The sequence below is a fragment of the Phytoactinopolyspora mesophila genome (genome assembly GCF_010122465.1).
GTDB classification, from domain to species: Bacteria; Actinomycetota; Actinomycetes; order Jiangellales; family Jiangellaceae; genus Phytoactinopolyspora; species Phytoactinopolyspora mesophila.
Genome location: NZ_WLZY01000003.1, coordinates 286,743 through 402,085 on the forward strand (window position 1 = coordinate 286,743; position 115,343 = coordinate 402,085).

100 protein-coding genes, 3 tRNA genes and 1 pseudogene (2 of these 104 cut by a window edge) are annotated in these 115,343 nt (G+C 66.1%); 44 read left to right on the plus strand and 60 right to left on the minus strand.

What is annotated here, in order from left to right; translation table 11 throughout:
- Positions 1-583 carry the 5' portion of an SDR family oxidoreductase gene (locus tag F7O44_RS11145; RefSeq protein WP_174255910.1) on the minus strand. 284 nt of this gene lie to the left of the window's left edge, so the window shows 583 of its 867 coding nt (coding positions 1-583); it begins with the start codon at positions 581-583; its stop codon lies off the left edge, out of view.
- 163 nt (positions 584-746) lie between these two features.
- On the opposite strand from F7O44_RS11145, the gene F7O44_RS11150 reads away from it, so the two are divergent.
- Complete coding sequence (locus tag F7O44_RS11150; RefSeq protein ID WP_162450313.1) at positions 747-1,784, plus strand: adenosine deaminase; 1,038 nt, start codon at positions 747-749, stop codon at positions 1,782-1,784.
- Positions 1,785-1,824: 40 nt separating this feature from the next.
- On the opposite strand, the gene F7O44_RS11155 is transcribed toward F7O44_RS11150, so the two are convergent.
- The 8 genes from F7O44_RS11155 to F7O44_RS11190 form a co-directional block, all read right to left on the minus strand.
- Positions 1,825-2,676 (minus strand): PIG-L family deacetylase, encoded by an 852-nt coding sequence (locus F7O44_RS11155; protein ID WP_162450314.1) that lies wholly within the window; start codon positions 2,674-2,676, stop codon positions 1,825-1,827.
- 224 nt (positions 2,677-2,900) lie between these two features.
- Complete coding sequence (locus tag F7O44_RS11160) at positions 2,901-3,968, minus strand: UDP-N-acetylmuramate dehydrogenase (RefSeq protein WP_162450315.1); 1,068 nt, start codon at positions 3,966-3,968, stop codon at positions 2,901-2,903.
- Positions 3,969-4,011: 43 nt separating this feature from the next.
- On the minus strand, positions 4,012-4,461 hold the full coding sequence (locus F7O44_RS31065) for a MaoC/PaaZ C-terminal domain-containing protein (RefSeq protein WP_222851268.1): 450 nt from the start codon (positions 4,459-4,461) through the stop codon (positions 4,012-4,014).
- Positions 4,454-4,903 carry a MaoC family dehydratase N-terminal domain-containing protein gene (locus F7O44_RS11170; protein WP_162450317.1) on the minus strand — a complete coding sequence of 150 codons (450 nt, stop codon included), beginning with the start codon at positions 4,901-4,903 and terminating at the stop codon, positions 4,454-4,456. The genes F7O44_RS31065 and F7O44_RS11170 overlap by 8 nt, the downstream gene beginning before the upstream one ends.
- A 75-nt stretch (positions 4,904-4,978) precedes the next feature.
- Positions 4,979-5,149 carry a 50S ribosomal protein L33 gene (gene rpmG, locus F7O44_RS11175; RefSeq protein ID WP_162450318.1) on the minus strand — a complete coding sequence of 57 codons (171 nt, stop codon included), beginning with the start codon at positions 5,147-5,149 and terminating at the stop codon, positions 4,979-4,981.
- 100 nt (positions 5,150-5,249) lie between these two features.
- A tRNA-Met gene (locus F7O44_RS11180) sits at positions 5,250-5,323 on the minus strand.
- 35 nt (positions 5,324-5,358) lie between these two features.
- Positions 5,359-5,431: transfer RNA gene (locus tag F7O44_RS11185), tRNA-Thr, on the minus strand.
- Positions 5,432-5,456: 25 nt separating this feature from the next.
- Positions 5,457-6,653, minus strand: a complete 1,197-nt coding sequence (locus tag F7O44_RS11190) for an MFS transporter (RefSeq protein WP_162450527.1) — start codon at positions 6,651-6,653, stop codon at positions 5,457-5,459.
- 108 nt (positions 6,654-6,761) lie between these two features.
- Here F7O44_RS11190 and F7O44_RS11195 point away from each other — a divergent pair, with 108 nt between their 5' ends.
- The 4 genes from F7O44_RS11195 to F7O44_RS11210 all read left to right on the plus strand — a co-directional run bounded on the left by F7O44_RS11195 (position 6,762) and on the right by F7O44_RS11210 (position 12,129).
- Complete coding sequence (locus F7O44_RS11195; protein ID WP_162450319.1) at positions 6,762-7,706, plus strand: LysR family transcriptional regulator; 945 nt, start codon at positions 6,762-6,764, stop codon at positions 7,704-7,706.
- Between the two features lie 121 nt (positions 7,707-7,827).
- Positions 7,828-9,072, plus strand: coding sequence for an MFS transporter (locus F7O44_RS11200; RefSeq protein ID WP_162450320.1), 1,245 nt, complete (start codon positions 7,828-7,830; stop codon positions 9,070-9,072).
- A gap of 447 nt (positions 9,073-9,519) precedes the next feature.
- Positions 9,520-10,875: a diguanylate cyclase gene (locus tag F7O44_RS11205; protein WP_174255902.1), complete on the plus strand. Its 1,356-nt coding sequence runs from the start codon at positions 9,520-9,522 to the stop codon at positions 10,873-10,875.
- 261 nt (positions 10,876-11,136) lie between these two features.
- Complete coding sequence (locus F7O44_RS11210; RefSeq protein WP_162450321.1) at positions 11,137-12,129, plus strand: GGDEF domain-containing protein; 993 nt, start codon at positions 11,137-11,139, stop codon at positions 12,127-12,129.
- 102 nt (positions 12,130-12,231) lie between these two features.
- On the opposite strand, the gene F7O44_RS11215 is transcribed toward F7O44_RS11210, so the two are convergent.
- Positions 12,232-12,477 carry a hypothetical protein gene (locus F7O44_RS11215; RefSeq protein ID WP_162450322.1) on the minus strand — a complete coding sequence of 82 codons (246 nt, stop codon included), beginning with the start codon at positions 12,475-12,477 and terminating at the stop codon, positions 12,232-12,234.
- Positions 12,478-12,855: 378 nt separating this feature from the next.
- On the opposite strand from F7O44_RS11215, the gene F7O44_RS31755 reads away from it, so the two are divergent.
- From F7O44_RS31755 to F7O44_RS11275, 12 genes are read left to right on the plus strand one after another with little or no spacing between them, the layout of a single operon-like run.
- Entirely contained in the window at positions 12,856-14,100 is a 1,245-nt protein-coding gene (locus F7O44_RS31755; RefSeq protein ID WP_162450323.1) for a glycosyltransferase, read from the plus strand.
- A 21-nt stretch (positions 14,101-14,121) separates the two neighbouring features.
- The gene (locus F7O44_RS11225) at positions 14,122-15,156 is read left to right on the plus strand and encodes a polysaccharide biosynthesis protein (protein ID WP_162450324.1); all 1,035 of its coding nucleotides are present in this window, start codon (positions 14,122-14,124) and stop codon (positions 15,154-15,156) included.
- Entirely contained in the window at positions 15,153-16,262 is a 1,110-nt protein-coding gene (locus tag F7O44_RS11230; protein ID WP_162450325.1) for a polysaccharide biosynthesis C-terminal domain-containing protein, read from the plus strand. Before F7O44_RS11225 ends, F7O44_RS11230 begins: the two co-directional genes overlap by 4 nt.
- Positions 16,259-17,389: a non-hydrolyzing UDP-N-acetylglucosamine 2-epimerase gene (wecB, locus tag F7O44_RS11235; protein ID WP_162450326.1), complete on the plus strand. Its 1,131-nt coding sequence runs from the start codon at positions 16,259-16,261 to the stop codon at positions 17,387-17,389. The genes F7O44_RS11230 and wecB overlap by 4 nt, the downstream gene beginning before the upstream one ends.
- Positions 17,390-17,391: 2 nt before the next feature.
- A complete protein-coding gene (locus tag F7O44_RS31760; protein WP_162450327.1) occupies positions 17,392-18,390 on the plus strand; it encodes a glycosyltransferase in 999 nt (332 codons plus the stop codon).
- Positions 18,374-19,105, plus strand: coding sequence for a class I SAM-dependent methyltransferase (locus tag F7O44_RS11245; RefSeq protein WP_162450328.1), 732 nt, complete (start codon positions 18,374-18,376; stop codon positions 19,103-19,105). The genes F7O44_RS31760 and F7O44_RS11245 overlap by 17 nt, the downstream gene beginning before the upstream one ends.
- A complete protein-coding gene (locus tag F7O44_RS11250) occupies positions 19,102-20,376 on the plus strand; it encodes an oligosaccharide flippase family protein (RefSeq protein WP_162450329.1) in 1,275 nt (424 codons plus the stop codon). Before F7O44_RS11245 ends, F7O44_RS11250 begins: the two co-directional genes overlap by 4 nt.
- The gene (locus tag F7O44_RS11255; protein WP_162450330.1) at positions 20,373-21,248 is read left to right on the plus strand and encodes an FkbM family methyltransferase; all 876 of its coding nucleotides are present in this window, start codon (positions 20,373-20,375) and stop codon (positions 21,246-21,248) included. Before F7O44_RS11250 ends, F7O44_RS11255 begins: the two co-directional genes overlap by 4 nt.
- Positions 21,233-22,216, plus strand: a complete 984-nt coding sequence (locus F7O44_RS31765; protein ID WP_162450331.1) for a glycosyltransferase family protein — start codon at positions 21,233-21,235, stop codon at positions 22,214-22,216. Before F7O44_RS11255 ends, F7O44_RS31765 begins: the two co-directional genes overlap by 16 nt.
- The gene (locus tag F7O44_RS11265; protein WP_162450332.1) at positions 22,213-23,409 is read left to right on the plus strand and encodes a glycosyltransferase family 4 protein; all 1,197 of its coding nucleotides are present in this window, start codon (positions 22,213-22,215) and stop codon (positions 23,407-23,409) included. Before F7O44_RS31765 ends, F7O44_RS11265 begins: the two co-directional genes overlap by 4 nt.
- Complete coding sequence (locus F7O44_RS11270) at positions 23,399-24,937, plus strand: hypothetical protein (protein ID WP_162450333.1); 1,539 nt, start codon at positions 23,399-23,401, stop codon at positions 24,935-24,937. Before F7O44_RS11265 ends, F7O44_RS11270 begins: the two co-directional genes overlap by 11 nt.
- Entirely contained in the window at positions 24,934-26,055 is a 1,122-nt protein-coding gene (locus tag F7O44_RS11275; RefSeq protein WP_162450334.1) for a glycosyltransferase family 4 protein, read from the plus strand. Before F7O44_RS11270 ends, F7O44_RS11275 begins: the two co-directional genes overlap by 4 nt.
- On the opposite strand, the gene F7O44_RS11280 is transcribed toward F7O44_RS11275, so the two are convergent.
- Together F7O44_RS11280 and F7O44_RS11285 are read right to left on the minus strand one after the other, a co-directional pair.
- On the minus strand, positions 26,037-26,987 hold the full coding sequence (locus F7O44_RS11280) for a sulfotransferase (RefSeq protein WP_162450335.1): 951 nt from the start codon (positions 26,985-26,987) through the stop codon (positions 26,037-26,039). The genes F7O44_RS11275 and F7O44_RS11280 overlap by 19 nt on opposite strands.
- An 84-nt stretch (positions 26,988-27,071) precedes the next feature.
- A complete protein-coding gene (locus tag F7O44_RS11285) occupies positions 27,072-27,911 on the minus strand; it encodes an FkbM family methyltransferase (RefSeq protein WP_162450336.1) in 840 nt (279 codons plus the stop codon).
- Between the two features lie 201 nt (positions 27,912-28,112).
- Between F7O44_RS11285 and F7O44_RS11290 the strand changes: the two genes are divergently transcribed.
- On the plus strand, positions 28,113-29,519 hold the full coding sequence (locus F7O44_RS11290; RefSeq protein ID WP_162450337.1) for a polysaccharide biosynthesis tyrosine autokinase: 1,407 nt from the start codon (positions 28,113-28,115) through the stop codon (positions 29,517-29,519).
- 52 nt (positions 29,520-29,571) lie between these two features.
- On the plus strand, positions 29,572-30,243 hold the full coding sequence (locus tag F7O44_RS11295; protein WP_162450338.1) for an arsenate reductase/protein-tyrosine-phosphatase family protein: 672 nt from the start codon (positions 29,572-29,574) through the stop codon (positions 30,241-30,243).
- Between the two features lie 141 nt (positions 30,244-30,384).
- Here the strand turns inward: F7O44_RS11295 and F7O44_RS11300 are convergent.
- Positions 30,385-30,466, minus strand: a tRNA-Tyr gene (locus F7O44_RS11300).
- 145 nt (positions 30,467-30,611) lie between these two features.
- On the opposite strand from F7O44_RS11300, the gene F7O44_RS11305 reads away from it, so the two are divergent.
- Positions 30,612-31,106 carry a YajQ family cyclic di-GMP-binding protein gene (locus tag F7O44_RS11305; protein WP_162450339.1) on the plus strand — a complete coding sequence of 165 codons (495 nt, stop codon included), beginning with the start codon at positions 30,612-30,614 and terminating at the stop codon, positions 31,104-31,106.
- A 134-nt stretch (positions 31,107-31,240) separates the two neighbouring features.
- Here F7O44_RS11305 and F7O44_RS11310 read toward each other — a convergent pair whose 3' ends face one another.
- Positions 31,241-32,002 (minus strand): M48 family metalloprotease, encoded by a 762-nt coding sequence (locus F7O44_RS11310; RefSeq protein WP_222851270.1) that lies wholly within the window; start codon positions 32,000-32,002, stop codon positions 31,241-31,243.
- A gap of 193 nt (positions 32,003-32,195) precedes the next feature.
- Between F7O44_RS11310 and F7O44_RS11315 the strand changes: the two genes are divergently transcribed.
- Positions 32,196-34,085 carry a 2-oxoacid:acceptor oxidoreductase subunit alpha gene (locus F7O44_RS11315; RefSeq protein WP_162450530.1) on the plus strand — a complete coding sequence of 630 codons (1,890 nt, stop codon included), beginning with the start codon at positions 32,196-32,198 and terminating at the stop codon, positions 34,083-34,085.
- A gap of 17 nt (positions 34,086-34,102) precedes the next feature.
- Positions 34,103-35,137: a thiamine pyrophosphate-dependent enzyme gene (locus F7O44_RS11320; protein WP_162450531.1), complete on the plus strand. Its 1,035-nt coding sequence runs from the start codon at positions 34,103-34,105 to the stop codon at positions 35,135-35,137.
- A gap of 174 nt (positions 35,138-35,311) precedes the next feature.
- On the opposite strand, the gene F7O44_RS11325 is transcribed toward F7O44_RS11320, so the two are convergent.
- The gene (locus tag F7O44_RS11325; protein WP_162450340.1) at positions 35,312-40,252 is read right to left on the minus strand and encodes a ThuA domain-containing protein; all 4,941 of its coding nucleotides are present in this window, start codon (positions 40,250-40,252) and stop codon (positions 35,312-35,314) included.
- Between the two features lie 516 nt (positions 40,253-40,768).
- Here F7O44_RS11325 and F7O44_RS11330 point away from each other — a divergent pair.
- The 7 genes from F7O44_RS11330 to F7O44_RS11360 are packed head-to-tail and all read left to right on the plus strand — an operon-like array spanning position 40,769 to position 47,801.
- Entirely contained in the window at positions 40,769-41,932 is a 1,164-nt protein-coding gene (locus F7O44_RS11330; RefSeq protein ID WP_222851272.1) for an inositol-3-phosphate synthase, read from the plus strand.
- Positions 41,929-42,789, plus strand: coding sequence for an SCO3242 family prenyltransferase (locus F7O44_RS11335; RefSeq protein ID WP_162450342.1), 861 nt, complete (start codon positions 41,929-41,931; stop codon positions 42,787-42,789). Before F7O44_RS11330 ends, F7O44_RS11335 begins: the two co-directional genes overlap by 4 nt.
- Positions 42,786-43,697: a sugar phosphate isomerase/epimerase family protein gene (locus tag F7O44_RS11340; protein WP_162450343.1), complete on the plus strand. Its 912-nt coding sequence runs from the start codon at positions 42,786-42,788 to the stop codon at positions 43,695-43,697. Before F7O44_RS11335 ends, F7O44_RS11340 begins: the two co-directional genes overlap by 4 nt.
- 16 nt (positions 43,698-43,713) lie before the next feature.
- A complete protein-coding gene (locus F7O44_RS11345) occupies positions 43,714-44,385 on the plus strand; it encodes an EboA domain-containing protein (protein ID WP_174255903.1) in 672 nt (223 codons plus the stop codon).
- Positions 44,385-45,257 carry a TatD family hydrolase gene (locus F7O44_RS11350; protein ID WP_162450344.1) on the plus strand — a complete coding sequence of 291 codons (873 nt, stop codon included), beginning with the start codon at positions 44,385-44,387 and terminating at the stop codon, positions 45,255-45,257. Before F7O44_RS11345 ends, F7O44_RS11350 begins: the two co-directional genes overlap by 1 nt.
- Positions 45,258-45,261: 4 nt before the next feature.
- On the plus strand, positions 45,262-46,431 hold the full coding sequence (gene eboE, locus F7O44_RS11355) for a metabolite traffic protein EboE (RefSeq protein ID WP_162450345.1): 1,170 nt from the start codon (positions 45,262-45,264) through the stop codon (positions 46,429-46,431).
- The gene (locus F7O44_RS11360; protein ID WP_162450346.1) at positions 46,428-47,801 is read left to right on the plus strand and encodes an alkaline phosphatase family protein; all 1,374 of its coding nucleotides are present in this window, start codon (positions 46,428-46,430) and stop codon (positions 47,799-47,801) included. The genes eboE and F7O44_RS11360 overlap by 4 nt, the downstream gene beginning before the upstream one ends.
- An 80-nt stretch (positions 47,802-47,881) precedes the next feature.
- Here the strand turns inward: F7O44_RS11360 and F7O44_RS11365 are convergent, their stop codons facing one another.
- Positions 47,882-48,859, minus strand: coding sequence for a hypothetical protein (locus F7O44_RS11365; protein WP_162450347.1), 978 nt, complete (start codon positions 48,857-48,859; stop codon positions 47,882-47,884).
- Between the two features lie 180 nt (positions 48,860-49,039).
- Entirely contained in the window at positions 49,040-52,744 is a 3,705-nt protein-coding gene (locus F7O44_RS11370) for a hydantoinase B/oxoprolinase family protein (RefSeq protein ID WP_162450348.1), read from the minus strand.
- A 225-nt stretch (positions 52,745-52,969) separates the two neighbouring features.
- Between F7O44_RS11370 and rarD the strand changes: the two genes are divergently transcribed.
- Positions 52,970-53,911, plus strand: a complete 942-nt coding sequence (gene rarD / locus F7O44_RS11375; RefSeq protein ID WP_162450349.1) for an EamA family transporter RarD — start codon at positions 52,970-52,972, stop codon at positions 53,909-53,911.
- 95 nt (positions 53,912-54,006) lie between these two features.
- Here rarD and F7O44_RS11380 read toward each other — a convergent pair whose 3' ends face one another.
- From F7O44_RS11380 to F7O44_RS11455, 16 genes are all read right to left on the minus strand, one after another.
- Positions 54,007-55,002: a polyprenyl synthetase family protein gene (locus tag F7O44_RS11380; RefSeq protein ID WP_162450350.1), complete on the minus strand. Its 996-nt coding sequence runs from the start codon at positions 55,000-55,002 to the stop codon at positions 54,007-54,009.
- Positions 55,003-55,289: 287 nt separating this feature from the next.
- Positions 55,290-56,777 (minus strand): NADH-quinone oxidoreductase subunit NuoN, encoded by a 1,488-nt coding sequence (nuoN, locus tag F7O44_RS11385; RefSeq protein ID WP_162450533.1) that lies wholly within the window; start codon positions 56,775-56,777, stop codon positions 55,290-55,292.
- A gap of 35 nt (positions 56,778-56,812) precedes the next feature.
- Positions 56,813-58,354 carry an NADH-quinone oxidoreductase subunit M gene (locus F7O44_RS11390; RefSeq protein WP_162450351.1) on the minus strand — a complete coding sequence of 514 codons (1,542 nt, stop codon included), beginning with the start codon at positions 58,352-58,354 and terminating at the stop codon, positions 56,813-56,815.
- Positions 58,351-60,282 carry an NADH-quinone oxidoreductase subunit L gene (nuoL, locus tag F7O44_RS11395; RefSeq protein WP_162450534.1) on the minus strand — a complete coding sequence of 644 codons (1,932 nt, stop codon included), beginning with the start codon at positions 60,280-60,282 and terminating at the stop codon, positions 58,351-58,353. The genes F7O44_RS11390 and nuoL overlap by 4 nt, the downstream gene beginning before the upstream one ends.
- A gap of 94 nt (positions 60,283-60,376) precedes the next feature.
- On the minus strand, positions 60,377-60,676 hold the full coding sequence (gene nuoK, locus F7O44_RS11400; RefSeq protein WP_162450352.1) for an NADH-quinone oxidoreductase subunit NuoK: 300 nt from the start codon (positions 60,674-60,676) through the stop codon (positions 60,377-60,379).
- Positions 60,673-61,659, minus strand: coding sequence for an NADH-quinone oxidoreductase subunit J (locus F7O44_RS11405; protein WP_222851274.1), 987 nt, complete (start codon positions 61,657-61,659; stop codon positions 60,673-60,675). The genes nuoK and F7O44_RS11405 overlap by 4 nt, the downstream gene beginning before the upstream one ends.
- Positions 61,656-62,216: an NADH-quinone oxidoreductase subunit NuoI gene (nuoI, locus tag F7O44_RS11410; protein ID WP_343073861.1), complete on the minus strand. Its 561-nt coding sequence runs from the start codon at positions 62,214-62,216 to the stop codon at positions 61,656-61,658. Before nuoI ends, F7O44_RS11405 begins: the two co-directional genes overlap by 4 nt.
- Entirely contained in the window at positions 62,209-63,564 is a 1,356-nt protein-coding gene (gene nuoH, locus F7O44_RS11415; RefSeq protein WP_162450354.1) for an NADH-quinone oxidoreductase subunit NuoH, read from the minus strand. The genes nuoI and nuoH overlap by 8 nt, the downstream gene beginning before the upstream one ends.
- A complete protein-coding gene (locus F7O44_RS11420) occupies positions 63,561-66,014 on the minus strand; it encodes an NADH-quinone oxidoreductase subunit G (RefSeq protein WP_162450355.1) in 2,454 nt (817 codons plus the stop codon). The genes nuoH and F7O44_RS11420 overlap by 4 nt, the downstream gene beginning before the upstream one ends.
- Complete coding sequence (gene nuoF / locus F7O44_RS11425) at positions 66,011-67,372, minus strand: NADH-quinone oxidoreductase subunit NuoF (RefSeq protein ID WP_162450356.1); 1,362 nt, start codon at positions 67,370-67,372, stop codon at positions 66,011-66,013. The genes F7O44_RS11420 and nuoF overlap by 4 nt, the downstream gene beginning before the upstream one ends.
- Positions 67,369-68,106 carry an NADH-quinone oxidoreductase subunit NuoE gene (gene nuoE, locus F7O44_RS11430; protein WP_162450357.1) on the minus strand — a complete coding sequence of 246 codons (738 nt, stop codon included), beginning with the start codon at positions 68,104-68,106 and terminating at the stop codon, positions 67,369-67,371. Before nuoE ends, nuoF begins: the two co-directional genes overlap by 4 nt.
- A gap of 35 nt (positions 68,107-68,141) precedes the next feature.
- Complete coding sequence (locus F7O44_RS11435; RefSeq protein WP_162450358.1) at positions 68,142-69,494, minus strand: NADH-quinone oxidoreductase subunit D; 1,353 nt, start codon at positions 69,492-69,494, stop codon at positions 68,142-68,144.
- Between the two features lie 51 nt (positions 69,495-69,545).
- On the minus strand, positions 69,546-70,256 hold the full coding sequence (locus tag F7O44_RS11440) for an NADH-quinone oxidoreductase subunit C (protein ID WP_162450536.1): 711 nt from the start codon (positions 70,254-70,256) through the stop codon (positions 69,546-69,548).
- A gap of 35 nt (positions 70,257-70,291) precedes the next feature.
- Positions 70,292-70,846, minus strand: a complete 555-nt coding sequence (locus F7O44_RS11445; protein ID WP_162450359.1) for a NuoB/complex I 20 kDa subunit family protein — start codon at positions 70,844-70,846, stop codon at positions 70,292-70,294.
- A gap of 23 nt (positions 70,847-70,869) precedes the next feature.
- Positions 70,870-71,229 (minus strand): NADH-quinone oxidoreductase subunit A, encoded by a 360-nt coding sequence (locus tag F7O44_RS11450; RefSeq protein ID WP_162450360.1) that lies wholly within the window; start codon positions 71,227-71,229, stop codon positions 70,870-70,872.
- A gap of 92 nt (positions 71,230-71,321) precedes the next feature.
- Positions 71,322-72,614 carry a geranylgeranyl reductase family protein gene (locus tag F7O44_RS11455; RefSeq protein WP_162450361.1) on the minus strand — a complete coding sequence of 431 codons (1,293 nt, stop codon included), beginning with the start codon at positions 72,612-72,614 and terminating at the stop codon, positions 71,322-71,324.
- 271 nt (positions 72,615-72,885) lie between these two features.
- Here F7O44_RS11455 and F7O44_RS11460 point away from each other — a divergent pair, with 271 nt between their 5' ends.
- The 5 genes from F7O44_RS11460 (at position 72,886) to F7O44_RS11480 (ending at position 78,692) form a co-directional block, all read left to right on the plus strand.
- Positions 72,886-74,259: an amylo-alpha-1,6-glucosidase gene (locus F7O44_RS11460; protein ID WP_222851276.1), complete on the plus strand. Its 1,374-nt coding sequence runs from the start codon at positions 72,886-72,888 to the stop codon at positions 74,257-74,259.
- Between the two features lie 153 nt (positions 74,260-74,412).
- A complete protein-coding gene (locus F7O44_RS11465; protein WP_162450362.1) occupies positions 74,413-75,759 on the plus strand; it encodes an ABC transporter substrate-binding protein in 1,347 nt (448 codons plus the stop codon).
- 18 nt (positions 75,760-75,777) lie between these two features.
- The gene (locus F7O44_RS11470; protein WP_222851277.1) at positions 75,778-76,665 is read left to right on the plus strand and encodes a carbohydrate ABC transporter permease; all 888 of its coding nucleotides are present in this window, start codon (positions 75,778-75,780) and stop codon (positions 76,663-76,665) included.
- A gap of 77 nt (positions 76,666-76,742) precedes the next feature.
- Positions 76,743-77,540, plus strand: a complete 798-nt coding sequence (locus tag F7O44_RS11475; RefSeq protein ID WP_425501386.1) for a carbohydrate ABC transporter permease — start codon at positions 76,743-76,745, stop codon at positions 77,538-77,540.
- A gap of 39 nt (positions 77,541-77,579) precedes the next feature.
- Positions 77,580-78,692: an ABC transporter ATP-binding protein gene (locus F7O44_RS11480; protein ID WP_162450364.1), complete on the plus strand. Its 1,113-nt coding sequence runs from the start codon at positions 77,580-77,582 to the stop codon at positions 78,690-78,692.
- Between the two features lie 29 nt (positions 78,693-78,721).
- Here the strand turns inward: F7O44_RS11480 and F7O44_RS11485 are convergent, their stop codons facing one another.
- Positions 78,722-79,420, minus strand: a complete 699-nt coding sequence (locus tag F7O44_RS11485; RefSeq protein WP_162450365.1) for a demethylmenaquinone methyltransferase — start codon at positions 79,418-79,420, stop codon at positions 78,722-78,724.
- Positions 79,421-79,543: 123 nt separating this feature from the next.
- Between F7O44_RS11485 and F7O44_RS11490 the strand changes: the two genes are divergently transcribed.
- Complete coding sequence (locus F7O44_RS11490) at positions 79,544-80,815, plus strand: isochorismate synthase (RefSeq protein WP_187361244.1); 1,272 nt, start codon at positions 79,544-79,546, stop codon at positions 80,813-80,815.
- A 163-nt stretch (positions 80,816-80,978) separates the two neighbouring features.
- On the opposite strand, the gene menD is transcribed toward F7O44_RS11490, so the two are convergent.
- From menD to F7O44_RS11505, 3 genes are all read right to left on the minus strand, one after another.
- Positions 80,979-82,700, minus strand: coding sequence for a 2-succinyl-5-enolpyruvyl-6-hydroxy-3-cyclohexene-1-carboxylic-acid synthase (menD, locus tag F7O44_RS11495; protein ID WP_162450367.1), 1,722 nt, complete (start codon positions 82,698-82,700; stop codon positions 80,979-80,981).
- Between the two features lie 2 nt (positions 82,701-82,702).
- Positions 82,703-83,860 carry a hypothetical protein gene (locus F7O44_RS11500; protein ID WP_222851278.1) on the minus strand — a complete coding sequence of 386 codons (1,158 nt, stop codon included), beginning with the start codon at positions 83,858-83,860 and terminating at the stop codon, positions 82,703-82,705.
- Positions 83,861-83,931: 71 nt separating this feature from the next.
- Positions 83,932-84,621: a hypothetical protein gene (locus F7O44_RS11505; RefSeq protein ID WP_162450369.1), complete on the minus strand. Its 690-nt coding sequence runs from the start codon at positions 84,619-84,621 to the stop codon at positions 83,932-83,934.
- A gap of 123 nt (positions 84,622-84,744) precedes the next feature.
- Between F7O44_RS11505 and F7O44_RS11510 the strand changes: the two genes are divergently transcribed.
- The 3 genes from F7O44_RS11510 (at position 84,745) to F7O44_RS11520 (ending at position 87,965) form a co-directional block, all read left to right on the plus strand.
- A complete protein-coding gene (locus F7O44_RS11510) occupies positions 84,745-85,701 on the plus strand; it encodes a 1,4-dihydroxy-2-naphthoyl-CoA synthase (RefSeq protein WP_162450370.1) in 957 nt (318 codons plus the stop codon).
- A 162-nt stretch (positions 85,702-85,863) separates the two neighbouring features.
- Complete coding sequence (gene menE / locus F7O44_RS11515) at positions 85,864-87,090, plus strand: o-succinylbenzoate--CoA ligase (RefSeq protein ID WP_162450371.1); 1,227 nt, start codon at positions 85,864-85,866, stop codon at positions 87,088-87,090.
- Positions 87,090-87,965 carry a 1,4-dihydroxy-2-naphthoate polyprenyltransferase gene (locus tag F7O44_RS11520; RefSeq protein ID WP_162450372.1) on the plus strand — a complete coding sequence of 292 codons (876 nt, stop codon included), beginning with the start codon at positions 87,090-87,092 and terminating at the stop codon, positions 87,963-87,965. The genes menE and F7O44_RS11520 overlap by 1 nt, the downstream gene beginning before the upstream one ends.
- On the opposite strand, the gene F7O44_RS11525 is transcribed toward F7O44_RS11520, so the two are convergent.
- Positions 87,952-88,269, minus strand: a complete 318-nt coding sequence (locus tag F7O44_RS11525) for a DUF4229 domain-containing protein (protein ID WP_162450373.1) — start codon at positions 88,267-88,269, stop codon at positions 87,952-87,954. The genes F7O44_RS11520 and F7O44_RS11525 overlap by 14 nt on opposite strands.
- Positions 88,270-88,381: 112 nt before the next feature.
- Here F7O44_RS11525 and F7O44_RS11530 point away from each other — a divergent pair, with 112 nt between their 5' ends.
- Together F7O44_RS11530 and F7O44_RS11535 are read left to right on the plus strand one after the other, a co-directional pair.
- Positions 88,382-89,404, plus strand: a complete 1,023-nt coding sequence (locus F7O44_RS11530) for a TIGR03560 family F420-dependent LLM class oxidoreductase (RefSeq protein WP_162450539.1) — start codon at positions 88,382-88,384, stop codon at positions 89,402-89,404.
- A gap of 175 nt (positions 89,405-89,579) precedes the next feature.
- Entirely contained in the window at positions 89,580-90,017 is a 438-nt protein-coding gene (locus tag F7O44_RS11535) for a PLDc N-terminal domain-containing protein (RefSeq protein WP_162450374.1), read from the plus strand.
- Positions 90,018-90,147: 130 nt separating this feature from the next.
- Here F7O44_RS11535 and ccsB read toward each other — a convergent pair whose 3' ends face one another.
- The 9 genes from ccsB to F7O44_RS11580 form a co-directional block, all read right to left on the minus strand.
- Positions 90,148-91,203 carry a c-type cytochrome biogenesis protein CcsB gene (ccsB, locus tag F7O44_RS11540; RefSeq protein WP_162450375.1) on the minus strand — a complete coding sequence of 352 codons (1,056 nt, stop codon included), beginning with the start codon at positions 91,201-91,203 and terminating at the stop codon, positions 90,148-90,150.
- Entirely contained in the window at positions 91,203-92,894 is a 1,692-nt protein-coding gene (resB, locus tag F7O44_RS11545) for a cytochrome c biogenesis protein ResB (protein WP_162450376.1), read from the minus strand. The genes ccsB and resB overlap by 1 nt, the downstream gene beginning before the upstream one ends.
- Positions 92,891-93,637: a cytochrome c biogenesis CcdA family protein gene (locus F7O44_RS11550; RefSeq protein WP_162450377.1), complete on the minus strand. Its 747-nt coding sequence runs from the start codon at positions 93,635-93,637 to the stop codon at positions 92,891-92,893. Before F7O44_RS11550 ends, resB begins: the two co-directional genes overlap by 4 nt.
- Positions 93,638-93,640: 3 nt before the next feature.
- Positions 93,641-94,231: a TlpA family protein disulfide reductase gene (locus tag F7O44_RS11555; RefSeq protein WP_162450378.1), complete on the minus strand. Its 591-nt coding sequence runs from the start codon at positions 94,229-94,231 to the stop codon at positions 93,641-93,643.
- A 17-nt stretch (positions 94,232-94,248) separates the two neighbouring features.
- Complete coding sequence (locus tag F7O44_RS11560; RefSeq protein ID WP_343073862.1) at positions 94,249-94,887, minus strand: histidine phosphatase family protein; 639 nt, start codon at positions 94,885-94,887, stop codon at positions 94,249-94,251.
- A 70-nt stretch (positions 94,888-94,957) separates the two neighbouring features.
- Positions 94,958-96,274 (minus strand): glutamate-1-semialdehyde 2,1-aminomutase, encoded by a 1,317-nt coding sequence (hemL, locus tag F7O44_RS11565; RefSeq protein WP_222851280.1) that lies wholly within the window; start codon positions 96,272-96,274, stop codon positions 94,958-94,960.
- Between the two features lie 386 nt (positions 96,275-96,660).
- Positions 96,661-98,109, minus strand: coding sequence for a catalase (locus F7O44_RS11570; protein WP_162450381.1), 1,449 nt, complete (start codon positions 98,107-98,109; stop codon positions 96,661-96,663).
- On the minus strand, positions 98,106-98,564 hold the full coding sequence (locus F7O44_RS11575; RefSeq protein ID WP_162450382.1) for a Fur family transcriptional regulator: 459 nt from the start codon (positions 98,562-98,564) through the stop codon (positions 98,106-98,108). The genes F7O44_RS11570 and F7O44_RS11575 overlap by 4 nt, the downstream gene beginning before the upstream one ends.
- An 83-nt stretch (positions 98,565-98,647) precedes the next feature.
- On the minus strand, positions 98,648-99,418 hold the full coding sequence (locus tag F7O44_RS11580) for a hypothetical protein (RefSeq protein ID WP_162450383.1): 771 nt from the start codon (positions 99,416-99,418) through the stop codon (positions 98,648-98,650).
- A gap of 200 nt (positions 99,419-99,618) precedes the next feature.
- Between F7O44_RS11580 and F7O44_RS11585 the strand changes: the two genes are divergently transcribed.
- The gene (locus tag F7O44_RS11585) at positions 99,619-102,000 is read left to right on the plus strand and encodes a hypothetical protein (RefSeq protein ID WP_162450384.1); all 2,382 of its coding nucleotides are present in this window, start codon (positions 99,619-99,621) and stop codon (positions 101,998-102,000) included.
- 117 nt (positions 102,001-102,117) lie between these two features.
- Here the strand turns inward: F7O44_RS11585 and F7O44_RS11590 are convergent, their stop codons facing one another.
- From F7O44_RS11590 to F7O44_RS11620, 7 genes are all read right to left on the minus strand, one after another.
- A complete protein-coding gene (locus tag F7O44_RS11590) occupies positions 102,118-102,234 on the minus strand; it encodes a methionine/alanine import family NSS transporter small subunit (RefSeq protein WP_162450385.1) in 117 nt (38 codons plus the stop codon).
- The gene (locus tag F7O44_RS11595; RefSeq protein ID WP_222851281.1) at positions 102,234-103,796 is read right to left on the minus strand and encodes a sodium-dependent transporter; all 1,563 of its coding nucleotides are present in this window, start codon (positions 103,794-103,796) and stop codon (positions 102,234-102,236) included. Before F7O44_RS11595 ends, F7O44_RS11590 begins: the two co-directional genes overlap by 1 nt.
- 156 nt (positions 103,797-103,952) lie before the next feature.
- On the minus strand, positions 103,953-104,933 hold the full coding sequence (gene hemB / locus F7O44_RS11600) for a porphobilinogen synthase (protein WP_162450386.1): 981 nt from the start codon (positions 104,931-104,933) through the stop codon (positions 103,953-103,955).
- Between the two features lie 72 nt (positions 104,934-105,005).
- The gene (locus F7O44_RS31770; protein WP_162450387.1) at positions 105,006-106,616 is read right to left on the minus strand and encodes a uroporphyrinogen-III synthase; all 1,611 of its coding nucleotides are present in this window, start codon (positions 106,614-106,616) and stop codon (positions 105,006-105,008) included.
- A complete protein-coding gene (hemC, locus tag F7O44_RS11610; RefSeq protein WP_162450388.1) occupies positions 106,613-107,638 on the minus strand; it encodes a hydroxymethylbilane synthase in 1,026 nt (341 codons plus the stop codon). The genes F7O44_RS31770 and hemC overlap by 4 nt, the downstream gene beginning before the upstream one ends.
- Positions 107,635-109,008 (minus strand): glutamyl-tRNA reductase, encoded by a 1,374-nt coding sequence (locus F7O44_RS11615; RefSeq protein ID WP_162450389.1) that lies wholly within the window; start codon positions 109,006-109,008, stop codon positions 107,635-107,637. The genes hemC and F7O44_RS11615 overlap by 4 nt, the downstream gene beginning before the upstream one ends.
- Entirely contained in the window at positions 109,005-109,736 is a 732-nt protein-coding gene (locus F7O44_RS11620; RefSeq protein WP_162450390.1) for a redox-sensing transcriptional repressor Rex, read from the minus strand. Before F7O44_RS11620 ends, F7O44_RS11615 begins: the two co-directional genes overlap by 4 nt.
- Positions 109,737-109,859: 123 nt before the next feature.
- Between F7O44_RS11620 and F7O44_RS31095 the strand changes: the two genes are divergently transcribed.
- Entirely contained in the window at positions 109,860-109,988 is a 129-nt protein-coding gene (locus tag F7O44_RS31095; RefSeq protein ID WP_281353511.1) for a hypothetical protein, read from the plus strand.
- Here the strand turns inward: F7O44_RS31095 and F7O44_RS11625 are convergent.
- Entirely contained in the window at positions 109,985-110,233 is a 249-nt protein-coding gene (locus F7O44_RS11625) for a glutaredoxin family protein (RefSeq protein ID WP_162450391.1), read from the minus strand. The two genes, F7O44_RS31095 and F7O44_RS11625, sit on opposite strands and share 4 nt — an antisense overlap.
- 25 nt (positions 110,234-110,258) lie before the next feature.
- Between F7O44_RS11625 and F7O44_RS11630 the strand changes: the two genes are divergently transcribed.
- Positions 110,259-111,104, plus strand: a complete 846-nt coding sequence (locus F7O44_RS11630) for an HAD family hydrolase (RefSeq protein ID WP_162450392.1) — start codon at positions 110,259-110,261, stop codon at positions 111,102-111,104.
- 697 nt (positions 111,105-111,801) lie between these two features.
- Here the strand turns inward: F7O44_RS11630 and F7O44_RS11635 are convergent.
- From F7O44_RS11635 to F7O44_RS11655, 5 genes and pseudogenes are all read right to left on the minus strand, one after another.
- Positions 111,802-112,611 (minus strand): annotated as a pseudogene (locus F7O44_RS11635) (lysophospholipid acyltransferase family protein); the annotation flags it as partial.
- Positions 112,612-112,663: 52 nt separating this feature from the next.
- Positions 112,664-113,689 carry an NAD-dependent epimerase/dehydratase family protein gene (locus F7O44_RS11640; RefSeq protein WP_222851283.1) on the minus strand — a complete coding sequence of 342 codons (1,026 nt, stop codon included), beginning with the start codon at positions 113,687-113,689 and terminating at the stop codon, positions 112,664-112,666.
- Positions 113,690-113,802: 113 nt separating this feature from the next.
- Complete coding sequence (locus tag F7O44_RS11645) at positions 113,803-113,904, minus strand: 30S ribosomal protein bS22 (protein WP_013020966.1); 102 nt, start codon at positions 113,902-113,904, stop codon at positions 113,803-113,805.
- Between the two features lie 154 nt (positions 113,905-114,058).
- Entirely contained in the window at positions 114,059-114,289 is a 231-nt protein-coding gene (locus tag F7O44_RS11650) for a helix-turn-helix domain-containing protein (RefSeq protein ID WP_162450394.1), read from the minus strand.
- A gap of 175 nt (positions 114,290-114,464) precedes the next feature.
- Positions 114,465-115,343, minus strand: the 3' portion of a protein-coding gene (locus tag F7O44_RS11655) for an acetoin utilization protein AcuC (RefSeq protein ID WP_162450395.1). The gene runs 312 nt beyond the window's last position; 879 of the gene's 1,191 nt are visible here — the last part of the coding sequence; its start codon lies off the right edge, out of view — the gene reads right to left on this strand; its stop codon occupies positions 114,465-114,467.

The window sequence follows — 115,343 nt, forward strand, 5'->3', positions numbered from 1 at the left end:
TCTCCGCCAAGGCCCCTTTGGCCAGCGCATAGGCGATCTCGCCCGGCATGGGACCCATCGACTGGCCGGAAGTCATGAAAAACACACGTCCGCCGGGCCGGCCGTCATGCTGAGCGGCGAATGCCTTGGCCAACATGACCGCTGATCGAGCGTCAACGGCCCAGTGCCCGTCCAGCATGTCCACGTCTACCTCATCCAGCGCGGCGTCGCCTCCGTTGCGAGCGTGATTACACACCAAGATGTCGACGTGACCGAACTCCGCGACGGCGGCACCGATCACTGCCTGTGGCGCGTCGGGATCGGCCATGTCGGCGCTCACCTCCGCAACCTGGGCCCGGTCCCACCCCAGCGCGGCACGCACCCCCGTGACGACGGCGGTTATGTCGTCACCACCCCACGGCTGTTGATCGTCATGCGGGCGGAAATGATGGATCATGACGCTAGCCCCGTACGCGGCGAGGCGACGGGCGATCGCGTAGCCGATACCGTCACGGCGGCTCGCCCCAGTCACCACCGCCACGCGCCCAGCCAGCGGAAACGTCTCCCGCCGCAGCTCGCCTACGTCGGGGTGATGAACCGGGATCACGGCGTCCGCACGTTGCTCGTGCCCGGTCTGGGCCGGGTTCGCATCTCCCACGGGACATCATTCTGGCTCCCGCCCGCAGGCCGGTCGACCGATTTTCGAGCCGGGAGCCCGGACCAATTCGGCCCTTGCCTCGCACTCGGGGCTCTTTCAGGGGCAGAGTATGACTGTGGCTCTTCGTGATCTCCGTCTGCTTCCCAAAGCACACCTTCATCTGCATTTCACTGGGTCGATGCGGCATTCGACGCTTGTCGAGCTGGCAGACCGGCACGGCGTACGGCTTCCCGACGCACTCCGTGAGGACTGGCCGCCGCAGCTGTCCGCCGCTGATGAGAAGGGCTGGTTCCGGTTTCAGCGGCTCTACGACCTCGCCCGGTCGGTGCTACGCACCGAGGACGATGTCCGCCGGCTGGTGAACGAAGCCGCCGAGGACGACGCCGCCGAAGGATCGCGGTGGCTGGAAATCCAGGTCGATCCATCCGGGTACGGCGCGTTGTTCGGCGGCATCACCGCCTTCACCGATCTCGTACTCGACGCGGCTCGCGCCGCCGCGGAGCGCACGGGCATCGGCATCGCCGTCGTCATCGCCGCGAACCGCACCAGGCACCCACTCGACGCCCGTACGCTGGCACGGCTGGCCAGCCAGTATGCCGACCGTGGCGTGGTCGGGTTCGGGCTCTCCAACGACGAGCGCCGGGGCGTGACCGAGGACTTCGCGCGCGCGTTTCAGATCGCGAGCCGAGGCGGCCTGCTGGCGGCGCCCCACGGCGGCGAGCTCCGGGGCCCGGACCACATCCGCACCTGCCTCGACTCGCTGCATGCCCAGCGGCTCGGTCATGGTGTCCGGGTGGTCGAAGATCCAGACCTGCTAAGACGCGTCGTCGAGCAAGACGTCACCCTCGAAGTCTGTCCGGCATCGAACGTCTCGCTCGGCGTTTACCAAAGCTTGTCCGATGTGCCGTTGCGCGCCCTTGTCGACGCGGGAGCCCGGATCGCACTGGGCGCAGACGATCCGCTGCTGTTCGGCTCACGCCTTCTCGATCAGTATGAGAGCGCCCGCACGGTCCACGGCTTCTCCGATGCCGAGGTCGCCGCATTGGCCCGTTCCTCGATCGATGGCTCGGCCGCGCCATCGGACGTGCGCAAGCAACTCCATGAAGACATCGACACCTGGATGAGGAGCACGCCGACGGCCGGCTGATCTCCTGGGAGGCTTCTTCCCCGCCAGCCGAGACTCGACGTCACCGGGAGTGAGCTGCGGCCAGCGCCAGCAGCGACTTCTTCGGTTCAGCCAACACGTCCAGGATTCCCGGTGCGCCGGAACGGAGATACCACTCGAACCCGTAGGCGTCATCGAAGGCCGCGTGGGTGAGGTCGCCGGGACTGATCTGGCTTGCATGGGCGCCGATCGCCGCCCGCTTCGCCGCCAGCTCGGTCGCGGTGGCGGCGAGTTTGAGTCCGATGTCAGCGGCGGCCACGCCGTACGGCAACGACGTCGCACGGGCAGCCGCATGGATCAGATGCGGGCGTGCCTCGTGGAGGTGATCCCGGTCGACGGTTGTCTCATACGAGGTGATTCCGGTGATCCTGGCCGCCAGCGCGCCGATTCGGTTGACCGCCAGATGATCGGGATGTCCGTAGATACCGGCGGTGTCGTCGTGCACGATCGCTTCGGCTCCCTCTTCTTCGATCAGGGCGGTCAACCGTCGGGCGAACTGTTCGGCATCCGCGGACACGAGCGCGTCGGGGTGGACGTTGTCGTTCGATCCCGGCAGCCCGGAATCGCGCCGGCCGAGTAATACCAGGCGCGAGACGCCGAGGAGCTGCGCCGCGGACTCCAGCTCCCGGGTGCGGCGCTGGACAAGCGTCTCGCCCCGGTGGAGAGGCACACGGGTTTCGCCGAGGTCACCGAGAGTAGCTGTCACCAGCACAATCCGGGCACCAGCGTCGGCGAGACGTCGAATGGTCACCCCGGTGAAGATGGCTTCGTCGTCGGGGTGTGCATGGAGAACAAGCACCGTACGTCCCTGGAGTGAGGGCGCGGCGGCGATACGGGAGCCCTCGTCGACGAGGGACGGAAAGGAGCGGATCATTTCTGCCTGCTGTCAGAGTCAGGCCCACTGCGGGGGCCGAGGAATGGGTGTCGGGACCGTCTGGGCTAGGTCAGCGACAACAACAGCAGGCAACGCCAGAGCACGCCGAAGTGGCGGGTACGAAGCTCTGCACGTCAATCACGAGGAGAAATTGTGCCACAGCCGCGCGGCATTCTCCACGGATTCACCAAATCAGCGGCGACAACCCCGAGGTGAGGTGCCTCCTAGAGCGTGCAACCCACCAGCACCGGTTCGTTGACCAGCTCGACACCGAACTTCTCGTGGACACCCGCGCGGATCTCGCGTGCCAGGGCCAAGAGATCGATCGCCTTCGCGGTGCCGCGATTGGTCAAAGCCAGGGTGTGTTTCGTCGACAGTGAGGCCGCGGCGTCGGCGTTGGGATAACCCCTGGGGTAGCCGGCGCGCTCGATCAGCCACGCGGCACTCGTCTTGACCCTGCCGTCCGGCTGAGGCCAGCGGGGCGCGGCGTCCGGCAGCTGAGCCGCGCTCTCGACATCCAGCACCGGGTTGGTGAAGAACGACCCCGCACTCCAGGTGTCGTTGTCCTCCGCCTCGAGCACCATGCCTTTGCCCCGCCGCAGCTTCAGCACCGCCGCCCGGACGTCTGGGAGCGGGGCACGCCCCCCGAGTTCTACCCCCAGAGCGGCGGCCAGCTCCCGGTACCCGATGGGCGTGCCGAGGCTGCCCTGACGAAGCTGATAGCTGACCGTCAAGATCACATAGCGGTCCGAGCCTTTGAAGCGACTGTTCCGGTACTGAAAAAGACAATCGGCATTGGCGAACGTCCGGATCCGTTGCTGGGCGCGGTCGTAGGTACGCACCGACCAAACAGTCTGAGCCACTTCCTGACCGTAGGCGCCCACATTCTGCATCGGGGTGGCACCAACAGCACCGGGGATGCCCGACAACGCCTCAATACCGGTCCAGCCCTCGGTAACGGCACGCTCGACCAAGGCGTCCCATGATTCGCCCGCCGCGGCGGTCACGACAATCCCACCACACGCGGCGATGTCGTCCGCCTCACACGATGCGGAGGCATCAACGTCGACGCCTTGGGTCGAGATTCTCAGTACCGTACCGTCGAAGCCTTCGTCGGTGGCCAGAACGTTGGACCCGCCCCCGAGCACGAGCAGCGGCTCGTTTCGCGTATCGCAGTCACGTACTACTTCGAGGACTTCAGCTTCGGTTTCGGCCTCGACGAGCCGCTTGGCCGGTCCTCCAACCCGCAACGTGGTCAGTTCGGCCAGCATGACGCCGGTCTTCTCACGCATCGGCGCTCCTCGTCACCTTCATGGCCGCTCACTCGGCCCGCGGTCAGCCAAGCGGTGCGGCGACGCCTTCGGTGTCGTTCTTCGGGGGGCGAGTGACCGCCCGGGCTTGAGTGAGAACCTTCTGGTCCTCCACACGCACCGCCAGCTCGACCCCGACGAGACCGTCATCGCCGACATCGGTGACCGTCGCGGACACGTGCACGGCCACGCCGTCGTCGTCGTCCGGCACGACGACTGGGCGGGAGAATCGGACGCCGTACTCAACCACGGCGGCCGGATCACCTAGCCAGTCGGTCAGCAGGCGGCTGGCCAGACCCATCGTCAGCATGCCGTGCGCGAGCACCCCGGGCAGCCCGACCGACTCAGCCACGCGGTCGTTCCAGTGAATCGGGTTGAAATCGCCCGACGCGCCGGCATACCGCACCAGGTTCTCCCTGGTGATCCGGTATTCCTGCGCCGCAACCACTTGCCCGACGGCGAGCGTGTCAGGCATTCGCATTCTCCTCCGGCCGGATCAGCAGGGTGGCTTGCGCGATGCACACCTGGTCTCCGTCGGCGCCGCGCACATCGTTGACGATGGTGAGCAGATCGCTCCCAGCCACCTGCCGGATGGCATCCAGCGTGGTGGTGGTCTCCAACCGGTCCCCGACAACGAGCGGCCGGGTGTAGGTGAAGCGCTGGTCGACGTGGACCACCCTGGCGAACTCGATGCCGAGGTCGGCCATGAGCAGGTCGAAACCACGCATCACCGGGATCATGGCGAATGTCGGTGGCGCGACCACGTCGCGGTGTCCGTACTTGCGCGCAACTTCGGCATCGACGTAGACCGCATTCGCGTCGCCGATCGCTTCAGCGAACTCCCGCACCTTTTCCCGGCTGACCTCATAGGGCTGCGGAGGGTAGATCCGCCCAACGGCGGATGGATCAATGGCCATGATTCGACGTTACCGGCGTGCAAAACCTGCCGCCGACCGGGGCTCGGTTGGTCGGCGGCTGGCTGCGCTGCATGGTCAGCGGGTCTCGCGATGCGACGTGTGCGTACGGCAGCGAACGCAGAACTTCTTCAGCTCGAGCCGGTCGGGGTCGTTCCGACGGTTCTTCTTGGTGATGTAGTTGCGCTCTTTGCACTCCGTGCAAGCCATGGTGATCTTGGGACGGATGTCAGCGCTCTTGGCGGCCACGGGTGCCTCTCTCCATACAAAGACTACGAACCTGGCAAGGGTAGCCGACCTCGGCCGAGTATCCCAATCGAGCACGGGACGGGCAGGAAGCCGACTGCGGTAGCGGGGGCGGGACTTGAACCCGCGACACCACGATTATGAGCCGTGTGCTCTAACCACCTGAGCTACCCCGCCAAGGGTGTCCCGTGCCGGGCAGCGGGACAATCCAGAGCCCCAATACGGAATCGAACCGTAGACCTTCTCCTTACCATGGAGACGCTCTGCCGACTGAGCTATTGGGGCGCGTGCGCCAGACGAGAGTACACAATCACAGGGCGTTGACGCGAATCGTGACGGGCTCCGTTCCGGCGGCCGGCCGGGAGCGTCCCCACCACCCGGCCATCACAGCTGCCAGGATCAGCCACAGCATCACCGCGCCTACCAGCCAGCTCCAGCCCGCTACTCCGAACACAACGCTTCCCGCGGTGCCGCCCAGGCTGCTGCCGAGGTAGTAACACGTCGTATAGAGCCCGGATGCCTGGCCTCGAGCTTCGCGGCTGGCCGCTGCCGCGGTCCAGCCGTTGGCGACCGCATGTGCGGCGAAGAAGCCGATGGTGAGCACCCCGAAGCCGGCCACCACCAACGGCAGCGCATCCGGAACGGTGAGGGCGGTTCCGGCAGCGGTGACGAACAGGGCCCCGATCAGCACCCGGCGCCGGCCGGCCCGCCTGGTGAGCACACCGGTCACCGCCGAAGAAACGGCGCCCAGCGCATAGGTGAGGAACACCAGCGAGGCCAGACCTGGAGACAGGTCGAACGGCGCGCCGGTCAGCCGGAACCCGACGACGTTGTACAGAGCGACGAACGCTCCCATCGCCAGAAAAGCCACGGCGTACTGCACACCCAACTCCGGATGCCGCATGGCCGCACGCATACCTGCCCAGACGCTGGGCCGGCGCCCGTGGGGCTCAACGGCGGCGTCGGCCGCGGGCGCCGCCGGCAAAGCGATGATGGTGACGACGACACAAATAAGGGAGAAGCCCGCGACGACGGCTAGCGCGCCACGCCATCCAAGTGAGTCCACGCTCAGGCCCGACAACAGCCGGCCGAGCATGCCGCCGAGCGTGTTACCGGCGATCATCGCGCCAACCGCGGCTGCCACTCCCGCCCTGCCGAGCCGATCCGCCAGGAGCGCGGCGCCGATGCCGGCCAACCCGGCGATCGCGGCACCTTGGAGTGCACGCATAGCCAGTAGCACTGAGTACGAGGGCGCGAGCGGAAGCAGCAGGCCGATGGCTACCGATACACAAATCGACACCACGATGAGGCGCCTCCGGCCGACGAAGCCCGCTAACAGCGCCATCGGCAGCACCGCCAGTGCCAGCGCACCAGTCGCCACGCCGACCGCCAGTGACGCTCCCCCGGGCTGGAGGCCGTAGTCGGCCGCTAACTGCGCGAGCACCGGCTGCGGCGCGTAGAGCAGTGCGAACGACGCCGTTCCCGCCGCGGCTACCCCGATGGTCAGGCGCGTCGTCTCGGTTCGCGGCTGGGCGTCTGAGTTAGCTGGCACGTTCTCGACGCTAAGCCGGTCAAACTGATTCGTCCAATACACTAATCTGGCAAAATCTATCCAATGACGTATGAGAATGAGCTTCGCAACGCTGACCAGCTACTCGCGGGTCAGGCGGCGCCGACACTCGCTCTACTCGCCGCGCTTGGTGAGACACAGAGTGTCACCCGCACGGCGGAGCACATCGACATACCGCAGCCGACGGTGAGCCGGCGGCTGGCGTCTATCGCCGAGGCGTTGGGCGCGCCGCTCACGCAGCCAGCCGGCAGAGGCATCCGGCTGACTCGAGTCGGACGAATCCTGACCGAGGCGGCCGCCCAGGCATTGGCCACACTCGAGGCAGGGGCACGGCAAGCCCGCGAAGAGGTCGAGCCTTCCAGCGGACACGTCGTCATAGGGTTCCTGCATCTGCTGGGCCGCTCGCTCGTGCCGGGCTTGCTACGCGGCTTTCGGCGTGAGCATCCTTCGGTGCGTTTCAGCCTCGTACAAGGCTCGAGGCAGCAGATACTCGAACGTCTCGACGGCGGTGAACTCGACCTGGCGCTGGTTGCGCCACTGCCCGCCGAAGACTCCGCACTGACCAGCTTTCCGGTGACCGTACAAGAACTATTGCTCTCCGTCCCCGATGACCATCGTTTCGCCGCACGGCGCCGGATCCGGTTCACCGAACTCGCCGACGAAGAGTTCGTGATGCTAGAACACGGCTACGGCCTCCGGCAGATCACCGATGCGCTGTGCTCAGCTGCGGGCTTCACTCCCAAGATCGCTTTCGAGGGGCAGGAATCCGACACCGTCCGCGGCCTGGTAGCGGCCGGGCTAGGAGTCTCCCTCCTGCCTCGGTTTGATCCCGGGAAACCAGCTGGGGTGGCCGAAGTCCCCCTCGCCCCCAAAGTCACCCGGACTGTGGGTCTGGCCTGGCCCAGAAGTCAGTGGTCCACCCCCGCCGTCCGCGCGTTCCGCGAGTATGTGCGCAACTCGACGACGCTTGACCGGCCGCCGGGAGGATGATCTTCCGCTGGATAGGATGACCGGGGACGACGCCCGTCACCGCCCTGAGCACAAGGCCCGTGACAACTCTTCGTCGCGAAGGGTTGCTCGATGTCACGAAACAGACCAAACTCACTCCAGCATGTCTGAGTCCCCAGCGTCGTATCGCGAGGTCTTCGCGATCTCCGAGTTCCGCCGCCTCTGGGCGGCGCACACGCTGTCCGTCATCGGCGACCAACTGGCCCGGATCGCTATCACCCTCCTGGTCTACCAGCGGACTCAGTCGGCCGGGTTGACGGCGCTGACCTACGCCCTGACCTTCCTGCCCGACTTCATCGGCGGCGCGGCCCTGGCGGGGCTGGCCGATCGGTTTCCGCGGCGCACGGTGATGGTCGCCAGCGACCTCGGGCGCGCCGGCCTGGTGGTGCTCATGGCGCTGCCGGGCATGCCGCTGGCCGTTCAGGCGGGTCTGCTGTTCTGCGTGCAACTGATCGCCGCGCCCTTCTCCACCGCACGACAAGCGGCCCTGGCCGACATGCTTCCAGGCGATCGCCTAACCGTAGGCCTCGGCGTGATATCGATCACCTATCAAGCTGGCCTGGTCCTCGGGTTCGGTGCCGGTGCGGCCCTCGTGGCGCAAGTCGGAGTCTCCACCGCATTGGTGATCAATGCCTGCACCTTCGTCCTGTCTGCGCTCATCATTCGCTACGGCATCCACCATTACCGGCCAGCGCGACCCGCAGCCGGCGAACCCGCCCCGGGGCAATGGGAGACGATCCGCGCGGGATGGGCCATCGTGGCTCGAAGCGCGCAACTACGCACGCTGCTCGCCATCGCGTGCTGCTCAGGCTTCTATGCCGTGCCGGAAGGCCTTGCCGTGCCGTATGCCGACCAAATCGGCAGTGGCACCGTCGCCGTCGGCTGGCTGCTGGCGGCGAATCCGGTGGGAACGGTCATCGGCATGACCCTGCTGCGGGTGATCCGGCCCGACCGGCGGCTTGCGATTCTCGGGCCCATGGCCGTGCTCAGCAGCCTGATATTGCTTCCTACCGCCTGGGCGCCGGGCCTCGCGATTACGCTGGTGCTGTGGACCCTCAGCGGAGTGTTCTCAGCCCATGACATCGTCACCCAGGCGACATACGTGCGGCTCGTTCCCACACACCGCCGCGGCCAGGCCATCGGCGTCGCGATCGCCGCACTCCGTGCCGCTCAGGGCCTCGGTATCGTCCTGGCGGGCCTTTTAGCCCAGTTCTTGACGCCGGCAGCCATCATCGCTGGGGCAGCCGCCCTGGGAACCGTTGTCACGGCCGTAGCAGCGACAAGATGGCTGCGAGCAGTCTCGTCCAACCCCAGTTTCCCCGCCCATGACGAGACCGACAACGCTTAGCTGGCCACAAAGGCACCCGACTCAACCGTCACAGGACCGCTGGCTGTAGCCACTCCGTCCAAGGCCGTCCGATGACTCTCTTAGTACGTCACGAATCAACGGCTCCACTTGTTGTCACGCATCCAAATCACCACCTCTCACCCCACGGACCACCAACACCACCATCAACGGCTCCACTTGTTGTCACGCATCCAAATCACCACCTCTCACCCCACGGGCCACCAACACCACCATCAACGGCTCCACTTGTTGTCACGCATCCGAATCACCACCTCTCGTTGCCGAAACCTCGCCCGGGACGCACCTCATGAGAGATTGGTACCACTACTGGACCTATTGTCCTTGTTTGTCGAAGAATGCCTTCACTGTCCTCCGGGCATATGAGAGACTTGCGCGCAGCGTGTGGGGGCACGGGTGAGGTCGACCGGCGGAGGCAGGGGGCCACATGTGATAGGCCGCGCACGACGATGGTGCCAGGAGTGGGCGCTCTGGCAACTGCCGCGACCTGCCCTGATTCTTGTACTGGTCGTAAATGCCAGCGCAGTCATCGTCACGGCGGCAACGGCGTTTCTGGTCGATATCGACCGGGGCGATCTAGCTCGCTTCGCGCTCTTAGCTGGTTGCGCATGGGCAGCGATCGAACTCACGCGCCATATCGAACGGATCCGTTCCTACCAGCCGGCCGCTACGGTCGCTTACGTCGACAGCACAACTGTCTGGTCCTTCGCGGCGATAATCATCCTTCCGCCTGCTCTTGCCTCAGGAATGGTTGCCGTCACTTACATCCTGTCCTGGGCGCGGGTCAAGACGCGCAGGGCAATCCCGTATCGCTGGACATACTCCGCAGCTACCGTGCTGCTAGGAACACATGTAGCCGGGCTTGTGCTCGCAGCTGGCATGAGCAACTACCCAGGCGTGCCCGATCCAACGTCGATGACAGGCTTCAAGGATCTGGGCGTTGTCGTGTTGGCCGCCACCGTGCGGTGGGTATTTAACACAGGCCTAGTCATGACAGCGATCGCACTCGCGAATCCGACTGCACGGAGCAAGGACCTGTTCAACAACTTCAGCGAACAATTTCTCGAAGCCGGCGCGTTGGGACTTGGGCTTGCGGTCGCGGTGATCGTCACAGCCAACCCCTTCGCGCTCCCAGGCATCTTGATCGCCATCATCGCGCTCCACCGAAGTCTTCTCGTCAGTCAATACCGGCAAGCGTCCCGCGTCGATGCCAAGACTGGACTCGCGACGGCGGGACGATGGCACGAGTTTGCCGAGGGCATGCTGAAGGTCGCTCAACAGCGGAATGCGCCCTTGGGCTTGCTCATCATCGACCTAGACCGCTTCAAAGCGGTCAACGACACTTACGGTCACCCGTTCGGCGATAAGGTTCTCCGAACTGTCGCGGATGAACTCCGGGCTGAAGTCCGCGAGCTTGACGCGTGCGGCCGATGGGGCGGCGAAGAGTTCACAATCCTGCTTCCGGACATCGGGACCCGCGAGGCCCTCTACCGGGTCGCGGAACGCATTCGCCTGCGCATCCAGTCCGTTGCAGTTGACGCACCCGACAACGACGGCACCGGGACCCCCGTGTACCTCAGCGTTTCGATCGGGGGCACGCTCTATTCCGCGAAAGACCACGGCACACTCGATGATCTCCTGCTCGCCGCAGATACCGCGCTGTACAAAGCGAAGAACAGCGGTCGAAACACCGTCCGCCTGAGTGCGAACCAATTGGCCGCGCCGACCGAGCCCACGGAAACCGACCCGCCGGCGACGAATCTGCCGCATGCCGACTCGGCCTAGCAAGTTGGTCGGGTCAGCACGCTGGGGAAGCCGGAATCAGCTCCGTCATGTCATCACCCGATCGGCAATGGGGAGGCGACCTTTCGCCGAGATGCGCCAAGTGCGCAGCGACCTGGTTGGCCTCAGGCGGCGAACCCGGCGCAGGCCAGACCGTCAGAAGATCGAGAGGCCAAGGCCCTCCGCCAGATGATGGAGCGCGACACCTCCGCGGTGTAGTCGTTCGCAGCGCTCATAGTCTTACCCCCTGCCTTGGCGTCAGCGATGGTCGTGATCACGTTCATCATCTGCTGGATCAGGGTCAAGCACGACAACGGCTTCCCCTACCGATGGGTCTATTCGTGCGCAACCGTCTTGCTTGGCACCCACGCGGCGATACTCCTGCTGTCCGTCGCGGCGAGCAGCTACCCTGGCGTGCCCTCCGCACAGGCCCCGACCAACTTGATCGACCTGAGCATCATCGTGCTGGCAGGGACCATACGATGGTCCTTCAACGCCGGACTGATCATGGCGGCGATAGCCTTGGCGGATCCGATGTTGCGGACGAAGGATCTCTTCGAGAACTTCAGCGACCAAACTCTGGAAGCGGGTGCGCTGGGGCTCGGGCTCGTCTCGGCGATCCTGCTCATCGTCAACCCCATCGCGCTACCCGGTGTCGTCATCGCCATCGCGGCGCTCGCACGCAGCGCATTGGTCAACCAGTACCAACATGCGACACATATAGACACAAAGACAGGCCTGGCAACCGCCGAGCACTGGCATGACTGCGCCGAGAGCATGCTGAAGCGAGCCCGCCTTCGGGGCGACAACTTCGGCATCCTGCTCGTTGACTTAGACAACTTCAAGGCCATGAACCGCATCCATGGGTCGGCGCACGGAGATCGAGTATTGCGCGCAGTCGCGGATGATCTCTTGCGCGGAGTTCGCGAAACGGATACTTGTGGCCGCTGGGGTGGCGACAAATTCTCCGTGATGGTCGCCGAGGTCACGGCCATGCACGACGTCCGCCGGGTAGCGGATCGCATACGCCGGTGCATTCAGTCAGTGGTCGTGGAACCCCTCCAAGGCAGCGCCATCACAGCACCGCTTGACATCAGCGCGCCTGTCGGAGGTGTCCTTCATGTGCCGGGCAACGAATCGACGCTCGACGAACTCATCCTCGCCGCCGAGTCCGCCCTTTACGAAGCGAAAAACGACGGACGAAACACCGTTCGCTTGACCTCCGCACGCACCGACCTGCCCACCGACTCCGCGTGAACCAACCCCACGATGAGACCCCGGCAGCCTGACTCGGCCCAATCCGTTCATCACGAGATGGCCGGTTTCGCCCAGGCGCCGAGGACGCCCGGGAACTCTGGGCTATCGACGATTGATGCACGCGGCCTGCCAGCCACGGACTACAGCATCGAGAACGCTACCCTCCGCCGGGCGCCGGGCGAGACGCCGCCCGAGTTCAGAGATGCCGAGCGCCACGATGCGGATGCCACCGGAATTGTCAGCCAGCACGCCCGCGGCGACGTTGCCCACGGCATCCGCCACGCCACCGGTGAACACTGCAGCGGCCAGCGTGAGGCTGCTGCCCGCCGTCGCGGGCGCGAAGATCACTCCGATGTAGGTGTACGGGATGAATACGGCCGGACTCCCCTACTGCTCCGGAGAATCGCTTCCTTCGATTGCCAACGCTGGGCGCCACGGTCCGGACGCCTGATCGAACCCATTCTGGGTCGCTGACCACAGCCTATAAGGAATCTTTCGCACATTTTCGTCTTTGACTCTCAAGTTGACCCCTGATATGCGATGCTTTTTTTTGGTGTGGGTTTATAGGGCTGGTCGCAAATGCGAAGAAAGGGCGATTTGGTAAATTATGCGTCGTAGTGGAAATACAAGATCGATTAACGGGCTCCGCGCCATTATTGCCGGCGGACCCCATGGGTCGCAGCGGCCTGCGGTCACCCTCGCCAGAGCACCAGACATCGTGGGGTTGTGACGGTGCGACTCGGCGTCGTCAGTCAGGTGTACGACCCAGAGACCGGATCCGCCGCGGTCCCCGGTGCGATCAGTCGCGCGCTGGCCGGGCACGGACACGACGTTCACGTGCTCACTGGCTTCCCCAACTATCCCACAGGGAGGATCTACCCGGGCTACCGCATACGCCCCTACCAATACGAGTTCCGCGCGGGAATCCACGTCCACCGAATCCCCCTCGTGCCCAGTCACGACAGTTCGGCGGTGCGACGCGCGATGACCTACCTGTCATTCGGCGCATCGGCGGCACTGAGGTGGCGAATCCTGCGATCAGTCGACGCCTGGCTGGTCTACTCGACACCCGCGACCGTCGCCATGCCGGCTCTCGTCGCCAAAACCCTCTTCGGACGCCCGTACGTGTTGCTGATCCAGGACCTGTGGCCCGACACAGTGGTGAACAGCGGCTTCATGCACGATGGCCGGCTTCTCAATGCCGCTGTGCGAGGTTTGCACGCATTCTGCAACATCGCCTACCGGCGGGCGTCGTCGGTGATGGTCACCGCTCCAAGCATGGCGGACGTGATCAGTGAGCGAGGCGTGCCCACTGACAAGTTGTCGCTCGTTCCGAACTGGATCGACGAATCGGTGTTCCGCCCGGTGCCACGGAACCCGGACTTGGCGAGAAAGCTGGGGCTCGACGGTTTTGTCGTGATGTACGCCGGCAGCCTGGGCGGTCTGCAAGGGCTGGACACCGCAATCGAAGCGGTCCAGTTGCTGACGGACGTCGCCGATCTGCGGTTGGTATTCGTTGGGACCGGGGTCGCAGAGGACCGGTTGAGAGCCGCGGCCGACGGTATGCCGAACGTACATTTCCTGGGTCAGCAGCCGGTCGAGCAGATGGCCGACCTGATGGCCCTGAGCGATGTCCAGCTCGTCAGTCTGCAAGATCTGCCGATGTTCCGGGCAACCCTGCCCAGCAAGGTGCAAGCAACCCTGGCGGCCGCTCGGCCGATCGTCGGCGCGGTGGCGGGCGACGCCGCGCGAATCATCACCGAGTCCGGCGCGGGCGTCGTCGTGCCTCCAGGGAATCCGCACGAGCTTGCCGCCGCCTTGCGGCGGCTGTACTCACTCAGCCAGGGCGACCGGGAGTCGATGGGATACGCCGGGCGCCAATTCTATGAGGACACGTTGTCCGCGCGCGTCGGCAGTGCAGCTCTCGCTGCGGCACTCGAGCGCGCGGCGATGAACGGCGAGGGGGCTTGAGGCCGGCAAGGAGGGGAATGTATGACCGATCAGGTATCCGGTACCAGCATTTTGATCACAGGGGGGACGGGCTCGTTCGGCAGCGCCATGACCCGTCGCATGCTGAACAGGGGCTGCGCAGAGGTCCGCGTGCTGAGCCGGGACGAGGCCAAACAAGACGGCATGCGCCGCCGGTTCAACGAAGACCGACTGCGCTTCTATCTCGGCGACGTCCGCGATCCTGCCGCCGTCGCCAGTGCCTGCCGTGACGTTGACTACGTGTTCCACGCCGCAGCGCTGAAACAAGTGCCCTCGTGCGAGTTCTTTCCGGTAGAGGCGGTGCGCACGAACGTGCTCGGAAGTGCCAACGTGGTGGAGGCGGCACGAGCGAACGGGGTGCGCACGGTCGTGTGCCTCAGCACCGACAAGGCCGTCTACCCAGCGAACGCGATGGGCATGTCCAAGGCCTTGATGGAGCGGGTCGCGATGGCTTATTCACGTGGCCGGAACACAGGAGACACGGTGGTTTGCACCGTGAGGTACGGGAACGTGCTCTGCTCGCGAGGCTCCGTGGTTCCCCTGTTCATCGAACAGGTGCGGAACGGAGCTCCGCTTACTGTCACCGACCCCCGGATGACGCGATTCCTCATGTCGATGGACGATGCGATCAGCCTGGTGGAACGCGCGTTCACCTTCGCCCAGACAGGCGACCTCTTCGTCCGAAAGGCACCGGCCAGCACGGTGGACATCCTCGCCCGGACCGTCGCTCGGCTCTTTGGCGTGGAACCAGTGGTGAACACGATCGGTGCAAGGTTCGGAGAGAAGTTCCACGAGACCCTGGTCGCGCGAGAGGAACTCGCCCGAGCCGAAGACCACGGCGAGATGTTCCGGATTCCGCTGGACGCTCCAGACCTGGATTACCACCTGTACTTCGATGAGGGCGACGAAGGTGCCGAGCCGGTCGAACCGTATACCTCAGATAACGCCGAACAATTGGACGCGGACGCCGTCGCCAAGATCTTCCAGCAGACGCCTGAGATCCGAGCCCTCCTGGAGGAAGATGGGATCGGCGGATGACAATAGCCGTCACCGGAGCCACCGGGTTTCTGGGCTGGCACGTGCTGTGCCGGGCGTTCGCGAGCGGCGTCACGACCGCTCCGGTCGATCGCTCCACGCTGACCAGTCCGGAACGCCTGGCCGACGTCCTCCGGAACGTGCACGCAGTCGTGCATTGCGCCGGGGTGAATCGCGGTTCCGACAGCGACATCCTCGACGGGAATCTCGCCGCCGCTCGTGCCCTCGCCGAGGCGGTCAGGCGCGCCAAGCAACCGATCAGGATCGTGTACGCCAACTCGGCCCACTCGCTGGGCGCAACCGCCTACGGCGTCGCTAAGCGGAAGGCGGGTGAGATGCTTGCCGGTGCGGCGCCCGGCGCGTACTCCGACGTCGTCCTGCCGAACGTATTCGGTGAGCACGGCCGCCCGTACTACAACTCGTTCGTGGCCACATTCTGTCGGGACGTCGCTGACGGCCGGCGACCGGCGGACGTAAGCGACCGGGACGTAGCGCTGCTGCACGCCCAGGATGCCGCCAGTGTGCTCGCGGCTGAAGCGCAACGCACAGGCGACCGGACCGTCGCGCCGGACGGTGAGCCGGTGCGGGTCGCCGAAGTGTTGGGCATCCTCAGGGAGTTCGAGTCCACATATCGCGGCAGCGAGCTGCCCGATCTCACCGGACGGTTCCGGACCAGCCTCTTCCACACCTACCGCTCACACCTGTTTCCCGAACGGTTTCCGATTGGACTGACCCGACGGACTGACTCGCGGGGGACTTTGCTGGAGTGCATGCAGTCGGGCGTCACCGGTGGCCAGGCGATGGTGTCCACCACCGTTCCGGGAGCGGTCCGGGGCGAGCACGTCCATCTTCGCAAGTTCGAACGGTTTGTCGTGCTGGACGGAGAGGCGGAAATCGCAACGCGGCGTCTCTTCACCGACCGGATCGTCAGATTTCACGTCAGCGGGGACCGGCCGGTAATCGTGGATATGCCGACCATGTGGACCCACAACCTGACCAACATCGGTAAGCGGCCGATGACGGCCTTCTTCTGGACGAACGAGGTCTTCCGTCCAGACGATCCCGACACCTTCGCCTGCCCGGTCGAGGTCCGAACGGATCCGCCATGACGAAGGTGCTGACCTTTGTGGGGACCCGGCCCGAGCTGATCCGGCTGTCCCGGGTGATCAGCCGGTTGGACCGCCTGCTCGACCACGTGCTCGTGCATACCGGACAGAACCATCATCCCTCCCTGCGCGACGTATTCTTCGACGATCTCGGACTGCCCGCGCCCGACCATGAACTAGCGATCGACACATCATCGCTCGGACGGGCGCTCGGCGCGGTGCTCGCCGGCGCGGAGCGGGTGATCACCGACGAAAAACCCGATGCTGTTCTGGTGCTGGGGGACACGAACAGCTGCATATCCGCACTGATGGCGCGTCGGATGGGGGTGCCTGTTTACCACATGGAGGCGGGCAACCGCTGTTTCGACCTCAATGTGCCGGAGGAGACCAACCGTCGGGTGGTCGACCACGTCTCCGACTTCCACCTTGTCTACACCGAGCATGCTCGCCGCAACCTGCTCGCCGAAGGCATCCATCCGCGGCGCATCCTCCTGACCGGTTCGCCGATGCGTGAAGTCGTGGACCACTACCACGAGAAGATCATGGGCTCGCACGTGCTCGAACGGATCGGCCTGAGCGCACGAGGTTACTTCATGGTCAGCGCACACCGGGAGGAGAACGTCGACGATCCGGACCGGCTCGCGTGCCTGCTCCGCTGCCTGCAAGCTGTGAAGAAGCGCTGGAGACTGCCGGTCCTGGTTTCGACCCATCCCCGCACGCACAAGCGCCTGCACGAGATGGCGGTGGATGTCGACATCGACGGGCTGAGCTTCCATGAACCGTTCGGCTTCTTCGACTACGTGCGCCTCCAGGTGGGTGCTCGCTGCGTACTCTCCGACAGCGGCACGGTCAGCGAGGAGTCGGCCATTCTCGGTTTTCCGGCGGTGACACTGCGCGAGTCGATCGAGCGACCGGAATCGCTCGACGCCGGTTCGATCATCGTGACCGGACTGGAACCCGACGGCGTCCTCGAAGCCGTCCAGACCGCAGTCGACATGGCGGCGGCCGACGGCGTCCCGTGCCACCAGGAGTACCGGATCCCAGACACGTCGCGACGGGTCGCCGCGTTCCTTCTCTCGACAGTCCGCCGGCACCACGAATGGGCGGGCATCCGGACGGGCCAGGGGTGAACGTGGCGGAATACGTGGTAGTCGACGCCGCGGGCGGAGGAATCGGTGGCGCCGCGCGCTGGCGGTCCGAACTGGAGGCCTTCCTCGAATGGGGTGCCCCAGGCGTCAAGGTCATCGGCCGGGGAACACGGCTGACGCCCAGCTGGCTGCTGCGGCGGGAGTGGCTCGCGGGGCGGGCGCGTTTGACGGTCGCGGCGAACAACGTGTCGTTCGCGTGCAGAGGCAGGGAGAGGCGCGTGCTGTTGCGCAATGCGCTACATTTCCTGCACCCGTCTGAGGACCACGTGCTCCGCAGAATGCCCCGTACGTTCCACGCTCAGATACCGCTGGTTCGCCGACTGCTGAGCCGAGCCGACCTAGTCGTCGTTCCCTGCACGACGATGGCCGAACGCGTCAGCGTCACCGTACCGTCGGCGGCGAAACGGATCGTGGTCCATGCGCACCCGACGACACCCGCCGGTGCCCGCGCGGCGTCGCCGAGACCGTTCATCCTGGTGCCGGTCGTCCCCGCACCATACAAGAACCTCGGTGCAGAACTGGCTGCGCTCGTGGCGGCTCTCGACAATGTCGGCAGCCCCATGGAAGTCCACGTGACCGCCCGACCGGGTGACCTGCCTGGCGCGCTGGCCAGGCACCCCCGGCTCACGATGCTCGGTGTTGTCCCGTATCACCGGCTGGCGACGATGTGGCGGCACGCGACGGCGGCGTTCTATCCCTCGAGCCTGGAGGCGTTCGGGTACCCGCTGGCCGAGGCGCGGGTCTACGGTCTGCCGGTACTGGCTCCGGACAGCGCGCAGGCCAGGGAGATCGCGGGCGGCGCGCTGGTGGCCTACGAAGCAGGTCTGCTGGACAGCCTGGAGGAGGCCCTGCAGCAGGCCAGCCGGCCGATCGAAGCCGAACCGCACGCCTTCGAACGTGGGCCGTACTTCCGATGGCTGCTCGGCCTGCCCGCCGACCTGCAGCTTCCCACCGCTCAGGAGTCCCATGGAATCCCTTCGTGACCGCCTCTACGACTCATACGTATCCACCCACGCGGGGAGCGCAAGCGGCCCGGCGACACAGCTCGCGTACCGGCGTGATCTCCGGCCGCACCTTCGTCGGACTGGTTCGGCAGATCGATTGCGCGTGCTGGACATCGGGTGCGGACAGGGTGAACTTGTCCGGCTGCTCGTCGCCGACGGTTTCGACGCCCGAGGCGTGGATGTCAGTACAGAACAGGTCAGCCTCGCTCGCGCGGCGGGCCTCGATCGCGTCGAGCACGCTGACTTCCACGCGTACCTCCGGGCATCCGCCGGCAACTGGGACGCTGTCGTCGCCACGGACGTGTTGGAACACCTGAACAGGGAGGAGGTACTGCAGACGTTCGATGGCGCCCGCATGGCGCTCCGACCCGGCGGGGTGCTCGTGGCTCGCGTGCCGAACGCGGTCAGCCCGACGGGCGGGCACACGATGTGGAGCGACGTCACGCACGAGACCTGGTTCACCCGCAGGAGCGTGGCACAGCTGGCTGCCGTGGCCGGGTTCGCCTCGGTGGAGGTCTTTGCCTGCACTCCGCCCGCGCACGGGCTGGTGAGCGCAGCTCGGGCGTTGCTGTGGAAGCCGATCAGCGGGATGTTCAAACTCGCGCTGGCAGTTGAGACCGGTGCACTTCGTGGCCACATCGTCACGCAGAATCTCACGTTCGTCGCGCGCACCACGGAAGTCACCAACTCATGAGCCCTATCGTCGACGCCGGGCTGCGCCGCTTTGGGCGGACCGTCGCTCGCACGTCTGTCTGCAACGCCGTGACCGTGGGCTCCGCGGGTCTGGCCGGGATCTTCATCGCGCGAGCTCTAGGTCCTTCGGTTCGTGGGGAGTACGCCGCCATCATGGCGTGGTTCGGCGTCGTGCTCGTCGTCGGGCAACTCGGCCAGACCGCGGCGACCACCTTCTTCGTTGCCCGGGAACGCAACCGGGCGGCCGAGTATGTGGCTACCTCGCGGAACCTGATGGTGGGCACCGGGATACTGACACTGGGCGTCGGCATGGTGGCCGCGCCACTGCTGTCGTCCGGTAGCGGCGCGGCGACGGCAGGTTACCGGTTGATGTTCGCCACCTGCCTAGTCAGCTTTGTGGGCGCGAGCTATGTCTTCAGCCTGCAAGCGACCAACTTGGCGTGGTGGAATGTGGTCCGCATGAGCCAGCCGGTGGCGTACGTGATCACCATTGCGGCGCTGTACCTCGCCGGCCAACTGGAGTTGATGATCGTACTGGCCGTGCTGTCGGGCACGACGGTCGCGCAGACTGTGCTGGCGTACTGGCTCTGCACGAGAGAAGGGCTGACTCGCGCCCGCGGCGAGCGCACCCTGACCCGGCCACTGCTCCGCTACGGAATGGGCCATGTCGCCTCGACGGCGCCGACTCTGGTCACCACTCGTCTGGGGATGCTAGTGCTGTCGCTCGTCGTCCCATCGGCGGCGCTGGGCCACTACGCGGTCGCCGTGTCGGTCACAGCGCTAGCAATACCGGTCGTGTCCGCGGTCGGCAACGTCTCCTTTCCCAGGATCGCGTCCCGGACACTCAGCCAGGCCCGGCTCGACACGCTGCAGCGGTGGGCGGTGTTGAGCAGCCTGGTCGTCAGCACCATCCTGATACTGCCCGTGGTGGCCGCCGCACCGTGGTTGGTCCCACGAGTCTTCGGCGAGGGATTTGACGACGCGGTACCGCTGATCATGCTGCTCGCCCCCGGCGGCATTCTCCTCGCCTGTGGCCGGGTCTGCGCTGACCTGCTCAAAGGGCATGGACGCCCGTATGCGGTGGCCGGTGCACAGACCATAGCGGCCGCCGTGACAGTCGTCATGCTCGCGGCACTGATACCGCCGTTCGGCGTCACCGGCGCAGCGATTACCGCGAGTGTGACACCGGGGATCGCCCTCGTCCTCATGTTGCGCTCACTGCGGCGCGGACGCATCGACACCATGCATCCGGCAACGGAAGGACCACGATGACGGCCGATGCGATGCAGAGGGCGGCCCGCCGGGCCGCCGGGAGAAGCGTGACCGTGCTGTGCAGCGTCGTGGGGCGCCGGCAGGTGGTGCGAGTTGCCCGATTCGTGCTTCATCGATCACGTCTAGACCTGCCGAACGATCCGCGTACGAACGGCGAGTACGCGCTACAAGGGTGGGTGCTTACAGCGCTCCCGGCGACCACTCCGCTGACGGTGATGGACGTCGGCGCGCACGTCGGAGCGTGGTCGCAGAACCTGCTCGCGCTCGCCGGGAGCTCCGCTCCCCGGCTGGACCTACACGCGTTCGAACCGTCCCGGCATACGCACCGGTTGTTGGCGGTGAATCTCCCGGAGACGGCACGAGTAAACCGGCTCGCCGTGACCGACCGGGCCGGCGATGTCGCGCTGCACACAATCGGGCGTGTCGCCGGCCGGAACTCGCTGCTACCGCAGCGGACGACTTCGGCACAGGTCGAGCAGGTAGGCGCGACCACTATCGACGACTACCTGGCTCAACAAGACATCGAGCACGTCGACCTGATGAAGATCGACGCCGAGGGCCACGACTGCCGTGTGTTGCGCGGGGCCGAGCGATCGTTCGAACGGCGGGCAGTATCCATCGCGCAGTTCGAGTACAACCATCGGTGGGTGCATGGTCGATGCTTCCTCAAAGATGTCTTCGACCTCCTATCGCCGCTCGATTACCGGATCGGGAAGCTGACCCCCCGGGGCGTGGAGTGGTACCCGGCGTGGGATCCGGACTTGGAAACCTTCGTGGAAGGCAACTATTTGGCTTGCACACCGGAACTCGCGCGACGGCTTCCCGGCATCCGCTGGTGGAAGGAGGGCACGCCATCGTGCACGTCGGCCTGATCGGCGGCAGCCGCCCGGACGGGTTCCAGGAGAACATCGGTGACTCCCTGGTGCGTATGGGGCACCGGGTCAGCTACCTCGGTTCCACCGCGCCGACTCGTACCGGGCCGTTGGACGGCAAGGTCGCGGCACTCGCCAGGTCGGCATTGCCTGGTTTGGCCACGCGCTTTCACCAGCGCCTGGTCAAAGCGGCGCTCGATCTCGAGTGCGACGCGGTGATCACGGTGCAGGGGGACCTGTCGCCCGAAGCGGTCTTAGCGCTGCGACGCAACGGCGTTCCGGCGGCACTGTGGTTCCCGGACGCCGTCTGCAATCTCGGTCGACAACGGATGCTGGTGGCGCCGTATCGGGCGCTGTTCTTCAAAGACCCGTTGCTGGTCCAGCGGTTACGCGACACCCTCGAATTGCCTGTCTGGTATCTGCCACAGGCATGCAACCCGCGATGGCACCGTCCACTCGGCGAGGCGGGCGCACAGCGCAGCGTCGTCGTTGTCGGGAATGTCTATCCGAGCCGTCTCATGCTGTTACGTCGCCTGCACGAGTCCGGGATCCCATTGGTGGTGTATGGGGCGCGGGCAGCGGGGTGGCAGGGCGATCTGCTACCCCACCAACTACACGCCGGGCACCCCGTATTCCGGGAGGACAAAGCCCGCGTATTCCGCGGCGCCGCCGCGGTGCTCAACAACCTCCATCCCGCGGAGATGCACGGCGTCAACCTCCGGCTGTTCGAGGCAACCGCCGCAGGGGCAGCCGTCCTGTGCGAGCGGCGGCCCGTCCTGGGGGACCTGTTCGACCTCGACACCGAGGTGGTGCCGTTCGGTGATGTCGCCGAGTTGGTCGGCCGGGCGCGGGAGCTGCTCGAGAGCCCTGACCGTGCCAGGAAGATCGGGGACGAGGCGAGTTTGCGGGCGCACGCCGAGCACACGTATGAGCACCGGCTTCCGACGATCCTGGAGAAACTGACATGACGGTGCCCGCCAGACCGGCGCGAGCCCATCCGGTACGCGCCGCGGTGCTCATCGACCACCCGAGCCAGCACATCGCTCCAGGGCTGCGGTTGCTGACAGAGCAGATAGAGATCCGCCCCCGGGTGTATTACTGGAATCCCGCCACGCGCGGTGTCTATGACCGCGGGTTCGGCCGCCACGTCTCGTGGAACGTCGATCTCCACTCCGGCTACGACTGGTGGACGCCGCGGGCCGGCGCATCTGCGGTGCGCCGCCGGACGGCGGCGTGGCGCAAGCTGTGCCGCGATCGTCCCGAGGTTGTGCTCGCCTTCGGATGGGCGAGTCCGATCGCCCGGGTCGGTATCACGTATGCGACCGCCACCAGGACTCCGTTGCTCTACTACGGCGACACCAACGGACACGTCCAGCCGGCCACCTGGCGGCACCGGGTTCGTGGGTTGGTGCTGCGCCAGCTGTTTCGCCGGGCTGCCGGCGCGGTCTCCACCGGAACTTTCAACCGGGACTTCTATGTCGCGCACGGGCTGCCTCCCGAGCTGGTGTATCCCGGGGTCCTTCCCGCCGACGTCATGCAGTTTCACAGCGCCGCCACCCTCCGCCGGTACCCACATGACCAAGAGGCTTCCACCCGGGCGTTGGTGATCGGTTTCGCCGGGAAATTCACGCCCGTCAAAGGGGTCCTCGATGTGGTGGACGCCGCCGCACTGCTACCGCGGGACCGGTCTTGGGAGCTGCGCCTGATCGGCGACGGTCCGCTTCGGCCGCAGCTGGAATCCGCCGTCGCTCAGCGCGGCTTGACCGAGCGAGTGCGTTTCCTCGGATTCCGAAACGCCGACGAACTACCTGCCCTCATGAGCGAGATCGACATCATGGTGATGCCGTCCCGGAAGGAGCCCCGCGGTCTCGTCGCGATCGAGGCCATGGCCGCGGGTGCGGCAGTTGTCGTCAGCTCCGCAACCGGCCTGTGGGGTCCGGGCGATGTGGTCCAGCACCGGCGGACCGGCGTCGTATACCCGGCCGGTGACGTCGAGGCTCTGGCTACCCACATCCGCGAGCTGCTCGGCGATCCATCGCTACGGACCCGCCTGGCAGCGGCGGGGCAGGCCCGATCTCTCAGTTTCGGTCCCGGCGACTTCGCCTCGACGGTTTCCGACGCCCTGCTGACCACGATCCGAGGGAACGGCGATGGCGGCTGACCTCGAGCACAAGCACACGGATGTTCACCACGACGTTTCCGGGGACGCGCACAGAAGCGCGCGACGGCACCAGATGCTCGCGTTGGTTTTCGCCGCAAGTGCCGTGGCGTTATCACTCCCGGCCGGGTACCGCACCCTCGACCCACGCGAGCAGCTGGTCCTGGGAGCGCTGTCGGCGACACTGCTATCACTTGCCGCGCTGCAGGTCGTCATAGCGCTCCCCGGGAATCGAGCAAGCATCGCCCGTTGGCGCATCGGCCCTTGGTATCTCCTGTGGAGCACTCTGACGCTTGGAATCGCACCACTCACCTGGCTGGTGCCACAGACGGGCTCGGCAAGCCGGATCGAGCTCACCAGCGTGGTGACCGCGCTGGCTGTGTTCGCGGTGTCGCTCGTGCCGTGGACAGTGGGCTACTGCGTCGGCGTGCCGCGGACGGTGGCCGGCGCCGCTCGGCGCGGATATGCGTTGCTGCTGCGCGGCACGTCGCCCACCGTCCGTGGCGGGAGCTTGCCGTGGGTCCTTTACGGGATCGGTACGGGCGCCCGCCTGTTGACCGTGGTCCTGAGTGGCCGGTTGGGCTATGTCGGCGACATAGACGGGCTGGTTTCCAGCGCGGGTGCCTTCGACCACCTGTTAAGCCTGGTGGCCACCTTCACGCTGTTCGCCATTGCGGCTGCCGCATACCGCGCGTTCAGCGCTCGGACCCGGGGCTGCCTGGTGACACTCGTGGTGCTGCTCGGCATCGAGACCGTGGTGGGAGCCCTCGCTGGAGGCAAGCAGCACTTCCTCCTCTCCCTACTGGCTGTCCTGATCCCGTATGGCGCGCTTCGTGGGCGGATGCCACTGCGGATCCTGCTCGCTGGTGTCATCGTGTTCCTGTGGATCGCAGTGCCGTTCAACACGGCGTACCGCGAGGTTGTCCGCAGTGACGAGAGCACGTTGTCACCCGAGGCCGCGGTCGCCGCGGCTCCAGAGATCGTTGCGGACGTGACCGCTGCGGACTCGTTCACCGACGCACTGACCGGGTCGACGATTCAGATGCTCAACCGCGTCCGCATGCTCGACAGCGTCGCCATCATCGTGCAAAAGACGCCCGAGACGATTCCGTACCGGAGCCCGGTCGAATTCGCCTCGGCACCGCTGGTCGGGGTGATACCCCGAGCGCTGTGGCCGGACAAGCCAGTGCTCGCCACAGGGTACGAGTTCAGCCGGGAGTACTTCGGCACCCCCCGTGACATGTACACCTCCACCGGAATTACCCCGCTGGGCGACCTCTACCGGCACGGCGGGATCGTGACGGTGGTGGTGGGGATGGTGTTGCTGGGAATGGGAGCCCGGCTGTTCGACACTCTGTTCCGTCCGGACGCGGATCCGCGCGCGATCTGCTACCTCCTTGTCTTCCTTCCGCTGTTCCTGAGATCCGACATCTACACCATGATTACGGGAATCCCGAGCGGGATCATCGTGGCCACCGTTGGGGCACGGCTGATCTGTCGCCGTGAACGGACGTCAGGGCCGCAGCAATGAGCGGTACGGTTCTGCTACTAGCGCCGTCGCGCGGGCTCGGCGGGGGAATCGAGCGCTACGTATCGACCGTCGAGGCCGCGTTCCAGCAACGCGACGTGCGCTACCACCGACTGGACCTGGTTTCGGCCGACCAGCCATTGAGCGTGATCGCCAAGCTCCGCTTCGTCCGGGAAGTGAGTCGGATGGCGCGGCTAAGCAACGGCCCGCTGCGCTTGGTCCTGGCCCATCGCAACCTGCTGCCAGTGGTCCGCGCGGTGGCATGGCGAACCACCTATGAGGGTGCCACTGTCATCGTGCATGGCAGCGAACTCTGGTCCGGACGTCGCGACTCTGGACGACGCATGCTGCGGCGGCCAGACGTGCGCGTCGTCGCCGCTAGCGCCTTCAGCGCCGGGACGCTCGTGCGCGATTGCCATGCCACTGTGCTCCACCCAGGCGTTCCCGCGGCGTGGTACCGCACACTCGTGAAGGCGGCGCGCCAGAGCCACGCCGGCGACGAGATCAACCTGGTCACCGCGTTTCGACTCGCAGATTGGCAGAGCAAAGGACTCGGCACACTCCTCGAAGCGATCAGCATGCTCGACGACGCACGGGTCCGGCTCACGGTGTGCGGCACGGGGCCGGTTCCCGCGGACCTGCGTGCTGCGACACTGCCGTATTCGTGGTGCCGGCTGGCACCAGATCTCAGTGACTCGGATCTCGCCGTACAGCTGGCCGGAGCGGATCTGTTCGTCCTCTGCACCCGGACCCAAGCCGGCGCGGTAGCGTCCGGGGAGGGGTTCGGCCTCGTACTCCTCGAGGCGCAGCTGGCGGGGACACCTGTGATCGCGCCAGCTCACGGTGGCAGTGACGATGCTTTCCTACGAGACATCACCGGGGTAGCGCCCGTGGACGAGACTCCTCAGGCACTCTCTGCGGTTCTGGCTCCGCTTCTCAAGGATGGCCCTCGCCGGGCTCGAATGGGGCGCGCAGCGGCGACGTGGTCGCGCACGCGGTTCGAGCCGCGCGAGTACGGCGAACGGATCATCCATGCACTTCTCGGTGCTACGGCACGAACGCCGCAGGTAGATGAGCAATCAACAACCGCAGAGACCCACGGCTATGGCCGGACGGGGTAGCCGTAGGCTACGAGCAGCGGAGCGCACAGCGCACTGACCAGTCGTTGTTGACCAGGTGGAAGACTGGTACGCCAGGCGTCGTCGTTTCGCAGCCGCGTCCGGCCCGTGGTGAAGCGCATGGGATTGCCGGATGCACTGTGCGTCACGCCGAGGTCGACATGGTCGTCCCCGATGTAGTCGAGGTCGCTCGGCTCGGGAGGCATGCCGGCAAAGCCGGCGAGCGAGCTGAGCGTGTGGCGCGGGCCCGTGACAAAGTCCTCGTACCGCACTCGACACACCGGCACTCTGGGTGGCGTAGATCCGGCACCGTCGCGGCCCAGGCGGGCGAGCAGGTCGATTGCGGCGTTCTGGGCGTTCCACCGCAGCGCTGATCGCGACGGATTGTAGCGTGGTACTTCGGCGGCCCCATCGGTTTCCGGCCGCGAAACGTGCTTGGTCCAGGAGTAGGCGACTCCACGCGGATCGCGAATCAGATGGATGACGCGCAGATCCAGGCCGTAGCCCCATCGCAAGCAGAATCCCAGCGCTGCGTACTTCGACGAATCGACGACGACACGCGCGCCGGACACCGCCGCAGCAGCCGCATAGACGCGCATCTGGTAGTCCACGAACTCGTGAATCAGCGCGAGCCGGCGGCGAGTCGGGTTCAGCAGACGGGGGATGAGGCGGGTGCGCGCGATGGCGTGCCATACGGCGAAGACGCGTTGTTTATCGACTCGCTCCCACCCGCCGAAGGCGAGCTCACCGACCGCCTGCCAGAACTCACATGCGGAGAACCAGGCACCGCAACTACAGCGCTCGTCATCGTGGAGCCCTTGCTGCCAGACGTGCGTCGCCTCGCCCAATGCGCAGATGCCGGGCAGCTCACCCAATGATCGTTCGATCAAAGTGCTGCCACTGCGGCCTTGCCCAGCGATGAAAAGTACGCGCACACGGTGATGCTACGGGTTGAACTACTCTCCCACCCGAAAAACGCCGAATGGGCACGTTGCCCGGACGTAAGACGGTCGACACATCTAGTGTGGTGCGATGGCGAATATGTCGTCGCTGCTCGATGGTGCCGCTGACACCGGGCGCAGTACGCCGCGCCGATCCGGCCGGGCGAGATGGTATCCGTGTTCGGCGAGTAAGTCCGCGATGGGCTCTCGGCTCTCACCGAGCACACGCTCACTCATGGCGTTCCACTCGATCTGAAGGACACTGATCCGGCGTTCGGCAAGTGCGCGCCGTGCGCCTTCCAACACCAAACGCTCGGCACCCTCGACGTCGATCTTCACCCCCGCGGCGGTCCGGTCGCCGAGGAGGTTGTCCAGCGTGTTCACGTCGACTGGCTCTGCCTCCGCATCGACCGAGGAAGCGGACAGCAGGTGGTTCTTCGCTCCCTGGCCACGAGTCAGCCACATCTGCCCCGGCACAGCGGAAAGGGCACACTGCCGGACGGTGATCGGAAAAGGGTTGAGGGCGACGTTCGCGCGAAGTGTCGCGACCGCCGTGCCACTCGGTTCGATAGCGACAACCTCGGCGCCAGCCTCCGCGGCCCACAAGGCATAGCTGCCCGCGTTGCTCCCGACGTCAATGAACAGATCTCCTGGGCACAGGCACCGGCGCCACGCCCACATCTCGTTCCAGTCCGGTGGGTTGGCATAGATCACCTTCGCCGCGGCGGTGTCGTGCAACCACACGCGCATACGGGCCCGCTGGCCGATCGTCGTCACCGTGGGGCGACCGAGCCGGCCACGAACCTGAAAGCGGCACGCCCGGGCGAGGCTTCGCCATCGGTGGCGCCGGTTCGCCGGATGGGTCCAGACAAAGGTCAGAACACGCCAAGCCTGAATCGCCGGACCCGCCATAGTCATCGAGGCTTCATAATGCGCAAATGTGTCAATTCAGGCGAACATGCAAGATTCGGACAATTGGCCTGCAAGTACACCGTAGGCCTCAGTATTCGCAAAGCTAGCCGCGCCAGCATGGATTCAGAGTTGCTATTTTTCTTGATTCTTGACTCACACGCAATAGATTAGTACCCAGTTTCGCGCCGTTCAAGGAGGTGGCTTGCAGTGGACCTGCGGTCCGATCTTCGGCTCTTTCGAGAATTCTGGCAGCTGATCCTTGCGGTCATCATCATCACGACCGGCGCAAGCGCCTTCTTGACCTGGAGGGAGACGCCGCAGTACGACTCGGAAGTCACGATGTTCGTGTCAGCGTCAGGCGCACCTGACGACGCCGCAGCGGCCTACCAGGGCAGCCTCCTGTCACAGCAGCGCGTCGCCTCATACTCCGAATTGGTGCGCAGGCAACACGTCCTGGACGGGGTGATCGAACGCCTGGAACTTAACCTCACCCCGGAGCAGCTTGCGAGCAAAGTCACCACCTCTGTCGTCGCTGACACGTCCCTGTTGACGGCCACCGTGCGGGATGCGTCACCGGAGCTTGCCCAACGAATCGCGAACGGCATCGGCGCAGAGTTCGTCGAGCTCGTTCCGGAGCTGGAGAGCGTCGGCGAAGAGGAGCAGGCTCCGGTCAAGGTCACCGTGGTAAGCCCAGCGGCGCTGCCGTCCTCGCCAGTGTCGCCGCGCCCCACCCGCAACCTCGTGCTCGGTGGCGTACTAGGAGTGCTCCTCGGGACCGGGCTCGCAGCGGCCCGGCGCACTCTCGACACGACCATTAAGACGGAGGAACGGCTCGAGGAGATCAGTGGCGCGCCCGTGCTGGGCACGGTGATGTTCGACGCGAGGGCATCTGCAAGGCCGGTAGTTGACCCGGCATCGTACAGCGCGCGGGCTGAGGCGTACCGCAAGATCTGTGCCAACCTGCACTTCATCAACGTAGACCGCTCCCGCCAGGTCATCATGGTGACCAGCCCGTTGCCCCTCGAGGGCAAGAGCACGACAGCGTGCAACCTGGCAGTCTCCCTCGCCGAGGCGGAGAAGCGAGTCATCCTGGTCGGAGCGGACCTGCGACGGCCCAGCGCCGCCGGCTACCTTGGCCTTCCTGGCGGTGTCGGGCTCACCAGCGTCCTGCTCGGAGATGCCAGCTTGAGTCAAGCCACCCAGTACTGGCGCGACCAGTTGTTCGCCGTACTCCCCAGCGGGCCGATCCCGCCCAATCCCAACGCGATGCTCGCTTCTCAGCGATTGAGTGTCGTGTTACAGGAACTGCGACACGAGTACGACATTGTGATCATGGACTCGTCACCCGTGATACCAGTCGCGGACGCAGCCACCCTGGCCGAATCCTGCGACGGTGCCCTGGTGGTCGTCCGGCATGGCAAAACTCGGCGGGAAAATCTGCGCAGTGCCGTGCAAACCCTGCAGCACGCCGGCACGCCAGTACTGGGCGCCGTGCTCAACATGGCCCCGCGGCAACGTCGTAGCCCGTACTACGAGGCTTACCACGCCGAGACAGAGGACGACGTGCGAGCCGATCATGAGCGAACACCGCCTCCGATCACGGCAACCCATTGACGCTGTGGCCGAGGCGCCGGGCGACCTGTATGGCGGCACAGGAGCGGTCCCAGTGCGGCCGATCGGCGGCCGCAGTCCCGTTGCGTTCCGGGTCCTCTACGTGTGTGTGCACAACGTGTGCAGATCTGTGCTCGCCGAGCGGCTTGCCCGCAGTTACCTAGCCAACCGGCAGGGCGCATTCGCGGAGCACGTCTACGTCGGCAGTGCAGGGACGCGAGCGATACCGGGCCAACCCATGCACCCGTATGTGGGCGATGTGCTCCGTACGCGTGACGCAGACATCGGGGATTTCACAAGCAAGCGCCTAACCGCGCGCCTGGTTATGGAGTCGGATCTGGTCTTGGCCGCGACGGCCGAGGAACGGGACCGGGCGATCTCGATGGCGCCGGCAGCCCTCGGCCGGACCTTCACTATCTGCGAGTTCGCACGCCTCGTCGGCCTCGCCGAGCGTGGCTACGAGGGATTCGGGGTAGATGCGTTCGATCACGACGAGAATGAGGGGGCCGACGGCTCTGAGGGCGGCGTGGCCCGGACGGCGGGGAACATCGTCCACGCCGCACATCAGATGCGTGGCCAAGGACCCTACGTGCCCCCCGTGACTGACGACATACCCGATCCGCCGCCGACGAGGGAAGCTTTCGAAAAGTGCGCAGACCGTGTTGAGAAGGGCGTGTGGGGTGGCCTGGGGCTCATCCGACGCGTGATCGATCACGGTGATCGTTAACCGTTCAGAATGACCAGTCGCGTGGTCGCGCCCAGCGTGGGTCCCGGTAGGGCTGTTCGACCCGGTAGGTCGATCACCGGGGCCCGGAGACAGGCGTAGGGCATCCACCGAGTTGGTGGATGCCCTACTCAAGGGCCCTTGTGGCAGGTACAGGATTCGAACCTGTGAAGGCTGTGCCGGCTGATTTACAGTCAGCTCCCTTTGGCCGCTCGGGCAACCTGCCGGGTTCCGGAACAACGCCCCGGACCGATGAGAGAATACCCCATAGGCAAGCAGCTACAACAACAGGATTCGCGGGCGTGGCGAGGAGCCGGCTTCAGTGGGCGCCACCCGCTGCGCGATGTCAGGCAATGGACAAGGAGCATCAGGTGGCAAGCGAGTCGTCGTTCGACGTCGTGAGCAAAGTCGATCGCCAGGAAGTAGACAACGCGCTCAACCAGGCGGCGAAGGAGATCTCCCAACGTTTCGATTTCCGCGGCACCAACGCGGTCATCAAGTGGTCCGGTGAGTACGGGATCGAGATGGAAGCCTCCGCCGAAGACCGGGTGCTCGCAGTGCTCGACGTCTTCAAGGACAAGCTGGTGAAGCGGAAAGTATCGCTGAAGGCTCTGGATGCAGGAGAGCCCCGCACGTCGGGACCACTCGTCAAGATCTCGGCCACCCTTCAGGACGGCTTGAACCAGGAACAGGCCAAGAAGATCACCAAAGTGATCAGAGACGAAGGCCCCAAGGGCGTGAAAGCGCAGGTACAGGGGGAAGAGGTCCGGGTCTCCTCGAAGAAGAAAGATGATCTTCAAGCGGTGATGGAACTGCTGCGCGAGCAGGACTTCGACTTCGCGGTGCAGTTCACCAACCGCAGGTGAGCGGTGCCGCGTTCAGTGCTGGCGCGACATAGCCGCTTGATCACCGCCGTTGGGCAGGGGTTGTGACGCCTGCCCGACGACGGTGTTCAACGCGGTTCAGCCCTCCCGGGACACCGCCCGCGCCGAACCCGGGCTCAGCGGCGGTAGCCGGCCAACTGCTCGAGCCGCGCGACGCGCTCGGCCGTCGACGGGTGTGAGCGACAAAGCCGCAACAGCCCCCGGTACCGCAGCGGACTGGTCAGCATGAGGTGGCTGGCCGCCACCACACCAGCCTCAGGCGGCAGCACCAGTTCGCGTGCGGCCGCGTCGAACTTCCGCAGCGCACCGGCCAGGGCCAACGGCTCACCGTTGAGCCGCGCGGATTCGCTGTCAGCCTTGAACTCGCGGTCCCGGCTGATGGCGAGACGGGCCGCACCGGCCAGGAACACACCCACCAGCGGCACCATGACGGCCAGCCGGTTGACGGCACCGACCACAGACGCGGGGAGGGTGTCGAGATTCCTGATATGCGCCAGCTCATGGCCCACCACCGCGCGGAGCTCGTTCTCGTCGAGCACAGCCAGAGCGCCTTCTGTGACGCAAATCATAGAACGGTTCGGGTTCCGTCCAGTGGCAAGCGCGTTCACGGCCCTGGTGGGGCTCACGTAGAGCTGCGGCATCGGCAGCCGCGCCTTGGTCGTCGACTCCCGCACGACCCGGCAGAACACCGGCTGCTCGGCCTCACCGACAGGGTAGGCACGCATCGCGCGAACCGCGACGGTGTCACTGCGCAGGAGGACATACACGCAGAACGCCGCTGCGGCGATCAGCGCCAGCCAGAAACCAAGGGTGCCGAAACGCGAGCCGATGAGCACCACGCCGAGCGAAGGCAGCAGCAGTAGCACGGTGGTTCTCACCAGGTTGCGAATCGCGCGAGGGGCCTGCACGGTGAGCACAAGCTACAAACGTCTCACCCGTCGCGAGGGTTCCGGCGGAATAGAGCCCGGGCTCTCACACGTTGGACGACACAGTCAATTGGTCAGGGTTGCCTTAGCATGGAGGTAAGAGGCAGTGCCTCCCCAAGGTACCGGCCGCTCCGACGCGCCCCCGATGGCGCCATCAAGCAGGAGGCATCAAAACGCCGTGACGGCGAAAGAGGTCCGAGAACTCGATCGCGTCGTGATCCGGTTCGCCGGCGATTCTGGCGACGGTATGCAGCTTACAGGCGACAGGTTCACCGCTGAGGCAGCGACATTCGGCAATGACCTGTCAACTCTCCCCAACTTCCCTGCCGAGATTCGCGCACCAGCGGGGACGCTGCCCGGAGTTTCAAGCTTCCAGCTGCACTTTGCCGACCACGACATTCTCACACCGGGTGACTCACCAGACGTGCTGGTGGCGATGAACCCAGCCGCTTTGAAGGCCAATCTGCCCGACGTGCCCAAGGGCGCAATCCTCATCATCGACTCCGGTGAATTCACACCGCGCGCGCTGAAGAAGATCGGGTACGCGACCAACCCCCTCGAAGATGGCTCTCTGAGCGCCTACACCGTCTATGCCGTGGACCTGTCCGGCATGACCATGGGCGCATTGGAACAGTTCGGGCTGACCCGCAAGGAGGCGTCCCGTTCCAAGAACATGTTCGCGCTCGGGCTGCTGTCCTGGATGTACGGACGGCCCGTCGACGGAACCGTCGGGTTCCTCCAGAACAAATTCGCTACCAAAGCGAAGATCCGTGACGCCAACATCGCCGCGTTGAAGGCGGGCTGGAACTACGGCGAGACCACTGAAGACTTCGCCGTCTCCTATGAGGTCAAGCCCGCGCCGATGCCGCCCGGCCGGTACCGGAATATCACCGGGAACCTGGCCCTGAGCTACGGCCTGGTGGCCGCTTCACAGCAGTCCAAGCTGCCGTTGTTCCTCGGCTCGTACCCCATCACGCCGGCCTCGGACGTCCTGCACGAGATGTCCAAACACAAGCGGTTCGGTGTGCGCACCTTCCAGGCCGAGGATGAGATCAGCGCGGTTGGTGCCGCCCTCGGTGCGGCGTTCGGTGGCTTGCTGGGCGTCACCACCACATCCGGGCCGGGCGTGGCGTTGAAGTCTGAGACCATCGGCCTGGCGGTGGCGCTCGAGCTTCCGTTGATCGTGGTCAACATCCAGCGAGGCGGGCCTTCGACCGGCCTGCCCACCAAGACCGAGCAGGCTGATCTGCTGCAGGTGATGTTCGGACGCAATGGCGAGTCCCCTGTGCCTGTGGTGGCCGCTGCGTCGCCGGCCGACTGCTTCGACGCAGCGCTCGAGGCGGTTCGCATGTCCGTGACCTACCGCACACCGGTCTTCCTGCTGTCCGACGGGTACCTCGCCAACGGTTCCGAACCGTGGGAGATTCCCGACGTCACCAAGCTGGCCAGCATCGACGCGAACTTCGCCACCGAGCCCAATCACGGAGAGGGCGACGACGCCGAGTTCTGGCCATACCTTCGTGACCCGCACACGCTGGCCCGGCCCTGGGCGGTGCCCGGCATGGCTGGACTCGAACACCGCATCGGTGGTCTGGAGAAGGCTGACGGTGCCGGCACCATCTCCTACGACCCCACCAACCACGACCACATGGTGCGGACCCGGCAGGCAAAGGTCGATGGCATCGAGGTTCCCGACCTGGAGGTCGACGACCCTACGGGCGAGGCCCGGCTGCTGGTACTCGGCTGGGGCTCCACCTTCGGCCCCATCGGCGCCGGGATCCGGCGGGCGCGGCGAGCCGGAAACCATGTCGCCCAGGCACATCTGCGCCATCTGAACCCGCTCCCCGCCAACACCGGTGAGGTCCTGCGCCGATACGAGCGAGTACTGCTACCCGAGATGAATCTCGGCCAGCTCGCCCTGCTCCTGCGGGCCCGCTACCTGGTGGACGTCGTCAGCTACAACCAGGTTCGCGGATTGCCGTTCAAGGCCGAGGAACTCGCCGAAGTCATCATGAAAGAGGTCGATCAGCTGTGAGCGCCACCGACCTGGGCATGCCCGGACTGAGCGGTGTGCCCACCACCGACGTCGAACAGACGAAGAAGGATTTCACCAGCGACCAAGAGGTCCGCTGGTGCCCGGGGTGTGGCGACTACGCAGTCCTGGCGGCGGTGCAGGGCTTCATGCCCAAACTCGGTCTTGCCCGGGAGAACATCGTCTTCGTCTCCGGCATCGGCTGCTCGTCTCGCTTCCCGTACTACATGAACACGTACGGAATGCACTCGATCCACGGCCGGGCGCCGGCGATCGCCACCGGCTTGGCGACCTCCCGTCCGGACCTTTCGGTGTGGGTCGTCACCGGCGACGGCGACGCGCTGTCTATCGGCGGCAATCACCTGATCCACGTGCTGCGCCGCAACGTGAACATGACCATCTTGCTGTTCAACAACCGGATTTACGGGCTCACCAAGGGCCAGTACTCGCCCACGAGTGAGCAAGGCAAGATCACCAAGTCCACACCCATGGGGTCGCTCGATGCCCCGTTCAACCCGGTGTCGCTGGCGCTAGGCTCCGAAGCGACATTCGTGGCACGCACCATCGACTCCGACCGCGCACACCTGACCTCTGTGCTGCAGGCGGCCGCCGCCCACCGCGGAACCTCACTGGTCGAGATCTACCAGAACTGCAACATCTTCAACGACGGCGCGTTCGAAATCCTCAAGAACCGGGACACCCAAGACGAGGTACTGATCCGCCTCGAGCACGGCGAACCGGTCCGCTTCGGCGCCGGCGCCGAGCACGGCATCCGCCGTAATCCGCATACTGCCGGGCTCGAGGTCTGCGCCGCCGACGACCCCGCCGTCATCGTCCACGACGCCCACGCTCCGGATCCGAGCCGGGCGTTCGCACTGTCGCGCCTGGCCGACCCGGGCACGCTCTCACGCACGCCGATCGGCATCTTCCGGCAGGTGGAGCGGCCCACTTACGGCGATCTGATGAACGATCAGGTCGATCACGCCATCGAATCCCAGGGAACTGGCGACCTCGCGACGCTGATCGCCGGCCGCGACACCTGGACAGTCGAGTAGGTCGTTCGTCAGGGCATCGCATCCCCGGCCTGACCGGTGATCGTGAGCAGATTCGCGCGCCCGCACCCCGTGATCGTGAGCGGATTATGGCCGCTATAGCGGCGCAATGTTGCTCACGATCACGGGAAGGGGGGCTGCGATCCGCTCACGATCACGGGCAGGGTGGCAGATGGGCTACTCGAGCTGGGCTATCAGCCCCTCCCCCATCGCGACCAGCGCGGCGCGGGCGTCGGTGTCCTCCACACCCTCGGCAACAGCCAGGAACCGCCGCAGCGTCTGCTCGGTCGGGCGAGTCTGGCCACGCTCGCTCAGCCGCTCCGCGGAGGAAAGGTGAGCCAACATCCGGTCCCGCTGTGATTCGCTGATCCGTCCCTCGTCGAAGTACTCGTTCACCAGCGCCACGGCTGCCCCGTACGACACCTCGTCCGAGTCGCCGAGTTCGCTGATCTGGACATCCCGGAAGTGGACACGGTCGTTGCCGCCGTGATTCTGCAGGCCGAGATGACCTGAGGATAGATCGCGCCCGGAGCCCGGTTCGTCCTCGAACTCGTTGACCAGCTCGCCGTTGATCCACACCCTGATCCAGGGGTCGTCCAGCTCGATCTCCATCGTGTTCCACTCACCGACGACGGTGGGCCACGCGGTGGCGGGCTGGAAGTTGTAGATGGCGCCGGTCTGGTTGATCGGGTCCCCTTCTGGAGCGCCGAACGTGTCGATCTGCACCTCGTAGCCTTCGTTCACGGCCACCCAGGGGTCGCTACCCGGATCAGGGAAGCCGACGAAGATACCTGAGTTGTCATGCTCGTCAAATACCTTGAAATCGAGCTTGAGCCGGTAAGACTCGAACTGTTCGTCGTGCCAGAGCAGCCCCATGCCGCCAACGGTCTCCAGGGCGCAGCGGCCGTCGTCCGCGTCTCGCACGGTGACGAACGACCCCGGACCGGCCATGTTCCAGCCCTCGATTGATTCGCCGTTCCACAAGGCTCGGTAGCCGTCTTCGACCTGCGGATCCTCACATGGATCGGGCTCGGGCGGGTCAGCGTCAAGAGTCCACCCGGAAAACTCTACCCGGCCAGTGGAGTCCGAGTGGGAAGTCGCGAACATGCCGATGTCTTGCGCCTCCGCCGGATCCGGCGGGGTACCCGAACCGACTGTGGTCCATTGCTCGCCGTCTGTCGAGTAGGAGCCTGTGTAGGTGGTGCCTTCCCGCTCCAGGCGCAGCCACACCGGATAGGCCGACACGCCGCCGGTGTTCACGTTGCTGTCCAGTTCGCCGTTGCCGGTGGAGTCGAACTGGAAAGCCACGCCGTTCTCCGGTGTCACCGACATCATCGCGTAACCGGTCGACGAGTTCGGCGCCGTGATGTCGTTTCTGGCCATGATCCCGGCCTTGGCCCACGGATCGCTGTTCTCCTGGCCGTCGATCCGCACCGTCGCCGAGAACCGCTCCCCGGCAGCATCTTCCTGGTAGATCGCGCCGTACTCGTCGCAGGAGAGCCACACATCGCACCCGTTGGCGTCGATCACGAACTCGTCCGGCCCGAACTGGAAGAACTCCGCCTGAGTGTTCGTGAACGTCTGCCACGGTTCCCGTACAGAGCCCTCGCCGACGCTGATCTGCACCGCCCGGGACGTCGAGGTCTGCCCTGCGCTGTTCGTCGCCCGGGCACGCAGCACGTACATCCCTTCCGGAACGTCGGACCAGGTGTGGGTGTACGGCTCTTCGTCGACCGTTGCGATCACCGTCTGCCCGTCGAGGAACTCCACCTCCGCGATCTCGTGTCCGGCGTCGGTGGCATCTGCTGTGAGGACGACGTCGCTGCCGGGTTCGAAGCTCGCGCCGTCTTCCGGACTGGTCAGTGTCACCCGCGGCCGCGTCTCCGAAGCCACGCCCTGGCCGACAGCATCGAAGAAGTTGAGATTGAACAGCCCGTCGGCCTGGTCCGGATCCGAACCGGTGAAGACCAGATACATGGTGAACGTCGCACCCGGATCCGTCACCTCCGTGGACACGTCCGTCCAGCTCTGCCAGCCGCCCGTGACCGGAACATCCGCCGACCCCAGCAGTTCGCCGTCGGGCGCGTCCTGACGGACCTCGATCGTGCCTCCGGTACCTGCCGAGGCCACCCGAAACACCAGTTCCTTGATCTGGTACAGGTTCACCGGTTCGTAGGCAACCCAGTCGCCATGCCCGATCCACGCGACGTTGACCGAACCACCTTCGATATCGGTGGTCGGCTCGATCTGGATGCCTTCGCTGGCGGTGAAGTGCTGCGCCTGCTTGCGCTTCGGCTGAAGCACGACGCCGTCGGAACCGGTCAGAGCCGGAGCACTCTGGCCCCCGCGGTCGGTGTAGCTCGCTTGCAAGACCCAGAAGATGTTCATACCCGGGTCGTGGCCGCTATCGGTTTGCGTAGCGCTGATACCTTCGCAGCCGTCGTATTGCGTCATCGGATGCGCGTGCTCGTCATGCCCCAGGGACGACGACACGTCGACATCAGCACAGTCGATGCCATCGCCGATGGTGCCGTCCTCCGCGTCCGTCACGTCGACCCGGAACGGGATGTCGTCTCCCCAGTCGAAGAACCCGCCGTCGGGCGGGACATCGAACGAGACGTCTGGCCTGGTGTTGCCGACCGTGATGGTCACGTTGGCCACACCGGTACGCTCTTCGGCATCGGTGACCGTGAGTTGAGCACTGTACTGGCCGTTCTCGGTGTAGGTGTGTGTCGGGTTGATCTCGTCCGACGTCGCACCGTCACCGAAGCTCCACGCATAGTCGACGATCTCGTTCTCCGGCGCATCGGGATGGAAAGAGCTCTCGCCGGTGAACTGCACCTCCAGCGGCGCATGGCCCGACGTCGGCTCGGCGCTCACCCGGGCCACCGGTGAGAGGCCACCCGCGATGTAGTCGATGCGGGACAGCGCGGAGTCCGGTGCGCCACCGAAGAACCCGGAACCGTATTCGAGGACGTACAGCGAGCCATCGGGACCGAACTCCATGTCCATCGGGTTGATGAGCTCGATGTCCGGCACGGTCTCGGTGATGTCGATCAACTGACTGGCACCGTCGAGGTGAAGCTGCTTGATCCAGCGCCGGCCCCACTCGTAGAGCAGTGGGATGCCGTCGTAGTACTCCGGCCACTTCGTGTCGGACTCGAGTTCCGAGTCGAAGACGTAGGCCGGACCGCCCATCGGCGATCCGCTACCGGTACCCAGCTGCGGGAACTCCGGTGTGAGCGCGTAGTGGTACCAGATCTTCGCCGGTGTCACCGGCGGTAGCTGCTCCAGCCCCGTGTTTCGCGGGGAGCCGTTGACCGGGCCGCCTTCGCAGTCGAAGGGCTCACCCGATTCACCTGTGGCGAAGTCATAGTCGATGTACGCCACGTTGTCACCGATGCAGTACGGCCAGCCGATGTTCACCGGTTCCTCGATGAGGTGCCATGTCACCGTGTTTTGCGGACCACGATCGGGGTGGGGATCGGTGGCGTCCGGGCCGTAGTCGCCGAGATAGACGGCGCCGTCACGCGGATCGACGGAGAAGCGGAACGGATTGCGGAAACCCATCGCGTAGATCTCGGGACGGGCGAGCTCGGGATCGTAGGTCCCGTCCGGGAAGAGGTGGTCCCAGTCGCCGGCGGTGAACAGGTTGCCGTCCGGAACGGTGTACGTGCTGCCCTCACCCGGCTCGTCGGCAGCATCGTCCATGGGGGTGATCCGCAGCAGTTTGCCCCGCAAGTCCGCGGTGTTGCCCGAGGTCCGCTGCGCGTCGAAGGCGGGATTGCGGTGCGGACGCTCGTCGATCGGTGTGTAGGCGTCGGATTGGAACGGGTTGGCGTCGTCGCCGGTGGCCAGGAAGAGATTGCCGTCGGCATCGAAGCCGATGTCACCGCCCATGTGGCAGCAGATGCCCCGCGTAGCCGGTACCTCGATGATGACTTCTTCGGAGTCGAGGTCCAGGTACGAGGCGGGTCCGTCGTCGACGAACTGGAATCGCGACAGATTCGAGTGCGCTTCCCACTGCTCGAACAGCTCTTCATCGCCGGGAACGACCTGGTCAGGCGCGGGCCCGGAGGGCACGCCGTCGATCACGGGCGAATAGAACACGTACACCCAGCCGTTGTTCTCGAAGTCCGGGTCTATCGCGATACCTTGGAGTCCTTCCTCGTCGTGGCTGTAAACCGGTATCTCGGCCACCACAGGCGTCGTGTTTGTCTCGGGACTCCACATCCGGACCACACCATCGCGGGAAGTGAGCAGCACTCTGGTATCCGGTAGCACCGCCAACCCCATCGGCTCGCCGACGTTGCTCTCGTCCTGCGCGAGAGTCACCTTCTCGAAGTTCTTCCATTGGGTCGCGCCGCAGTCGCCGTCGGCCACGCCGGCCGCCCACTGGATACCGCCGAGGATGTGCTGCCCGAACTCCGGATCCGCATACACCTCGGACCTGTGGCCGAGCCCGGTGTACCAGGACCGGCCGCCGTCGTACACCTGACACCACGCGATCGGGTGATCCCAGCCCATTTGCGGCCCCGGATCGACCTGGTCGGCGTAGGATTCCTCGTCCAGACCTGCCAGTACGTGAACGTCGCCGCGTGGGCTCTGGTTGAAGTCGTACCACTCGTCCTCGATGGTCCACAGCGGCGCGGCGTGCGCGGTCGACGGGTGCACGTGGTCGTACACCATGACATCGGCGGTTTGAGTGCCCGGCGGATGCGACTGGAAGTACGCACCTACCAGACCGCCATACCAAGGCCAGTCGTAATGCGTGTCGGACGCGGAGTGAATTCCGGCGTAACCGCCGCCGGCTTGGATGTAGCCCTCGAAGGCCTCCTGCTGGTCGGGCTCAAGGACGCTGCCGGTGGTGTTGAGCCACACGACGACGTCGTAACGATCGAGATTCTCCTCGGTGAACACCGAGCTGTCCTCGGTGTGGTCCACCGCGAAGCCGTGCTCGGCGGCCAGCCCCTCGACCGCTGCTACACCTGCCGGGATGGAGTCATGGCGGAAGCCCTCCGTCTTGGTGAACAGCAAAGCGTGAAATTCTGCGTCGTCGTCATGCGCAACCGACGCCACCGGTGGCAACCCCACAGCCAGCAACGTGGTCGCGCTCATGGTCGCGAGCATTGGTCGTACTAGTGCGGACACGGACACCTCCAACTAGCACAGAGCGAGTAGGTCTCCGCCGCACGGCGTGCCGGCACCGTCCGGACGCGGGATCCCGAAGCTGATCGCCACGTGACCCGTGGCCGTGACAGTAAGAAGACTTCCGCTTCTTGTCAATCATAAGTTGGCGACAAGTTGGCCAGAAAGGTTCTGCGATAGGGAGCTGGCCAGCAGATCTCTCGTTGACGTCGGCTAGCGGGTTCCGGCATTCTGGGGACGGGCGGCGGAACTTTTTATCTTGCGATAGACAAAAGATCCCTACATCTGCGCATGCGTTGACACTACTTCTGATGAATCTGCGCATCTATTGACATGTTCGCTACAAATGGGCAACATGGGCGCAACTCGGTGATCACGTTTTCAGCAGCGGGGCCATTGAGCAAACTGCTGTCGGTGACCCACCAGACGCAGCCGCCCTGCGGCCGGCTCCCCGCAACACCACCGGTCGCGAGACGAGGAGGCACCGTGAGCGACTCCGTCGGTATCTGGTTCATCGGCGCACGAGGATCGGTCGCGACAACCACCACAGTGGGTTCACTCGCCATCGCCTCCGGGCTCGGCCCACGCACCGGCCTGGTGTCCGAACTCCCGCCCGTCGCACAGGCACAGCTGCCCAGTCTCGGCCGGCTCGTGATCGGTGGCCACGAAGTGGCGGGTGGCTGCCTGACCAAGCGCGCCGAGACACTCGCCGCCGCCGGTGTCTTACCTTCCGATCTTGTGACCGCCCTCGCCGACGAGCTGGCCAGTGTTGACGAACGTATCCGTCCAGGTGTCCATCATCACGACACCGACCAGCGCTCTACTGCCCAGCGCATTGAGGCCGACTTGCGCCGATTCCGCGAAGAGCATGACCTCGGGCGGGTAATCGTCGTCGATGTGTCCAGCACTGAGCCGCCGACGGCCAGCACGCCTGCGCTCGACGAGCTCGCTCGACTCGAGGCGGCGTTGGACGCTGGTGAAGCACCGCTGCCGATCAGCTCGCTCTATGCCTATGCCGCGTTCCGCGCCGGTTGCCCGTTCGTCGCGTTCACGCCGAGCCCAGGCCCCCGCCTTGCAGCCCTGGCCGAGCTGGCGGCCGAGACCGCCCTGCCGTGGGCCGGCTCCGACGGAAAGACCGGTGAGACCCTGGTCAAGACCGCCCTGGCACCTTTGTTCGCCATGCGTGCGTTGAAAGTCCGGTCGTGGTCGTCACTCAACCTCCTCGGCGGAGGCGACGGGCAGACGCTGGCCGATCCAGCCAACGCGGTCAGCAAGACCGTGACCAAGGCACAGGGCTTGGAGGCCATCCTCGGTCACCAGGTAGACGGTCCGCTGCACATCGACTACGTCGAAGACCTCGGCGACTGGAAGACGGCGTGGGACATGGTCTCCTTCGAGGGCTTCCTCGGCACCCGGATGTCGCTGCAGTTCACCTGGTCCGGCTGTGATTCCGCCCTCGCCGCGCCGTTGATTCTCGACCTTGTCCGTCTCATGTCGCGAGCTCATGAGGTCGGCGAGCGCGGACCGATTCCCGCCCTCGGTTTCTTCTTCAAGGACCCCGCGGCCAGCGACGTTCACGTACTCGGCGAGCAATGGAACGCCCTGGTGGACTGGTGTGCCCGCCTCGGCGCGGCCGGTAAGACTCGATGAGGCCACGCGACCTGGCCGAGTTGGTACGGCTGCCTGCCGCGCTGACGGCGCCGGGCGATTCCCTGGCGGGCGCCGCCGCGGCCGGATGGCCGCACGGGCACCGCACATGGACACTGCCCGTTTCGTCAACATTGCTCTATTGGGCCGGCATGGCGCTGAACGACTACGCCGACCGAGACCTCGACAAACACGAACGCCCGGAACGGCCGATCCCATCCGGTCGCGTCACGCCGGGTGAGGCGCTGGCCCTCGCGGCCGGGCTCACGGGCGCCGGCCTGTGCGTAGCCGCCGCCGGAGGTGGCCGTCGCGCACTTCGAGTAGCCGTGCCGCTCGCGGCCACCGTATGGACCTACGACCTCCTCGCCAAACAAACAGCGGCCGGGCCCGCCTGCATGGCCGCGGCCCGCGGATTGGACGTGCTGCTGGGAGCCGGCGGCCAGCTGCGTGCGGCGGCCGTTCCAAGCCTGGCCGTCACAGTGCACACCGCGGCCGTGACCAGCCTCAGCCGAGGCGAGGTGCACGGAAGTTCGGAGAACGCCGGGCGGATCGCGCTGGCTGGTACCGCCGCGGCCGCTGCCACCGCCGCTGTCCCGCATCGCCCGGCCGGACGGGTATCCGCGCTGGCCGGCGCGGCACTCGCAGCCGGCTATGCAGCGGTTGTCGGGCGAAGTCAACTCGAAGCGTCCCGCAGCCCGGATGCCGGCACCGTGCGCCGGGCCACCGGTACCGGCGTGCGTGGCGTCATCCTGTTGCAGTCCGCGCTGGCCGCGCGCTCCGGTGCACTGGGAGTCGCCGCCGGCCTGCTCAGCGCGGGTCCCATCGCCCGGATGGCATCCAAGGTGGTGTCGCCCACATGAGCACGCGCCAGGCCGGCGAACTCCGGTTCGGATACGGCACCAACGGCTTCGGCAGCCATCGCCTCGACGACGCGCTCGCCGTTATCGCCGGCCTCGGGTACGACGGCGTCGCCCTGACCGTCGACCACCCGCATCTGGATCCCTATGACGACGACCTCCCCGCCCGCACCGCCTCCGTCGGCCGGCGCCTCGAAGAGCTGGGACTGGCCGTGGTGATCGAGACTGGCGCACGCTACGTGATGGATCCCTGGAACAAGCACGAGCCAACGCTCGTCTCAGCCACCGGCCGTGAGCGACGGGTGGACCTGCTGTGCCGGGCGGTGCGCATCGGCGCGGACCTCGGAGCCGAGGCGGTTTCGTTCTGGTCCGGAACCGCGCCGAGCGGCACGGACACCGAAGAGGCTTGGCATCGCTTGCTGTCGGGTGTGGAACCAGTGCTCGAAGAGGCAGCGCGGCTCGACGTGACATGTGCGTTCGAGCCGGAACCGGGTATGTTCATCGACACCGTCGCAGGCGTCCTCGAACTACGGCGCCGGCTGGGTCATCCAGAGCGGTTGCGTGTCACCATCGACGTCGGTCATTGCGTATGCAACGAGACTCGCACCGTCGCCGAATGTATCCATGCCGCCGGACCGCTGCTGAGTAACGTCCAGATCGACGACATGCTGCCCGGCGTTCATGAACACCTCGAGCTAGGCCACGGCGACGTCGACTTCCCCGCGACGCTCGGTGCGCTGCTCGATGTCGGTTACGCCGGCCTTGCCTCGTTGGAGCTCCCCAGGCACGGCCACGCCGCGCCAGAGGTTGCTGCGAGATCGCTCGAGGTCCTGCGCGCAGCGTTGTCCGAGGCCCAGCGGGACCGAACACCGGACGACCGGACCGCGGAGTCTTCAAGAACACCGGCGTAAGCAAGGAGGCAGGCGCGTGAGCACTGTGTCGGATGAACTCACTTCGTACCTCGACGGCGACGCCCGGCAACGCCTCGATGACCTTCTCCGCGAGATAGGCGCCGAGCCGTCGAAGACTGCCATCCGATTCCCGGCGGCGGCCCGGTTGATCGCGCGGGGACCAGCCGATCCCGAGGATCCTGACGGCATACTCGAACCACGGATCGAGGACGTGGTCCGCATTGCCCTGCTCACCGCAGCGGCCGAAGCGTGGGCAGACCGGCCGGAAGTGCTCATTCGCGAGATGAGTGCCCTGTACCGCTTCGGCGATGCCGACGAGAAGCGGGCGGTGTTGCGGGCGCTCACGCCACTCGATCCCGGACCTGACCTGCTGCCTATCGTCGAGGACGCGCTGCGGACCAACGACAGCCGGCTGGTGGCCGCGGCTTTGGGTAGCTACGGGGCCCGCCACCTCGGCACCGACGCCTGGCGGCAAGGCGTCCTCAAGTGCCTATTCGTCGGCGTGCCGCTCGACACGGTCGCCGAACTCCACACTCGGATGGACACCGATCTTGCCCGGATGGTGGCGGACTACTGCCTCGAACGGATCGCCGCAGGGCGCGAAGTGCCGCCTGATGCGTGGAAAGTGCTGGACGAGTTCCCCGACATGATCGACGGCCGGTTCCCTGCGGCAGCCCGGGAGGCATGATGCGCATCTACGACCCCCACATCCATATGACGTCGCGCACCACCGACGACTACGAGGCGATGTATGCGGCCGGCGTGCGTGCGCTGACTGAGCCGGCGTTCTGGCTGGGCCAGCCCCGCACCAACGTCGGTTCGTTCACTGACTACTTCGACAGCCTGCTGGGGTGGGAACGCTTCCGTGCCGCCCAGTTCGGGATCCGGCACCACTGCACCATCGCGCTGAACCCCAAGGAGGCCAACGATCCTCATTGTGCCGAGGTCCTCGACGTCCTGCCCCGCTACCTGGCGAAGGACGGCGTCGTCGCCGTCGGCGAGGTCGGCTTCGACTCAATGACGGCAGAAGAGGAGAAGGTGTTCGTCAGCCAGCTGGACATGGCGGCTGAGCACGATCTTCCGGTCCTAGTACACACGCCCCATCGGGACAAAGCCGCTGGGACCAGGCGCACCCTTGAACTGGTCGCGGCGTCGGGCCTGCCGCCCGAGAGGGTGCTCGTCGACCATCTCAACGAGACGACGGTTGCCATGGTCGCCGACTCCGGTTGCTGGATGGGGTTCTCGATCTATCCAGACACCAAGATGGACGAGCACCGGATGGTGGCGATCCTGGCCGAACGCGGATTCGACCGGATGATCGTGAACTCCGCGGCGGACTGGGGTCGCAGCGATCCGCTCAAGACGGCCAAGACCGGGCAGGCGATGCTGGAATACGGCTTCACCGTCGACGACGTCGACCGAGTCCTGTGGCAGAACCCCGTCGAGTTCTACGGCCAGAGCGGCCGGCTCCTTCTCGACGAGATAGAGGCCGAGCCCGCCGCGACATTCGAAGGCAACTCGGTCCTGCGCGGACAACGTCCAACGGGCGGAGAGGAGTGATCCGATGCGCTTTCGCCACCGTGACGGCACCATTGTCCACCTGGCGTACTGCACCAACGTCCACCCCACCGACGACTTCAACACGCTGATCGATCAGGTCCGCACGTTCGGCGGCGGGGTCCGGTCCCGGCTGGGCGTTGACCGGCTCGGGCTAGGCCTCTGGCTGCCCGCGCCGGTTGTGTCGTCGCTGGTCGACCATCCCGGGGATGTCGGTCGGCTGAGAAGTACGCTGGCCGGGCACGGGCTGGAGGTCGTCACCCTCAATGCGTTCCCCTATGCGGGATTCCACGCGCCCGAGGTCAAGAAGGCCGTCTACCACCCCGATTGGTTCGACCCCCGGCGCCTCGAGTACACCCTCGACTGCGCGACGGTGTTGGCTCAGCTGATGCCGGATGACGCCGCGCGCGGCAGCATTTCGACCCTGCCCCTCGGTTGGCGCAAACCCTGGTACGCCGATAGGCAGCAGCGAGCTCGTGAGCATCTCGACCAGCTCGCCGAAGGGTTGGCCAAGATCGAAGCCGCGACCGGCCGCAACATTCGTGTAGGGCTGGAACCCGAACCAGGCTGTGTCATCGAAACGACGAGTGACGCCGTCGAACGGCTCGAAGGAGTCGACCAGGACCGCATCGGCGTCTGTTTGGACGCCTGCCACCTGGCCGTGGAGTTCGAGGAACCCGCCCAGGCTGTGCGGCGGTTGTCCGACGCCGGGCTGCCGATCGTGAAGACCCAGGCGTCGGCTGCCTTGCATGTGCGAGAACCGGATGACCCCACGACCCGTGACGCTTTGCAGAACTACGTGGAGGATCGGTTCCTGCATCAGGTACGCGAGTGCGGCGCCGGCCGAATCATCAGTCGCGACGATCTACCGGAGGCCATGGCGGGACGCCGGGCCTTGCCCGGGCGTGCGCCCTGGCGGGTGCACTATCACGTGCCGGTGCACCAATCGCCGACGCCACCGCTGGCGTCCACGAGTGACCAGCTCCAGGACACCCTAGGTGCGCTGTTCGGTGGGAATACCGCTGCCACCAGCCATATCGAGGTCGAGACGTACACGTGGTCGGTGTTGCCGCAAGACCGGCGGCCGGCAGGCGACGAAGGTCTCACCGACGGATTGGCCGCCGAGGTGCGGTGGGTCGCCGACCGGCTGAAGGATCTCGGAATGGAGGCACTGTGAACAAGCTGCTGGTGCTCGACGTCGTCGGGCTGACGCCGAGGCTGCTGGCCCACGCACCATCGCTGCGAGCCGTCGCCGACCGAGGATGGCAAGCCGAACTCGGGACCGTGTTGCCGGCGGTGACCTGTTCCGCGCAGTCGACCTTTCTCACCGGGCAGCTACCACGCGAACACGGGATCGTCGGCAACGGCTGGTACTTCCGGGATCTCGGCGAGATCTATCTTTGGCGCCAGCACAACCGGCTGGTTCAACGCGAGAAGGTGTGGGAGACCGCACGCCGCAGCAACCCCGGGTTCACCACTGCCAATGTGTGCTGGTGGTACGCGATGGGCGCCAGCACCGATTGGACGGTCACGCCCCGCCCGGTCTACCACGCCGATGGCCGGAAGTCTCCGGACTGCTACACCCGCCCGCCGGAGCTGCATGACGAACTCACGGCACGGCTGGGCCCTTTCCCGCTGTTCAACTACTGGGGCCCCACGGCGTCGCTGCGCTCCAGTGAGTGGATCGTTGCCGCCACCCGCCGGTTGCTTCCACAGGCCGACCTGACTCTCGCATACATTCCCCACCTCGACTACGACCTGCAGCGTTACGGCCCCGACAGCCCGGAGGCGGTAACCGCGGTGCGAGACGTCGATCGAGTCGTGGCTCCGTTGCTGAACGACGCCCTGCAGCGCGACACCCGCGTCGTCGTGCTCAGCGAGTACGGCATCACGGCGGCCACTCAGCAGGTACACATCAACCGGGTGTTCCGGGACGCCGGGCTGCTCGAGGTCTACACCCAGCACGGCATGGAGTATCTGGATCCGTGGACCTCGCGGGCGTTCGCCGTCGCCGATCACCAGACTGCTCATGTGTATGTGTCAGATCCGGCGGACGTCGACCATGTAGCCAAACTCTGTGGGGACCTGCCAGGGGTCGATCTCGTGCTCGATCGGGAAGCACAGGCCGAGCACGGGCTGAACCACGAACGTGCCGGCGAACTGGTGCTGGTCGCCGAGCCTGGCGCCTGGTTCACGTACTACTACTGGCTCGACGACGCACGCGCGCCGGACTTCGCCCGGGGTGTGGACATTCACCGCAAGCCGGGTTATGACCCCGCGGAGCTCTTCCTCAACCCCGCCGATCCACGGGTGAAGCTGCGGGCCGGGATGGCGCTGGCCCGCAAGAAGGTGGGGCTCCGGTATGCGATGAACGTCATCCCGACGGACGGACGTTGGGTGAAGGGCACCCATGGCCGGCTGCCCGACGATCCCGCGGACGGCCCGGTGCTGCTGTGCAGCGATGCTTCGACCGCACGGGATCGGCTCGCTGCCACCGACGTCCGCGACCTCCTGCTCGAACTCTGTGGTCTTCCCGAGGCTCGGTGATCTCGCCTAGCTCCACCCCACCCACCCGGTGATCGACAGTGCGTTGCGGCTCCACATTCACGACAATTCACCCCGAGAGCTCATCGGTTCACGACCACAGCACACTGTCGATCATCGAGGTGGGAACGGCGGTCGTGGAGCACCAGGAGCAGAGTCAGCCCGATCACGACGCCGGCCATCGTCGAGAGCTGGTTAACCGCGGCCAACGCGAACGGGTGCTCCGGGACGTCGGGCGGGACCGCGGCAGTGAAGAGACCTTTCCATGCGCCCCAGGCGAACAGCGAGCCGGACGAGACCCACGTCAGCAGCGACGGGACCCAGAAGCGCAGTCTGGTTCGCCGGTGGGTGAGCGCCCAGATGCCCCATGCTGCTATCAGCGCCCACACCGCTGAGTTGGCCACGGTGATGTGCCATCGCGCGTCCCGCAACCCGAGCTGGTCCGTTTCGAGGCCGACGGTGCCGCCGACGGCCCAATAGGCCTGCACGAGACCGAGCAGCACCACCACCGTCATCGCACGCCTGGCCAGCACCACCTGCAGCTGCCTAGTGGACCCGGCCCCCTCCGGAGCGTCGCTCATCGCACCACGAAAGGCCTCCGGCCAACGGCGTCGTGCGTACAGCGGGAAGGCGATCGCCAGCCCGAGGCCGGTTCCCGCAAAGGCCACGGCGATCAGCACGGCCTCCCATGTCGGAAGCTCAGCTCCGGGATCGGTCGCCTCGGGTGCGGATTGGAAGGGCGCAGTGGAGATGACCATGGTGAGGACGGGCACCAGGAACCCCATACCGATCCACGCCGGCAGGGCGACCATCCACGTCGGCACCCGGGTCCCCCATCGCTGGGCGAGCATGAGGGCCAGAGTGATCCCGACGGCCGCCATGACCACAGTGAGTCCGTTGACCTGCGCCCAATTGAGGTCCTCCCACACGCCCTGGTCGAGCCCGCCCCCCAACAATCCATCGAGAGTCCAGACAATCTTGATCAGCAAGTAGGGGAGCATAGCGAGCGCGGCGCCATACGCAGTCAGTTTCTGCACGCGCAGATCACGAGGGTGTTCCATGAACGCGACGTTATGCGGGGAGCCAGGACCGGCGGCTCCCTCGCCAGAGGGACCCACATCCCCCTCGCGAGTCCTCAGTGATCGAGAGTGCGTTGTGGCTCCACATACCCGACATTTCGCCCACGGAGTCGCCGGATTACGACCACAACGCGCTGTCGATCACCGGGAGTGAGGGGCGCATCAGGGGGACGGCGCGCCGTAACCGCCACCACCCGGCGTCTCGATCACCAAGGTGTCGCCCGGTCCGACCTCGACCGAATCATTACCGGCCAGCTCCACGACCGAGCCATCGGCTCGTTCGACCCAGTTGCGGCCGAGCATGCCGGGTCCGCCACCGGCCATGCCGTAAGGCGGCACGCGGCGATGTCCAGACAAGGTGCTCACGGTCATCGCCTCCCGAAACCGGAGCCGGCGCACCGCACCGTCCCCGCCCCTCCACCGGCCTTGCCCGCCGCTGCCGCGCCGGATGGCGAAGCTGTCCACCATGACCGGGAATCGCCACTCGAGCACCTCCGGGTCGGTGAGCCGGGAATTGGTCATATGGGTCTGCACCGCGGCAACGCCGTCGAAACCGTCGCCCGCGCCGGAACCCGAGCCCACCGTTTCGTAGTACTGATACTCGGCGTTGCCGAAGGTGGTGTTGTTCATGGTGCCGGACCCTTCGGCCTGCACGCCCAGAGCGGCGTACAACGCCGCGGTCACTGCTTGCGACGTCTCGACGTTCCCGGCGACGACGGCCGCTGGGTACTCCGGCGACAGCATGGTGCGGGGCGGCACGACGATCCGCAACGGTCTCAGGCAGCCGTCGTTCAGCGGGATGTCGTCGGCGACGAGGGTACGGAACACGTACAGCACGGCGGCCGTCGCCACCGACGTCGGCGCGTTGAAATTGTTGTCCAACTGGTCGGACGTGCCGGTGAAGTCGATCGTCGCCGACCGGTTCTGCCGGTCTACGGTGATCGACACGTCGATAGTCGAGCCCTGGTCCATTTCGTACCTGTACGCGCCGTCGTCGAGTGCGTCGATGACGCGGCGCACGGCCTCCTCGGCGTTGTCCTGGACATGACGCATGTACGCCTGCACCACGTCGAGGCCGAAGTGGTCGATCATCCGATTGACCTCGGCCACGCCCTTCTCGTTGGCCGCGATCTGCGCTCGTAGGTCAGCCAGGTTCGTGGCCGGGTTCCGCGACGGGTAGGGGGCCTGCGTCAGCAGGCGGACGGTCTCCTCCTCCATGAACCGTCCGTCCCGCACGAGCAGCCAATTGTCGAACAGCACACCTTCCTCGTGGATGTCGCGGCTGAATGCCGGCATGGAGCCTGGTGTGAGGCCGCCGATCTCGGCATGGTGCCCGCGGGATGCGACATAGAACAGCACGTCGCGGGAGGCTTCGCCGTCACCGCTCCCGCCTCCCGCCCCGACAACTTCCCGCGGCACCGGAGCGAACACCGGCGTCACCACGGTGATATCCGGCAGGTGCGTGCCCCCGTGATACGGATCATTGACGGCGTAGACGTCACCGGGCCGGAGCTCACCGGCCATGGCCCGCCGTTCGATCACCTCTTTGACGCTGGACCCCATCGAGCCAAGATGCACCGGCATGTGCGGCGCGTTCGCGATCAGGTTGCCGTCGGGGTCGAACAACGCGCAAGAGAAGTCGAGCCGCTCCTTGATATTGACTGACTGGGCGGTCGATTCCAGTCGAGCACCCATCTGCTCAGCGATGGACATGAACAGGTTGTTGAAGATCTCGAGCATCACCGGGTCGACGTCGGTGCTCACGCCGGCGATGTCCGCCCGGTCACGCACCCGCTCGATCTGCACGTGACCGTGCTCGGTGATGGCCCCTCGCCAACCGTCGTCGATCACCGTCGTCGCATTCGCCTCGGCGATGATCGCTGGCCCGTTCACGTGATCACCGGATGTCAGCTGGTCCCGCTGAAAGAGCGGCGCATCCACCCGTCCCCCGCCCCGGTAGAGCCGTACGGAACTGGCGCCGGGCGACTGGGGGGTGACGCGGAGTGAGCCCTGAGCAGGGACGAGGTCCCTTGCTCCAACCCCCAGCTCCACCTGAGGCGTCAGCCCGACCGCCTCTACCGACACTGCTTCGACGATGAGGGGCCGCTCCATCAGGAACGCGTACATCCGGCGATAGGTTTCCTCGAACTCGGCGACCATGGCATCTGGTTCGGCAAGCTCTACCTGAACGGCAGTGTCCGTACCGTCGTAGCGCAGATGGGCTCGTGCGGTGACGCGGATCCGATCGCCGGGAACGTCCTCGGCAGTCAGTTCGTCCCGCGCGGATTCTTCTAGTGCGCTGACGACGTCGCGCAGTCGATCCATCGCCCCATCAGCAAGCTCTGACTCGATCGATTGTTCGCGCATCGCGGTGGTGTCGGCCAGGCCGATGCCCAGAGCCGACAGCACGCCGGCCATCGGCGGGACCAGCACGGACCGGATACCGAGCGAATCGGCCACCGCGCAGGCGTGCTGTCCGCCGGCGCCGCCGAACGTCGTCAGCACATATTCGGTGACGTCGTGCCCCTTCTGCACGGAGATTTTCTTGATCGCGTTCGCCATGTTCGCTACCGCAATGGCCAGGTATCCATCCGCGATCTGTTCCGGCGTGCGCTGTTCACCGGTCTGCTCGGAGATCTCATGTGCCAGCTGGGTGAACTTCTCTCGTACGATGCCGGCATCCAGCGGCTCGTCGCCGCCGGGGCCGAACACCGCCGGGAATTGATCCGGCTGGATACGGCCGAGCATCACGTTGGCGTCCGTGACCGTCAGCGGGCCGCCGTTTCGATATGCGGCCGGCCCTGGATGGGCACCGGCTGAGTCCGGTCCCACCCGCAGCCTTGACCCGTCGAAATGCAGGATCGAACCGCCGCCTGCTGCCACGGTGTTGATGTCCAGCATGGGCGCGCGCAGGCGGACCCCGGCTACCTGGGTGTTGAATGTGCGCTCGTACTCCCCGGCATAGTGCGAGACGTCGGTGGATGTACCGCCCATGTCGAATCCGATCACCTTGTCGAAGCCAGCCAGCCGCGACATGCGCGCCATCCCGACGATTCCACCGGCCGGTCCCGACAGGATGGCGTCCTTGCCGCGGAAGTGTCCGGCTTCGGCGAGGCCGCCGTTGGACTGCATGAACATCAACCGGACGCCCGGCAGCTCGTCGGCTATCTGCCGGACATAGCGGCCCAGGATCGGCGACAGGTAAGCGTCGACGACGGCGGTGTCACCGCGCGGAACCAGTTTCATCAGTGGGCTGGCCTCACTGGACAGGGATACCTGGGGGAAGCCGATGCGTTGCGCCAGTTCGCCGACGAGGTGTTCGTGCGCCGGGTAGAGGTGACTGTGCATGCAAACGATCGCCACCGCGCGATACCCGTCGTCGTAGGCGGCACGCAGTTCGGTCTCCAACTCGTCGAGCCTCGGCGCGCGAAGCACGTCGCCCTGCGCGGTGACGCGTTCGTCGACCTCCAGGACGCGCTCATGCAGGAGTTCCGGAAGGACGATTTGCCGGTCGAAGATCCGCGGGCGACTCTGATAGCCGATCCGCAGCGCGTCGGCGAATCCACGGGTGATCACCAGGACCGTCCGGTCCCCGGTGCGTTCGAGCAATGCGTTGGTCGCGACCGTCGTGCCCATCCGGACCGCCTCGATCCGGTCCGCCAGCGAGCGCCGGTCAGGAACGGCACCACCAGACCTGTTCTCGTCCCTGTCGAGGAGCTCACGGATTCCGGCGACGGCGGCGTCACGGTACTGGCCCGGGTTCTCGGAGAGGAGTTTGTGTGTCACCAGCGAGCCGTCGGGACGGCACGCCACGATATCGGTGAACGTGCCGCCGCGGTCGATCCAGAATTGCCAGCGTCCAGACATGGAACGACCCTAAAGGTTCGCTTTGCCAGGCGGGCCGCCAGCCAGCCCAACCCGTGATCATGAGCAGCTTTCCGCGCCATCCTCCGGTGATCGTGAGCGGATATTGGTCGCTATGACGACACAGATGCGACCACGATCACACGAAGTTGCGCAGAATTATGCTCACGATCACCGTCAGCAGTGTTCCGGCCTATTGCTGCTGGACGGGCTCGGTAGCATGGTCCGGTGAGCTCATCCCGCGCCGGCATCCTCTATGGCTTCGCGGCGTACGGCCTGTGGGGACTGCTCCCGCTCTACTGGGCGCTGCTGGACCATGTCGGTTCTCTCGAGGTGCTGGCGCATCGGGTCGTGTGGTCGCTGCTCGTCGTGCTCGTCATTCTCGCGCTCACGCGCCGCCTCGGCCGCCTCCGAGGGCTCGGCCCACGCGCCTACACGTTGCTGTGCGTGGCCGGCCTGATCATGACGGTCAACTGGGGCACATACATCTGGGCGGTCAGTCAGGGCCGCGTCATCGAGACCTCGCTCGGGTACTTCATCAACCCTCTGGTGACTGTCCTGGTGGCCGTCATCGTGCTGCGTGAGCGGCTGCGTCGGCCCCAGTGGGTGGCCATGGCGATCGCTCTGGTGGCCGTTGTGATCCTGACGGTGAACTACGGCCAGCTGCCATGGATCGGACTGACGCTCGCCTTCACATTCAGCTTTTACAGCCTGATCAAGAAGAAGCTCCGGGTCCCGGCTGTCGAGAGTGTGGCGGTGGAGTCAGCCGCGGTCTTCCTCCCGGCCCTGATCTTCCTGCTCACGCTGCAATTCACCGGCGACGCGGATTTCGGGCACGTCGATCTGGGCACTGACTTGCTGTTCGTAGCGACGGGTGTGGCGACCGCGGTGCCTTTGCTGCTCTTCGCGGCCGCCGCGAGCCGCGCGGCGCTGAGCACGCTGGGCCTCATGCAGTACCTCGGGCCCACAATCCAGTTCATGATCGGCCTCTTCGTCTTCAACGAGGAGGTGCCGCCTGTTCGGTTCATCGGTTTCGGGTTGGTGTGGGTTGCTCTGGTGATCTTCACCGCGGATGCCCTTCATCACCGGCGCCGCCGGCTGGCCGGTACTGTCGCCACCGCTACAGTCCCCCCAAAACCGCCTCCTAGCAGCCTCGCACCGGAGCCCTAAATGATCATGTTTGGTGGGTTTTCTCGTGCGTGACCATGCTTGCAGGCCTATTGACGCACGAGAAAACCCACCAAACATGATCATTTAGGGAAGCGTCAGGAGGTGCGAGTGACGACGGTGTCGCAGAGCGCCTCCAGCGCCCGACGCGCCGGCACGTCGGGAACCGAGGCCAGGGCCGCGCGGGCGTCGTCGGCCCAACGGAACACCTCGCGGCGAGCCTCCTCCATCGCCGGATGGGCCCGCAGCAGCCTCAGAGCCTCCGCGTGGTCGGAGTCGTCGGCGATCGGTCCGGAGATGAGTTCGAGCAATCGTTCGTCGCCTGCCCGGGCCGCGCGCCGGGCGTACAGGACCGGGAGCGTGGCCACACCCTCTCGCAAGTCGGTACCGGGCGTCTTGCCCGACAGCGCTGACTCGCCGGCGATGTCGAGCAGGTCGTCGGCGAGCTGGAAAGCCATACCTATCCGTTCGCCGTAGTCGCCGAGCATGTCGACGACGTCGGAGTCGGCGCCGGCGTGCAACGCGCCCAGTCGGACCGATGCCGCGATCAACGAGGCGGTCTTGTCGGTCAACACGGACAAGTAGTGCTCGACCGGATCTTCGCCCTCGCCGGCACCGATCGTTTCCCGCAACTGCCCCTGCACCAGCCGGCGGAAGGTGCGCGCCTGGATCCGCACCGATTCCGGGCCGAGATCGGCAAGCATGTCCGACGCGCAGGCGAAGAGGAAGTCACCGGTCAGGATGGCCACGGTGTTATCCCACCGGGCATTGGCACTAGGACCGCCTCGGCGCAGCTGGGCTTCGTCCATGACGTCGTCGTGATAGAGCGTCCCGACATGGGTCAGCTCGACGACCACCGCAGCCGGCACCACGCCCGGCGCCTCGATGTCGCCGAAACTGGCAGCTACGAGGGTCAGCAGCGGCCGGAACCGCTTTCCGCCCGCGCGCACAAGATGCCGGGACGCCTCCGACAGCACATCGTCGTCGGATTTCACCGCCTCATGGAGCCGTTGTTCGACGTCGTCGAGCGCTGAACTCACCGACGCTTCGAGGTCAGCGTCGACCGACGGGATCCCGAGACTGCTAACACTCACCGAGCCCTCCCAACCTGACCTTCATCCTGAGTCCGCTATTGCCATGCCGACACGCCTGTGGGAAATAGATCGCTTCTATTCCATCAGACCCCGTCGTGATGCGATGCGCCCGCAGCTAGAGGCTGCCGGCGCCGAAACACTAGTGTCGCGTACCTCCCCGTCCGGCGAATAAGAGACCCCGGCCAATGTGGGCCCTGGGCGCGTGTGCCCACACGCGCCCGCCCGGCGTTTTTCCCGCTTTCCCGCGGACGTGAAGACATGTTCCCCAGTTCGCGCGATACGGCACATCAGCGGATGAAGACCGCGGCTTGTTCCGCCAGGTCCAGCAGCGGTCCCGGCAGGATGCCCAGGGCGATCGTCGCAACCGCGGCGGCTCCGATGCCAACGACGGTCCACCCACTCGGAACGGCCACGGTGGGTCCTTCCGAAGCGGGTTCGGAGAAGAACATCAGCACGATGACGCGCACATAGAAGAAAGCCGCCACCGCGCTCACCAGCACACCAACGATCACCAGTGGCATCGCCCCGCCTTGGAAGGCGGCAGCGAACACGGTCAGCTTGCCCACAAAACCGCTCGTGAGCGGGATGCCGGCGAGCGCCAGCAGGAACAGCCCGAAGGTCGCAGCAAGAAGTGGTGACCGCTTACCCAAACCGGCCCACTTGGACAGGTGTGTCGCCTCACCACCGGCGTCCCGGACGAGTGTGACGACGGCGAACGCGCCCAACGTGGTGAGGCCGTAGGCCGCCAGGTAGAACAGGATCGCGGCGATGGCGACCTCGTCCACGGCGACCAATGCGGTCAGGATGAACCCGGCGTGCGCGATCGACGAGTACGCGAGCATCCGTTTGACGTCGGTCTGGGTCAGCGCGACGACGATTCCGACCACCATGGTGGCGATGGCGACCGCCCACAACATCGGCTGCCAGTCGGTGCGAATCCCGCCGAAGGCGACGTAGAAGAGGCGCAGCATCGCACCGAACGCGGCCAGTTTGGTGCACGCGGCCATGAAGGCGGTGACTTGAGTGGGCGCTCCCTGGTAGACGTCCGGTGTCCACGCGTGGAACGGCACCGCACCGATCTTGAACAGCAGTCCCACAGCCATCAGGCCGACGCCGGCCAGCAACAGGCCTTCCTGACCGACCCGAGCGGTCAGTGCGGCATCGATTTCGGAGAACCGCAGCGAGCCGGCGAACCCGTAGACGAAGGCCGACCCGAACAGGAAGAACCCGGAGGCGAAAGCACCCAGGAGGAAGTACTTCATGGCCGCTTCCTGCGACAGCAGACGGCGGCGCCGCGCCATGCCGCAGAGCAGGTACAACGGCAGCGACAAGACCTCGAGCGCGATGAACAAGACGAGAAGGTCGTTCGCCGCGGGGAAGAGCATCATCCCGCCGACGGAGAACATCATCAGCGGGTAGACCTCGGTCTGCAGCACCTTCTCGCGGACCAGTACCCGCTCGTCCTCGCTCCCGGGCAGCGACGACGCGGACGGTGCGAACGCGTCGCCGCCGGACTCGATCCGGCGTTCGGCGAAGAACATGACGCTGATGATCGCCATGACCAGCAGCGTTCCCTGAAGGAACAGAGCCGGGCCGTCGATGGCGACGGAACCAACGGCTCCGACGATCTCGGTGTCGCGCAGGCGAACCACCTGCACCAGAGCGGCAACCAAGGCGACCAGAGCCAGCCCGACCTGGACGGCATGCCGGGGACGTCGCGGCACGAACGCCTCGACCAGCACCCCGACGACACCCGCGCCGAGGACGATGATCATCGGCAGCAGGGCGGCGTATTCGATAGACGGCGCGGTCACTGATCGTTCCCTTCAATGACGGTGTCGACAACGTTTATCAGCGGCGGCGGAACGTCGACTTCCACCTCGGCGAGGGTGGGCCCGACGCCGTCGTCGATCACATCGATCACGGTCCTCGGGAAGACCCCGATGGCCAAGATCAGCGCGATCAGCGGAGCAACCACGGCGATCTCACGCCGGCCGAGGTCGCGCATCCCGGCGCTTTCCTCCCGCACCGGACCGGTCATGGTCCGCTGATAGAGCCAGAGGATGTACAGCGCGGCGAGCACGATACCGCCGGTGGCGATCACAGCTGCGGCCCGGTAGCGCTCGAAAGTACCCGCGATGACCAGGAACTCGGAGAGGAACGTCGCCAGCGGCGGCAAGGCCAGGCCGGACAACCCGGCGAAGAGGAACACACCAGCCAGCTTCGGAGCGGGTTTCTGGATCCCGCCGTAGTCGGCCACCAGCCGCGAGTTGCGCCGCGAGATCATGAATCCGACGACGACGAACAGCGCGATGGTCGACAACCCGTGGTTGACCATGTAGAACGTCGCTCCGGTAGCGCCACGATCGGTCAGGGCGAAAATGCCCAGCACGATGAACCCGAAGTGCGAGATCGACGTGTAGCCGATCAGGCGCTTCATGTCCGTCTGTCCGATGGCCAGCAGCGCACCGTAGACGATGCTGATGACCGCGAGCACAACGATGAATGGCGCGAACTCAGCGGCCGCCGCCGGGAAGAGCGGAACGGCCAGCGCGATCATGCCGAAGGTGCCGACCTTGTCCGCGACTCCGGAGAGGAACGCGGCGTTGGACGGCGTCGCCTCCGCGGCGGCATCGGGCAACCACGTGTGGAAAGGCCACAACGGCGCCTTGATGGCGAATGCCAACATGAAGCCGAGGAACATCCACCGCTGCGCGTCGGTGCCGATGTCCAGTGCCATCAGGTCCGCTAGCAGGAACGACGGGTTCCCGGCATCGACCGACTGAACGTACACACCGATCACGGCGGCGAGCATCACCAGGCCACCGAAGAGGTTGTACAGCAAGAACTTCAGCGCGGCGTACCGGCGCTGCGGCCCGCCGTACATCCCGATCATGAAGTACAGCGGGATCAGCATCGCCTCGAAGACGATGTAGAACAGCAGCAGGTCCTTGGCGAGGAACGCCGCCAGGATCATCGCCTCGACCAGCAGCAGCAGCGCGAAGAACGGCTTCGGATCCCGCTTCTCAGCATCGGCCTCGGGCCACATCGCCATGGCGACGATCGGCGTCGCCACCGCGGTGAGCGCGATCAGCGCGATCCCGATGCCGTCCACGCCGAGCGCCCAGTGGATGCCCAGCGCCTCGATCCATGCGTGCTGTTCGGCCAGCTGATAGCGGTCACCGCCCAGCTCGAACTGGGAGATCACGGCGACCGCCACAGCCAGGGTCAGCAGCGAAAACGCGATCGCCACTTGCTTGGCGAGCTTTCCGCGCCCGGACGGCACCAGCGCCGTCAGCACGGCCCCGAGCGCGGGCACCGCGATGAGTGTGGTCAACCAGGGAAACGTCACGGCAACCTCACCAACAGCATGGCAATGACGACTAGGCCGGCGCCGGCCAGCATGGTCAGTGCGTACGAGCGGACGAAACCGGTCTGCCAGCGTCGCCAGCGGGCCGACAGGCCGCCGACGGCGGTCGCGGCCCCGACGACGGCGCCGTCGACGCCACGGTTCTCGGCGTAAACCAACGACCGGGTCAGGTACTGGCCGGGCCGCATCAGCACGGCCTCGTTGAAGGCGTCCCCGTACAGATCACGACGGGCAGCCACCGTGATCGGGTTGCCTGCCGGCGCGACCGGCGACACCGGACGACGCTGATACAAGAACCAGGCCAGTGCTGCTCCGGCCACCACGGTGGTCAAAGTGATGGCGATCAGCAGGGGCAGCGGTATCGGCAGATCCGGGTGTTCCTCACCGGTGACGGGCTCGAGCCAGTCGACGATCCCGCCGCCGATGTACAGCAGCCCCGCACCGCCGGCGACCGACAGGACGCCCAGGCCGATCAACGGCCAGGTCATCACCTTCGGCGACTCGTGCGGATGAGCGACTGTGCCTGTGGTCGCGCTCGTCGTCTCCGTCGTTCCTCCTCCGACTTCTCGCCGCTCCTCCGACCAACGTTTGCTGGTGAAGAACGTCATCAACATGACGCGGGTCATGTAGAAGGCTGTGATACCGGCACCGAGCAGCGCGCAGATCCCGATGAGAATGCCCTCACCGAAAGCGGCCTCGATGATCAGGTCCTTGGAGAAGTACCCGGCGAACGGCGGGATGCCGATGATCGCCAGATAACCGAGGCCGAACGTCGCGAAGGTGACCGGCATCGCGGCGCGCAGTGCGCCGAACCTGCGCATGTCCACCTCGTCGTTCATGCCGTGCATGACCGATCCGGCGCCCAGGAAGAGATTGGCCTTGAAGAAGCCGTGGGTGATCAGGTGGAAGATCGCGAAGGCGTAGCCCGCCGGTCCGAGCCCGGCGGCGAGCATCATGTAACCGATCTGGCTCATCGTGGACCCAGCCAGCGCCTTCTTGATGTCGTCCTTGGCGCACGCGATGATCGCACCCATCAGCAACGTGATGGCTCCGATGACGACGACGGCCGTACGCGCTTGAGGCGCGAGGTCGTAGATCGCCGCGGAGCGCACCACCAGGTAGACGCCGGCGGTGACCATCGTGGCCGCGTGGATCAGCGCCGACACGGGTGTCGGGCCTTCCATCGCGTCCAGCAGCCAGGACTGCAGCGGGAACTGTGCCGACTTACCGCATGCGGCCAGCAACAGCAGCAGGCCGATCGCGTTCAGCCAGCCGGTGGGAGCACCCGCTTCGGCGCCGGCGAACACCATCTCGAACGACGAGGAGCCGAACACGATCAGCATCGAGGCGACGGCGAGCACCATCCCCATGTCGCCGACCCGGTTGACCACGAACGCCTTCTTGGCGGCGACAGCCGCGGACGGCTTGTGTTGCCAGAAGCCGATCAGCAGGTAGGACGCCAGTCCGACACCCTCCCAGCCGATGAACATGATCAGGTAGTCGGCCGCCAGGACCAGTAGCAGCATCGCCGCGACGAAGAGGTTCAGGTACGCGAAGAACCGTCGCCGGCGCTCGTCGTGCTCCATGTAGCCGATCGAGTAGACATGGATCAGCGAACCCACGCCGGTGATCAGCAGGACGAAGGCCATCGAAAGCTGGTCGAGGAGCAGGTCCACTCGGACCTCGTAGCCGCCGGCGTTGAACCATTCCCACAGCGGCACCAGGAACGAGCGCTCGCCGCCGGACTCACCGAGCATGGTGATGAACAGGGCGACAGCAACGACGAACGAGGCGACGGCCGCACCCGTGCCGATCAGGTGGCCGGTGCGGTCCAGCTTCCTGCCGCCGAGCAGCAGGATCGCCGCTCCCAGCAGTGGCAGCGCGATCAGCAGCCACGTCCAGGAGATCAGGCCGCTGGCCTCTTGAACGACTTGGTGCGTCTGATCAGCCTGGGCAGCGAAACTCTGTGTCAACGAGTTGATCGAATTCACCTGTCCCCACCCGTCACAACTTCAGCAGGCTGGCATCGTCGACCGATGCGGACCTGCGAGTTCGGAAAATCATCACGATGATGGCCAGGCCGACCACGACCTCTGCGGCAGCAACGACCATGACGAAGAACGCCACGATCTGACCGTCGAGGTTGCCGTGCATCCGCGCGAACGTCACGAAGGCGAGGTTGGCCGCGTTGAGCATGAGCTCGACACTCATGAAAGCCACCAGGGCGTTTCGCCGCAGCAATACACCGGCGCTGCCAATGGTGAACAAGATGGTGGCCAGCACCAGGTACGACGTGGGGTTCATCGAGGCGCACCTCCGTCGCCAGAGCCGGAATCATCGCCGTCGGTGGAATCCGTCTCGGCCCCGGGCTCACCTGGACCGGCGACGCCGCCCGGCTCGCTCGCCGGCGGCTCAGCTCCGGGGTGAACGTCTTGTCCGGCATCGGCGTCGGCTCGCGGTCCCGCCTCGGAGTCCGGCACAGGCTCGTCCTCGTCCTCCCCGATCCGGCCGACATCGCCGGCGAATTCCTCCGGGGGACGTGCGGCACCGCGGGCCACCAGCACCTGGGAGACCGACGACTCGGCCGGGGTGCCGTCCGGCAGCAGCGCCGGCGTGTCGACCGCATTGTGCCGGGCGTACACACCTGGCACCGGGTTGCCGGCCGCTTCACGCGGATCACCCTCGCGGAACCGTCGCTCAGAGAGCTCGCGCTGGCTGAGCCGGCGGTTGCGCCGCTCGCGGTGGGTGAGGACCATGGCGCCGACGGCGGCGGTGATCAGGACGGCGGCCACCACCTCGAAAGCCCAGACATAACGACCGAAGATCAGGTCAGCGATGCCGTAGACGTTGCCCTCCGGTGCCGCCGCGGCTGTGCCTGCGGGGTCTGGCAGCGCCGCTCGGCCGGCGACGCCGGTGAGCAGAATGACGACGCCGATGACCGCCAGGGCGGCAGCACCACGCTGCCCGCGGATGGTCTCGACCCGGGAGTCGGACGCATCGACGCCGACCAGCATGATGACGAAGAGGAACAGCATCATGATCGCGCCGGTGTAGACGACGATCTGCACGACGCCGAGGAACGGCGCTTCCAACGCGATGTAGAGGATCGCCAAGCCCACCATGGTGACCGCCAGGAACAAGGCGCCGTGCACCGCTTTGCGGGAGAAGACGAGCCCGAGCGCACCGATCACGGCCAGTGGCGCGATGATCCAGAAAAGGATCTGTTCACCTGTGGACCCGGTGGAGGTCTCGGTCACCTGGGTGGCGACAGTGGCCAGGAGACTCACCGGCCCCCCTCTCCGGCTGATGTACCCGAGCGCGAGTCACTTCCGCCGCCGCCCTGCAGGCCGGCGCCGAGGTAATAGTCGCGTTCGTCGTCACCCAAACGCATCGGGTGCGGCGGGTCTTCCATGCCCGGCAACAGCGGCGCGAGCAGATCCTTCTTCTCGTAGATCAGGCTCTCTCGCGTATGGTCCGCGAGTTCGTACTCGTTGGTCATCGTGAGCGCGCGCGTCGGGCAGGCCTCGATACAAAGGCCACAGAGGATGCAGCGCAGATAATTGATCTGGTACACCCTGCCGTATCGCTCACCGGGCGAGTAACGCTGGTCGTCGGTGTTGGGTGCGCCCTCGACATAGATGGCGTCCGCCGGGCACGCCCACGCACACAGCTCGCAGCCGACGCACTTCTCCAGCCCATCCGGGTGCCGGTTGAGCTGATGGCGGCCGTGGAATCGCGGCGCTACCGGGTGTCGTTGCTCCGGATACTGCTCGGTTACCTTCTTACGGAACATGGTCCGGAAGGTGACCCCGAACCCTGCTACCGGATCGAGGAAACTAGGCACTGCTGCCCTCCTCAGAGCTGTTGCTCTCATTGGTTTCATCGGCCATGCGCCCCGGCGCCACCGGAGCAGCGCTGAGCTGCTGGCCTGGCAGCGGCGGGACCGGGTGGCCGCCTGCGAACGCGTCGAACGGTTTCTCGGCCGCTTCGGTCTCAGCACTGGATTCGTCGCTGCCCGGCCGTTCGGTGAACAACGGAATCACCCACGACGCCACCAGGATGACGGCCAGGACGATACCGCCCCAGATCAACAGCTCCTGGCGCTCGACACCTTCGTTCAGCGCCAGGCGCATCCCCGCGACGGCGACGATCCAGACCAGCGAGACCGGGATGAGCACCTTCCACCCAAGCTTCATGAACTGGTCGTAGCGGAACCTGGGCAAGGTTCCACGCAACCAGATGAAGAGGAAGAGCAGGGCGATGACCTTGCCGAAGAACCACAGAAGCGGCCACCAGCCCTCGTTGAACATGCCGTCGTTGATTGCTGACAGCGGCCATGGCGCCCGCCAGCCCCCAAGGAACAGAGTGGTCGCGAGGGCCGAAACATTGACCATGTTGATGTACTCGGCGAGGAAGAACAGCGCGTACTTGATCGACGAGTACTCGGTTCCCCATCCGGCGACGAGCTCTCCCTCGGCCTCGGGGAGGTCGAAGGGGGCCCGGTTGACCTCGCCGACCATCGAGATCAGGTAGACGGCGAACGACGGGGCCAGGATCAGCCCGTACCAGAGCCGTTCCTGGCCTTCCACAATGCCCGACGTGGACATCGTGCCGGCGAACAGGAACACCCCCACGAACGAAAGCCCCATGGCCAGCTCGTAGGAGATCACCTGGGCAGAAGACCGCAGGCCGCCCAGCAACGGGTACGTGGAACCGCTGGACCAGCCGGCGAGCATCAGCCCGTAGACGCCGACGGAGGCGATCGCCAGCACCAGCAGCACCGCGACCGGAGTATCGGTCAGCTGCAGGCGGGTCGTCTGCCCGAAGATCGACACTTCAGGGCCAAGCGGAATGAGGGCGAAGATCAGGAACGCCGGAACAACGGCGACGATCGGCGCGAGTATGTAGACGACCTTGTCGGCCGCCTTCGGGATGATGTCTTCCTTCAGCATGAGCTTGACGCCGTCAGCGAGGCTCTGCAGCCAGCCCTTGGGCCCAACTCGGTTCGGGCCGACCCGGTGCTGCATCTTCGCCACGGTCTTGCGCTCGAACACGATGGTGAAGAGCACCAACAAGACCAGGATCACGAAGATGGCCACACACTTGATCGCGATGATCCACCACGGATCGTCGCCGAATCCCTCGACCTGATCAACCGCCCGGATGTCAGTGAGCGCCAGCCCGGGGATCATGCGTCACCTCCAGAGAGCGTCACGACCGCGCCTGGTCCGGCGCCCAGATCCACGTGGACCCGGCAGCCGGCGGAATTCTGTGGAAGCCACACGACGCGGTCGGGCATCTCGGTCACCGCCAGCGGCAGCGTCACCGAGCCGGTGGACGTGCTGATAGTCAGCAGTTCGCCATCAGCGACACCCACCTCGGCAGCCGTGACAGCTGACAGCCGGGCGCACGCTCGACGGGCGGTCCGCGCCAGGTGCGGCTCGCCGTCCTGTCCGCGACCGAGGTCGAGCATCATCCGCCAGGTCGCGAGTACAGCCTGGTTGGCAGCGGCCTCCGGCGGTTCGGCGGAGTGCCCGCCCGGCTCCGGCGGCTCACCCGGCCAGGCACCGAGTTCAGCGATCTCGGCACGCACCGCGTCCAGGTCACGGACTCCGAGGGCGGTGCCTAGCTCGGCCGCGACCGCGTCGAGCGCCATCGCGTCGGACCAGGCGGCGCTGTGTTGCAAGACCTTGGGGAACGGCCGGTGGCGGCCTTCCCAGTTGACGAAGGTCCCGGCTTTCTCCGCCGGCGGCGCGACCGGGAGGACCACATCGGCCAGCTCGGTCACCTCGCTGGAGCGGGCCTCGAGACTCAGCACGAAGCCGGCGTTCTCCAGAGCCGCCCGCGCGGCCACCGGATCAGGCAGGTCCGCCAGCTCGACACCACCGACGACGATGCCAGTGAGCGTCCCGTCGGACAGACTCGTCAAGATCCCGCTGGTATCGCGGCCTTCCAACGGCGGCAGGTTCTGCACTCCCCACACAGCAGCCATGTCGACGCGCGCTTCCGCCTGTTCGATCGGGCGGCCACCGGGAAGTAGGGTCGGCAGCAGGCCGGCTTCCACCGCGCCGAGCTCACCGGCCCGGCGCGGCACCCAGGCGAGTCTCGCACCGGTGGCGGCGGACAGCCGCACCGCCGCACTCAACGCACCCGGCACCGTCGCCAACCGCTCGCCGACCATCAGAACGGCGCCTTCGCTGCACAGCTGATCATGCAGCGCGGCCATGGGCGACGCCTTCGCGGCGATCGCGTCCAGAATCTCGGCCTCGGTGCCTGGTGCCGCCGAGATGAGCTGACCGGAGAGCTTCTCCAGGCCACGGGAGGCAAACGGAGCCACGGAATGGATGCTCGTTCCTTTGCGCGCTGCCTTGCGCAGGCGGAGGAAAACGGTGCCAGCTTCCTCTTCGGGTTCCAAACCCGCCAGCAGCACCGTCGGCGCGGCCTCCAGGTCACCGAACGTGACCCGCCGCTCGCCACTCTGCCCGGCGGCGAACCGCTGCAGGAACCTCGTCTCCTCACTCGAGTGGCTACGCACCCGGAAATCGACGTCGTTGCTACCGAGCGCCACGCGCGCGAACTTGGAGTAGGCATAGGCATCTTCGAGGGTGACCCGTCCACCGGTCAGCACCGCCACACCCGCGTCGTCACGAGCGGCCGCCAGGCCACGCGCGGCGAGCGTCAAAGCCTCCGGCCAGGAGGCGGTCACCAGCTCACCGGTTTCCTCATCCCTGACCAGAGGATGCGTCAGGCGGTCGGGCAACGTGTACGAGCGGAACGCGAAACGGTCCTTGTCGGTGATCCACTCCTCGTTCACATCGGGGTCGTCGCCCGCCAGCCGGCGCATGACGTTGTCCCGCCGGTGATCGACGCGGATGGCGCTCCCGCAGGCGTCGTGCTCGCCGACGGACGGCACCGACACGAGGTCGAACGGGCGTGACCTGAAGCGGTAGGCCGCCGAGGTCAACGCGCCCACCGGGCAGATCTGGATGGTGTTCCCCGAGAAGTAGCTCTCGAACGGCTCTTTCTCGTAGATGCCCACTTGCTGCAGGGCGCCCCGCTCCAACAGCTCGATGAACGGGTCGCCGGCAATCTCCTGCGAGAACCGCGTGCAACGCGCGCACAGCACACACCGTTCGCGGTCGAGCAAGACCTGAGCGGAGATGTTGATCGGCTTCGGGTACGTACGCTTCTTGCCCTCGTACCGTGAGTCGCCCCGGCCGTTGCTCATCGCCTGGTTCTGCAGCGGGCATTCCCCGCCCTTGTCGCAGACCGGGCAGTCGAGCGGGTGGTTGATCAGCAGGAACTCCATGATTCCCTGCTGAGCTTTGTCGGCCACCGGCGACGTCAGCTGGGTGTTGACGACCATGCCCGGCATGACTGTGAGGGTGCACGAAGCCTGCGGCTTCGGCATCCCGCGGCCGTTGCCCATGTCGGGGACTTCGACCAGGCACTGCCGGCACGCGCCGGCCGGCTCGAGGAGTGGATGATCGCAGAACCTGGGGATCTGAATACCGATCATCTCGGCGGCACGGATCACCAGAGTGCCCTCAGGCACACTCACCTCGAAACCGTCGATGGTGAGAGTGACCAGGTTCTCCTTGGGCTCGACGTCACCCGACGCCGAGTTGGTGGTGACGGTCATTGAGCGCTGACCCCCGCTTCTTCCTGACGTTCGACGGCGAACAGGGCCGACGCCGCTGGATCGAACGGACAGCCGCCGTGCTCGAAGTGCGCAATGTACTCGTCGCGGAAATACTTGATCGACGACGTGACCGGCGAAACGCCCCCGTCGGCCAGGGCGCAGAAAGAACGCCCGGCGATGTTGTCCGACATATCGAGCAGTTTGTCTAGATCCGCTTCGGTCCCCTGGCCTTCTTCGAGCCGGTCGAAGATCTGCACCATCCACCAGAAGCCCTCACGGCATGGGGTGCATTTGCCGCACGACTCGTGTTTGTAGAAGTCGACCCACCTGGAGGTGGCCCGCACCACACACGTGGTGTCGTCGAAAATCTGCAATGCCCGGGTTCCCAGCATGGACCCGACGCCCGCCATACCCTCGAAATCGAGCGGCAGATCGGCGTGTTCGGCTGTGAGCATCGGTGTGGACGACCCACCAGGGGTCCAGAACTTCAACTCGTGCCCGGCGCGAATCCCTCCGGCCATGTCGAGTAGCTCGTTGAGCGTGATACCCAGCGGAGCCTCATACTGTCCGGGACGCGTCACATGGCCGGACAGTGAGAAGATCCCGAAGCCCGGTGACTTCTCCGAGCCCATCGACCGGAACCAGCCGGAGCCGTTGGTCACGATGGACGGCACAGAGGCGATCGTCTCCACGTTGTTGATCACCGTGGGCGAAGCGTACAGGCCGGCCACGGCCGGGAACGGCGGCTTCAGCCGCGGCTGGCCCCGGCGGCCCTCCAGCGAATCCAGCAGGGCGGTTTCCTCGCCGCAGATATAGGCACCGGCACCTGTGTGCACGATCACCTCGAGGTCGAATCCCGATCCGAGGATGTTCGATCCGAGATAGCCGGCCTCGTAAGCCTCTGCCACCGCCTGCTGCAGCCGGCGCACGACCGTCAGGACCTCACCACGAACGTAGATGAACGCATGGCTGGCGCGGATCGCATACGAGGAGATGATGACGCCCTCGATGAGCAGGTGCGGGTCGGCCATCATCAGTGGGATGTCCTTGCACGTGCCCGGCTCGGACTCGTCGGCGTTGACCACGAGGTAGGTCGGCTTCGGAGAGTCCTTGGGGACGAAGCTCCACTTCATGCCCGTGGGGAACCCCGCGCCGCCGCGGCCGCGCAGGCCGGAGTCCTTGACCGCCTCGACGATCGAATCCGGTGTGCGCTGCAGCGCCTGGCGCAGTGCCTTGTAGCCACCGTGCCGCTCGTAGACCCGCCGGGTGAAGGAGTCCTCCAGATCCCAACGGGCGGTCAGCACCGGCGTCAGGGTCGAGGCACGTTTCTCCGCCGAGGCCCCGGATGCCGTGGTCACTTCTGCTCCTCCCCGCTCTTCGTGTCGGCAGCGCCCAGCTCAGGCTGCCCGCCCTCAGGCGCGGTCCAGCCCTTTTCCTTGGCCAGCCGCAGGCCTGCCAGTGAAGCTGGCCCGGCCTGCTCGCCTTGCAAGGCGGCGCCGTCCGGGAAACCCGCGAGAACCCGTTCGGCTTGCTTCCAGGTGCACACCCGGGGCCCGCGTGTGGAGCGGACCTCGCCGCCAGACCGCAGCGTATCGACAAGATCGTGAGCGGACTCCGGCGTCTGGTTGTCGACGAACTCCCAGTTGACCATGACCACCGGAGCGAAGTCACACGCCGCGTTGCATTCGACCCGCTCCAGCGAGACCTTGCCGTCGTCGGTGGTCTCGTCATGACCGACGCCGAGGTGCTCGGACAGCTCCGACCAGATCGTATCGCCGCCCATCACCGCGCACAGCGTATTGGTGCAGACACCCACGTGATAGTCACCGACCGGGCGCCGCTTGTACATCGTGTAGAACGTGGCGACCGCAGCGACCTCAGCCTCGGTGAGCCCCAGAACGTCGGCACACATCTCGATGCCGGCAGGGGTCACGTACCCCTCATAGGACTGCACCAGGTGCAGCATGGGCAGCAGCGCGGAGCGTGGTTCCGGGTAACGGCCCACGATCTCCAGCATTTCCGCACGTGCCTTCGCGTCGAGCCTGGTATCCGCGCTCTCGGCCACCTCGGCTCCGTTCGTGTCGCTACTCATCTCGTCGCCGCTCGAATCCTCTGTTCGCGCTCCGCTCAACGGTCGCAGCCCCCCATCACCGGATCGATGCTCGCCACCGCGACGATGACGTCGGCGACATTACCGCCCTCACAGGTAGCGGGCACCGCCTGGAGGTTGTTGAACGACGGATCACGGAAATGGACCCGCCATGGCCGGGTGCCACCCTCGGAGACCACATGTGCGCCCAGCTCACCGCGTGGGCTCTCGATCGGCACGTAGACCTCGCCGGGAGGTACCCGGAAACCCTCGGTCACCAGCTTGAAGTGGTGGATCAGTGCCTCCATCGACTCACCCATGATGTGCCGGATGTGGTCGAGAGAGTTGCCCATGCCGTCGCTGCCGATGGCCAGCTGAGCCGGCCACGCGATCTTCTTGTCGGCCACCATGACCGGCCCGGGTTCGAGCCGGTCCAGGCACTGCTCGATGATCTTCAGCGACTCCCGCATCTCGTCGATCCTGATACGGAACCGGCCGTAAGCATCACACGTGTCCCGGGTGGGCACCTCGAACTCGTAAGTCTCGTAGCCACAGTAGGGCTGCGATTTACGCAGGTCCCACGGCAGCCCGGTGGAACGCAGCATCGGACCGGTGATGCCCAGCGCAATACATCCGGCGAGGTCGAGGTAGCCGATGCCGACGGTACGGCCCTTGAAGATCGGGTTCTCGTTGCAGAAGGCCTCGTACTCGCCGATGTGGTCCCACATCCAGCGCAAGTACTCCCGGATGCTCTCGACCGCTCCCGGCGGGAGGTCCTGCGCGACACCGCCGGGCCGGATGTAGGCACTGTTCATCCGCAGACCGCTGACCAGCTCAAAGATGTCCAGGGTTCGCTCGCGCTCGCGGAAACCGGCCGTCATCACGGTCAGCGCGCCCATCTCCATACCGCCGGTGGCGATACACAGCAGGTGCGACGAGATCCGGTTGAGCTCCATCATCATGACCCGGATGACGTTCGCCCGCTCAGGGATGTCGTCGGTGATCCCGAGCAGCTTCTCCACTCCGAGCACGTAGGCGGTTTCGTTGTGGAACGGCATCGCGTAGTCCATGCGGGTCACGAACGTGACGCCCTGCGTCCACGTCCGGTACTCCAAGTTCTTCTCGATGCCGGTATGCAGGTACCCGATGCCGGCGCGGGCCTCGGTCACCACCTCACCGTCGAGCTCGAGAATCAGCCGGAGCACACCGTGTGTGGAGGGATGCTGCGGCCCCATGTTGACCACGACGCGTTCTTCGCCCGCCGCGGCCGCGCCCACGACGTCCTCCCAGTCTTGACCGGTGACGGTGTAAACGGGCCCTTCGGTCGTCTCTCGGACCCCCGCGTACGGGTCCTCGGCGTTGTCGGCCGACGAGAATGTGACGTCAGACATGTGTCTCGCTCGCCTTCTCATTCACTCGGCGGCTCACCGCTGCGTTCGACATTACTGATATGCCCTCCGTTCGTCCGGCGGGGGAATCGTCGCGCCCTTGTACTCGACCGGGATCCCGCCGAGCGGATAGTCCTTGCGCTGCGGGTGGCCGGGCCAGTCGTCAGGCATCTCGATCCGGGTCAGGGCCGGATGGCCGTCGAAGATGACACCGAAGAAGTCGTAGGTCTCACGCTCGTGCCAATTCGCCGACGGATACGTTGCGGTGATCGAAGGCAGATGCGGATCACTGTCCGGGCAAGCCACCTCGAGCGAGACCCGCCGGTTGTGAGTGATGGACAGCAGCTGGATACAGACATGCAGCTCGCGGTCGGCCTCGTCGGGGTAATGCACGCCGTTCACGCCGACACACATCTCGAAACGCAACGAGGCGTCGTCCCGGAACACTCGAGCGACCTCGGCCAGCCGTTCACGCTTGATGAAGATGGTCATCTGGCCGCGGTCGACGATCACCTTCTCGACAGCATCCTCGTAACCGATGCCGGCCTGCTCGAGCGCGGCGCCGAACTCGTCGCCCAGCCGTTCGAAGTCCTCGTGCCATGGCCGGGGCGTCGAGGCACCGCGGATCGGATTGGTGTCGCGCGCCACCAGCCCGCCATAGCCCGAAGTGTCACCCGAGTCTTCGACGCCGAACATGCCGCGGCGCGTCGGATGGGCCGGCGGCAGCGCGGGGCCCTCCGGCCCCGACGGAAGTCCAGGCTCCATACCTTCGGGGCCTGGCCCCTTGTCTGGTGTCTCACTCACCGCAGCAGACCCTTCATCTCATGCGTGGGTGTCGCTTCCAGCGCAGCCTGCTCGGCCTCGGCTTCGGCGGCCTTGCGGTGCGCGCCCAGCTTGCCGTGCTGGACCTGCTCATGAAGCTTCAGGACAGCGTCGATCAGCATCTCGGGTCGAGGCGGGCAGCCGGGCAGATAGATGTCGACCGGCACAACGTGATCCACGCCCTGAACGATCGCGTAGTTGTTGAACATGCCGCCGGAACTCGCGCAGACGCCCATGGACAGCACCCACTTCGGGTTCGCCATCTGGTCGTAGATCTGGCGGAGTACGGGCGCCATCTTCTGGCTGACCCGGCCCGCGACGATCATCAAGTCCGCCTGCCGCGGAGAAGCCCGGAAGACCTCCATGCCGAAACGCGAGGAGTCGTGCCTAGGCGCACCGAAGGACATCATCTCGAGCGCACAGCAGGCCAGACCGAATGTGGCCGGCCACATCGAGCCCTTGCGCATCCAGCCGGCGAGGTTCTCGACCGTGCTGAGCATGACTCCCGACGGGAGCTTCTCTTCAATTCCCATGGTTGCTCACGCACCCCTTCCCGTCAGTCCCATTCCAGCCCACCGCGTCGCCATTCATAGATGAACGGCACAGTGATCAGGAAGAGGAAAGTCACCATCGCGACAAATCCGAAAAGTCCAAGATGATCGAACCGGACCGCCCACGGATACAGGAAGATGATCTCGATGTCGAAGATGATGAACGTCATCGCCGTGAGGTAGTACTTGATCGGAATCCGGCCGCCGCCCACTGGCTGCGGTGTCGGCTCGATCCCGCACTCGTAGGAGTCGAGACGGGCCCGGTTGTACCTCTTCGGCCCAATGAAGGAAGAAGCCACCACTGAGCCCACCGCGAAGACGGCACCCAGCACGATCAGGCCGATGATCGGCGCGTACAGATCCACGCGCGTTCAGCTCCCCTCTCGGACACTCAGGCGTGTCCTGGTCTCGTTTGCCGGCTTCGCCGGTTGGCACGGCGACATATTCTGCCCCTGCCTCATGCCGCCGGCGCCAATCGGGTCATGGCATTGATGACGCGGTCGTATGCGTCACCATCACGATGGTCGGTGAGATTGGCGAGCAGCTTCAAGGTGAACTGCATCAGCCACGGACGCGGCAGCCCGTGGTTGGTCGCGATCTTCATCAGGCGCGGGTCTCCGATCAGCCGGACGAATATTCGGCCGAGGGTGAAGTATCCACCGTGCTCCTTTTTCAACGCAGCCGGGTACGCCTGCAACACTCGCTCCCGGCTGCCGGGATTGGCCCGTGACAACGCGTCGGCGATGACATTCGACGCGAGGCTGGCGGCTTCCATGGCGTAGTCGATGCCCTCGCCGTTGAAGGGGTTGACCATTCCTCCGGCGTCACCGACCAGCAGCAGGCCCCGGCTATAGTGCGGCTGCCGGTTGAACCCCATAGGCAGCGCCGCACTTCGGACGTCACCCACCTGGTTCTCCTCGGTGAACTCCCACTCGGCCGGGGTCTGCGCGACCCAGCGGCGCAGGAGGTCCTTGTAGTCCACCTGGCCGAAGGCTTTGGAAGTGTTGATGATGCCCAGGCCCACGTTGCTCGTGCCGTTGCCAGCACCGAAGATCCAGCCATATCCCGGCAGCAGGTCGCGGCCACCGCGGTCGTTCGAGGCCCATAGTTCGAGCCACGACTCCATCCAGTCGTCATCGTGACGAGGGGTCTTGAAGTAGGTGCGTACCGCTACGCCCATCGGGCGGTCGTCGCGCTTGTGGATGCCCAGTGCGGTGGCCAGCCGCGATGACGTGCCGTCGGCCGCCACTACCAGCGGTGCGCGGTATTCCACTTCGTCGCCGGCGGCCCGGCCGCGTTCGTTGACCGGCCTGGCTCGCACGCCGACCACCCGACCGCTGCGCTCGTCCAGGACCGGCGCGGTGACACTGGTGCGCTGGTGCAGCCTGACCCCGGCATTTTCAGCATGCTGGGCGAGCAGATGATCGAAGTCGAGCCTGGTGCGAACCAGGCCATAGTCGGGATAGCTGGTGAGTTCCGGCCACGGTAGGTGCAGGCGCATGCCACCGCCGATGATCCGCAGCCCTTTGTTCCGGATCCAGCCCGGCCCGGCGGTGTCAACACCCATGCGCACCAACTGTCGGACCGCGCGCGGAGTCAAGCCGTCGCCACACACCTTGTCGCGCGGGAACGAGGCCTTCTCCAGCAGCAACACGTCCAGGCCGGATCTAGCCAGGTAATAGGCCGTGGTGGATCCAGCTGGTCCGGCACCGACGACGATCACATCGGCGTCGCCGGCCTGCACATTCATCGGGTCCTCAGCACCTGTCGTCTGATCTGTCTGCTAACCGGGACTACTTAGTGAATGAATTCACTAAGTAGCTTCCTGACCAAGTGTAGGGGTAGTGGAAACGACCTTTCGACCGGGTCCGCAGTCCCTGACCAGCAGATTTACGCATCACACGTGTTGCGAAATTCCTTTCCGCCGCCTCCTGCGAAAAGCCACCCGTCCGCAACTATTGACGCCCTCGAGCCCATTTGTTACTCATGAATGACAAATAGGCGCGGGAAGGGAGCCACCAGTGACCCCGTTCGGTCGCGGAGCCGATGAGACCACCACCGACGAGGGCCTGGCCGAGCACGCCCGGCAGATACTCGAGGGGAATTGGCTCGGACACGCCACCAGGCCGTCGAGCCTGCTCTATCCCCACCAATGGAGTTGGGACTCCGCCTTCACCGCGATCGGCTACGCCCATCAAGACCAGGACCGGGCCGAGACCGAACTGCGTTCGCTGTTCTCCGGCCAGTGGAAGAACGGGCTGCTGCCGCACATCGTGTTCGTGGACGGAGGAGGCCCGTATTTTCCCGGTCCGGAGGTGTGGGCCACCGAACATTCGCCGAACGCTCCGCGCCGGCCCCTGACGTCGGGCATTGTGCAGCCACCGGTACACGCCACGGCGGTCTGGCAGGTTTATCGCCTGGCCCGCGATCGACCACGGGCCAGGCGGTTTCTTCACGACATGCTGCCGAAGCTGGATGCGTGGCACGCTTACCTGCACCGGGAGCGGACCCGTATCGGCAGCGCGCTCGTGGAGATATGGCATCCGTGGGAGTCCGGGATGGACAACTCCCCACTTTGGGATCCGGTACTCGCCCGGATCCAGCCCAGGGACGGCACGGCCCCGGAGCACTTGCGCACGGATCTCAGAGTCGCCAACCCTGCCGAACGCCCGACAGCCGCGGAGTACGACCGCTATCTTCACCTGGTCGCCCTGTTCCGCGCCCACGCCTACGACGACGAGCGCATCCGGGCGGCCACACCATTCGCCGTCCGAGACGTGCTGTTCAACTCCGCCCTGGTTCAGGCCGACCACGACCTCACCGCCATCGCCCGCGAACTCGGCAAACCGTCGACGAAGTACGAGGACTGGGCCCGAGCCACCACGCAGGCGGTGGAAGACGAACTCTGGCAGGACGGCAGCTATGCCGACGTCGATGTCGTGACCGGGGAGGTGCTCGACGCCTCCACCTGGTCGCGGTTCAGCCCGCTGTTCGCCGGAATCCCGGCTGGGGACCGCGCTGAACACGTCCTCGACCAGCTGACCGACGCGATGGTTGAGGTCGAAGGGCTCGGTCCGGCGGTGCCCAGCCTGTCGCGCAAGGATCCTTCCTTCGATCCCGCCCTCTATTGGCGGGGCCCCGTCTGGATGAATGTGAATTGGTTCATCTACCACGGCCTGCGTCGCTACGGACGCCACGACGCAGCCGCATCGTTGCGCACAACCATGATCGAGCTGGCCAGAAAGGCCGGGTTCTCAGAGCACTACCACCCGTCGACCGGACACGGCCACGGCGGTGCTGAGTTCTCGTGGTCTGCCGCCTTGGTGCTCGATCTGCTCGGTCAGCCCGCTGGCGGTTCCTCAGTGGTCACGCCGATAGGAGCGCCGGAAACGTGAGCGGACCTGGGTTAGGGACGGCAGCGACCGGTGTTGTCCTCGGCGCACCACGAGGCCGATCCCGACCCGCCCCGCAGGCCGCCCGCCGCCCCGCATCACGCGCACCAGTTCTCTCGACCTCTTTGATCAGACACAGTCAAAGGAGACAGTCCGATGCGTCGAACCAGAATCCTCCGAATGTCAGCCGTCGCGGCGGGGGCTTTCGCCCTCGTCCTCTCCGGATGCGGTAGCGGCGACACCCAGACCGATGCCCGCGACGACGCCGGGGGCGCGGCGCCCGACGGCGAGCCCGGCAGCGTGGTGCTGTATTCCACCCAGTTCAATCCGGTCGAGGAGGCCGACGCCATCCGGCGCGACGTCCTCGCTTCGTTCACCGGCGATGCAGAGTTCGTCGGGGCATCCGGCGACGGCGAGTTCATCGACCGGGTGTCCGCCGAGGCCCAGGCCGGCAGGGGTGAGATCGGCCTGCTCGGCGCGCTGCACGGCACCTACGTCGACCTCCAGGACCAGGGGCTGCTCACCGATCTCTCGGACCTCGTCGATGAGATGGCTGACCTGGGCATACCCGACGACGTTCTGGAACTCGGCAGGCTCGGCACGGATCAGCAGTGGTACATACCGTGGGTTCAGGCGAGTTACGTCGTCGCGGCGGACAAGCAGGCCCTGGAGTACCTGCCGGACGGCGCCGACGTGGAGAGCCTCACGTATGACGAGTATCTGCAGTGGGCAGCGAACACCGCGGAGGGCACCGGCGCGCCGCGCTTCGGCTTCCCCGCGGGCGAGGAAGGCCTGATGCACCGCTTCCTGCAGGGATATCTGCTTCCGTCGTTCACCGGTGGTGTTGTGCGCACGTTCGGTGACAACGCGGCGTGGGAATACCTGGCCGAGCTCTGGGAGTACGTACACCCGCAGTCCTTGACTTACGAATTCATGGAGGACCCGCTGCTGAGCGGCGAAGTTCTCGTGGCCTGGGACCACGTGGCACGGTTGAAGAATGCGCTCGACAGCCGGCCGGACGACTTCGTCGTGGTCCCCGTGCCGAGTGGGCCGGCCGGGCGGGCCCACATGCCGGTGGTGGCCGGGCTCGCGGTGCCGGAGAGTTCACCGGACCCCGACGCCGCGAAGGATCTGATCCGGCACCTGCTGAGCGTCGACAGCCAGCTGGCGACGCTGTCCGCGGTGGCCTTCTACCCTGTGGTGGAGACCGGCGACGCGGGCGACCTCGAGCCAGGCATCCAGCTGGCGGCAGACGCCGTGGAAAGCCAAGCCAACGCCGACGACGCGCTGCTGGTCCTCCTGCCACTGGGGCTCGGCGAGCAGGGCGGCACGTTCAACGACATCTACCGGTCGGCGTTCGAGCGAGTGGCCGTCAGCGGCGAGGACCCGAGTGACGCCGTAGGCACCGAAGCGGCCCGTCTCGAGGACATGATGGAGAACACCGGCGCGCCGTGCTGGTCCCCAGACGAGCCGAGCGACGGCCCGTGCCCGGTCGGGAACTAGTGGCGTAGCCCGACGACGATGCGCGCCATCACCGAATCGATCGGCAGCCGGTTCAGGGGCACGAACATGCTGCCCTACTGGCTGATCATTCCTGCCCTCATCTATCTTGCGCTGTTCTTCTTCTCACCGATGGTGCAAGCGTTCCGGCTGGCATTCGAGGGCGCCGACGGCGGCTGGACCGCGGAACACTTCACCATGATGGTGAACGACGCCGACTTCGGCCGGGCGTTCTGGTTCACGCTTGCGCTGGTCGTGGTGATAGTTCCGATCCAGTTCGTCCTGGCCCTGACGATGGCGCTGGTGGTCAACGCCAAGCTTCGGGGACGCGGAGTGTGGCTGTACATCTTCATACTTCCGCTGGCCATCTCCGACCTCGCGGCCGGCATCATCTGGTACGCCATTTTCACCGAGCGCGGATATCTCAACACGATCCTGGAAGGGATCGGGCTGATCGATCAGGCCGTCATCTGGATCGATCCGACGCGGTCGGGTTTCTTGCTGGGGCAGGTGATCCTTGCCGAGCTGTGGCGCTCGACGGCGCTGGTGATGGTCGTGCTCGTCGCCGGATTGCAGGGCATTCCGAAGGAGTACGGCGAGGCGGCCGAGGTGTTCGGCGCGGGCTACTTACGGCGGCTGTGGAGGGTCACGCTGCCGATGCTCAAGCCCGCCCTGGCCGTCGCGTTGCTGTTGCGGACGGTGCTCGCCTTCGAGGTGTTCGCGACGGTCATCGCGATCACCGGCCGTGGTGCGACCGTGCTGACGGCTGAGGCATGGCGATGGCACGGCACGTACCGAGATCCGAATGTGGCCGCCGCTTACGCCGCCCTGATACTCGTGCTCACGGTCGCCGCCGCGGCGCTCATCCTGCGGATCTTCCGGACGAGACGAGAGCAGCTGATCCGATGAGCGGCGACGTGCGATCCGACAACACCAGCGGCGAGGCGCGAAACGACAGCAGAGCCCGGCCCGGCCTGCGGTCTGTGCTGGGACGGGTGGGGCTGTATGCGCTGGCGACGTTTTTCGCGCTCTGGATCCTGCTGCCGATGTACTTCATCACCATCGCGGCGTTCTCTACCCCGGATGACGTGTTCGCGTATCCGAAGAAGCTGTTGCCGACCAATCTGTCGACGGAGACGCTGGAGTTCTTCTTCGGTTCCAGCGGCATCCTCGACGCTCTACGGATGAGCGTCGTGGTCGCGGCGCTGACTCTGCTCATCGCGCTGACCGTGGGTACCCCGGCCGGTTACGCGCTCGCCCGGTTCGCCTTCCGGGGCAGTGGCTCGTTCCGGCTGGTGGTGGTCAGTACGCGCGCTTTTCCGATCATCATTCTGTCGATCCCGCTGGCGGTCACCTACCTGCGTGTGGGGATCGACGACACCGCCCTCGGCGTGGCACTGACCCACACCGCGCTGGCGCTTCCGTTCGTCGTGCTGGTGACGGCCAGCGTCTTCGCGGGTATCTCCGAGGAGCTCGAGGAAGCAGCCATGACCCTGGGTTGCACTCGGGTGTCGGCGTTTCGCCGGGTGGCGCTCCCGCTGGCCTTGCCGGGCCTCGCCGCCGCGGCGATCTTCACGTTCATCATCTCGTGGAACGAGGTTTTCGCCGCCTCGATCCTGACCCTGCAGAATCGGACGCTGCCCGCGGAGATGCTCGCGGTGCTCAATCAGTCGCCGTTGCATTTCCGCTTCGCCGGCGGCTTCTTCCTCATGGTTCCCTCGCTGATCGTCATCCTCGTCATCCGGAAGTACCTGTTCACCATGTGGGGACGGGTCTCTCGATGATTCCCCCGCGGCGTCCGGCGCAACCAGAAAGGTGCCATCATGGCTGGCCTTCGCTTTGAGTCCGTCCAGAAGTTCTTCGACAAGGAGCCCGCCGTGGACCGCGTCGATCTCGAGGTTGCCGACGGAGAGTTCGTTGTCTTGCTCGGACCGTCGGGCTGCGGGAAAACCACGCTGCTGCGTTGTCTGGCCGGGCTGGAGAAGGTGGACGGGGGCCGGGTATGGATCGGCGGCCGGGATGCGACGTCCCTGCAACCCCGGTCCCGCCGGATCGCCATGGTGTTCCAGAACTACGCCGTCTTCCCGCACCTGAAGGTCGTCGACAACATCGCCTTCGGGTTGCGGATGCAGAAGATGGACAAGAACACGATCGACGAGCAGGTGCGATCAGCGGCAGAGCTTCTACACATCGAGGACTTCCTCGACCGCTACCCGGCACAGCTTTCAGGCGGGCAGCGACAGCGGGTGGCGGTGGCTCGCGCGATGGCCACGAAGGCCGACGTGCTGCTGATGGACGAGCCGTTGTCCAATCTGGACGCGCTGCTTCGCATGGAGATGCGGGCGGAGCTCAAGCGCATCATCCAGAAACTTCAGCTGACCACCATCTACGTCACCCACGACCAGGTCGAGGCGTTGAGCATGGGCGACCGGATCGCCGTGATGAACGGGGGCCGGATCGTCCAGGTCGACTCACCATTGGAGGTCTACAACAATCCGGCCGACATGTTCGTCGGGTCGTTCGTCGGTACGCCGCCCATGAACTTCCTCGAGGCGAGCATGACCAGCGACGGCGGGCGAACGGTCGTGGAGGTGAGTGGTGGCTCGTTCACCTACAACGGCGCCGATGCTGACGAGCTCACCGGACGCAACCTGGTGCTCGGCATCCGGGCGGAGAACATCGAGGTCCACAGTCAACCCGCCCCGGAACTCGTGCCGGCGGAGGTTCAGGTTCTGGAGCCGCTCGGTTCCCACAATCTGCTGACCGTCCGCACCGGTGCCGACACCTTGAAGGTCTCAGCTCCGGCTGAGTCGTTTCCGGCGCCCGGCAGTGACATCTGGCTGAAGATCGACCCGGAACGGGTCAGGTGGATGGATCGCTCGACCCGTCAGGCGATCACCTGGCGGCCCGTGGAGGCACAACCACATCCGGCGTGAGCACGGCCCCGGGGGCTGAGGGGCCGGGCTCAGGGGTCGTCGCGGGTGCCCTGGTGCAGCGCGACGATGCCGCCGGAGAGATTGCGCCACCGGACCCTGGACCAGCCTGCGGACCGGAGTCGTTCGGCCAACGCCGGCTGATCGGGCCAGGCCGGAATCGACTCCGCGAGATAGACGTAGGCGTCCGGGTTGCTGGCCACCTTTCTCGCCACCGACGGCAGCGCGCGCATCAGGTACTCCAGGTAGACGGTCCGGAACGGCGTCCACGTGGGATGGCTGAACTCGCACAGGATCAGCCGCCCGCCCGGGCGGGTGACCCGCAGCATCTCGCGCAGCGCGAGATCGGGATCGTGCACGTTGCGCAGCCCGAAGGAGATCGTCACCGCGTCGAAGGACTCATCCGCGAAGGGCAGCCGGGTGGCGTCGCCCGCGATGAACGGCAGGTCTTCACGCCGCCGTTTGCCCGCCCGGAGCATACCGAGCGAAAAGTCACAGGGCACCACCGCTGCCCCGGCGGCCCGGAACGGCTCGCTGGAGGTGCCGGTGCCGGCCGCCAGGTCAAGGATCCGTTCTCCGGGCAATGGGCATACGGCCTGGAACACGGCGCGGCGCCAGTAGCGGTCCTGACCGAAGGACAGGACGTCGTTGGTGAGGTCGTATCGGTCGGCGACGTCGTCGAACATCGCCGCAACCTCTTGGGGTTGCTTGTCGAGCGAAGCACGGATCACGAACCCAGCTTAGAACCCGCGCGAATAGGGGCGGTTCTTAGGACCCTGCCCTCCCGTGCTCATGCGGGCTGTGACGAAGTCGTCAACTGGCCGAGTCCGGTCCGCCCGGATTTCGACGTAGGCTTGTCGCCCGTGACGAGTGCTCCCCTCACTGCTCAAGTGCCCGCGCTGGTTGCACGCACCGTAGAGATCCCCGACCCCGGGCCGCTGCTTTCGACGCTGCCCAGCGAGGCACCTCTGGTCTGGGTCCGCCGCGGCGAAGGTCTCGCCGGCTGGGGGGAGGCCGCCCGTTTCGACGTCAAAGGCTCCGCCCGGTTCACCGAGGCCGACAAATGGTGGCGCAATCTCACCCGGACCGCGGTGATCCGGGATGAGGTCCAGCTTCCCGGCACCGGCCCGGTGGCGTTCGGGTCGTTCACCTTTGACGACGGCCCCACGTCCTCCTCGCTGGTGCTGCCGGAGACGGTCGTCGGGCACCGCGAGGGCCGATGGTGGGTCACCACCGTCAGCGTCAACGGCGACTTGCCGCCCTGGCCGAGCTTGCCATCCGTGGCTCCGATCAAGCGGCCAGGCCCGGTGACGTTCGCCGACGGCAGCCGCAGCGGCGCCGAGTGGGGCCGAATCGTCGCCGATGCCGTCAGCCGCATCAACGCCGGTGAACTCGAGAAGGTCGTGCTCGCTCGTGAGCTCATCGCCGAGACACCGCGGCAGCTCGACCTGAGGTGGCCGCTGCGCAGGCTCAGCGATCGGTACCCACGCTGCTGGACGTTCAGCGTCGACGGTGTGCTCGGCGCCACCCCCGAACTGCTGGTGCGCCGCGAACGCGGCCTGGTCACCTCCCGCGTGCTGGCCGGAACCATCCGGCGGACCAGGGACGACGTACACGACCTCGCCTTGGCTGCGTCGCTGGCCAGGTCGAGCAAGGATCTCGAGGAGCACGAGTTCGCCGTCCGGTCGGTCGCCGACGCCCTGGCCCCGTTCTGCTCGAGTATGAACATCCCCGAGACACCGTTCGTACTCCACCTGCCCAACGTCATGCATCTGGCCACGGATCTGGCCGGGGTGACCTCCGGACAGGCGTCGTCGCTGCTGATGGCCGGCGCGTTGCATCCCTCGGCCGCCGTGGGTGGCACCCCCACGAAGAAGGCTCAGGAGATGATTCGTGAGCTGGAGGCGCTCGACCGTGGCAGGTACGCGGCACCGGTCGGGTGGATCGACAGCTCCGGCGACGGCGAGTGGGGCATCGCCTTGCGATGCGCGCAGGTCGACTCCAGCGAGCGCACCCGGCTGCGGCTCTTCGCCGGCTGCGGCATCGTGGCCGGCTCCGACCCGACGGCGGAGCTCGCCGAAAGCGTCGCCAAGCTCGTGCCGATGCGAGACGCGCTCTCCACGTGACGGGCACGACCGCTCTCCACGTGACGGGCACAACCTGAGTGGCTCCGGCGAAAGGGATCTCTCCTCGCCCAGCAGACTCGGCAGGAGAGGGGCTTCGCCGTCGTCCTCCCTCGCTGATGCCCGCCACACCATGGAGAGATCCCTTTCGCCGGAGCCCCGGGGACTAGTGGTGCGTGACGGCGTCGCGCAGCCGGGCATGCAGATCACGTAGTGCGTTCCGATCGACGCGCACCTCGACGACCGTTCGGCCGGACCGCGGCTCGGCCAGTTCGGCGCGCAATTGGGCCACATCGTCCACCCGGACGTGCGCGAGGCCGTAACCCGCGCACAGCGCGGCGAGATCCGCCGCATGCGGGGTGCCGAATACCCGCTCGAATGGCTTCGCGTACTCCGGTGCCCCCTGTTCCAGCAACGAGAAGATCCCGCCGCCGGAGTCGTTGAGGACAACGATCTGCATATCGGGTGTGTCCTCTGACGGCCCTACGAGCAGCCCGCCGGCGTCGTGCAGAAACGCCAGGTCTCCGACCAGAACCCTGGTCAACCGGCCCGACGCGAGCCCCACACCCGCCGCGGTCGACAGCGTGCCGTCGATCCCGGCCAGTCCCCTGTTGGCCAGCACGAGCGGACCCGCCTGACTCTCGGCGTCCCCGGCGAACGGAGCGGCAGTGAGGTCGACGTCGCGAATCGGATTGGACGACGCCACGACCAGCGCCTCGCCGTCGCGCAGCGCCGCCCACACCTCCCGTGCCACCAAGGGGCCATTCAGCGTTCCGGTGTCGAGTACGCCGTCAATGGCACGCCGCGCGATGTGGTCCGCCTCCTGCCACGCCGCCAGCCAACCGTTGCCGGCCTCACCTGGGTGATCGTGCCGCGCCATGTGCACGGCGTGGGTCACGTGTGCGGCATTGCGGGCGGCGTCGGGCCAGCCGTCGCCCGCTGCCACGACAACCACCTCCACGTCGCGCCGGGCCAGCAACGCACTAACCGGCCGCGACAACGTAGGACGGCCGAAGACCACAACCCGCTCGATCTGCCCGCCGAGTTCCGGACGGCTGAGCAACAGCCGATAGGGTCCGAGCGCGTTCGGCCCGGACCGTGCGCCCGAAGACGGCTCAGCCAGCAACGGGAAGCCACCTCGCTCGGCGAAATCCCGCGCTGCGAACCCGGCCCCGTCCCCGGCGATGACGGCCGTCCGTGGTCCCCACGGCAGCGCCAGCGCACTTCCGGGAGCAGATGGATCAGGCTGACCCGGACGGGGTGGGTGCACGGCATGCACCGCCGTCCGGCCGTGCGGAGACGACTCCGACGACACCCACGACGCCGCGGCGCTGCCAGGGTCGGGCACCAGCGGCTCACGGAACGACAGATTCAGGTGCGCAGGACCCGGCGCGCCGCCACGTGAGCCGGCGCATGCGGCCAAGGCCCGGGCGAGGAGGCTGCGCATGTCCGCGACTTCGTCCGGGCGCCCGTACGGCGCGGGCACGTCGGCGAAATAGCGCACGGCCGAGCCGAAGATGGCGACCTGGTCCGTCGTCTGATTCGCGCCGGTACCGCGCATCTCATGCGGACGATCCGCGGTGAGCAGGATCAAGGGCACGTTTGAATGCGCCGCTTCGAGCACGGCCGGATGCAGGTTCGCCACCGCGGTCCCGGACGTCGTGGCGACGGCCACCGGGCCGCTCACCCTGGCCAGCCCCAGCGCGGTGAAGGCAGCCGAACGCTCGTCGATGCGCACATGCAGCCGCAGGTGCCCCCGGTCCGCGGCGGCCGCGAAGGCGAACGCCAGCGGCGCACTGCGTGATCCGGGGGCGAGCACAGCGTGTTCAACTCCGTGGCGGACGAGCTCGTCGACGATCGCCTCGGCCACAGCCGTCGAAGGATTCACGGTCAGTCGATCTGGCGCAGCCAGGTGAATCCGGTGTTGGCGCCCTGGCAGGTCTGGAGAATGACGTCACAGGCGTCGCCACACGCCCAGTTGGACGCACTTCCCAGCGCGGCCCCGCGCCCGGGCGCGATGACCCGGTCGACGACCTCGTAGATGCCGGCCTGCTCGCCCTCCAGCTCTACGAGCGTGCCCATGGGCATCGCGTTCCACCACGCGTTGCCCAGGTAGTCATGTGCGGCGACGAACGTGTCCACAGTGACGGGCGCGTAGTGGCATGCCACGCCATACGGGAGGTTGTCGATGTCGGTGCTGTTGTTGCACACCCGGACCTCGATGTTGCGAACGTCGTCGCTGAGCACGACACCGGTGTCGCTCTTGACCTCGTCGAAGCGATCTCCGCCGGGGTAGACGAAACGGAACTCGTCGCCGATCGCGGCGTCGACCTCGATCTCGGCCGTGCTGTCGGCATCGGTGGTGACCTCGGTGACTGTCTCCCATGTGTCGCCGACCTTCGCCTGCAACTCGAGCTCGCCGACAATGGCGACCCCGGCTTCAGTGGTCCAGGTGGCGATGACTTCGGCCATACCGTCGTCGGTGGGCGAGGCGGTGGCGGTGACCCGCGAAGGCAGCAGGTCAGTTGTGACCACCGTGACGTCGTTGGAGACGGTGGCTTCCATCTCATCGCTGCCGCCGTAGGCGAGCCGGTAGATGCCGGTCTCGCTGACATCCAGCTCGACGCTGCCACCCTCGTCGCCGAGCTCGATCTCGGCGACGTTCTCCCAGGTGTCGCCGTCGACCTCCTGCAGATCGACGACCGCGTGCACGGGCCCGGCATCGGAACTGTTCCACTCGGCGGTGAACGTCACCTCGTCCCAGCCGTTCACGTTCTCCGGAACGGTGAGAATCAGCTCGTCGCCGCCTTCGGGCTCGGCGTGCAGGGCCTGGACCGGGTCGGAGTCACTGGGCGACGGCGGGAGAACGATGGGCTTCGACGCCGCCCGGATCACCTTGGCCGTGGCCGTCGTGTCCTCCGATGATCCGTCGCTGGCCCCACCGATCAACGTAAAGGCCACCGCACCCGCGATGACAATCACACCCGCGCTAGCCAGCAGACGAGACCCCATATACCCATCTTCCATGATCAACCGCGTACTTGCCACGGAACCTCCAGGTGACGTCACTATTCTGACGAACCGGGTGGGTGGATGGTTCCGGACTCAGCGCCTGTTCCTCAACCGAGTTCGATGGAGTTGGTGATCTGCTCGAAGTACTCCTCAGCTTGCCCGCTGTTTTGCTGTTCAGAGGAGACAAGTGGCTGCAGGACGTGATCGTCGAGCTCGATCAGCTGGAAGGTCGTCACATAGTCCGCACCGAAGGAGACTTCGGCCTCGATACCTTCGTTGCCGTCGACCGTGATGCTCTCGCTGCGCTCGACGGTGCCCGCGATCTGGTCGGCGACGCCCTGCATCCCGACCTCGAGGTCGTACATGCCACCGTCCAGGTCAAGAACGTTGAAGCCGACCTCGACATCCCCCTCGACCATGAAGAACGAGCGGGCGGTCATGGTGCCGCCGTCACCGGTCGGAGCTTCTTGCTCCTGCGGCGCGACCGCATCCGGCAACGCCACGCTGATGCCGCTGGGCTCGTCGGTCACCAGCGTCCAGCCGTCAGGAATATCCACCCCGGCCAGGGTGTCGTCGTCCGCGTCGTCGTCCGCGCCGTCATCCGCGCCGTCGTCCGCGTCGTCGTCCGCGCCGTCATCCGCGCCGTCGTCCGCGTCGTCGTCCGCGCCGTCATCCGTGGTGACGTCGCCGCTGTCGACTGGGCCGTCGTCGCCGGAACCGTCGTCCGATCCGCACCCGGCGATCAGGAGGCTGGTCAAAAGGAGCGCGGAGGACGTCCGCAGCGCCGTGCGCAACATGCATCGGCCCTTTCAGAAGAAGGTGGGTGTTGAGCTAGTTTCTCGCAACGTCGACACTAACGAATGCACACGCGTCCCAACCGGGAAACCGGGCAGATCGTGGCTCGCCGTAAAGTGACATCCGTGACAACCGCACTGTTCGACGTCTCGCGCTGGCGCCCCGTCGAGGGCTTCGAATTCACTGATATCACCTATCACCGCCAGGTCTTCGGTGGGCAGGATCAGGGCACCGTCCGCATCGCCTTCGACCGGCCCGAGGTCCGCAACGCGTTCCGGCCGCACACGGTCGACGAGCTGTACCGAGCACTCGATCACGCCCGAATGACCTCCGACGTCGGTTGCATATTGCTGACCGGCAACGGGCCGTCCCCGAAGGATGGAGGGTGGGCATTCTGTTCCGGAGGCGACCAACGCGTACGCGGCCGCGACGGTTATCGCTACACCACCACTGGTGACCACCCGGCCGGAGACACCGTGGCGGGCGCCTCGGGCGTGGCGCGGCCGGAACGGATCGATCCGGCCCGGGCCGGCCGGTTGCACATCCTCGAAGTGCAGCGGCTCATCCGCACCATGCCCAAGATCGTCGTCGCGGTCGTGCCGGGATGGGCCGCGGGCGGAGGGCACAGCCTGCACGTGGTGTGTGACCTCACGCTGGCAAGTGCCGAACATGCGCGCTTCAAGCAGACCGACGCCGACGTCGGCTCGTTCGATGCCGGATACGGCTCGGCCTATCTCGCCCGGCAGGTCGGACAGAAGTTCGCCCGCGAGATCTTCTTCCTGGGAGACGAATACTCCGCCGAGGACGCTTTCCGGATGGGCATGGTCAACGCGGTGGTCCCGCATGCCGAGCTGGAGAACGTCGCGCTCGATTGGGCTGCCAAGATCAATGGCAAGAGCCCCACCGCCCAGCGAATGCTCAAGTTCGCATTCAACGCCGTCGACGACGGCATGGTCGGGCAGCAGGTATTCGCAGGTGAGGCGACCCGGCTGGCGTATATGACCGACGAAGCAGTGGAAGGCCGCAACGCTTTCCTCGAGAAGCGGGACCCCGACTGGTCCCCCTTCCCTTGGTATTTCTGATCAAGATCGCGACTGGACATGATGCGGCCGTGGGAAAATGGGTCTCTCCATGGTGTGGCGGGCATCAGCGAGGGAGGTCGATGGCGAAGCCTCTCCCCGACCGAGTCTGCTGGGCGAGGAGAGACCCATTTTTCCGGGGCCCCGGCTAAACTTGGAGGCGCGATGGAAACGCCAGCCACGACAACGACGTCGGCGGCTACCCGCTCGCTCCAGGCGATCGAGGTGCCGCTGTCGCCTGCTGTGCTTCCTCGCCTCTATCCCGCGGTCGTCGCCGCATTGAGCGGCGGTCCCGCGCTGTTGCCGGTGCCTGACCACCCAGCACCCGTTCGCGAGGACCTGCTGGCCACCCTCCAGCCGGACACACCACTCGAAGACACCGAGACAGCCTTCGTCGTCCCGACGTCGGGCTCCACCGGTGAACCCAAGGGGGTGTTGCTCAGCGCGAAGGCCGTACAAGCCTCTGCCGCGGCCACGCTCCGGCGCCTCGGTGGCCCCGGCCGGTGGCTGCTGGCACTGCCGGCTACCCATGTTGCCGGACTGATGGTGCTGGCCCGCTCGTTCGTCGCCGAGACCGAGCCCGTGGCGCTCGACCTCTCCGGCGGGTTCGATCCCGAACTCTTCGCGGCGGCCAGCGTTCGCTTGTTCGCCTCTGGCCCGCACCGCCGCTACACCGCACTCGTGCCGCGCCAGCTGGCAGCGCTGCTCGACGCCGGCGAAGCCGCCGTGGCAGCCCTCACCGGGTATCACGCCGTGCTCATCGGCGGCTCCGCGGTCAGCCCCGAAATCTTGGAACGCGCGCGGGCCGCCGGGGTTTCCGTGGTCACCACCTACGGCGCGACTGAGACATGCGGTGGGTGTGTGTACGACGGCTTGCCCCTGGACGACGTCGAGGTGCAGCTCGCCCCCGATGGCAAGATCCGGCTTCGCGGACCGATGCTGGCCAGCGGATACCGGCTGCGGCCACAGCTGAGCGCGGATGTGCTCGGCGACGGCTGGTACACCACCGCTGATATCGGCCAGGTCGGGCCTGACGGCCGGCTCAGCGTGATCGGGCGAAGCGACGACGTCGCCGTGTCCGGCGGGGTCAACGTGCCGCTGGTGGCTGTCGACCATCTTGTTGCCGCGCATCCTGCCGTCCGAGAGGCCCTGGCCGTGGCCTTGCCGGACCCGGAGTGGGGGCAGCGGGTGGTCGCGGCCGTCGTCGCCCAAGACCCTGAGCAGCCGCCCCGCCTGGAGTCGGTGCGCGCGCACGTCATGCGCCGCGCCCCCGCGGCGTACGCACCCAAGGAGCTGATCATCGTCGACACACTGCCTGTACTGGCAAATGGCAAGGTGGATCGCCTCGGTCTCACACAGGGCCTCAGCGAGTCCCGGGCCGCCGTCAGCTGATGGCCACTTCCACCGAGTGGGTGCAAGGCGCCCGCCCTCGAACCCTGCCCGCGGCTGTGTCACCCGTGCTGGTCGGCACCGGTGCCGCCGCGGCGGTTGACGCCGTACACCTGGGCCGGGCCCTGCTTGCCTTGATCGTCGCGGTGGCTCTGCAAGTCGGAGTGAACTTCGCCAACGACTACTCCGACGGCATCCGGGGCACCGACGACGACCGGGTGGGCCCCTTCCGGCTGGTCGGCTCCGGTTCGGCTGCCGCTCAGCGGGTGAAGCTGGCAGCATGGCTGAGCTTCGCCGTGGCCGGCGTGACCGGCCTGACCCTGATCACGCTGACCGAACAGTGGTGGCTTCTGGGCGTCGGCGGACTCGCGGTGGCAGCCGCCTGGTTCTACACCGGTGGCACCCGGCCGTACGGCTACCGAGGGCTCGGAGAGATCGCGGTCTTTGTCTTCTTCGGCCTCGTGGCCGTCATGGGAACGACCTACGTCCAGGCGGAGCGTCTCACGGCGTCGTCGTTCGTGGCGGCCGTCGCGGTCGGCAGCCTCGCGTGCGCGCTCCTGCTGGTCAACAACATCCGGGATGCTCCCCAGGACGCGGCCGCCGGCAAACGCACCCTGGCGGTCTTCCTCGGAGAACAACGCAGCCGCGTGCTGTTCGCCGCTCTGATGTCGGTGCCGTTCGTGCTGGTCCTGGCATTGACCGTCACCAAGGGTCCGTGGCTTGCGATCGCTCTGCTGGCGCTTCCCCTCGCGTGGCGCACGGTGGCGCCGGTGCTGCGCGGCGAACGCGGTGTCTTGCTGATCCCGGTGCTTCAGAAAACCGGCCTGACGGGACTCGTCTTCGCGATTCTGCTGACCATCGGGCTCAGCCTGAGCTGACCTGCCCGCCTCCGGGCGGGCCGCTGGGCTCCTCCGGCTCAGGCTCGCGGCTGCGCTGGACGTCGTTCCAGGCGTTCTCTTCGGCAGTGCGCTGCTCCAGCCGGGTCTTGATGGTTGAGACCCGTTTGTCCAGAACCATTGACACGTCGTCGCGGCTGCGACGCAACACGAAGATACTGACGATTCCCGACGCGAAGAACGCGGCCAGCAGCAATCCGAAGCCGCGGAAGCCGACGAGCCAGAGCAACGCGCCGATCACAGCCAAGATCAGGACGCGCAACATGGTGTATCGCAGGATGGCCATAACGTCACCAGCCTACGACGCGAGTGGCCGCGCCCGCGTAGGGGCGGTGCGCAACCGTGGCCTGCCTCCGGGAGCAAATCCCGGTCTGTACGGTTGATGCATGACTGATCGTATGCGTTTCGGAATGTTCATCCCACAGGGCTGGCGGCTCGACTTGGTCGATATCCCTCCGGAGGAGCAATGGAACACGATGCTCGGCATCGCCAAACGCGCCGACCAAGGCACCGCCTTCGAGACCGTATTCGTTTATGACCATTTCCACACCGTCCCGGAACCGACCAGCGAAGCCACCCATGAGGCATGGACGCTGATGGCCGCCTTCGCGGCCGCCACGGAGCGGGTGCGGCTGGGCCAGATGTGCACGTGTATGGCGTACCGCAACCCGGCCTACCTGGCCAAAGTCGCAGCCACCGTGGACATCATCTCAGGCGGACGCGCCGAGATGGGGATCGGCGCCGGCTGGTACGAGCACGAATGGCGCGCCTACGGCTACGGATTCCCGCGAGCCGGCGAGCGGCTGGCAATGCTCGATGAGGGCGTCCAGATCATGCGGCAGCTGTGGACCCATGGCACGGCCACGCTGAAGGGGGAACACTATTCCGTCGACGGCGCCATCTGCCGGCCGCTCCCCCTCCAGGAGGGCGGCATCCCACTGTGGATCGCCGGTGGCGGCGAGAAGGTGACGCTCAGAATCGCCGCGAAGAACGCCCGTGGCGGCGAGCTCGACGCCGAGAGCTACACCGGTTACACCAACTTCGGCGGAGACCTCGACACGTTCGTCCGGAAGTCGGAGATTCTCGCGCAACACTGCCGCGACCTCGGCACCGATTTCGACTCCATCACTCGAACGTCCAGCTTCAACATCGTCATCGGTGAGACCGAGGCCGAGGTCGAGGACAAACTGTCGAAATTCGCCGATGTGGCGCGCCGGTTCCTACCGGCTGACCGCGTCGAGGAAGCGCTCAAGAACTACCGCACGAGCCCCACGACAGGCACGCCGGAACAGATCACCGAGCACCTCGAGGCGATGCGGGACGCCGGCATGAAGTACGCCATTTTCTATGTGCAGGGTGCCGCGTACGAGTCGGACAGCCTCGATCTCGTAGAGCAGAAAGTCATACCGGCACTTCAGTAACCCCGCACCATATGCCTGTGGCCAGGACGTAAACCGGTGTTCACGTCCTGGCCGAGGTGGTTTCGCCGCCGTTTGTCGTGCTCGTCACGGGTGATGAACGCAGGGTGTTGTGGGCGTGGCGGCACATCTGGCTTAGGCTGGAGCATAGAGATTCATCCAATGAGGAGGTCCCGCAGTGGCCCGCGTGTTGCCGGTGGTGGTAGCGCTCATCCTGACGGTCTATGCGCTGATCGACTGCCTGCAGACCGACTCGGCCAGGATCCGGATGCTGAACAAGGCTGTCTGGGTGGCCCTCATCGTGTTGATACCGGTGATCGGCCCCGTCCTCTGGCTCGCCGCGGCCAAGCACCGTGCCGGCCCTCGGCCGGCTAAGCCGGTGACGCCGCCGCGCGCTCCTGATGACGATCCTGAGTTTCTCCGCCAGCTCCGTAATCTCGATGACGAGCATGAGCAGTTGCTGAACGACTGGGAAGCCAGCCTCCGGCGCAGAGAGGAAGAACTGCGCAAGGACGACGACGGCGACAACCCGCCGGAGCCTCCGCAGCGCCCGGACAGCAGCAGTGAGGAAGAGCTGGGCAAACGCTCAGACAGCGGTGATGACGACGTCCGCTGAGGCGTAGCTGACGCCCCCTTTGTGTCAGTTGGCCAGGCTCTGAAGCCCGTTCTCATACCTCCACCGGCTGGTTTGGCGCCAGCGATGGATCGGGAAGCGATGTTGTGGACAGACACTCGGCCGGCGAGGGTCACAACCCGCCGTACGAGTGCAGCCCTTCGAAGAAGATGTTGACGCCGAAGTAGCTGAACATCGCGGTGGCGAACCCGACAAGACCGACCACTGAGGCTTTGGAGCCCTTCCAGCCGGCGGTGGCACGCGCGTGCAGGTAGGCCGCGTACACAAGCCATGTGATCAGCGCCCACACTTCTTTCGGGTCCCATCCCCAATACCGGCCCCACGAGACCTCGGCCCAGATCGCGCCGAGGATGAGCGGGCCGATCGTCCACAGTGGGAACCCGATCGCGATCAACCGGTAACCCAGGCGGTCCAGAACCGACGACTCCGGCAGCGAGGCGGTGATCCTTCCCGGCCGGCCGCGTCGCTCAGCGCGCTGAGCCGCGATCTGCAAGGCGCCGATCGCCGCTGCCACTGTGAACAGCGCAAACGCGATCACCGTCAGCCCGACGTGGATGACCAGCCAGTACGAGCGCAATGCCGGGACGAGTGGGCCAGGCGGCACATACAGCACGGTGACAGCAAGCCCGAGGGTGATGAACACGAACAAGACAACCCAGCCGGCGACAGCTCGGCCGGGAGCGGTACGCGACATGACCAGGAAGACGATGGAAGCGAGCAGAGCAGCCGTGATGGAGAACTCATACATGTTGCCCCACGGCGCCCGGCCAGTTCCGACCGCACGCATGGTGACCCCGACGGCGAGTACACCCGTGGCCAGCACCAAGAAGGCCTGGCCCAGCCTTCCCTTCAGGTCGGCCTGGTCGCTGAGGTACCCGGTCAGGTCATTGGAGCCGCTGGCCCCACCGTCGGCGGCATTGGCCTGTCCGGGGCTGTCTGGGCCCTGGCTACCCACGCCGGGCCCGTCGCCAGCGGCGCCACGGCCGCTGTCGGTAGTGGCCACGGCCGCCAACTCAGTATTCCGGTCCGCGGCGCGCTGCGCGTTCTCCCGCCTGATTCTGCCCCGCAGACCGGCCTCCGAGGCAAACACCAGCCAGGAGGCGAGGTAGGCGATCAACGCGCAGGTAACGACGTACCTGCTCCACTCAGCAATCGAATCGAGATCCATCACGTCTCCCCGCTCGACCGTTCCGGGTCGAGTCTGCGTTGCACTCCATCGGTGATCGCATTGACCTCGTCTTCAAGGTTTCCGCCATCAGAGCGGTGCAATCCCGCGACTTCGACTACGGTACGCCCCTCTGATCCGGGCACCGCACGCACCCAGACCCGGCGGCGCCGGATGTACAGCGACACGGACAGCCCGGCCACCGCCAGCAATGCGCCGATGAGTGCGATCTCTTTCCCGGAGTTCCGGCTGACCTGCAAGTTGACCCACGTGACGTATCCGTCGAAGGTGATGAAGCCAGCCTCATCAGGAAGCTCGACCGTCTCGCCCACACCAAGCCCCGCCCGGAACGGCTCGTCATCCACTTCGAACTGCTCGAGTCCGTCCTGGTTCAACCGGTAGATCGATTGTGGAGTGCCGTCGTTGAGGCCGAGGTCGCCGTAGTAGGCGGTCAGGTAGAGCTCCGGGAGCCGCGGCTCGGGAAAGATCGAGCGCATACCCAGCTCATCGATGTAGGCCGTGGGCAAGAAGATTCCTTCGATGCCGATGTCTGGCCCGGTGTCGGCGGCCACCGGCACCTTGACCACGCCGGTTGAGGTGAAGTTGTCGTCTTGCGGAAGGAACGGCACCGGCCCCTCGGCCAGGATGTCGCCGTCGGCCGAGCGGACAGTGATGGCCGGCGCGTATCCGGGGTTGAGGATGTGCACGAGTGTGCCGTCCACGTTCAGCGGTTCATTCACCCGGATGGTGCGCGGTTCCGGCTCGGCACCAGGTTCGGGCACGAAACTGACTGTCGCCTCGTAATTGTCCGGCAGGCCGAGGTGCGGACCGGAGTCGATGAATTCCATCGCGAACTGCTCAACTTCAAGAGAGAACGGCGGGAGATCACTCGGTTCGAACATGGGCCCGGAGGAGAGGTTGTCGTATTGGACCACCGAGTTGGCGAAGCCCGTACCCTCCGGCACCAAAACCGTGCCCCGGTATCCGAACAAGCCACCCAGCGCCACAGCGAGCAGAACCACCACAAGCGACAGGTGAAACACCAGATTCCCGGTCTCACGAAGGTGACCCGCCTCACCGTCGACCGAGTCGGAGCCGTCGCGTCGCGACACGCGGAACCGGCGGCCACGTAGCTCCGCGCGTGCTGCCTCCAGAACCTCCTCCGGGTCGTGCTCGACGACGATGCTGCGGTGCACGGGCATTCGGGAGAGCCGGCGCGGCGCCCGGGGCGGACGCGCCCGCATGGCCTTCCAATGCTGCCAAGAGCGGGGCAAGATGCAACCGACCAGCGAGATCAGCAGCGCCAGGTAGATCGCCGCGAACCACGGCGCGGCGAAGACGTCGAACATGCTGAGCCGGTCGAGCCACTCGGACAGTTCCGGATGGCGTGCGCGGAAATCACGGACCTGCAGGGGGTCGACCCCGGTCTGCGGGATGATCGAGCCTGGTATCGCGGCGATGGCCAGCAAGAACAGCAGGATCAGCGCGACCCGCATCGAGGTGAACTGACGCCAGGCCCATCGAGCGAACTCGACGGTATTGAGGGCGGGCGGGCGGCTACGCGGCTCACGGACCGGCTCGGACCCACCGGGGCTCGCCCCCCACGGCTGCTGATCGTGCGGATAACTCCCGCGCTGCCGTTCGGCGTCCGGTTCAGGGCCGCCAGGAGCAGCGATATCGCTGCGCTCGGTCATACAACCACCTCGAAACCGGATATCCACCCTTGCATCTGCACCATGATTTCGTTCCACAGCCCGGTGACCAGCAAGATCCCGAGGACCACCAGCATCGCGCCACCAAAGCGCACCAGCGCCAGCTGATGCCGCCGGAGCCAGCCGAACATACGCAGCGAGCGACGGTACGCCAGCGCCGCGAGGAGAAACGGCAGCCCGAGACCCAGCGTGTACACGAACGACAGCAACGCACCCCGCGCCGCATTGGCCTCGTCGAATGCGAGGAACTGCACCGCGGCCAGCGTCGGGCCCATACATGGTGTCCAACCCAAGCCGAAAACAACCCCGAGCGCCGGGGCACCGGCCAGGCCCACGGCGGGTTGGGCCTGCGCCTTCCATTGCCGCGTCAGCCCAGGAATCCATCCGGCGAACATGAGTCCAAGGGCGATGGTCACCACCCCCATCACCCGGGTGATCACATCGACATGTTCACGCAGCGTGCTGCCCAATCCACCGAAGAGCAGGCCGTAGGAAACGAAGACCAGGCCGAACCCGAAGATGAACAGACTGACGCCCGCCACCATCCGTCCGCGGTTGGCGGCGTCCAGGTCCGTGCCCGAGAGCCCGGTCACGTACCCGAGATATCCGGGCACCAGGGGCAGGACACACGGTGACAGGAAAGACACCAGGCCAGCCAGCATCGCGACCGGGATCGCCAGAAGCAGCGATCCGGTTAGGACCGTGTCGCCGAACGTGCTACCCATGACTCATGTGCCGGACTCGTCCTCGCCGAGGACATCCGCGACCATGTCCCCCAGCGATGTCCGGCCGATTGGCCCCAGGACACGTGCCGCGAGCTGCCCTTCCCGGTCGATGATCAATGTGCTGGGGATCGCCGCCGGCGGCAGTGTAGACCGGAACGCGAGCAGCGCTTCCCCGTGCGGATCGACGACGCTCGGATAGGTGATCCCGAACTCTTCCTCGAAGGCCAGGGCCGCGGTCTCGGATTGGCCGTCCCGCGTGTTCACGCCGATGAACCGCACGCCGTCGTCGGCGTACTCTTCGTATACAGCTTGCAGGTCGGGCGCCTCTTTCCGGCATGGTGGGCACCACGAGCCCCACACATTGAGAACCACGACGTCGCCCAGGGCATCGGCGAGATCGAACTCGCCCTCGCCACCGAGCAGTGGACCTCCGAACTCCGGGGCCGGTTCCCGGTTCTCCGGCGCGATCAGGCTGACCACCCCGTCACCCTCGATGTAGCCGATGTTCTCGGTATCGGCGTCACGGGTGACCTGCCCGTCAGAACATCCAGCCAGCACCACCAGCGCCAGCGTCGCGACGACCGCCCTCAACATGGCACTAATGCCCAGCATCAGGCACCCGCGGCGAAGGTCTTACCGGCACCAGGCAGCAGGTCTGCCGCCGGCTCGCTGTAAGCGATCGAGACGATGGCGTCGTCTTTGTAGGTGAACGTCGTGAGACTGGCCAGCGAGCATTCGCGCTTACGCGGATCGTGCCAGAGCCGGCGGCCCTCGATGGCCGAACGGACCGTCCAGATGGGCAGCTGATGCGACACCAGCAGCGCCTCGTGCCCGTCAGCAGCTTGCCTCGCTCGCTCCATCGCCAGCCGCATCCGCGCGGCGATCTCGGTGTACGGCTCGCCCCATGACGGCCGGAACGGGTTGCGCAGGTGCTTCCAGTGTCTGGGTTTGCGCAGCGAGCCGTCGCCCACTCCGAAGGTCAAGCCCTCGAAGATGTTCCCGGCCTCGATGAGGTCGTCGTCGGTGGTCGGGTCCAGACCAAGTTTCTCGGCCACGGGCGCGCCTGTCTCCACGGCACGTTCCAACGGTGAGGTCACCAGGACGACGATGTCGCGATCGGCAACCGTCTCCGCCACCCTCTCGGCCATGGCACGGCCACGTTCCGACAGCCTGTATCCCGGCAGGCGGCCGTACAGGACGCCTGCCGGGTTGTGAACCTCACCATGTCGCAGCAGGTGAATCTTCGTCACCGTGGTCTCACTTCCTTGCCAGTGATCGGTCAAAGCTCAAGGTTGACGCCCGCATGGTCCTCAGCGGTCATCACTGACGACGTCCCGATACGCCCGCGGCGGCAGCGGCAGCCGCGGGCAGAGCATCGGCGATGCGCTCCACCGCTTGGTCGTCGTGCGCCGCGCTGACAAACCACGCTTCGAAGGCCGAGGGCGGCAGGTACACGCCGCGCTCGAGCATCGCGTGGAAGAACGCGCCGAACTGGTCGACGTCGGTGCGCCGTGCCCCAGCGAAATCAGTGACAGCCTCGCTGGGATCGACGAAGAACACCGTGAACAAGTTCCCGGCGAACTGTGCGATATGTGGCACACCGGCCGCGTCGAGTGCCTCGCCCACCAGCCGGCCGATGGTCTGCGCGGTGTTATCGAGATGGGCGTATACGCCGGCGTCGGTCAATCGGAGGGTCGTCAATCCAGCGGTGGTGGCGACTGGATTCCCGGCCAGCGTGCCCGCCTGGTAGACCGGGCCGGCCGGTGCGAGCTTCTCCATGACGTCTGCCCGGCCCCCGAAGGCCGCGGCCGGGAACCCGCCACCCATGACCTTGCCGAACGTCGTCAGGTCGGCTGCTACGCCGTCGAGGCCGTACCAGCCCGAACGTGAGACCCGGAATCCGGTCATCACCTCGTCGAGCACCAGCAGAGCGCCATGGGCGTGAGCGATCTCCTGGAGGAAGGCGTTGAAGCCATCGGCAGGCGGAACCGCACCCATGTTCCCGGCAGCGGCCTCGGCGATGACACACGCGATAGAGTCGCCGTGCTCGGCGAAGGTGGCTTTGACCGCCCCGGTGTCGTTGTACGGCAGCACGATCGTGTCGGCGGCTGTCGGCTCGGTCACTCCGGGCGTCCCTGGCAACCCGAACGTCGCCACTCCGCTTCCGGCCGAGGCGAGCAGGGAGTCCACGTGCCCGTGATAATGCCCGGCAAATTTCACGATCTTGCTGCGCTCCGTGTAGCCGCGCGCGAGCCGGATCGCACTCATGGTCGCTTCAGTTCCGCTGGTCACCAGGCGGATTCGATCGACGCTGGTACGGGCGATGATCTCTTCGGCGAGTTCGACCTCCGGCTCGGTGGGGGTGCCATAAGAGACACCGCGCGACACCTGAGCCTGCACGGCCTCAACCACGGCAGGGTGGGCGTGCCCGAGGATCATCGGTCCCCACGAGCACACCAGGTCGACATACTCACGGCCGTCGGCGTCGTACAGATACGCACCCTCGGCCCGCTGGATGAATCTAGGTGTGCCGCCGACAGCCCGGAAAGCCCGGACCGGCGAGTTCACGCCGCCCGGTGTGACCGACTGTGCACGTTGGAACAGTTCCGCGCTGCGGGGAGCGTCATCATTGCTCACTGAGCCATTCTCGCAACTGCCTCCCCGTAGCCCGCACTCCCCCCATCGCTTACGCAGCTGATCCCAGACGCACCGAGCGAGCAGAGCAACAACAAGGAAGCCTACTGTCGCCAGAGCCACCACAAGGAAGCTCGTTGTCGTAGCGCTGCGCACCCCTCCTGCCGTGAACGACGCTCCAGCGGAACATACGCAAGGTGGGACGCTGATCGGATCATCGACCGACCGTCCACACCCTCCCGCCGTGAACGACGCTCCAGCGGGAACGAGAACGAAGGCTGACGATGGCTTTGGCCGACCGTCCGGAGGCGAAGGCATGAGTGCCAAGCACGAATGCCGCCGCCGGAGGCCAGGGAGGCCAGAGCCATCGTCAGCCTTCACACCTACGATCAGCTGGCGAGCGTCTCCTCCACGCGCCTGCCCAGCTTCTCGTCGACGCTGCGCCAGTAGGCGAACACGCGCTGGCGCAGTTCGTCCGAGGTGACCTTGCTGACGTGTCCGGCGATGTTGCCTACCAGCCGGTCCCGGGCGGCGTCGTCGAGCACCTCGCGTACCAATGTGCCCGCCTGGATGAAGTCGTCGTCATCGCGGTGCAGGCTGGCTGCTGCTCGCACGAGTTCGCCATCCGACTCCCAGCCCGCGTCACCGACCAGCGACGGGTCGGCCTCCGGGCCGCCGTGGCTGTTCGGAGCGTAGACCGGGCGGTCGGGCGAGGCCCACGAGTACCGCATAGCGCCGTCCTTCGAGTACGAGTTGACCTCGGCCTTCGGCGCGTTGACGGGGAGCTGGGCGTAGTTGGTGCCGATCCGGTAGCGATGTGCGTCGGCGTAAGAGAAGATGCGGCCCAGAAGCATCTTGTCCGGACTGGCCGCGATACCGGGAACGAAGTTGCTCGGCTCGAAGGCGGCCTGCTCGATCTGGGCGAAGTAGTTCTCCGGATTGCGGTCGAGGCGCAGATTGCCGACCTTGATCAGCGGGTAGTCGCCCTTCGGCCACACCTTGGTGAGGTCGAAGGGGTTGAAGCGGTAGTCCGCGGCGTCCGCGTACGGCATCACCTGGACGTACACCGTCCAGCTCGGGGCGTCACCGCGCTCGATCGCGGTATACAGGTCGCGGATGTGGTAGTCGGCATCCTCGCCCGCGATCTGATCGGCGTCGGCCTGAGTGAGGAACTCATGGCCCTGGTCGGTGCGGAAGTGGTATTTCACCCAGAACCGCTCACCCGCGGCGTTGATCCACTGGTACGTGTGCGAGCCGAATCCGTCCATGTTCCGCCAGCTGCGCGGTAGGCCACGGTCACCCATGAGCCAGGTCACCTGGTGCGCGCTCTCCGGGGAGAGGGTCCAGAAGTCCCACTGCATGTCGTGGTCGCGCAGGTTCGTGGCCGGCAGCCGCTTCTGCGACCGGATGAAGTCCGGGAACTTGATGGTGTCGCGGATGAAGAAGACCGGCGTGTTGTTGCCCACCAGGTCGTAGTTGCCCTCGCTGGTGTAGAACTTCAGCGCGAACCCGCGGGGGTCACGCCACGTGTCCGGGCTGCCCTGCTCTCCCGCGACGGACGAGAACCGGGCCAGCGCCTCGGTGCGCGCTCCGGGCTGGAAAAGCGCCGCCTTGGTGAATTGACTGACGTCCTCGGTGACTTCGAGGACACCGAAGGCGCCGCCGCCCTTGGCGTGAACCACGCGCTCGGGAACCCGCTCGCGGTTGAACTGTGCGAGCTTCTCGACGAGGTAGTGGTCGTGCAGGACGATGGGGCCGTTCTGCCCGACGGTGAGCGAATGGGCATCGCTGCCTACGGGGGCACCGAAGTTGGTGGTGGTCGGTGGGTTGTTGCTCACACGTACTCCTTGGTTTCGCTGGTGCAGGTGGGGCACAGACCCCAGAACGTGACCTCTGCCTCGTCGACGACGAAGCCATGGGCGGGTTCTGGCGTCAGACATGGGACCGCGTCGCCGGAACATTCGACGTCGACGACGACGCCGCAGGAACGGCAGACCAGATGGTGATGGTTGTCTCCGACCCGCGTCTCGTAGCGGGCAGCTGAGCCGGCCGGCTCGATGCGACGGAGCAGGCCCGCTTCGGTCAGAGCATGCAGGACGTCGTACACCGCTTGCGTCGAAACTGACCCCAGTGACGCCCGGACCTGCCGGGCGACGGTGTCGGCGTCGGCGTGCGGGTGTTCTTCGAGCGCGGACAGCACGCCGAGGCGCGGCGCCGTGACCCGAAGACCGGTAGCGCGCAGACGTTCCTCCGGGGAGTTTTCCCCAGGGGGCGTTGGTGCGTCGGTGGCCATGTCTCGATCTTGATGCCTTTTCTGGAATTAGTCAAGTTAACGAGCTAATCCAGGATCTCGCTGACCCGGCCGGCGCGTCGGCGCTATGAGTTCGTTGGTGTGCGACGGCGCAGCCAACCGATCACTCCACCGCCCGCGACGAGCACAAAGATGCCGAGCATCACCGGGAGCATCAGCGAAACGGAAACGAACCGAGCACTCAGCCACCCGATGAGTGCGCCCAATACAGCTCCCACCGGCAAGGTGGCCGACACCGGAATCACCCATCGAGGCATGGCGACCAGCAGCCCGGTCGGGCTGGTGCGATTCCAGCCGTACTGCGCCATCCGCCGGATCAGATAGACGCCGAGCACCAGCCCGAACGCGGCAAAGGCCATCGTCATGGCGAACATGCCCGCTGCCCGCTCAACCGGAGTCTCCTCGACCGCGCTGGACGTGCCGTTCGGACCGGTGATCTCCACGGCGCGGCCGCCGAACAGCATCACCGTAACGTCGTGACCCGCTCCGCTGATGCCGAGACGATCGGCCTGCCCCGGCGAGATCTGTACCACCACGTTGCCTTGGAAGAGCACGGTGTCCGGCGGAGCGTCTGGAACGGAGACGTGGATCACCGCCGTGGAAGTGCTCCCGCCGTGTTGGGGCGCTGAGGTGCTCCGCCGATCTATCCGGGCCGTCGTCTGGCCAGGCAGTTCGGCGAGACAGTCGGACGACGGCTGGCCTTCGGCACACGGCGAGGCATAGGCATAGCGCGACACTGTCGACAGGTCTCCGGGCAACGACGCGGCGGCCAGGCCGGACAGCACGACGGCAGCCGCAAAGAACAATGCGAGAACCCAGGGCGGCACGATACCCAACGATTCAAGGGTTCCACTACGCCGCGCACGAGCCATCGTCTTCCCTTCGCCAAGACGTGTTGTGCCGATCGGCGGCCTCGGTCCTTGGCTCCGCGCCGCGCCGCGCCCTGTGATTGTTGCAGGAACAATTAGGTGTGTGAAGTGCTCGCGAAGATCCCCGCATCCTCTTACGCTGATCTAGGTGTAAAAGGGGGTGGGGCATGACCACGGAACGCAACACCGACTACACCGACGAAAGCCTCGACACGGGCATGGCTGGCCGCACGGAGCTCCGGATTCACGGCGTCAGCGGAACGCCGCCCGAGGCGATACTCGACCACCCCCTGCTGAAACAGGTAGCAGGCGACGACAAAGCCGGCTTCCACCGGCGCTGGTATCCCGGAGGACGCTCGGCCGACATCACCAGCGGACACCGCCTCGAGGCCTACCACTGGGGCAACCTCACCTCCGGCTCGGCTGCTCGGGCGGCATGGTTGATGCTGTTGCCGTTCATGCTGGCGAACCTGGCGCACTGGATGTTGCCACCAGTGCGGGCGGAAGCGCGCCGCGCCCGTGCCGCCGCCGGACACGCCGCCGCCATGCTCCTCCGGCTTTTCGGCCTGGCGCTCACTTTCACGCTGGTCCTCACGGCGGTCCAGGCCGCAATGGACGTAGCCGCCTGGCAATGCGCCGGGAACTGGCGCTGCGGGTCGTCGTCGCCTTTGACCACGATGCTCGTCGACGGCTGGATGTCCGAGCCCGGAACGCGCATCGTCATCTCCGCACTGGTGCCGTTGGCGGTCGTCGGTGGAATCGCCGTGCTGGGCCGCAAACCGCTACGCCGCACGTCGCCGGAGCCCGACGTGTCCGTGGCCAGAGAAGGCGACCGGCCACTGTCCCGGCGCAGTTTCTGGCGCGGCAATCCGGGTATGCCCGCGCTGCGCTCGGCCCACGTTGCCGGGTCCGCCGCCCTCCTGGCGGCCACGATCGCCTGGCCGGCCACGACCCTCGCGGCCTCCGGGGCGATGGCGATCGCCGGTGCCGTTGTGTGCGTCACCTCGCTCGCTGTCGTGGGGGTCGCAGCCGGCTTGGTCGCCACGGAAGGGATAGCCGGGCGTTCGGCATATCGCTCCACTGCCGTCGCCGCCACTCGCCGGCTCGCATTCGTGCTCTTGGTGTCTGCCACGATCTTCTCGGTGTGGGACCACGGCCGCTGGGAGGCGGCCGGTCGCCTTCCCGGATTGCGCCCCGCTATCCTGATCCTGTTCGGCGCCGGATTCGTTCTCCTGCTGCTGCTCACGGCCGCCGTTCTAGTTCAGCAGCCGTGGCGGCACGACACCGGCGGATTCCGGCCCACCATGCGCGGACTCGGCACGCCGGCCGTCGCCACGATCGCCTACCTCATTGCCGGTGGCTTATCCGCTGGGCTTGCCTACCGGGTGAGCGACCTGCTCGGCTTTCCCGTCCTCAGCCAGTCCTCCGCGGATGCCCTTCGCGGGGCCACCAACCGGATCATCGCCGACGAGTCGCTGCCGTTCGCCACTCGCCAGGCCGCGTGGACCAGCGACTGGCCGATCGTCATACCGCCGTCGTTCGCCTGGGCCGGTGCGGCGGCCGCCGTCATCGTCGCCGCCGTGTTGCTGATCGCCGCCTGGATCGGTGTAGGCATGTTCCGCCGGGTCGGTCCCCTGGCCGAGCAGATCGCCGCCGAACACAACAGCGCCCTGACACGCCGTTCGGACAACGGCGCGAACACACCGCCTTCGTCAACGGTTCGCCGGGAGGCTTCGGACCCCGAGATCCGGCGAATTGCCCGCGTGGTGGCCGCAGCCTCACTCACCGAAGGTTCGGGGCGATTCGTGGGCAGGGTGGTTCTGGTAGCCGGGGCCGTGCTGGTGGCCGGACTCGGCGTCTACGCGGCTGGGGTGGACAACTGGCGACTCGTCGAGGAACCACCGTTGTCCAGCCTCACCGCATTCGGGACGTGGCTGGTGGGCGCCTTCGCGCTCGGACTGGTGGCGCTGGTCTGGCGCTCGGTTCACAGTCCGGCCCTGCGTCGCGTGGTGGGGATCCTGTGGGACGTCGGTAGCTTCTGGCCGCGAGCAGCCCATCCGCTCGCCCCTCCCTCATACGGAGAACGCGCCGTTCCCGACCTAGTGGACCGCGTAAAGGAACTGGCAGCCGCACCGGGTTCCAGCGTCTTGCTGTCTGGGCATTCTCAAGGCTCGGTACTGGCCGCCGCCACAGTAATGCAGTTGCCGGAGGAGGTCGCCGGACGTGTCGACCTGATCACCCACGGTTCACCGCTGCGCCGTCTGTACTGCCGCCACTTCCCCGCATACCTCGATCGATCGGCCCTCCACTCGGTGGCCGGCACCGTCAACTACGGCTGGAAGAACTTCTACCGGGACACCGACCCGATCGGTTCTTGGGTGTTTCGTCCCGACGACGGACCTCCCGACGACGCTCACGCCCCTGCGGACCGAATCGGCGACATCGACCACCGACTTCTCGACCCCCCGACACTGGACGATCCGATCGCCGGGCATGCCGACTATTGGCACGACACCGCTTACGCCTCGCACGTACGTTCCCGGCATTGATCCGCGCCGAATGTGCGGATGTTCGCCAGAGCAACTCGACGATACGGTCGTCCTCACCGCTGGCCAAGGCCAGGAGGGGCGTTATGTCCGCTGAACCCGTGCGCCCGGCCCGGCGGCTCAGTTCTCGTCGCCGGGCTCGTCCGGGTGCCGCCTGAGATAGACGATGCCGGCGGCCAGCCCGCCCCACACGACCACGATCGATACCACGAGCATGGCAACGGCTCCGCCGGACATCAGTCGCTCCCTTCCTCGTCGGTGACACTGACGAACCGATCGGCACGCCGCGACGGCAGATACGCCAGCGCGATACCGACCACCAGAACACCCACAGCCACCCCCCACCCGGCTACGAGCAGGAAACCGACGGGATAGTCCTCATATGGTGCCTCGAACTCCGTGCGCAGGCTGTCCACCATCATCCACCCGAGCACAACCGGCGTCACAACACCCAGAGTCAACAGCCACCACCAGCCCAGACGCAGCGCCGAGGTCTCGTTCGCGTGCGCCTGCAATGTGGGAAGCCGGCGCAGCACCCACGCTACGACGACAACGGAGACCAGCGCAGCCATAGCGATGCCGTAGTGGTTGACGAAGTGGTCGGCCGCGTCGAGGATGAACAGTCCTTCCGGGGTGGGGAACAGCACGAGCGACGCCAGTGCGATAGCACCGCCGACCACCAGCACCGTCGGGACCCGCGACCACCCGGTACGGTCCTGTACAGCCGAGACGACCACCTGGACGATGCTGATCAGTGACGAGAGCCCGGCGATGACCAAGGCGCCGAAGAAGAGGATTCCGAACAGCCCGCTACCGGCCGGCATGCTGGAGATGATCGTCGGGAAAGCGATGAACGCCAGGCCGATCCCGCCTTCGTCGAGTACCTCACCGACGCCCACACCGGCGTTCGCCGCCATGAACCCGATGGCGGCGAACACACCGATGCCCGCAAGAATCTCGAACGAGCTGTTCGCGAATCCGGCCACCATGGCCGAACCGGTCAGGTCAGCGCGCCGGCGTAGGTACGACGCATAGGTGATCATGATGCCGAACCCGACGGAGAGCGAGAAGAAGATCTGGCCGTAGACGGCGACCCACACGCTCCCGTCCGTAATGGCGCTCCAGTCCGGGGAGAAGAAGGCGTCCAGCCCATCGGCCGCGCCGTCCAGCGTCAGCGACTGGACCACCAGGATGGCGAAGACCACCACGAGCAGCGGTATGAAGATCTTGTTCGCCCGCTCGATGCCGCGTCGCACCCCGAGCGCCAACACTCCCAGCGTGATCACCCACACCGCCACGAGAGGCCACGCCACTCCGGCGACGTACGACGAGATCATGCCCGGCTGGTCCGCACGTTGCAGGAAATCGCTGATGAGGAAGGATTCTGGATCCGTACCCCAGTCCTGGCCGACCGAGAACCCGGTGTAGCGCATGGCCCAGGCGATGATCACCGCGTAATAGGTGGCGATCACCAGACAGATGGCTACCTGCCACCACCCGATCGTCTCAGCTCGCCGGGACAGTGACCGATAGGCCAGCGGCGGCGAGCGACGGGCTCTGCGGCCGATCGTGTACTCCATGATCAGTAGCGGGATGCCGGCCGTCAACAGGGCGATCAGGTATGGCAGCAGGAACGCGCCCCCGCCGCTCTCGTAGGCGACGTACGGAAACCGCCAGATGTTGCCCAGCCCGATGGCCGAGCCGACAGCTGCCAAGATGAACCCGGCTCGGGTTCCCCATTGCTCACGTTCCCGGGACAACGCAGCCTCCGTCAGCCGACTGATGCCTTCCGAGGGCACGGTAACCCGTTGTCGCTCACCACACCACCGCGATCGCCGGATCCCGCCGCCCCGCCCCTAGATGATCATGTTTGGTGGGTTTTCTCTTGCGTCGACAGGCCTGCAGGCATGATGAGGCACAGGAAGTGCTTGTGATGTATCAGCGAGTGACGGAAGTCAGCGCTGGTGAAGCCACTGGGCGGCTTCGACAGCCCAGTACGTCAAGATGATGTCCGCGCCGGCCCGCCGGATGGACGTCAGCGATTCGAGGACGGCGCGGTCCCGTTCGATCCAGCCGTTGGCCGCCGCTGCTTCGATCATCGCGAACTCACCGGACACCTGATAGGCGGCGACCGGCACATCGGCGATCTCCCGGGCCTTGGCCACCACGTCCAGATAAGACATCGCCGGCTTGACGATCACCATGTCGGCGCCTTCGTCGACGTCGAGGCGGACCTCTCGCATGGCCTCGATGATGTTCGCCGGGTCTTGCTGGTAGGTGCGGCGATCACCGATCAGCGACGATTCGACCGCATCCCGGAACGGGCCGTAGAACGCCGACGCGTATTTCGCGGCGTAGGCAATGATCGCGACATCGGTGTAGCCCGCGCTGTCGAGCGCTGCACGCACCGCCCCCACCTGGCCGTCCATCATGCCGCTGGGGCCGACGACGTCAACGCCGGCTTCGGCCTGCGCCAGGGCCATCTGCTCGTAGGCGCGCAGCGTGGCGTCATTATCGACCACGCCGTCCGGCGTCAGCAGCCCGCAATGACCGTGGTCGGTGAACTCGTCGAGGCAGAGGTCAGCCATCACGACGGTGGCGTCTCCGACCTCACTCACCACCTCGTGGATGGTCGCGTTCAGCGCCCCATGGGGGTCGTGTGCGCCACTTCCCTGTGCGTCCTTGTGCTCCGGTATGGCGAACAGCATCAGGCCGCCGACGCCGGCCTCGACAGCCTCGACGGCGGCCTTGCGGACGGTCTCGGCGGTGTGCTGGACCACGCCGGGCATCGAGGGCACCGGCCGTGGCTCGGCAGCGCCTTCGCGAATGAACATGGGCAACACCAGATGCCGCGGCTCGATGGACGTCTCGCCCACCAGCCGGCGCATGGCAGGCGTCCGGCGCAGTCGCCTCGGGCGCTCGTTCGGATACGGCATGGTGCTCTCCCTCATGTTGCGTCCTGCACGGTGTGGCCCGGGGCCCTCAGGGTGCAGGACGCAACCGACAGGTTACTGCGCGCTCTTCCTCCGTGACATCGCGCGCCGGCGCTGCGAAGGCCGCAGCAGCGGCTCGCCTGCCTCCAGCAACGACATCCGGCGGGAAGCACCGAACTCGGCCAGGGCCGATGCGAGCAACTCCGCCGACGGTTCCGGCGCCATGACGTCTACCCGCAGCCCGTGCTCCTCCGCGGTCTTGGCAGTGGCCGGCCCGATACAGGCGATCACCGTATTGGCGTGTGGCTTGCCCGCGATGCCGACCAGGTTCCGGACCGTGGACGAGGACGTGAACAGCACGGCGTCGAATTTGCCGGTCTTGATCGCCTCGCGGGTCTTGGCCGGCGGCGGAGCCGCGCGCACCGTGCGGTACGCCGTGACGTCATCGACCTCCCAGCCCATGTCCATCAGCCCAGCGGCCAGTGTCTCGGTCGCGATGTCCGCCCTCGGCAGGAAGACGCGGTTGATGGGATCGAGGACCTCGTCATACGGGGGCCAGTCAGCCAGCAGCCCCAGCGCCGACTGCTCTCCGGAGGGCACAAGATCAGGCTCGATGCCCCATTCGCGCAGCGCCTCGGCGGTCTTCTCACCAACGGCCGCCACCTTCAGCCCGGAAAGGGCACGCGCGTCGAGCCCGTAGCCGACCAGCTTCTCCTTCACCGCACGCAGCGCGTTGTATGACGTGAAGGCAATCCACTCGTAGCGTCCTTCGACCATTCCGCGGACGGCTTTGTCGATCTGCTGCGGGTTGCGTGGCGGCTCGACGGAGATGGTGGGGACCTCTTCAGGCACCGCACCGGAGCGACGCAACGCCGTGGACAACGATGCGGCCTGTTCCTTGGTTCGCGGCACCAGGACGCGCCAGCCGAACAGGGGCTTGGTCTCGAACCAGGACAATGAATCCCGGTTACCGACCGCATCGCCGACGATCAGCACGTACGGACCCTCGAGTTTCGCAGCCTTGACCGCCGCGGCGACGTGATCCAGCGTGGACACGACCGTCTGCTGTTCTACCGTGCTGCCCGCTGTCACAACTGCAACCGGAGTGCTGGGAACGCGGTCGGATTCGATGATGCTCTGTGCCAAGTCCGCCAGCTGTTCGTTGACACCGGTGAAGACCAGCGTGTCCGCCGTGCAGGACTGCAGGTCGATCTTTCCACCGATGTCAAAGATCTGAGTGGTTCGGCGCCGGCCGGCCACCAGCGGCACGCCGGCGTGCACCGGGATGGCTGTGCCGGTGGCTACACCCGCCACGACCTCGAACGGTATTCCGGCCTTCACGCAGGCCAGCGCCTCGTCGGCGCCGGTGGCGTGGCTGAACGGATCGCCCTCGACCAGCCGGACAACCCGTCGGCCGGTCTTGGCGGCCTGGACAACGCGACGGCCACGCGCCGCGGCGGTCAACGCCACACCTGCGTCGTCGACGCTGAGATCCACGACCTCGACGAGATCCGGTGCGTGCTCGAGCATTCGATGATGGACGGTCTCGTCGAGAACGACGACATCGGCCTCCCGGAGCGCTTCCACAGCCCGGAGGGTAAGCAGCCCCGGATCACCGGGGCCGGCGCCGACAAATGCGACGCCACCTTGATCAGTGCGCACGTGCGCGTTGAGCGGAGTGGTCACGAGACGTTCTCCTTCTTCGGTGCCGGCATCTCGGCACCGACGACTGTCCCGGCCCCGTCGTCGAGCATCTCTTGAGCTAGCGCTCTTCCGAGCTGCTCAGCTTCGCCGACAGGTCCGGTGACGGACTTGCGGATAGTCACGGCGCCGTCGTCACTGACCACGGCGCCTCTTATATACAGCTCCATGAACACAGCCGAACCAGCCGTCTCGCTCGTTGCTCGACTGGCTTCGGGTGTTCCCGAGAGCTCTTCATCCTGAGTGTCTTCACCTTCTGCCGTAACAGCGTACGCACCCACGGGTGCGCTGCAACCGGCTTCGAGACGGGCCAGGACCACCCGCTCGGCAGTGACAGCAAGCCGCGTCATGGGATCATCCAGGACAGCGATCTTGTCGATCAGCTCAGTATCGGTGGAACGGCATTCCACCGCGAGCGCTCCCTGCCCGGGGGCTGGCAGCACCTGAATCGGGTCGAGCACCTCGGTGACGGCATCGAGCAGCCCTAGGCGGGACAGCCCCGCGTGGGCCAGAACCACACCATCGAGAATGCCATCGGCCACCTTGGACAACCGGGTGTCGACGTTGCCACGTACCGGAACGACTTCCAAGTCCAGGCCAAGCGCCCTGAGCTGCGCCGCCCGACGAGGTGAGCCGGTGCCGATCTTGGACCCAGGCGGCAGTTCACCCAGCGTCAAGTGGTCCCGGGCGCACAGCACGTCACGTGGATCAGCCCGTGGTGGCACGGCCGCGAGTGTAAGCCCTTCAGCCGCGCCGGTTGGCAGGTCTTTCAGCGAGTGCACAGCAAAGTCGACCTCACCCGCCAGCAATGCTTCCCGCAAGGCGCTGACGAACACGCCGGTACCACCGATGGTGGCCAAAGGTTCGTCCGACGTATCGCCAAACGTGGTGATCTCGACCAGATCCACCTCGAGCCCGCTCGCCGCGGTCAGCGCCTCCGCCACGCTGCGCGACTGAGCGAGAGCGAGCCGGCTCCCTCGAGTACCAAGGCGAAGTGCCGGGCTCATGCCCGCTCACCCCACTCCAGGTCGATGGTGACGTCAGGTTTCGCGACAGCATCGATCGACCGATGGTCGAGTGAGAACAGTTCGCGCAGCGCGTCCTCATAAGAAGCGCCGTCGGGCTGCGAGGCGAGTTCCTTGACCCGCACGGTCGGCGAATGCAGAAGTTTGTCGACGACGCGGCGTACCGTGGCCGCGACTTCCGCGCGGGTACGCTCGTCGAGCCCCGGCAGGCGCCCTTCCATCCGGCCCAGTTCGGCCTCGACAACGTCAGCGGCCATCGTGCGCAGGGCGATGACAGTCGGCGCCACCCGGTCGACACGCCTAGCCGCAGAGAAGGCCGAGACCTCGTCGACGACGATAGACCGCACCGCATCGACATCGACGGTGACCGCTCCGCCGTCGGCATCGTTCGCATCCGCGAGTGTGGCCAGATCCGTGAGCACCACGCCTGGCAACTGCGCGACAGTTGAATCGACGTCGTGCGGCATCGCCAGGTCCAGAATGCCCAGGGGCCGGCCGGCCCGCCGCTGAATGACTGTCTCGATCATGTCGTGGGCGATGACGATCCCGGCTGCCCCCGTGCACGAGACCAGGAGGTCGGCGTCATGTAGCAGGTCTGGGATGGCGCTGATGGGCGCGGCGGTTCCACCGATCGAATCGGCCAGCCGCTGGGCGTGATCCAGCGTGCGGTTGACCACCACGACGTCGGCACCGGTCTCGGCGAGCGTGGTCGCGGCCAGCGCGGACATGGACCCGGCGCCGACGACCACTACCCGGAAATCAGCAACGAGCTCGCGCCACGAGGTACCGTCCATCCGGCCGACGGACCAGCCGTCCGGCGCCACCGACGGCGCCAACGTGGCGAGCCCTACCGTGACCAGTGACCGGCCGGCGTCGTCGATGTTCGTCTCTGCGTGCGCCCGCTTGCCGACCCGCAGCGCGGATTGGAACAGTTCGCTGAGCACCCGCCCGGTGGTGCCTGATGTCTGGGCGAACCGGAACGCCTCGCGCACCTGGCCGAGAATCTGCGTCTCGCCCACCACCATCGAATCCAGCCCGCTGGCGACATGGAACAGGTGAGAGACCGCGCGCTCCGCATAGTGCACGTAGAGGTAGGGAGTCAGGAGTTCCAGCGGCACGCCAGTGTGAACCGAAAGGATCCGGCCGGCTTCCTCGACACCGCCGTGGAAGGTCGCGACATCGGCGTACAGCTCCAGGCGATTGCACGTCGAGATGACAACGGCCTCGGACAGATGCTCGGCGGAGTGCACTTCCTCGAGGACCTTGACCACCGAGTCGCGGCTCAGGGCCACGTCCTCGAGAGCCTCGACCGTAGCGCTGCGGTGCGAAAGTCCCACCACGAGCACGCTCATCCGCGCACCGCCTTCGCCAGTTCGACGGCTTGTTCGGCTGTCAGAGCCAACGCCGAGCCGTTCTTCCGTTGTTCGTGATACGCCAGAATCTGCAGCTCAGTGGAGAGATCCACCTTACGCAGGTCAACACCCGGCGGCACCTGGACGACCGCGGGCGCAAAGTTCAGGATGCTGGTGATGCCAGCCGCCACCAAGCGCTCACACACCGCCTGTGCCGCGCGGGCGGGCGTCGCGATGACGCCGATGGCGATGTTGAGCTCCGACACGACCTTCTCGAGTTCGTCGGAATGACGCACCTTGAGACCAGCCACCTCTTCCCCGGCACGGTTCGGATCAGCGTCGATCAACGCCGCGATCCGGAACCCGCGTGAGGCGAATCCGCCGTAGTTGGCCAGCGCATGCCCGAGGTTTCCGATCCCGATGATGACCACGGCCCAGTCCTGCGTCAGCCCGATCTCGCGGGAGATCTGATGCCGGAGGAAGTCGACCTCGTAGCCGACACCGCGGGTACCGTAAGAACCGAGGTAAGAGAGGTCTTTTCGCAACTTCGCGGAATTGACCCCCGCGGTCTCGGCCAGCTCCTCCGAGGACACGGTAGCCACGCCGCGTTCGGCGAGCGTCGTCAACGCGCGCAGGTAGAGAGGCAGCCGCGCCACCGTTGCCTCGGGAACGCCACGAGGAACCGATGATTGCGCAGCTTGCGTGAGCGAGCGGCTGTGTCGGGTCACAATACTCCCCGGTCGGCCGGAGCCGGATACGACAAGGTGGGGGTGGTGTCGTCCCCGAATCCGGTGGAACGTACTATGACCTAACCCTAGGCCACTTGTGAAGCGACGCACAAAGTTGCGATCTTGGCGAACGTCGACTATGAGCCGTTCCCCGCGACGAAGCCCCCGGGCGGCACCATCGTCGTGAGCGACAAAACGAACTGCGGCGCCGGCCTGCGCCTTCCCACCGACGCAGCCGCGGCGCGCGCCTAACTCAGAGCCTTGCGCAGCCGGTTCTCGTCAACCCACCAGTAGTCGTGCTGCTCACCATCAACGAAGATCACCGGTATCTGGTCGCTGTACCGCCCTTCGAGTTCGGCGTCACCGACAATGCTGCGCTCTTCCCATCCAACGCCCAAGTCCGCGCACACTCGCTCGATGATGATGCGAGCATCGTCACACAGGTGACACCCCGGCCGGCCCAGCATCAGGACCCGGGGACTCTCGTTGCCAACCATTGGACTCACACTACTCTTGATACCCATGCGCCTTCGCCGGGATCAGTACCGAAGTGTCGGCCGTGCGGCGGCCGAGACCGCGGAGGCGATAGCCGGCATCGAGCTACCGTCCGACTCCCGCGCGGCGGCGTTCTTCGACCTGGACAACACCCTGCTCCACGGTGCGTCGCTCTTCTATCTGGCGCGTGGCTTGCATGAGCGCGACTTCTTCCGGACGAGCGACATTCTCCGCTTCGGGTACCAGCAAATCCGTTTCGCCGCCGGCGCCGAACATGCCGTGCATATGAGCGAAGCCCGGAACACCGCGTTGTCGTTCATCGCCGGGAGGTCGGTCGCCGAGCTCTCCCGGATCGGCGAGGAGATCTTCGAGGAGCGCATGGCCAGCAAGATCTGGCCAGGCACCCAGGCGATCGCGCACCTGCACATGGACCAGGGCCAACGCGTGTGGCTGGTGACCGCGGCGCCCGCCGAGATCGCTGCGATCATCGCCAAGCGCCTGGGCCTGACCGGCGCGTTAGGCACCGTGGCCGAGCACACCAACGGCGAGTACACCGGCCGGCTCGTCGGCGACCTGCTACATGGCGACGCCAAAGCGGCCGCGGTAGAGGCGCTGGCCGCGCGCGAGGGTCTCGACCTGAGCCTCTGCTCCGCATACAGCGACTCGGCGAATGACATCCCCATGCTGTCGCTCGTGGGCCACCCGTGTGCGGTCAACCCGGATCGCAAACTGCGTAAACATGCCAAGCAGCACGGCTGGCGAATCCGCGATTACCGGGGCCGCCGGCGTAACACCACCCTCGGCGTGGCAGCGGGCAGTGGAGCGGTGGCCGGCACGGCGGCCGGCATACTGATCGCCCGCCACCGCCGCTGACCGCTCTCCCTAAATGATCATGTTTGGTGGGTTCTCTCGTGCCTCACCATGCCTGCAGGCATGGTGAGGCACGAGGAGACCTACCGAACGTGTTCGTACGGGGCTCTGATGAGCGCGTGGGTGGGTGGGTTCGTGAATGGATTATTGGACTGGTTCATGCGGGGCTGACGCGTCGGGCACAGGGGTTGGCAGTTTCTGGCACGACGATCTTCACGCCCCGCCCCCCCATACTGCCCCCTGGGTGGGCACCCGTCGTGGTTCACACGACGATCTTCACGACCACTGCCCCACACCTGGCGGCATGGCCGTGGTGTTGGTGCCACCGGTTGTGAAGATCACCGGGTGACGCCACGCGGGCGCATCGGCGTTCGCGCGCGGGTCGTGAAGATCGTCGTGTGAACATGGACCGCCCGCCGGGCCAGTACGGGCGTCGTGAAGATCGTCGTGCCAAGAAACGCCGCTGGAGGCCGTCAGGAGTCACACGAGCGGGCACACACCGGTCGTGAAGATCGTCGTGTGAACCACGACGGGCCGCCACCAGCTTCGGGCAGCCGAGCACGTCCGGCACTCACACCACCCCACGCCCAACAGGGGCCAGGACGCGGACACGTCACTGCACCCCACCGACCCACGGACACACAACGCGGCAATGCGCGACCACCCACGGAACAGTCAGAAACGCCCCATTTAGGAGGGCTTAAGAGAAGGCGCCGCCACGCTGTTCGAGTAGCGAGTCCAGGGTCCGCTGGATCACGTCACGCACATGGTCGGTGAGCTCGAAGACCACCATCGGGTCCTCCGCGGCCCCGTCGCCGTAGCTGTCGGTGGTGATCGGCTCACCGAACTCGATCATCCACTTGGACGGCAGGGGCACCATGCCCAGTGGCCCCAGCCACGGGAAGGTCGGAGTGATCGGCACATACGGCAGCCGCAACAAGCGGGCAAGGAAATCCGCGTTCGCGATCATCGGGTAGATCTCCTCGGCTCCGACGATGGAGCACGGGATGATCGGCACGCCGGCTCTCAGCGCCGCGGCCACGAAACCACCGCGCCCGAACCTCTGCAGCTTGTAGCGCTCCGAGAACGGCTTACCAACACCTTTGAAGCCTTCCGGCCATACACCCACGAGTTCACCGGACGCCAGCAACGCGCCGATGTCGTCGTTGCACGCCAAGGTTGATCCACTCTTGCGCGCAAGGTCGGAGACGACGGGCAGCTGAAAGACGAGGGTGGCGGCCAAGGTCCGCAGATGGCGCCGCGCCGGATGTTCGTCGTGGACCGCCAACTGGGTCATGAGGGAGTCGACCGGGATGGTGCCGGAGTGATTCGCGACGATCAGGGCCGCGCCGTCGGCCGGCAGGTTGTCGATGCCGCGGACCTCCGTGCGGAACCAGTTGCGATACAGCGGCCGAAGTAGCGGCAACAGCACCGATTCGGTGAGTTCTTCGTCGAACCCGAAGGCGTCGACGGTGAAATCTCCCGTCAGCCGCCTCTTGGCGAATGAAAGCAGGCGCTCGAGCCGTTCAGCAGCCATATCACCGATGGTTTCGCTCATGCGCTCACCTCGTCCCGTCCCGGCCGATCAAGGACTGCAGCACCTGCTCGACTCCGGCGACGCGATCCCGGTCGAGGATGCCGCCGCGCGCACGGGCGTCGACGAAGGAATCGAACGTCTCGACAGTGCTGTGCCGAGGCGTGAATCCGAGAACGTCGCGCATCCGAGTGGTGTCCACGCCGCGGCCGAACGTCAGGAACCGAGTTTGCACGGAATCCATATCCGCGATGCCGGAGCTACGCATCAAGCCGCGGACGAACGGGGTGCCCAGAGTCGGCAACGGCACCGGCACTCGCCCCGCCCGCCGTAACGCCTGACTCAACACCATGAAGCCGTCGCCTGCGACGTTGAAGATCCCCGGATGCTCCTCGACCGTGGCCAGCCTCAGCACGTCCAGGCAGTCTTCTTCGTGAACGAGCTGGAAACGAGGGTCCCGGCCGAATACCACGGGCACAACGGGCAACACGAAGTACTCAGACAGCGCCGAGCGGATCCCGGGGCCGAGCACGTTCGCCAATCGCAAGATGGTGACGCTGACGTCTGGGCGGCGCCGGGAGAAGCCCCGCACGTACCCCTCGACTTCACTTGCGTCCTTCTCGTAACCGCGCCGTGTGTTGGCACCCTGGGCCATGTCTTCGGCGAACAGAGCGGGCGCAGCGGGATGCGCTCCATAGACGGCGGTAGACGACTTGACGACCAGCTTTCGCACGGTGTCCGAGCGTTGACATGCAGCCAGCAGCTGCATGGTGCCGATGACGTTGATCTCCTTCTGCGGAGCTCGGCCGCCGGCATCGGAGCGAGTGGCGAGGATGTTCATGTGGACGACGACGTCGGGACCGCACCGGGCGATGACCCGATTGATGGCCGACGTGGTGATATCCGCCTCGACGAACTCCGCGGCGCCGATGTCTTCCTTGGGAGGCATGACATCGACGCCGATCACCCGGATACCGGGTTCCTTGGACAGCAGATGTGCCAGCTGGGCACCCAAGTACCGGGCGACCCCGACGACCATCACGATCCCGGACACCGCTGGCCCTACCTTCCCCTGCGATTGCGGTCAGCGTATAGCGCGCATGTCATGCCGCGACACTGCTCCCAGGCTCCGCCGTTGGTCGTCCGTGCAACCTTCGATGTGCTGCGCTACTTGCCTTGGCGACGACGCTGCACTCGAGTTCGGCGCAGCAGCTTCCGATGCTTCTTCTTCGCCATGCGCTTACGGCGTTTCTTGACCACAGAGCCCACAGGGCACCCTCACTAGATTCGGACTGACACGACTGGTTTGCCCGCCGACACTACCCGATCACGGGCATCCTGCACCGAGTCAGCGTGCGATCACCACACAGGGTACCCGCATGCCATCCAAACCGTGTCACGCGAGGGGTCGTCAGGAAGGTGGTCAGCCCGCCTCCATGCCCTGAACGTAGGACTTGTCCAAGTACTCATGTACGGCGCTCTCGGGTATCCGGAATGACCTGCCTACCTGCACGGCCGGCAGCGTGCCAGCATGCACGAGCCGATAGACCGTCATCTTGGACACCCGCATGGCGGTCGCGACCTCGGCAACCGTCAGGAACCGCACCTCGCCCAGGGGCTGTCCTTGGGGCGCTTCCGGTCCGCTCGTCGTCATCGCTCCTCCACCACAGTGCCGGCGGCGCGTCTCTCGCGCATCGTCCTCGGCAGCGTGTTACCTGATCGTAGTGGCTGATGTGACGGATGGGAAAGGGGAGTAGCCAAACTGATCTTTTTCTTATTACAAGCGATACAAAACCCTAGGCGCTCCGCCACGGACGCCGGCCGCGGGCTCACATCATCGGATCCAGGCCGTGCAGGGGGAACACTGCCGATCTAGTGGCAAGTATTGCCTGGTCAAGCCAGTCCGCGGGATCGTAGCCATCCTCCCAGTCACTGAAGTCACCGCGTGCACCGTCGGTCATCCGGCGAGGAGCGACACCATAATCGCTGGTACGTACGAACTCCCGCCAACTCTCGGGGACCAGGGCTTCCGGTTCGATCGGCGCGCCCGCCGCGATGGCGAGCAGATGTGTCCAAGCCCTGGGCACGACGTCGACCAGGGCGTACCCGCCGCCGCCGGTGGCCAGCCACCGCTTTCCACACAGCTCGTGCGCCAGTGCTCGCAACGCCAGGTACGACGCCCGCTGCCCGTCGACAGTCAGCGTCAGATGCGCGAGTGGATCCTCAGCGTGGCTGTCGCAGCCGTGTTGAGACACCAGGACCTGCGGCTTCCATGTGCGCAGGATCGGCGGGACGACGGCATGGAACGCGCGCAGCCACCCGGTGTCGCCCGTGCCGGGAGGCAGTGCCACGTTGACGGCCGTGCCCTGGGCGTCAGGCCCACCGACCTCGTCAGGAAAGCCGGTTCCAGGAAAGAGCGTCCGCGGCGTTTCGTGCAGGCTGATCGTCAGCACCCGGGGATCGTTGTAGAAAATCGCCTGGACACCGTCGCCATGATGCACGTCGACGTCGACATAGGCCACTCGTTCCGCGCCGGCGTCGAGCATCGCCTGAATGCCTACCGCGACGTCGTTGTAGACACAGAAACCGGAGGCCGCATCCGCCATCGCGTGGTGCAGGCCGCCGGTGAAGTTCACCCCGTGGGTGACGCTACGGCCCCAGACCGCGCGCGCCGCGGCCACGGTTCCACCGACGATCAAAGCGCTCAC

What these genes read in the sequence shown, in the direction of transcription:
- wecB (WP_162450326.1), top strand. Translation starts at nt 16,259, where the DNA reads ATGACGAAGGTGCTGACCTTTGTGGGGACCCGGCCCGAGCTGATCCGG.
- F7O44_RS31065 (WP_222851268.1), bottom strand. Translation starts at nt 4,461, where the DNA reads ATGCCTGACACGCTCGCCGTCGGGCAAGTGGTTGCGGCGCAGGAATAC.
- F7O44_RS11470 (WP_222851277.1), top strand. Translation starts at nt 75,778, where the DNA reads ATGCGCGCCATCACCGAATCGATCGGCAGCCGGTTCAGGGGCACGAAC.
- menE (WP_162450371.1), top strand. Translation starts at nt 85,864, where the DNA reads ATGGAAACGCCAGCCACGACAACGACGTCGGCGGCTACCCGCTCGCTC.
- F7O44_RS11525 (WP_162450373.1), bottom strand. Translation starts at nt 88,269, where the DNA reads ATGGCCATCCTGCGATACACCATGTTGCGCGTCCTGATCTTGGCTGTG.
- F7O44_RS11160 (WP_162450315.1), bottom strand. Translation starts at nt 3,968, where the DNA reads ATGCGTGAGAAGACCGGCGTCATGCTGGCCGAACTGACCACGTTGCGG.
- F7O44_RS11255 (WP_162450330.1), top strand. Translation starts at nt 20,373, where the DNA reads ATGACGGCCGATGCGATGCAGAGGGCGGCCCGCCGGGCCGCCGGGAGA.
- F7O44_RS11325 (WP_162450340.1), bottom strand. Translation starts at nt 40,252, where the DNA reads ATGAGCGCGACCACGTTGCTGGCTGTGGGGTTGCCACCGGTGGCGTCG.
- F7O44_RS11555 (WP_162450378.1), bottom strand. Translation starts at nt 94,231, where the DNA reads ATGTTGAGGGCGGTCGTCGCGACGCTGGCGCTGGTGGTGCTGGCTGGA.
- F7O44_RS11270 (WP_162450333.1), top strand. Translation starts at nt 23,399, where the DNA reads ATGGCGGCTGACCTCGAGCACAAGCACACGGATGTTCACCACGACGTT.
- F7O44_RS11340 (WP_162450343.1), top strand. Translation starts at nt 42,786, where the DNA reads ATGAGCACGCGCCAGGCCGGCGAACTCCGGTTCGGATACGGCACCAAC.
- F7O44_RS11365 (WP_162450347.1), bottom strand. Translation starts at nt 48,859, where the DNA reads ATGGAACACCCTCGTGATCTGCGCGTGCAGAAACTGACTGCGTATGGC.
- nuoK (WP_162450352.1), bottom strand. Translation starts at nt 60,676, where the DNA reads ATGAACCCCACGTCGTACCTGGTGCTGGCCACCATCTTGTTCACCATT.
- F7O44_RS11650 (WP_162450394.1), bottom strand. Translation starts at nt 114,289, where the DNA reads ATGACGACGAGCGGACCGGAAGCGCCCCAAGGACAGCCCCTGGGCGAG.
- nuoE (WP_162450357.1), bottom strand. Translation starts at nt 68,106, where the DNA reads ATGAGTAGCGACACGAACGGAGCCGAGGTGGCCGAGAGCGCGGATACC.
- F7O44_RS11480 (WP_162450364.1), top strand. Translation starts at nt 77,580, where the DNA reads ATGGCTGGCCTTCGCTTTGAGTCCGTCCAGAAGTTCTTCGACAAGGAG.
- eboE (WP_162450345.1), top strand. Translation starts at nt 45,262, where the DNA reads ATGCGCTTTCGCCACCGTGACGGCACCATTGTCCACCTGGCGTACTGC.
- F7O44_RS11590 (WP_162450385.1), bottom strand. Translation starts at nt 102,234, where the DNA reads ATGTCCGGCGGAGCCGTTGCCATGCTCGTGGTATCGATCGTGGTCGTG.
- F7O44_RS11435 (WP_162450358.1), bottom strand. Translation starts at nt 69,494, where the DNA reads ATGTCTGACGTCACATTCTCGTCGGCCGACAACGCCGAGGACCCGTAC.
- F7O44_RS11625 (WP_162450391.1), bottom strand. Translation starts at nt 110,233, where the DNA reads ATGGTTGGCAACGAGAGTCCCCGGGTCCTGATGCTGGGCCGGCCGGGG.
- F7O44_RS11225 (WP_162450324.1), top strand. Translation starts at nt 14,122, where the DNA reads ATGACCGATCAGGTATCCGGTACCAGCATTTTGATCACAGGGGGGACG.
- F7O44_RS11505 (WP_162450369.1), bottom strand. Translation starts at nt 84,621, where the DNA reads ATGTTGCGCACGGCGCTGCGGACGTCCTCCGCGCTCCTTTTGACCAGC.
- F7O44_RS11210 (WP_162450321.1), top strand. Translation starts at nt 11,137, where the DNA reads ATGGTCGTGATCACGTTCATCATCTGCTGGATCAGGGTCAAGCACGAC.
- F7O44_RS11455 (WP_162450361.1), bottom strand. Translation starts at nt 72,614, where the DNA reads ATGAATGTGCAGGCCGGCGACGCCGATGTGATCGTCGTCGGTGCCGGA.
- F7O44_RS11615 (WP_162450389.1), bottom strand. Translation starts at nt 109,008, where the DNA reads ATGAGCGTGCTCGTGGTGGGACTTTCGCACCGCAGCGCTACGGTCGAG.
- F7O44_RS11445 (WP_162450359.1), bottom strand. Translation starts at nt 70,846, where the DNA reads ATGGGAATTGAAGAGAAGCTCCCGTCGGGAGTCATGCTCAGCACGGTC.
- F7O44_RS11350 (WP_162450344.1), top strand. Translation starts at nt 44,385, where the DNA reads ATGCGCATCTACGACCCCCACATCCATATGACGTCGCGCACCACCGAC.
- F7O44_RS11335 (WP_162450342.1), top strand. Translation starts at nt 41,929, where the DNA reads ATGAGGCCACGCGACCTGGCCGAGTTGGTACGGCTGCCTGCCGCGCTG.
- F7O44_RS11150 (WP_162450313.1), top strand. Translation starts at nt 747, where the DNA reads ATGACTGTGGCTCTTCGTGATCTCCGTCTGCTTCCCAAAGCACACCTT.
- F7O44_RS11465 (WP_162450362.1), top strand. Translation starts at nt 74,413, where the DNA reads ATGCGTCGAACCAGAATCCTCCGAATGTCAGCCGTCGCGGCGGGGGCT.
- F7O44_RS11265 (WP_162450332.1), top strand. Translation starts at nt 22,213, where the DNA reads ATGACGGTGCCCGCCAGACCGGCGCGAGCCCATCCGGTACGCGCCGCG.
- F7O44_RS11275 (WP_162450334.1), top strand. Translation starts at nt 24,934, where the DNA reads ATGAGCGGTACGGTTCTGCTACTAGCGCCGTCGCGCGGGCTCGGCGGG.
- nuoN (WP_162450533.1), bottom strand. Translation starts at nt 56,777, where the DNA reads ATGATCATCGTCCTCGGCGCGGGTGTCGTCGGGGTGCTGGTCGAGGCG.
- nuoH (WP_162450354.1), bottom strand. Translation starts at nt 63,564, where the DNA reads ATGATCCCCGGGCTGGCGCTCACTGACATCCGGGCGGTTGATCAGGTC.
- F7O44_RS11520 (WP_162450372.1), top strand. Translation starts at nt 87,090, where the DNA reads ATGGCCACTTCCACCGAGTGGGTGCAAGGCGCCCGCCCTCGAACCCTG.
- F7O44_RS11550 (WP_162450377.1), bottom strand. Translation starts at nt 93,637, where the DNA reads ATGGGTAGCACGTTCGGCGACACGGTCCTAACCGGATCGCTGCTTCTG.
- hemC (WP_162450388.1), bottom strand. Translation starts at nt 107,638, where the DNA reads ATGAGCCCGGCACTTCGCCTTGGTACTCGAGGGAGCCGGCTCGCTCTC.
- hemB (WP_162450386.1), bottom strand. Translation starts at nt 104,933, where the DNA reads ATGCCGTATCCGAACGAGCGCCCGAGGCGACTGCGCCGGACGCCTGCC.
- F7O44_RS11315 (WP_162450530.1), top strand. Translation starts at nt 32,196, where the DNA reads ATGGCGCCATCAAGCAGGAGGCATCAAAACGCCGTGACGGCGAAAGAG.
- F7O44_RS11155 (WP_162450314.1), bottom strand. Translation starts at nt 2,676, where the DNA reads ATGATCCGCTCCTTTCCGTCCCTCGTCGACGAGGGCTCCCGTATCGCC.
- ccsB (WP_162450375.1), bottom strand. Translation starts at nt 91,203, where the DNA reads ATGGATCTCGATTCGATTGCTGAGTGGAGCAGGTACGTCGTTACCTGC.
- F7O44_RS11250 (WP_162450329.1), top strand. Translation starts at nt 19,102, where the DNA reads ATGAGCCCTATCGTCGACGCCGGGCTGCGCCGCTTTGGGCGGACCGTC.
- F7O44_RS11170 (WP_162450317.1), bottom strand. Translation starts at nt 4,903, where the DNA reads ATGGCCATTGATCCATCCGCCGTTGGGCGGATCTACCCTCCGCAGCCC.
- F7O44_RS11585 (WP_162450384.1), top strand. Translation starts at nt 99,619, where the DNA reads ATGACCACGGAACGCAACACCGACTACACCGACGAAAGCCTCGACACG.
- F7O44_RS11370 (WP_162450348.1), bottom strand. Translation starts at nt 52,744, where the DNA reads ATGTCTGGACGCTGGCAATTCTGGATCGACCGCGGCGGCACGTTCACC.
- F7O44_RS11320 (WP_162450531.1), top strand. Translation starts at nt 34,103, where the DNA reads ATGCCCGGACTGAGCGGTGTGCCCACCACCGACGTCGAACAGACGAAG.
- resB (WP_162450376.1), bottom strand. Translation starts at nt 92,894, where the DNA reads ATGACCGAGCGCAGCGATATCGCTGCTCCTGGCGGCCCTGAACCGGAC.
- F7O44_RS11630 (WP_162450392.1), top strand. Translation starts at nt 110,259, where the DNA reads ATGCGCCTTCGCCGGGATCAGTACCGAAGTGTCGGCCGTGCGGCGGCC.
- F7O44_RS11530 (WP_162450539.1), top strand. Translation starts at nt 88,382, where the DNA reads ATGCGTTTCGGAATGTTCATCCCACAGGGCTGGCGGCTCGACTTGGTC.
- F7O44_RS11195 (WP_162450319.1), top strand. Translation starts at nt 6,762, where the DNA reads ATGACGTATGAGAATGAGCTTCGCAACGCTGACCAGCTACTCGCGGGT.
- F7O44_RS11230 (WP_162450325.1), top strand. Translation starts at nt 15,153, where the DNA reads ATGACAATAGCCGTCACCGGAGCCACCGGGTTTCTGGGCTGGCACGTG.
- F7O44_RS11440 (WP_162450536.1), bottom strand. Translation starts at nt 70,256, where the DNA reads ATGGAGCCTGGACTTCCGTCGGGGCCGGAGGGCCCCGCGCTGCCGCCG.
- F7O44_RS11245 (WP_162450328.1), top strand. Translation starts at nt 18,374, where the DNA reads ATGGAATCCCTTCGTGACCGCCTCTACGACTCATACGTATCCACCCAC.
- F7O44_RS11200 (WP_162450320.1), top strand. Translation starts at nt 7,828, where the DNA reads ATGTCTGAGTCCCCAGCGTCGTATCGCGAGGTCTTCGCGATCTCCGAG.
- F7O44_RS11575 (WP_162450382.1), bottom strand. Translation starts at nt 98,564, where the DNA reads ATGGCCACCGACGCACCAACGCCCCCTGGGGAAAACTCCCCGGAGGAA.
- F7O44_RS11420 (WP_162450355.1), bottom strand. Translation starts at nt 66,014, where the DNA reads ATGACCGTCACCACCAACTCGGCGTCGGGTGACGTCGAGCCCAAGGAG.
- F7O44_RS11285 (WP_162450336.1), bottom strand. Translation starts at nt 27,911, where the DNA reads ATGACTATGGCGGGTCCGGCGATTCAGGCTTGGCGTGTTCTGACCTTT.